This window comes from Micromonospora wenchangensis (genome assembly GCF_002210435.1).
GTDB classification, from domain to species: Bacteria; Actinomycetota; Actinomycetes; order Mycobacteriales; family Micromonosporaceae; genus Micromonospora; species Micromonospora wenchangensis.
Genome location: NZ_MZMV01000029.1, coordinates 1 through 86,643 on the forward strand (window position 1 = coordinate 1; position 86,643 = coordinate 86,643).

The window sequence follows — 86,643 nt, forward strand, 5'->3', positions numbered from 1 at the left end:
GTGCAACGCGTCACTGACCGGCGGTGGGGCGGCCGGGCCCGGCTGGCGCGGGGGGCGTTTGCGGGAGCGGGCGGGCAGCCCGGCCGGGGTCACCGCGCCCGACGGCGGGACGGCCCACGGAGCCGTCGACGACGTGGTCGTGCCGGCCGACGGGGTGGCCGGCGGCGCTGTGGCGGTGGCCGGTGGCAGGGCGGCCGGTGTCGCGGTGGCCGGTGTGGCGGTGGCCGGTGTCGCGGTGGCCGGTGGCACGGCGGCCGGGATCGGAGCCGCACCGGCCGGCGGCGCGGCGGAGGCGGGCGGGCCGGCGGCGAGGACCGGCTGGGCGCCGGACGGGCTCGGGTCACCGGGCACGACCAGCTCCGACGGGATCAGCACCACGGCGGTCGTGCCCCCGTAGGCGGACTCCTTGAGCTGCACCTTCACCCCGTGCCGCTCGGTCAGCCGGCTCACCACGTACAGGCCGAGGCGGGCGGCGTCGGCCAGGTTCAACTCGGAACGGTCGCCGATGCGGCGGTTCGCCGCGGCCAGTTCCTCCCCGGTCAGCCCCAGGCCACGGTCCTCGATCTCGATGGCGTACCCGGCGGTCACCAGTTGACCCCGCACCTCCACCGTGGTGTTCGGCGGCGAGAAGGACAGTCCGTTCTCGATCAGCTCGGCGAGCAGGTGGATCACGTCACCGACCGCCCGGCCGGCGAGCGCGACCGGCCCGAGCGGCAGCACGTCGACCCGGGTGTAGTCCTCGACCTCGGCGACCGCGCCGCGCACCACGTCCACCATGGGCACGTTGCGCCGCCAGGCCCGGCCCGGGGTGGCACCGGAGAGCACGATCAGGTTCTCCGCGTTGCGCCGCATCCGGGTCGCCAGGTGGTCCACCCGGAACAGGTCCTCCAGCTCCTCGGCGTCGTGTTCGCGCCGTTCCATCGCGTCGAGCAGGGTGAGCTGGCGGTGCACCAGCGCCTGGGTGCGCCTCGCCAGGCTGAGGAACACCCCCCGCACGTTGCGACGCAGCTCGGCCTGCTCCACCGCCGTGCGTACGGCGGTCTCCTGCACGGCGTTGAACGCCCGCCCGAGCTGGCCGATCTCGTCGTCGCCGAAGTCCAGGGGCGGGGCCTCGCGGGCCACGTCGACGTCCTCGCCCCGGCCGAGCCGGTCCACCACCCCGGGCAGCCGCTCGTGGGCCAGCCGCAGCGCGGCGTCCCGCAGCCGGGCCAACTGGCGGACCAGGTGCCGGGCGGTGCTGATCGACACCACGATGGAGGCGACGACGGCGATCAGGCCGAGGCCGGCGGCGAGCACCAGCCGGACGATGACGCCCACCGCGACCGGGGTGGCCCGGTCGATCAGCGCGTCGCCGATGGTCACCCCGAAGTCCACCTGGGCCTGCATCGCCGGCCCGACCGTCGACTGCCACTCCTCGGCCGTCAGCGGCAGGGTGGCCCCCGACCGGGACTGCTGGATCACCCGGTCCTCCAGCACCCGGAACCGGGCCACCGCGTCGGAGCCGGCGAGCTGGTCGTAGCGGACCCGGTCGGCCGGGGACAGCTCGGCAGCCGCCTCGGCGGTCTGATAGCGCTGGGCGCCGACCAGTTGGGCGAAGCGGGCGTACTCGTCGCCGGTCATCCGGCCCGCCGCGAGCACCCCGGTGATCAGGGCGTCCTGCTGGGACATCAGCTCGCGTACCTGGTAGAGGTCGACCAGGGTCTCGCTCTCGGCGGCGATGTGCGGGTCGTCGAGCTGGCCGAGCGAGCCGTACATCCGCAGCACCGCGGCGAGGATGGCGGTGTACGCGGCCGACGCCTCGGCCCGGTTCACCCCGGCCTCGCGCACCGACTCCCGGACGCCGGTGAGACCACTGAGCCCGGTCAGCACCTCGTCCACCCGGCGGCGGGTGTCCTCCCCGGTGGCCAGTTCGGCCTGCCAGCTGCCCACCGACGTGCCGAAGTCCTCCGACACCCGGTCGGTGCGCTGCCATTGCGCGGTCAACGCGTCGAGTTGCGGCTGGCCGCGTTCGCCCAGGTAGGCGTTGGCGAGCCGACGCTCGTCCTGCAGGGCGGTGAGCAGCGACTGGCCCGGGTCGGCCACCCGGCTGTTGAGCGTCTGGACGAACAGCAGGGTGAAGCCGTCGCGGACGGTCACCCAGGCCGCGAAGGACCAGAGCGCGACGAGCGAGGTGAGCAGGGCGACGATTTTGGTACGCAGACGCGTGCTGCCGGAACCCATCACACCGCCCCCGGGCCGGACCGTGGCCGCCGGACGCCCGACGCGTCACGACACACCTGAACCCGGCGCACGCTAGCAGTCGGCACCACCATCGCTCAAGCCATGCTGATCATGGAGGCGGGGCCGGTGCCGCAGGTCGGAGGCGATGGTGACCACCGTGGATGGTACCGGCCCGGCGGTGGCGACGGGCCGGCGGCGGGCCGGACGAGACCGTGGCCGGGACGACCGACCCCGATCGCGGGCGCGGCCGACCCCGCTGTGCCAGGCTCAGGGGCATGGACGACAAGAGCATCCTGCACCGGATCTCGGAACTGGTCGACGAGGAGCACCGGCTCCGGTCGGCGGCCCAGGCCCACGAATCCGGCACCGACGACGAGGCCAAGGAACAACTGCGCGCGCTGGAGGAGTCCCTGGACCAGTGTTGGGACCTGCTGCGCCGCCGCCGGGCGGCCCGGGAGGCGCACGGCGATCCGGAGGCACAGGGGGCCCGGCCGGTGTCGGAGGTCGAGCGTTACCTCCAGTGACGCCCCCGACGCCCCGGACGGCCGGCGGCCGTCCGGGGCGTCGTCGCGTCAGCGCACCCCCGCCTCCCGCAGCAGCAGCCCGGTGAGGGCGGCCGGGTCGGTGTCGGCGGCGGGCATCCCCCGGGCGGTGAACCAGGTGGCCACCACCCGCACGTCGCGGGCCAGGAACTCGGGCCCCTGCGGGTTGGCCACCACGTCGACCACCTGCGGCAGGTCGATCATGACGAGCCGCCCCGCGTGCACCAGCAGGTTGTACGGCGACAGGTCGCCGTGGGCGTAGCCGGCCCGGGCCAGCACCACCAGGGCGTCCACCAGTTGCTCCCAGAGGGAGCGCAGCTCCGCCGGGTCGGGGCGGACCTGGGCCAGCCGGGGCGCGGCGGTCCCTTCGTCGGGGTCGCCGACGAACTCCAGCATCAGCTCGGTGCCGAGCAGTTGCACCGGGTACGGCACGGCGATCCGCCCGGACTCCGCGCCGATCTCCCAGAGCCGGGACAGCGCGGCGAACTCGGCCGCCGCCCACTGGCCGGCGATCATCTGCCTGCCGAACGCCGTCCGGCCGGCCATCGCCCGGTTCTCCCGGGACCGGCGGACCCGGCGTCCCTCCAGGTAGCCGGCGTCGCGGTGGAAGAGCCGGTGCTGCGCGTCGCGGTACCGCTTGACCGCCAGCAGGCAGGACCGGTCGGTGTCGGGCACCGCCCGGCGGACGAGGTGGACGTCCGCCTCCTTGCCGGTCTTGAGCACGCCGAGATCGGTGTCCCGGGCGGCCAGCTCGGTGACCAGCCACCGCGGGTGCGGTTCGGGCCCGTGCACGGCCTGGTCCCAGGAGGACCAGTGGTCCTCCGGCTCGGGGTCGGGTTCGTCCTCGGGTGCGGTACGGGCCGGTTGCCGGCCGTACGTCAGGAAGGGTGTCTCGTCGTCGTCGAAGCGGCTCTTGCCGCGGCCACGGCGCTGCGGCGCCGGGAGGTCGTGTTCGCGCACGGTGCTGGTGATCCCTTGATCGAGGCTGATGGAGGCAGGTGGTACGACCCTGCGAAGACGGCCATGACCGACCCCCCTTCCTCGACCGGGCCCCGCCCGGCTGCGCGTGCGCGCCGGCCCATGCTGGCCGACACCCCGACCGGGGCACAACCGATTTACCCGCCGGCGAGCACCACCGAGACCGCCGCGATCAACGAGTCGACGGTACGGGTGGGGGCGAACCGGGTGTCGGTCCAGCTCCGGCCCCGGTGCAGCCAGACGCTGGGCAGGCCGACCGCGGCGGCCCCGCCGATGTCCGCCTCCGGGCTGTCCCCCACCACCCACGCGCCGCGTAGCGGCAGCCTGGCCCGCTGGGCGGCCAGCGCGAAGATCCGGGGATTAGGCTTGCTGACGCCGGCCTCCTCGGAGATCACCCAGTCGGCGACGTAGCGGTCCAGGCCGGTCTGCCGGATCTTGGCGTCCTCCAGCCGCACCGAGCCGTTGGTGACCACCACCGGCAGCCATCCGGCGTCGTCGGCGATCCGCAGCGCGCAGGCCACCAGCGGGTCGAGCCGGGTATAGCCGACCACCCCGTCGTGCAGCTCCTCGACCAGGTCGATGGAGGGGATGCGCAGCGCGTACCGGTCCCGGATGGCGTCGGCGATGTCCCACCTGTCGGTCAGGCCGTCGGCGTCGATGGACAGCAGCCAGTCGATGTCGGCGGCCGGCGCGCCGATCTCGGCCAGGAAACCCTCGGCCCAGGCGCGGAACGGCCCGGCCCGGTCGAGCAGGGTGTTGTCCAGGTCGAGCAGGAGCAACGGCACTGAGGCACCTTACGGGAGAGGGGACCGCCGCCGACAGGGTCGAACCACCCGTCGTCGACCGTCGGGCAGCCGGGGTCGGGCGGGGGCGGGACACGGGTGGGGGGAGGTGACCGGGGCTGTCGGCACCGGCCGATCCTAACCGGACGCGCGTCCGGCAGGCCGAGGCGACGGGCCAATAGCAAGCCGTACGTACGGTTTGCCTTGCGCAGGGTGACCTGCGACGATCAACCCGTGCCCAGAGTAAGTCAGGACCAGCTCGACGCGCGCCGCCAGGAGATCCTCGGCGCGGCCCGGGCCTGTTTCGCCAGGCACGGCTACGAGGGAGCCACCGTGCGCCGGCTGGAGGAGGCCACCGGGCTGTCCCGGGGCGCCATCTTCCACCACTTCCGCGACAAGGACTCGCTCTTCCTCGCCGTCGCCGAGGACGACGCCGCCGTGATGGTCTCCACGGTGGCCCGCAACGGCCTCGTCCAGGTGATGCGGGACCTGCTCGCCCGCGCGGTCTCCCCGGACACCACCGGCTGGCTGGGCAGCCAGCTGGAGGTGTCCCGCCGGCTGCGCACCGACCCGGCCTTCGCCCGCCGCTGGGCGCAACGCTCGGCGGCCATCGCCGAGGCGACCCGGGACCGGCTCGTCCGGCAACGCGAGGCCGGGGTGCTCCGCGAGGACATCGACATCGACGTGCTGGCCCAGTTCCTGGAGCTGGCGTACGACGGGCTGGTGCTGCACCTGGCGATGGGCCGGCCCGCCGGCGATCTCGGGCCGGTGCTGGACCTGGTCGAGGAGGCCGTCCGCCGCCGCTGACCCCGCCCGGGGCGGCAGCCGCGCCGGTCAGGTCTCGGCTCGGTAACTCGCCCACCGCCGCCGTGCCGGCGTGGCGGGGCTGCCCCACAATGGGGCCGCGATCCCCCTCGCGCGACAGGAGCAGCCCATGAACACCCTTGCCGCAGCAGGCGACACCTGGGGCATCCCCGGCCCGCTCTTCCTGAAGCTCTACCTCCTGGTGGCCGTCGTCGCCGTGGTGGGCGTGCTGGTGCACCGGCGGCGCACGGCCGCCGGTCCCGACGCGGTCGGCGCCGACCAGCTCGGCCCGCAGCAGGTCGCCTACCTCAACGGCGGCGACCAGCTCGCCGTCTGGGCGGCGCTGGGTGGGCTGCGCGGCGCCGGCGCGATCGACGTGCAACCGGACCGCCGGTTGATCGCCGTCGGGCCGACGCCCAGCGGGGTCACCCCGCTCGACCACGCGATCCGGCACGCCGCCCGCCAGCCGGTCGCCGCCCGCGAGCTGCGCCGCGACGCCGGGGTGGCCCGCGCCCTGGAGCAACTGCGGCAGGGGTTGGAGCAGCGCGGCCTGCTGATCGACGCCGACGGGGTACGGGCGCTGCGGCGCGGACGGAACCTGCTGCTGGTGCTGCTGGCCCTGGGCGTGGTGCGGCTGGTCTCCGGCCTGGTCAACGGCCGGCCGGTCGGCTGGCTGCTGCTCGCCCTGGCCGGCCTCGGGGTGGCGTTCGCCCTGGTGGCCCGTACGCCCCGACGGACCAGGACGGCGAACGTGATGATGCGTCGCCTGCGCAGCAGCAACCACCACCTCGCCCCCGACACCGCCCCCGCCTACGCGACCTACGGTCCGGCCGGCGCGGCGATGGGGGTGGCCCTGTTCGGCACCGTCTCCCTCTACGCCCTCGACCCCGGCTTCGCCGCGCAGGCGGAGATCCAGCGGCAGGCGTTGAACGCCAGCAGCGGCAGCGGCTACACCGGCTCCTCGGGTGTCACGTGCGGCGGCGGCACCTCGTCGGGCGACAGCGGCTCGTCGTGCGGTGGCGGCAGCTCCTGCGGCGGCGGCGGAGGATGCGGCGGCGGCGGGTGCGGCGGATGACCCGGCCGCAGGGGGTGGGCATCGGCTGGCGGCCGGAGATCGCCGGTTTCGTCGCCGAGCTGCCCGGCCTGCGCTTCGTCGAGGTGGTGGCGGAGTCACTCGCCCCCGACGGCCCCCTCCCACCGGGGCTTGCCGCGCTGCGGGAACGCGACGTCACCGTCGTACCGCACGGGGTGCGGCTCTCCCTCGGCGGCGCGGAGCCGGTCGACCCGGCCCGGGTGACGCACCTGGCCCGGGTCGCCGAACTGGTCGACGCGCCACTGGTCAGCGAGCACATCGCGTTCGTCCGGGCCGGCGGGCTGGAGGCCGGGCACCTGCTGCCGCTGCCCCGGACCCGGGAGGCGGTGGCTGCGGTGACCGCGAACGTGCGGCGGGCGCAGCAGGAGCTGCCGGTGCCGCTGGCGTTGGAACCGATCGCCGCGCTGTTCGACTGGCCCGACGACGAGCTGGACGAGGCGGACTTCCTCACCGAGATCCTCGACGCCACCGACACGGAGCTGCTGCTCGACGTGGCCAACGTCTACGCCAACGCCCGCAACCGGGGCCGGGACCCGCAGGCCCTGCTGGACCGGCTGCCGCTGGACCGGATCGCCTACGTGCACGTGGCCGGCGGGGCCGAACACGGCGGGCTCTACCACGACACGCACACCGATCCGGTGCCCACCGAGGTGCTGGAGCTGCTCGGCGCGCTCTGCGCCGGCCGCCGGCCGCCGCCCCTGCTGCTGGAACGCGACGGCCACTACCCGCCCGCCGACGTGCTGCGGGCCGAGCTGGACGCCCTCGCCACCGCCGCCGGCCACCCGGTCGTCACATGAGCACGAACCGTCCCGTCGGGCCGACCCCGCCACCCGGTGCCGCCGGACCGGTGGGGCTGGCCGCCCGCCAGGCCGCGCTGGTCGCCGCACTGGTCGCGGGGGCTCCGCTGCCGGCCGGCTTCGCCACCGACCGGGTCGACGCCGCCCGGCGGGCACTGCTGCGCAAACGGGCCGGGGAGGTCGCCCGCCACTGGCCGCTGCTCGCCGCCGGCCTCGGCGACGCCTGGCCGGCCACCTTCGCCGGCTGGGCGGCCGGCCGGCCCACCGCCGGATCGCTGCGCGACGGCTGGGACCTCGCCCGCGCGCTGCGCGACCGGGGCACCCTCCCCCAGCTCGGCGCGGAGGAGCTGGCCGCCCGCGAGGCCGCCCACCGCTACGACGGACGGAACCCGCCCCGCCGCCGCCGGTTGCCGGCCCTGGCCCGCAGCGGCGACGCCGTCGCCCTCCAGCTCGCCGGCCGGGTACGCCTGCTGCGTCCCACCCGCCGCTGACCGCCGGGCCGCCGCGCCGACCGCCGCCGGGTACGGCAGGATCGGTGGCATGGATCTCGGACTCACCGATCGGGTGTACGTGTTGACCGGCGCTTCCCGCGGGCTCGGCTTCGCGACCGCACGGTGCCTGGTCGCCGACGGGGCGCGGGTGGTCCTGTCGGCCCGGACGCCGGAGCGGGTCGCCGGGGCGGTCGAGCTGCTGGGTGGGCCCGAGCACGCCATCGGCCTCGTCGCCGACCTGGCCGACCCGAGCCTGCCCGAGCGGCTGGTCATCGCCGCCCGGGAACACTTCGGCCGGCTCGACGGGGCGCTCGTCTCGGTGGGTGGGCCGCCCGCCGGCACCGCCGCCCAGGTCAGCGACGCGCAGTGGCGGGAGTCCTTCGAGACGCTCTTCCTGGGCACCGTGCGGACGGCCCGGACGGTGGCCGCCGCGCTCACCGACGGCGGCGCGATCGGGCTGGTGCTGTCCACCTCGGCCCGGACCCCGATCACCGGCCTCGGCATCTCCAACGGGCTGCGGCCGGGCCTCGCCGGGGTGGCCAAGGACCTGGCCGACGAGCACGGCCCGCGCGGCGTCCGGGTGCTGGGCCTGCTGCCCGGACGCTTCCTGACCGACCGCAACCGGGAACTGCTCGGTGACGACGAGACGGCCCGCGCCGCCGCGGAGGCCGGCATCCCGCTGCGCCGCATCGGCAATCCGGCCGAGTTCGGGCGGGTCGCCGCGTTCCTGCTCTCCCCCGCCGCCGGCTACGTCACCGGGGTCAGTGTGCCGGTCGACGGCGGCGCGCTGCGCAGCCTGTGACCCCGCAGCGGGCGACGGGCCCCGCCGCCCCCGGACCGGTACGACGGCCGGACCGGGCGGAGCTGGCCGCGGCGGCGGACCGCACCATCCCCGACGTGATCGGCCCCGGGCTGACGGTGCTCTTCGTCGGGATCAACCCGGGTCTCTGGTCGGCGGCCACCGGATGGCACTTCGCCCGACCGGGCAACCGGTTCTGGCCGGCCCTGCACCGGGGTGGCTTCACCCCGCGTCAACTGCACCCGAGCGAGCAGTACACGCTGCCCGGGTACGGCCTGGGCATCACCAACATGGTGGCGCGGGCCAGCGCCCGGGCCGACGAGCTGACCCCGGCGGAGCTGGTGGCGGGCGCACGGACGCTGACCGGCAAGGTGACCCGGTACCGGCCGGCATGGGTGGCAGTGGTCGGGGTGACCGCGTACCGGATCGGGTTCGCCCGGCCCCGGGCCGGCTTCGGCCCGCAGCCGGAACCGCTGGCCGGCGCGCGGCTGTGGGTGCTGCCCAACCCGAGCGGCCTGAACGCCCACTTCACCCCGCAGACCCTCGGGGCCGCGTTCGGCGAGCTGCGCGCGGCGGTGACCGGCCACCCGCCGTCCCCCGTCGGCTGACCGCCACCGTGCCGGCCACGACCACCGTCCGGGCGTTCACGGTACGTCGCGTCGCGCGTTCACGATGTGTCGTGTAAATGCCGAAATTGAGGCAGGAAATTGCGAACGACGGATCGCATCCCCATTGACAGCTATTTATTTCGAGCGTGCTTTCGAGTTCACGGTGGTCTAACATTGGGTCCGCAATCGGCTACGCGCCGTTAACGCATTTCCCATCACGTCGGGAGCGCTTATGTCACAAGTCCGTTCTTCCCGCTTCGTCCGACTGCTGGCCGCGGGTGCCGCCGGGGCCGCCGCCGTGGCCGTGTTGCCCGCGGTCAGCGCCCAGGCGGGCACCTCATCGTTCACCGTCTCGGTCAAGGGTGGCTACAACAACACCCTGTCCCTCGGCACCGCCACCGGAACCGTCTCCGGGACGACGGGCAGCAACCAGGCGAGCTACTCGGTGACGCTGTGCGGACAGAGCACCTACCCGAGTGCCCAGGTGACCCTCAAGGGCGGCAGCGCCAGCGCTTACCACACCGTCTACTACCAGAACTGCGAGACCTTCACCGGCGACCTCGTCTCCAGCTATGGATTTACCAACATCGAGGTCACCGTGTCCGGTTCCACCTTCTACCCGGGCAACCAGTACACGACGTACACGAAGTCCCGCACGGTGTACTTCTGAGTCGCACCGCACCCTGTGGCGGAACAGGCACCGCATTGACGACCGCCGGCCCGGCCGGCCGATGAGTCGTGTTCCCGGTGCCCGGCGTGGGGATCGCCGTCGCAACGGAGACCAGGTCGGGGCCGCTCCCCCCTGACCTGGCCTCGTGTCGCCGTCGACCGCGCCGCCCGCCCCCGAACGGACCGGCCTCCGCACCGTCAGTTGGCCACTGCGGGGGGCCGCGCCTCCTGGGCGACGTAGGTGCCCATCGGCACGGTGGTGACGATCGGCTCCGACGGCTCGGCGGCATCCGGGTACGGGGTGGGCGAGTCGGCGACCGCGAACTGGGTGCGGTACAGCTCGGCGTAGAGGCCGCCCACCGCGACCAGCTCGTCGTGCCGACCCCGCTCGACGATCCGGCCGTCGTCGAGGACGAGGATCTGGTCGGCGTCGCGGACCGTGGAGAGCCGGTGCGCGATCACCAGCGCCGTCCGCCCGGTCAGCGCCACGGCCAGCGCCCGCTGCACCGCCGCCTCGCTCTCCGAGTCGAGGTGGGCGGTGGCCTCGTCGAGGATCACGATCGACGGGGCCTTGAGCAGCAGCCGGGCGATGGCGATGCGTTGCTTCTCCCCACCGGAGAAGCGGTAGCCGCGCTCCCCCACGGTCGTCTCCAACCCGTCGGGCAGGGCGCGTACCAGATCGGCCACCTGGGCACCGGCCAGCGCCGCCCAGATCTCGTCGTCGGTGGCGTCCGGCTTGGCGTACCGCAGGTTCTCGGCGATCGTCTCGTGGAACAGGTGGGAGTCCTGGGTGACCACGCCGATCTCGTCGCGCAGCGAGGCGAGGGTGGCGTCCCGCACGTCGACCCCGCCGACCCGCACCTCACCGTCGGTGACGTCGTAGATCCGGGAGATCAGCATGGACAGGGTCGACTTGCCGGCCCCGGACGGCCCCACCAGGGCCACCATCTGCCCCGGCTCGACCCGGAAGGACACCCCCTTGAGCACCGGCTCACCTGCCGTCCGGTCGAGGGTGGCGACCTCCTCCAGCGAGGCCAGCGAGACGTCGGCGGCGGCCGGGTAGCGGAACCGGACGTCGCGGAACTCGACCCGCCCGGCACCCCGGGGCACCGGCACCGCGTCGGGCTTCTCCTCGATGCCGGGGCGCAGGTCGAGCACCTCGAAGACCCGGTCGAACGAGACCAGCGCGCTCATCACGTCGACCCGGACGTTGGACAGCGCGGTCAGCGGCCCGTAGAGGCGGGTGAGCAGCAGGGCGAGCGTGACCACGGTGCCGGCGCTGACCGCACCGGTGACCGCCAACCAGCCGCCGAGCCCGTAGGTGAGCGCCTGGGCCAGCGAGGCGACCAGCAGCATCGCCACGAAGAACGTGCGTGAGTACATCGCCGACTGGATGCCGATGTCGCGGACCCGCTCGGCCCGCGCGGCGAACCGGCCGGCCTCCACGTCGGGCGAGCCGAACAGCTTGACCAGCAGCGCCCCGGCCACCCCGAACCGCTCGGTCATCGTGGCGTTCATCTTGGCGTCGAGGTTGTACGACTCCCGGGTGATCTCGGCCAGCCGTCGGCCCACCCGCCGGGCGGGGATCACGAAGATCGGCAGCAGGATCAGCGAGAGCGTGGTGATCTGCCAGGAGAGGGTGAACATCACCCCGGCGGTGAGCACCAACTGGATGACGTTGCTGACCACCCCGGACAGGGTGGAGGTGAACGCCCGCTGGGCGCCCATCACGTCGTTGTTGAGCCGGCTGACCAGGGCCCCGGTCTGGGTGCGGGTGAAGAACTGCAACGGCATCCGCTGCACGTGGTCGTAGACCCTGGTGCGCAGGTCCAGGATGATGCCCTCGCCGATGCGGGCCGAGTACCAGCGTTGGACCAGGGAGAAGACCGCGTCGGCGACGGCCAGACCGCCGATGACCAGGGCGAACCGTACGACCGTGGCACCGGCCTCCGGCCCGCCGCCGCTGATCGCGTTGATCACGTGGCCGGCGAGCACCGGGGTGGCCACGCCGATCACGGCGGCGATCACCACGGTCACCAGGAAGACGACGATGTCCCGCCGGTAGGGGTCGGCGAACGCCATGATCCGCTTGGCGGTGCCGCGCTTGAGCCGGTGGGTGGAGACCTCGTCACCGTGGCGGATCGACCGGAGCATGCTCCACCCGGCCATGTTGCCGCCCGTCATCGGGTTGGACATCGGTCACCTCCGTGTCGTGGCGGCACGCACCGTCGGGGTCGATTCTCCCGACGCCTACGACAACCTCGGCGGTAACCCGGCTCTTCCCGGGCAGTCCTTACTGATCGCCGGCCGGCTACTCGCCCCGGCCGGCCAGGTCACGTAGCCGGCGGGTCTGCGCCTCACGCTCGGCCCGCTGCTGCTCGGCGTGGGAGCGGCCGGCGGCACCGGCCAGCAGCGCCTTGATCTCCACCACCGCGTCCCGGTTGCCGGCGAGCAGGCCGGCGGTGAGGTCACCGACCGCCGCGTCCAGCTCGGCGTTCGGCACCACCAGGTTGGCCAGGCCGATCCGGTCGGCCTCGACGGCGTCCATCCGCCGGCCGGTGGCGCACAACTCCAGGGCGCGGGCGTAGCCGACCAGCTCGACCAGCCGCTTGGTGCCGGCCAGGTCGGGGACCAGACCGAGGGTGACCTCGGCCATCGACAGGGTGGCGTCCTCGGCGAGGACCCGCAGGTCGCAGGCGAGCGCGAGCTGGAAGCCCGCCCCGATGGCATGACCCTGCACGGCCGCCACCGAGATCACGTCGGGGCGGTGCAGCCAGGTGAAGCCCTGCTGGTAACCGGCGATCCGGTCGGCGCACTCCTGCTCGGGCAGGGTGGACAGCTCGGCGAAGGAACCCGGCCCCTGGGCACCGGCCACCGACAGGTCGAGGCCGGCGGAGAACGACCGCCCCTCGCCGCGCACCACCACGACGCGCACGTCGCCGGGCAGGTCCCGGGAGAAGTCGCTCATCGCGCGCCACATCGCCGGAGTCTGGGCGTTGAGCACGTCGGGCCGGCACAACGTGACCGTCGCGACCGGCCCGTCGCAGTGCAGTAGCACCCCGGTCGTCTCGGCGGTCACCGGACCGCCCGGGGCGTGCTGACGGACGACGCTGGTGGGCGGGTCACGCCTTCTTGCGACGCCGGGCGCCGCCGCGCTGTCGCAGCTGCACACCGGACTCGGTGAGCACGCGGTGGATGAACCCGTAGGATCGCCCGGTCGAGGCGGCGAGCGCGCGGATGCTCTCCCCGCCGGTGTACCGCTTTACCAGGTCCTTGGCGAGCGTCTGACGCTCGGCTCCGACGATCCGGCGACCCTTCTCAGTGCTGGTGGCTGTGCCAGTGGCTGCCATGCTGATTCCTCACGTCCCAGACTGTGCGGTTCGATACGGTCCCACCTATTAGACCGTCTCGAACGATCATGCGCCAGATATCAACTCTTCGCCAACCGACACGCTATGCAGTGTCGTCAACCCGATAGAGTGACCCTCCGCCCGGTCAGCGGCTGGTACCGCGCCGTGACGGTCCTGGTCGGCGGCCCGTAGCCTGCCGGTCGTGACCGACCTACTGGGTGACGCGAGTGGTGCGACGGCCGTCTTCGCCGCCACCAATCTCGACGACATCGTGGTGCTGACCGTACTCTTCGTGGCCGCCCGCAGCACGGGACGACCCCGCCCATGGCAGATTGTCGCCGGTCAATACCTGGGCATCGCCGCCCTCGTCACGGCCGCCCTGGTGGTCGCCGCCGGCCTGCTGGTGGTGCCCGACCCGTGGACCGGCCTGCTCGGGCTACTGCCGGTCGCACTCGGCGTGCGGGCGCTGCTGGCCCGCACCGACGACGACACCCCGCCGGCCGTGGTCGGCGGCCTGCTCGGGGTCGCCGGGGTGACGGTCGCCAACGGCGCCGACAACATCGCGGTCTACGTCCCGGTGTTCCGCTCCCTCGACCCGGCCACCGGCCTGGTCTACCTGCTGGTCTTCGCGCTCCTGGTCGCCGTCTGGTGCGGTGCCGCCGCGCTGCTCGGCGGGCACCCCCGGGTGGTCCGCCTGGTCGGCCGGGCCGGGCACTGGCTGGTCCCGGTCGTCTTCGTCGCCATCGGCCTGGTGATCCTGGTCGGCTCGGGCGTCCTCGGCCGGCTGGCCGACCTCGCCCGCTGACCCACCGGCCGGCCGTGGACCCTGGGCACCGGGCACGGGCCGCTGCCCGCCGGCCTGGCGACCGACCGACCACTGGCCGCCGGGCCGCAGGCCGCCGGGGCACGGACCGCCGGGCCCGCCGGTCGTCCCGGGCGGGGTCGGGGCCGGATCAGGCCAGTTCGACCAGTTCGAGGAGGTCGTCGCTCCAGGCGTCCTCGTCGCCGTCGGGGAGCAGGATCGCCCGGTCGGGCTTGAGCGCGAGCACCGCGCCCGGGTCGTGGGTGACCAGGACGATCGCGCCCGGGTAGCGGGCGATGGCGTCGAGCACCTGCTCCCGGCTGACCGGGTCGAGGTTGTTCGTCGGCTCGTCGAGCAGCAGCACGTTCGCGCCGGAGCAGACCAGGGTCGACAGGGCGAGCCGGGTCTTCTCGCCACCGGAGAGCACCCCGGCGGGCTTGTTCACGTCCTCGCCGGAGAACAGGAAGGCACCGAGGATCTTGCGGAGGTCGGTGTCGGACTGCTCGATCGCCGCCGCCCGCATGTTCTCCAGCACCGTGCGTTCCACGTCCAGCGTCTCGTGCTCCTGGGCGTAGTAGCCCAGCCGCAGGCCGTGCCCGGCGTGCACCTCGCCGGTGTCCGGCGGGAGCAGGCCGCCGAGCATCCGCAGCAGCGTGGTCTTGCCGGCGCCGTTGAGCCCGAGGATCGCCACCCGGGAGCCACGGTCCACCGCGACGTTCACGTCGGTGAAGATCTCCAGCGACCCGTACGACTTGGACAGGCCGGTCGCGGTCAGTGGGGTCTTGCCGCACGGCGCGGGGTTGGGGAACCGGACCTTCGCCACCTTGTCGGAGACCCGTACCTCCTCCAGGCCGGAGATCAGCTTCTCGGCCCGGCGGGCCATGTTCTGCGCGGCCACGGTCTTGGTGGCCTTGGCCCGCATCTTGTCGGCCTGCGCCATCAGTGCGCCGGCCTTCTTCTCGGCGTTGGCCCGCTCCCGGCGGCGACGACGCTCGTCGGTCTCCCGCGCCGCCAGGTACGCCTTCCAGCCCAGGTTGTAGACGTCGACCACGGAGCGGGTGGCGTCGAGGAACCAGACCTTGTTCACCACCGACTCCAGCAGCGAACCGTCGTGGGAGATCACGATCAGCCCGCCCTTGTGGTTGGCGAGGAAACTACGCAGCCAGGTGATCGAGTCGGCGTCGAGGTGGTTGGTGGGCTCGTCGAGCAGCAGGATGCCGCCGCCGTTCTCCCCCGCGTCGCGGAACAGGATGCGGGCCAGTTCGATGCGGCGACGCTGACCGCCGGAGAGGGTGCCGATGGTCTGGGCGAGCGCCCGGTCGGGCAGCCCCAGGTTCGCGCAGATCCGGGCGGCCTCGGCCTCGGCGGCGTACCCGCCCAGCGAGGCGAACTGGTCCTCCAGCGCGCCGTAGCGGCGGACCAGCTTGTCGTCGGCGCCGTCGGCGAGCTGCTGCTCGATCTCCGCCATCTGGGCCATCAGCACGTCCAGCCCCCGGGCGGAGAGCACCCGGTCCCGGCCGGTGACCTCCAGGTCGCCGGTACGCGGGTCCTGCGGCAGGTACCCGATGGCGCTGCGCCTGTCGATCTGCCCGGCGTACGGCTGCCCCTCGCCGGCCAGTACCTTGAGGGTCGTGGTCTTGCCGGCGCCGTTACGACCGACCAGCCCGATCCGGTCACCGGGCTGCACCCGCAGGGTGGTGTCGGACAGGAGGATCCGGGATCCGGCGCGCAGCTCCAGGCCGGTGACACTGATCATTTCCGGTACTCGCTCTCGGGGGTCTGGAAGGGCTGACTCAGGGCACGCGAAAGCGCCGGCGGGTCAGTGGTTCCCGTCGGCGCGGGGCGGTTCAGCCTTCGCAGCGCAGCACCCGACAAGTGTACCGGGCGGCCCGACGCACACCGCCCGGATTACCGTACAAGATCATCGGGTACCGAAAACGCCGTCCGGACCCGGTCCGGTACCGCAACCCTCAGACGTGACGAATCGGTGATCGGGGTCAACATGGAGCTGAACGAGAACGCGCGGATCGACACCGGCCAGGTGGACGACCGGCGGGGGTCCGGCGGGGGTGGCGGGGGCATCCCGATCCCGATCCCGGGCGGTGGCGGGCGCGGCGGCATCGTCGGGCTGATCATCGCCGTGCTGGTGGCCCTGGTGGGCGGCGGTTTCGGGCTCAACGCCATGACCGGCGGCGGGTCCGAGGCGGGCGACAACACCGCCCTGGAGCAGAAGTGCTCCGCCGACGACGCGCTCAAGCAACTGGACTGCCGCAACACCCTCTACGTCAACTCGATCCAGGCGTACTGGCGCACCGCCCTGCCCGAACGGTTCGGCCAGCAGTACCAGCCGTCCAAGACGGTCTTCTTCAGCCAGGGCGTCAGCACCGGCTGCGGCCAGGCCGACTCCGGCGTCGGGCCGTTCTACTGCCCCGCCGACGACCTGGTCTACATCGACCTGACCTTCTACCAGACCCTCGCCGACCAGCTCGGCGCCGAGGGTGAGTTCGCCCAGCCGTACGTGCTGGCCCACGAGTACGGCCACCACGTGCAGGATCTGCTCGGCACCGAGGCGCAGATGCGCCGCCAGCAGCAGCGGGACCCGGGCAGCGCCAACGCGCTCTCGGTCAAGCTGGAACTGCAGGCCGACTGCTACGCCGGCGCGTGGGCCAAGAACGCCACCGGCACCGCCGACGAGCAGGGCCAGAAGATCTTCAAGAGCATCACCGAGCAGGACATCGCGCAGGCGATCGACACCGCCGAGAAGATCGGCGACGACGCCATCTCCAAGCGGGCCAACCGCCCGGTCAACCCGGACGAGTTCACCCACGGCTCCTCCGAGCAGCGCAAGCAGTGGTTCACCAAGGGCTACACCACCGGCGACCCGAAGTCCTGCGACACCTTCGGCGGCAGCCTCTGACCGGTACCGGTCGGCAGGTCACGGCGGTCGGCGGGCGCACGCCCCCGGCCGCCGTCGTCGTTCCCGGGCGACACTCCGCTCGGGGCCGTCGTCGTTCCCGGCGGCACCGCCGTTCGGGGCCGTCGCCGTTGCGGCCCGGTGTCGTGCCGGCTGTGGTCGTCGTCCCGGCCGGTGGCGTCCCCAGCTGCGACCGTTGTACTGGCCGGGACCGTCCCCGGCGGCGGCCGTCGTGCCTGCGGTGTCCGGGGTGTGGGCCGGGGCCGGTGTCAGGCCGGGTCGCGGACCAGGACGTGCACCGCGCGGGCGGCGGCGATCGCGCCGACCAGCACCGCGTGCCGGGGCTCGGGCACGTCGAGCAGCCGTTCGGCCCGCAGCCCGGCGAGCGGGGCCAGCCGCCGGTCGGCCAGGACCGTGTCGACGGCCCGCCGGTCGCCGCCGCAGACCAGCGCCGCCAGCGTCGCCGATTCCGGCAGCAGCAGTCGTACGGCCAGTTCCGCCGCGTCGCCCAGGGCCGCCTTGGCCTGGTTGTCCCGCCGCCTGGCGAACCGCTGCTGGGACCAGCCCCCGGCGGCGGTACGGCCCTGCACGTACCGGGTGTCCACCTTGGAGACCAGCAGTTCGGTGCCGAGCGCCACCCCGACCGCCACCGCGCCCTTACGGGCGAGCAGCAGCCCGAGCCGGCGGGGCGCGACGGCGACCTCGACGAACCCCGGCACGTCGTCGACCGGCCGGGCCGCCGCCCCGGTGCCGCCACCCGGCGGGAGGTGCAGCTCCGCGGTCGCCCCGTCGGCGGCGGTGAGCAGCAGGCCGTACCCCTGCGGGGAGACGGCGGGTGGGCCGTGCCGGTCGGCGAACCCCTCCACCCAGCGGGCGACGCGGGTCGGATCGACCTCGATCCACCGGCCGCCACCGGCCGCGGGTCGGCTGCTCATCACCCGACCGTACGGCACGGCGGGCGGAGGCCCGGCGGACGGCCCACCGCACGACGGCCGGGCGGCGACCAGCCAGGTCGGGGACCGGGCAGCCGCCGGACGGACGCCACCGGGGCGGGCCGGCGGGGCGGGCCGGCGGGGACGACGCGGCCGACGTGGGGCCGCTCACCGCACGACCAGCATGGCGACGGCGAGGGCGGCGATGATCAGGCTGGACAGCAGGCCGGTCACCAGTCGACCACGCGGGCCGGCCAGTACCCGGCCGACCAGGGTGCCGCTCCCGGCGATGAGCATCTGCCAGCTCGCCGACGCGACGAAGGCCCCGAGGACGAACAGCGCGGCGGCGGCCGGGGCCGCCCGCGCCACGTCGGCCCGGCCCAGGACCAGCGCCGCGAAGTAGACCACCGTGGCGGGGTTGAGCAGGGTCAGGGCCAACACCCCGGCGAACGCGCGACCCGGCGTGTCCATCCCCCGACCCGGTTCCGACCCGCCCGGCCTCGGACGACCCGACTCCGATCTACCCGACCCCGGCCCGGGACCGCCCCGATCCGGCTGCCCGACCTCCGGGGCGCCCGACCCGGGCCCACCCGGCTCCGGGCGACCGGGCTCCAGCCCACCCGAGCCCGGACCACCCGAGCCCGGACCACCCGAGCCCGGACCGCCCGAGCCCGGCCCGTCCGACGGCGGGCAGGAGCGCCAGGTCCGCCAGCCGCCGTGGACGGCGAGCGCCAGCAACACCACCGCCGCCACCACCCGCAGCGGCCCGGCGACCGGGGCGACCACGGCGGCCACCGCCGCGCCGCCGAGCACCGCCACGGCGGCGTAGAGCCCGTCGGCGGTGGCGACGCCGAGCGCGGCGGCCGCGCCGACCCGCAACGAGGTGCGGGCGCTGAGCCCGAGGATGAGCACCGCGATCGCGCCGACCGGGACGGCGACCCCGTAGCCGGCCACCAGCCCGGCCAGGAAGGCGGCGGTCACGACGACCGGTGGCGGGCCGAGCCGCGCCCCGGACGGGCCTGCTGTCGGCGCGCGGTGGTGCTCGCGCGGACAGGGCCCTGCACCGGGTACGTCTCGATCACGGGGCCCATCATCGGGCGCGGGAGCGACGCCCCGCCACCGGATTGTCCGACGTCCACGGGAGTGATCGACTCAACGGGGGCGAACCAGCGGTATCGGCGAGCCCGGACACCCCTACATCGGCCCCGTTGAGTCGATCACCCCGCCCGGACCCGGGCCGGGCAGGGCCGGCGGGGCAGGGCGGGTGGACGACAGCGGGCGCGGCACCCGGTGGGGGTGCCGCGCCCGTGAGGTCGGACCGGAGGTCAGACGTTGAAGCCGAGGGAGCGGAGCTGGTCCCGCCCCTCGTCGGTGATCTTGTCCGGCCCCCACGGCGGCAGCCAGACCCAGTTGATCCGGATGTCGTCGACCAGTCCCCCGCCGGGGCCGGTGGTCAACGCCTGCCGGGCCTGGTCCTCGATCACGTCGGTGAGCGGGCAGGCCGCCGAGGTCAGCGTCATGTCCAGGGTGGCGACGTTCTGGTCGTCGACGTGCACGCCGTACACCAGGCCGAGGTCGACCACGTTGATGCCGAGTTCGGGGTCGACGACGTCCTTCATCGCCTCCTCGATGTCGGCGAGGGCCGCCCGGCCCCCGGTCGACGCGGCGGCCTCCGCCGGGCCGTCGGCGGCCGGGGACCCGGTGCCTCCCTCGGCGGCCGGGGTCGCGGCGGCGTCCGCCGGGCCGGCGGCACCGTTGGTGGCCGGCGGCGTCACCGCGTCGGTCGTCGTGCTGGCGTCGCCGGTCTCCGGCGTCGCCGCGGTAGCGGTGTTCTCGCTCATGCCTCCACCTCCGTCGGGCTCACGCCCACCCCCGCGCGTGCCGCGGCGTCCTTGAACGCCATCCACGGCAGCAGCGCGCACTTGACCCGGGCCGGGTAGCGGGCGACACCCGCGAACGCCACCCCGTCACCGAGTAGTTCCTCGTCCGGCGTGACCTGCCCACGGCCGGACATCAACGCCACGAACCCCGCGTGCACGGCGGCGATCTCCCCCGCGCACCGGCCGGAGAGCCGGTCGTACAGCACGCTCGCCGACGCCTGGCTGATCGAACAGCCGGCCCCGTCGTACGAGATGTCCACCACGATGTCGCCGACGGCGGCCACCCGTACGGTGACCTCGTCGCCGCAGGTCGGGTTGACGTGGTGCGCCTCGCCCACCTCGGCGTCGGGGCGGTCGGCGTCGCGCAGGCCACGCCCCTGCGGGCGCTTGTAGTGGTCCAGGATGATCTCCTGGTAGAGCTGGTCCAGCTGCATCAGTCGAAGATCCTCCGCACCTGTTCGAGACCGGCGACCAGGGCGTCGATCTCCTCCGTGGTGGTGTACAGGTAGAACGACGCCCGGGTCATCGCCGGCACCCCGAACCGGGTGCAGACCGGCTTGGCGCAGTGGTGGCCCACCCGCACCTGCACGCCGAGGGAGTCGAGGACCTGCCCGACGTCGTGCGGGTGCACGTCGCCGAGCGCGAACGAGATGGTGCCGCCCCGGCCCACCGGCACCGTCGGGCCGAAGATCCGCAGGCCCGGCACGGTCGCGAGCGCGTCCAGCGCGTACGCGGTCAGCTCCTTCTCGTGCCACTGGATCGCCCGCATCCCGACGCCGGTGAGGTAGTCGACCGCCGCGCCGAGCGCGACGGCCTCGGCGATCGGCGGGGTGCCCGCCTCGAACCGGGCCGGCGGCGCGGCGAACGTGGACCGGGCCATCGACACCGTCTCGATCATCGAGCCGCCACCCATCACCGGGGGCATCGCGGCGAGCAGCTCGCCCCGCCCCCACAGCACGCCGATGCCGGTCGGCCCGCACATCTTGTGCCCGGTGAACACGATGAAGTCGGCGTCCAGGTCGACCACGTCGATCGGCTGGTGCGGCACCGACTGCGAGCAGTCGAGCAGCAGCAGCGCGCCCACCTGGCGGACCCGCTCGGTGATCCGGGCGGTGGCGTTGACCGTGCCGAGGATGTTGGAGGTGTGCACCAGCGCGACGATCTTCGTCCGCTCGGTGACCAGGTCCGCCAGCCCCGACTCGTCCAGCCGGCCGGTGTCGGTGACCGGGAACCAGCGCAGCGTCGCGCCGGTCCGCTCGGCCAGCAACTGCCACGGGACGATGTTCGAGTGGTGCTCCATCTCGGAGATCACGATCTCGTCGCCGGGGCCGAGCCGGAACCGCTCGTCGGCGTCGGCGCGCAGCGAGGCGTTGGAGAAGGCGTACGCCACCACGTTGATCGCCTCGGTGGAGTTCTTGGTGAACACCACCTCGTCGACGCTCGGCGCGTTGACGAACGCGGCGATCTTCGCCCGCGCGCCCTCGTACGCCTCGGTCGCCTCGGTGCCCAGGGTGTGCACCGAGCGCGACACGTTGGCGTTGTGCATCGCGTAGTGCCCGGCGAGCACGTCGAGCACCTGCCGCGGCTTGTGCGAGGTGTTGGCGCTGTCGAGGTAGACCAGCCGGTGCCCGTTGACCTCCCGGTCGAGGATCGGGAAGTCGGCCCGCACCGCGGCCACGTCGAAGCGCGGCACGTCGTCGTACTGCGGCATCCCGTCCGGGATGGCGATGGTGGTCATCTCAGCGGTCCCCGTCCGTGTGTGTTCAGGCCCGCGCCGCGCCGGCTCCGGCGACGTACCGCTCGTAGCCCTCGTCCTCGAGCTTGTCGGCCAGCTCCGGGCCGCCCTGCTCGACGATCCGGCCGGCCACGAAGACGTGCACGAAGTCGGGCTTGATGTAGCGCAGGATGCGGGTGTAGTGGGTGATCAGCAGCAGGCCGGTGTCGCCGGTGTCCCGGACCCGGTTGACCCCCTCGCTGACCACCCGCAGCGCGTCCACGTCGAGCCCGGAGTCGGTCTCGTCGAGGATGGCGATCTTGGGCTTGAGCAGTTCGAGCTGCACGATCTCGTGCCGCTTCTTCTCACCACCGGAGAAGCCCTCGTTGACGTTGCGCTGGGCGAACGCCGGGTCCATCTGGAGCTTCTCCATCGCGCCGCGCAGCTCGCCACCCCAGGTGCGCAGCTTCGGGGCCGCGCCGTCGATGGCGGTCTTGGCGGTCCGCAGGAAGTTCGCCACCGAGACGCCGGGCACCTCGACCGGGTACTGCATGGCCAGGAAGAGGCCGGCGCGGGCCCGCTCGTCGACGGTCATCTCCAGCACGTCGACCCCGTCGAGGGTCACCGAACCGCCGGTGATCTCGTACTTGGGGTGGCCGGCGATCGAGTACGCCAGGGTCGACTTGCCGGAACCGTTCGGGCCCATGATCGCGTGGGTCTCCCCCGACCGCACGGTCAGGTCGACACCGGACAGGATCGGCTTGAGCTCACCCTCGGGCAGCTTGACCGACACCTTCAGGTCGCGGATCTCCAGGGTGCTCATTATCGGGTCACTCCATTGCTCGGCGTCGGGCGGCCGTCGGCGCCCACGGGAAGGTAGATGTCGCCGTCGCGGACCTCGACGGCGTAGACGGGAACGGGTTCGGTGGCGGGCAGCCCGCTGGGCTCACCCGTGCGCAGGTCGAACCGGGAACCGTGCAGCCAGCACTCCAGCGTGCAGCCCTCGACCTCACCCTCGGAGAGGGCCACCGAGGCGTGCGAGCACTCGTCGTGCACCGCGTAGAACCCGCCGTCGGTGCCGTGCACCACGGCGATCGGGAGGCCGTCCACGTCGGCGCTGATCACGGTGCCCTTCGGCACGTCCTCCGTCGCGCAGATCCGGATCATGTCAGGCTCCGGCCTTCGAGAGCCGGGCCTCGATCGCGTCCCCGAGCCGCTCGCGCAGCGACTCGACCGGGATCTTGTTGATCACCTCGGCGAAGAAGCCCCGGACCACCAGGCGACGCGCCTCGTCCGCCGGGATGCCCCGGGCCATCAGGTAGAACAGCTGCTCGTCGTCGAACCGGCCGGTCGCGCTGGCGTGACCGGCACCGGCGATCTCGCCGGTCTCGATCTCCAGATTGGGTACGGAGTCCGCCCGCGCGCCGTCGGAGAGCAGCAGGTTCCGGTTGATCTCGTACGTGTCGGTGCCGGTCGCCTCGGCCCGGATCAGCACGTCGCCCACCCAGACGGTGTGCGCCTCGTCGCCCTGCAACGCGCCCCGGTAGCCGACGTAGGAACGGCAGTCCGGCACGTTGTGGTCGACGAGCTGGCGGTGCTCCAGGTGCTGGCCGCCGTCGGCGAAGTAGACGCCGTACAGCTCGGCCTCGCCGCCCCGGCCGGTGTACTCGACAGTGGTGTACTGGCGGACCAGGTCACCGCCCAGGCTGACCTGGACGTGGGAGACCTTGGCGTCGCGCCCGAGGCGGACCTTCAGGTGCTGGGCCTGCACCGCGTCGGCGGCCCAGTCGGCGACCGTGACCAGGGTCAGCTTCGCCCCGTCGGCCACCGCCACCTCGACGTTGTCGGCCAGCGTCGCCGCACCGACGTGCTCCAGCACCAGCACCACCTCGGCGAACCGGCCCACGTCGACGAAGGTGTGCCCGAAGGCCAGCCCGGCGGCGTCGTCCCCGACCACCCGCAGGCTCACCGGCGCGTCGACCACGGCGTCGGCCGCGACCTCGACCAGCAGCGCCTCACCGGCGCCGCCGTAGGCCAGCGCGCTGATCCGGTCGACCGGGGTGAGCACGCTGCCCACCCGGGGGTCGTCCCGGCCGATCCGCCCGACGGTGACGCCGGCCGGCAGGTCGGCGTACTCGTGGCGGACCGTGCCGGTGGCGGCCTGCGCCCCGTCGGTCAGCCCGCGGAGCCGCTTGAGCGGGGTGAAGCGCCACTCCTCCTCCAGGCCGGTCAGGGCCGGGAAGTCGGCGACGTCGTACGAGCGGAGCGCCTGCGACTTGGTGCTGGGCGGCGCGGAAGCCTGGATAGTCATCTCTTCCTTGGTCTGTCTGTCCGGGACGACGGTGTCGTGGGGCGGCGGGACGGCGTCAGCCGACCGCGCCCTCCATCTGGAGTTCGATCAGGCGGTTGAGCTCCAGGGCGTACTCCATCGGGAGTTCCTTGGCGATCGGCTCGATGAAGCCGCGCACGATCATCGCCATCGCCTCGTCCTCGCTCAGCCCTCGGCTCATCAGGTAGAAGAGCTGGTCGTCGCTGATCTTGGAGACGGTCGCCTCGTGCCCCATCGACACGTCGTCCTCGCGGATGTCGACGTACGGGTAGGTGTCCGAGCGGGAGACGGTGTCGACCAGCAGCGCGTCGCACTTGACCGTGCTGCGGCTGTGGTGCGAGCCCTCCAGCACCTGCACCAGCCCCCGGTACGAGGTACGGCCGCCGCCCCGGGCGATCGACTTCGACACGATGGTGCTGCTGGTGTGCGGCGCGGCGTGCACCATCTTGGCCCCGGCGTCCTGGTGCTGGCCCTCACCGGCCATCGCCACCGAGAGCACCTCGCCCTTGGCGTGCTCGCCGGTCATGTAGACCGCCGGGTACTTCATGGTCACCTTGGAGCCGATGTTGCCGTCGACCCACTCCATGGTGGCGCCCTCGTGGCAGACGGCCCGCTTGGTGACCAGGTTGTAGACGTTGTTCGACCAGTTCTGGATGGTCGTGTAGCGGCAGCGCGCGTTCTTCTTGACGATGATCTCGACGACCGCGCTGTGCAGCGAGTCCGAGGAGTAGAGCGGCGCGGTGCAGCCCTCGACGTAGTGCACGTACGCGCCCTCGTCGACGATGATCAGCGTCCGCTCGAACTGGCCCATGTTCTCGGTGTTGATCCGGAAGTACGCCTGCAGCGGGATCTCCACGTGCACGCCCTTCGGCACGTAGATGAACGAGCCACCGGACCACACGGAGGTGTTCAGCGCGGCGAACTTGTTGTCGCCCACCGGGATCACCGTGCCGAAGTACTCCTTGAAGATGTCCTCGTGCTCCTTGAGGGCGGTGTCGGTGTCCAGGAAGACGACACCCTGCTCCTCCAGGTCCTCGCGGATCTTGTGGTAGACCACCTCGGACTCGTACTGGGCCGCGACCCCGGCGACCAGCCGCTGTTTCTCGGCCTCCGGGATGCCCAGCCGGTCGTAGGTGTTCTTGATGTCCTCCGGCAGGTCCTCCCAGCTGGTGGCCTGCTTCTCGGTGGAGCGCACGAAGTACTTGATGTTGTCGAAGTCGATCCCGGTGAGGTCGGCGCCCCAGGACGGCATCGGCTTGCGGCCGAACAGCCGCAGACCCTTGAGCCGCAGGTCGAGCATCCAGGCCGGCTCGTTCTTCTTCGCCGAGATGTCCCGCACCACCGCCTCGTTGAGACCGCGCTGGGCGGCCGCCCCGGCGACGTCGGGGTCGGCCCAGCCGTACTCGTAGCGACCGAGGGCGGCGAGCTGCTCTTCCTGGGTCAGGGGCTGGACGATCTGCTCGGTCATCTATCTGTCCTCACAGTGGTGACGGTGTTACCGGACTGGGCGCGCGGCTGGGTCGGGATGTGCGTGGTGCACACCCCGTCCCCGTGCGCGATGGTGGCCAGACGCTGCACGTGGGTGCCGACCAGACGGGAGATGACCGCCGTCTCGGCCTCGCACAGCTGGGGGAACTCGGCGGCCACGTGCGCCACCGGGCAGTGGTGCTGGCAGAGCTGCCCGCCCGAGGCGATCGTGGACGCGTTGGCAGCGTAGCCCTCGGCGGTGAGCGCACCGGCGAGTGCCTCGGACCGGGCCAGCGGATCGTCGCCGGCGTCCTCCATGGCGGCCCGGCAGCGGGCCTCCAGCGCGGCGACCTGGTCGGCGGCGAACGCCTCGACCGCGTCCGGGCCGCCGTTGCGGGCGATCCAGCGCAGCGCGGCGGTGGCCATGTTGTCGTAGTGGTGGGTGCCGCAGCGCCCCCGGGCCGCGTCGGTGAGCAGGAAGACCTTCGCCGGTCGGCCCCGCCCCCGGCTGCCCCGCACGGTCTGCTCCCGGGCGACCACGTCGCCGTCGGCGAGCATCGCGTCGAGGTGCCGGCGGATCGCGGCCGGGCTGAGACCGAGCGCCGAGCCGAGCTGGCCGGCGGTGGCCGCCCCCTGCTCCAGCAGGAGCCGGGTCACCCGGTCACGGGTGGACAGGTCGGCGGCGGCCGGCGTGGGGGCCGGCGCGCTGCGGTGCGGTGCGTCGGGCCCGCGCCGCACGGCACGACGGGACCGCGCGCCGACGCCGACGGCCGGGGCGGCCGCCGGCGGGTGCCCGGAGAGCGCCGCCGCGTTTTTCACAACGCCAACGTTACGTAATTCGCCGGGGGCCCGCAAACCCGACCCCGGTGATCCGGCCCACCGGGCCGGCGGAGTCACCCGATCGGGATCAACTACGGTGCGTAGGATTCGCTCCGTGAAGCGATCCGTCCGGTTCCCGGTCTCGACCACCCTGCTGCGCCGCCTCGCGTACGCCTCGATCGTCGCCAACGTGGCCATCGTGGTGACCGGCGGGGCCGTCCGGCTCACCGCGTCGGGGCTCGGCTGCCCGACCTGGCCCCGGTGCACCGACGCGTCGTACACCACCACCGCCGAGATGGGCGTGCACGGGGTGATCGAGTTCGGCAACCGGCTGCTCACCTTCGCCGTCGGGGCGATCGCGCTGGCCACCCTGCTGGCCGTGCTGGCCCACCGGCCCCGCCGCCCCGGGCTGACCGGGCTGGCCGTGGCGGTGTTCCTCGGCATCCCCGCGCAGGCCGTGATCGGCGGGATCACCGTGCTGACCAACCTCAACCCGTGGGTGGTCGGGCTGCACTTCCTCGCCTCGATGGCGGTCATCGCCGCCGCGTACGCCCTCTGGCGGCGGATCGTCGACCCGGACGGGCCGGCGGTGCCGGTGGTTCCCGGGCCGCTGCGTACCCTCGCCCGGCTCACCACCGTCGTCAGCGTCGCCGTGCTGGTGGTCGGGACCTGGGTGACCGGCAGCGGCCCGCACGCCGGCGACCACGGCGCCGCCCGCAACGGGCTGGACCCGCAGACGATCTCCCAGGTGCACGCCGACGGGGTGTTCCTGCTGATCGGCCTCTCCGTCGCGCTGGTCCTGGCGTTTCGGGCGGTCGGCGCGACCGGCCCGGCCCGCGCCGCGCTCGTGCTGGTGGCGGTGGAGCTGGGGCAGGGCCTGATCGGTTTCGTGCAGTACTTCACCCACCTGCCGGGCGTGCTGGTCGCCGCGCACATGCTCGGTTCCTGCCTGGTGCTGCTGGCCACCCTGGCGGTGCTCTGGTCGACCCGGCAGCGCCGGCCGGTCGCCGGCGACCCGGCGTCGCCGCCGGCCGAGCAGCGGGTGCCGGCCACCGTCTGAGCGTCACCGGGCCGACCGGGATCGGTCACGCACCGGCCCCCGGGGCGGCGCGACCGGCCGGGCGGGGCCCGGCCGGGTCAGCGGCGGGCGAGGTGGACCAGCACCGCGTCGGCGAGCCGCCCGGCGGCACCGTCGGCGTGGCCGAGGAACAGCGACGGCTCGGTCAGCTCCAGCTCGATCAGCACGGGTGCGCCGTCCGCGCCGGGGATCAGGTCCACCCGGGCGTAGAGCAGCCGCCCCGGGCCACCGGGGACCTCGGCCAGCACCCGCCCGGCGACGGCCAACTGCTCACCGGTGGGGGTGCGCGCGTCGATCCGCTCCGGCCGGTACAGCCCCTCGACGCCCAGGTCCGGGCCGTCGAGCATGGCGCCCTTGCGGATGGCGTGGCTGAACGTCAGGCCGTCCGGGCCGGCCACGAAGAGCAGGGCGGTCTCCCCGGCGGTGTCCACCGCGTCCAGGTACGGCTGGACCATCGCGGTCCGGCCGGCGGCAGTCAGCCGGCGTACGTGGGCCACGGCCAGGTCCCGGTGGGCCGGGTCGGCGGGGTCGTACCGGCCGGTGTCGAGGCTGCCGGCGCTGACCGTCGGTTTCACCACGTACCGGCCGGGGGTCGACGGCGGAGCCCAGTCGTCGCCCGGCGCGACCCAGGAGGTCGGCACGGTGGGCACCCCGGCGGCGGCGAGTTCGCCGAGGTAGCGCTTGTCGGTGTTCCACCGCACCACGTCGGCGGGGTTGACCAGGGTGGGCACCGTGCCGGCCCAGGCGACGAACTCGTCGCGGCGCGGGGCGTAGTCCCAGGGCGAGCGGAGCACCACCAGGTCGTAGCCGGCCCAGTCGACCCGGGGGTCGTCCCAGACGGCCGCCTCGACGGTGACGCCCCGGGCCGCCAGCGGGGCGAGCACGAGCCGGTCGTCGGGGTAGAGGTCGGCGAAACGCGAGCAGGTGACGAGAGCGACCCGGGGTTTCCCCCGGGTCGACTGGTGGTGGGTCGGGTGGTCGGTCAACGGGACATGGTGCGCCGGGCCATCGACCGCCACAGGTCGTTGCTCGGCCGCATCTGGTCCATCAGCTCACGCTCCCAGGCGTTCTCGACGGCGACTCCCGCCTGGGCGCACGCCTCCCGGGCGGTCACGGTGTCCTCGGCGAACTGGTCGCCCCACGCGCCGTCGGTGCCCACCAGGACGATCCGGGCACCACGCTTGCCGACGTACTCGATGACCGCCTTCGCGCCGCCGTGGGCGGCGGCGAAGGACCGGATGCCCGTGACCAGCCCGGTGGGGGCCGCTCCGGCGGTCTGCTCGGCCGTCAGCGTCGTATCGGAACCTTCTGCCATGACGCGAAGCCTAAGCAGACTTCCACCCCTACGCGCGAGAATCATGAACTATTTGTGATACCAATTACCCGAGGGTTTATCGGAAAGCGCGGGCGGATTGTCCGACCATGTCGGATAAGTGCGGGCATAACATCCCGGCGATATCGCCCCGATGTGTCCAGCTTGTGGCACCTCGCCGTGCCCGCAGAAAATCCCACCATCCGGGCAGGATTCCCGACCCGGTCCGGCGTGTCGGATCGTCCCCACAGCCCGCGACGCTCCCCCACGCGACGACCGCACCCGGCCGGGCGGACCACCCCGCCGGTCGACACGGCAGGCCGGGACGGGGCGCGGTTTCAGAGCAGGGCGTCGAGGGCCACCGCGACGAACACGATGGTCAGGTAGGTCGTCGACCAGTGGAACAGCCGCATCGGCTTGACCGGCTCGCCCCGGGTCACCCGCCGGCAGAGCCTGTGCGCCTCGACCAGGAAGACGGCGCCCACCACGGCGGTCGGCACCCCGTAGACCGCGCTCATGCCCAGCGGCCACAGCGCCAGCGAGGTCGCCACCGTCAGCCAGGCGAAGATCAGGATCTCGGCGTTGACCCGCCGGGGCGAGGCCACCACCGGCAACATCGGGATGCCGGCGCGGGCATAGTCGTCCTTGTATTTCATCGCCAGCGGGTAGAAGTGCGGCATCTGCCAGAAGAAGACCACCGCGAACAGCACCCAGGCCGCCGGGGCCAGCGACCCGGTCACCGCCGCCCAGCCGATCAGCACCGGTGCCGCCCCGCAGGCCCCGCCCCAGAAGGTGTTCGCCGTCGTGGTGCGCTTGAGCCAGAGCGTGTAGACCAGGTCGTAGTAGACGATCGCGGCCAGCGTCAGCGCGGTGGCCAGCAGGTTGGTGAACGTCGCCATCAGCGCGAGCGACACCGCCGCCAGCACCAGACCGAAGACCAGGGCGCTGCGGGGCGACACGGTGTGCGCCGGCAGCGGACGCCGCTTGGTGCGCCGCATCAACTGGTCGATGTCCCGGTCGATGTAGCAGTTGAGCACGCTCGCCGCGCCCGCGGCCAGGGATCCGCCGACCAGCACCACGGCCATCAGCCACAGCGACGGCAGGCCGCCCTCGGCGAGCATCATCGCCGGCACCGTGGTCACCAGCAGCAACTCCACGATGCGCGGCTTGGTGAGCGTCACGTACGCCGACACCACCGCCCGGACGTCCCGCCGACGGGCCGTCGGCCGCCCGCCCACCGTGCGCACCGGCGGCTGCCCGGCAGAGTTGCTGACGGGGCGCTCGGTGATCATGCTCACGGATTGCCACCTTCCGGCGTCGGCAGGGGAAGTCGGTTCGGCGGGACCCCGTCGGGGCCCACACACCGCACCACACACTACGCGTCGTCGTTTTCGCTGCCCGGGCGACCCGACAACGGTGCGGGCCGTCACACCTGACGGGTGACCGAACGATCCGGCCGGCCCGTACGTAACTGCCTGCTGAGATCCCCGGGCGGACGTTTAGACCCGCTCGATAGGGTCACCAGTGAGGGTTCCGCCCATCTGCCGAGGAGCACAACCATAGTGGCTGCCAACCGACCCGCACTCAACTGGACCGACCTCGACCGCCGGGCCGTCGACACCGTCCGCGTCCTGGCCATGGATGCCGTGGAGAAATCCGGCAACGGCCACCCCGGCACCGCGATGAGCCTCGCGCCCGCGGCGTACCTGCTGTTCAACCGGGTGATGCGGCACAATCCGGCCGACCCGAACTGGCCCGGCCGGGACCGGTTCGTCCTGTCCGCCGGGCACTCCAGCCTCACGCTCTACATCCAGCTCTTCCTCTCCGGCTACCCGCTGAGCCTGGACGACCTGAAGTCGCTGCGGCAGTGGGGCTCGCTCACCCCGGGCCACCCGGAGCACGGCCACACCCCCGGGGTCGAGACCACCACCGGCCCGCTCGGTCAGGGCCTGGGCAACGCGGTGGGCATGGCGATGGCGGCCCGCCGCGAGCGGGGCCTGTTCGACCCGGAGAGCGAGCCGGGGCAGTCGGTCTTCGACCACCAGATCTGGTGCATCGCCTCCGACGGCGACATCGAGGAGGGCATCAGCCACGAGGCGAGCGCCCTGGCCGGCCACCAGCAGCTGGGCAACCTCACGCTGATCTACGACGACAACGAGATCTCCATCGAGGACGACACCCGCATCGCCAAGAGCGAGGACGTGGCGGCCCGCTACGCGGCGTACGGCTGGCACGTGCAGACCGTCGACTGGCGGGCCGGCGACGCCGACCAGGGCGACTACCACGAGGACGTCGAGGCGCTCTACCAGGCGCTGCTGGCGGCGAAGGCCGAGACCGGCCGTCCCTCGTTCATCGCGCTGCGCACCATCATCGGCTGGCCCGCGCCCAACAAGAAGAACACCGGCAAGATCCACGGTTCGGCGCTCGGCGCCGACGAGGTGAAGGCCACCAAGGAGATCCTCGGCTTCGACCCGCAGCAGAGCTTCCAGGTCGACGAGGAGGTGCTCGCGCACGCCCGGGGGGTGCTGACCCGCGGCGGCGAGGACGAGCAGGCGTGGACCGGCGAGTTCGACGGCTGGGCGCAGGCCAACCCGGAGCGCAAGGCGCTCTACGACCGGCTCGCCGGCCGGGTGCTGCCGCAGGGCTGGACGGACGCGCTGCCGGTCTTCCCCGCCGACGCCAAGGGCGTGGCCACCCGGGCCGCCTCCGGCAAGGTGCTGGAGGCGCTCGCCCCGGTGCTGCCGGAGCTGTGGGGCGGCTCGGCCGACCTGGCCGAGAGCAACAACACCACCATGAAGGGCGAGCCGTCGTTCATCCCGGCCGCCCACGCCACCAAGGACTTCCCCGGCCACGAGTACGGCCGCACGCTGCACTTCGGCATCCGTGAGCACGCCATGGGCGCGATCCTCAACGGCATCGCCCTGCACGGCGGCACCCGCCCGTACGGCGGCACCTTCCTGGTGTTCAGCGACTACATGCGCCCCTCGGTGCGGCTCGCCGCCCTGATGAAGCTGCCGGTGACGTACGTCTGGACGCACGACTCGATCGGCCTCGGCGAGGACGGCCCGACCCACCAGCCGGTGGAGCACCTGACCGCGCTGCGCGCCATCCCCGGCCTGGACGTGGTCCGGCCCGCCGACGCCAACGAGACCGCCTGGGCGTGGCGGCAGGCGCTGGAGCACACCGACCGGCCGACCGCGCTGGCGCTGAGCCGGCAGCCGCTGCCCACCCTGGACCGGGAGACCTACGCGGGCGCGGAGGGCACCGCCAAGGGCGGCTACGTGCTGGCCGAGGCGTCGAACGGCAAGCCGCAGGTGATCATCGTGGGCACCGGTTCCGAGGTGCAGCTCTGCCTCACCGCCCGGGAGCGGCTGGAGGCCGACGGCACCCCCACCCGGGTCGTCTCGATGCCCTGCCAGGAGTGGTTCTACGAGCAGGACGAGGCGTACCGCGAGTCGGTGCTGCCGCGCGGGGTGCAGGCCCGGGTGAGCGTCGAGGCCGGGATCGGGATGTCCTGGCGGGGCATCGTCGGTGACCTGGGCGAGAGCGTCAGCCTGGAGCACTACGGGGCCAGCGCCCCGCACACCGTGCTGTTCGAGCAGTTCGGCTTCACCCCCGACCGGATCGTCGCCGCCGCGCACGCGGCGCTGACCCGGGTGGGCGACATCACCGGTTTCACGACCGGCAACTGAGGGGAGCGTGGACGACATGACGGACAGACTGGGTGACCTCACCGCCGCCGGAGTGGCGGTCTGGCTCGACGACCTTTCCCGGGTACGACTGAGCTCCGGCGGGCTGGACCGGCTCCGCCGCGAGCAGCACGTGGCCGGGGTGACCACCAACCCGACCATCTTCGCCAAGGCGCTCAGCGACGCCGACGAGTACAACTGGCAGCTCAAGGACCTCGCCACCCGGGGCATCGAGGTCGAAGAGGCCGTCCGGATGCTCACCACCTACGACGTGCGCTGGGCGTGCGACGTGATGCGCCCGTCGTACGACGGCAGCGCCGGTGTCGACGGCCGGGTCTCCATCGAGGTCGACCCCCGGGTCGCCCACGACACCGACAAGACGGTCGCCGAGGCCAAGGCGCTGTGGTGGCTGGTGGACCGGCCGAACCTGTTCATCAAGATCCCGGCGACCGAGGAGGGGCTGGCGGCGATCACCGCGACCCTGGCCGAGGGGATCAGCGTCAACGTGACCCTGATCTTCGGGCTGGACCGCTACTCGGCGGTGATGGAGGCGTTCCTCGCCGGCCTGGAGCAGGCGAAGGCCAACGGCCACGACCTGTCCACCATCGGCTCGGTGGCCTCGTTCTTCGTCTCCCGGGTCGACTCCGAGATCGACAAGAGGCTGGACAAGATCGGCTCCGCGGAGGCCAAGGCGCTGCGCGGCAAGGCCGCCGTGGCCAACGCCCAGCTCGCCTACGAGCGCTACACCGAGGTCTTCTCCTCCGACCGGTGGCAGGCCCTCGCCGACGCCGGCGCGCACCCGCAGCGCCCGCTGTGGGCGTCGACCTCGACCAAGAACCCGGACTACCGCGACGTGATCTACGTCGAGGAGCTGATCGCGCCGGGCACCGTCAACACGATGCCCGAGTCGGTCGTCACGGCGTACGCCGAGCACGGGGAGACCCGGGGCGACACCATCACCGGCGCGTACGACGCCGCCCGGCAGGTCTTCGCCGACCTGGCCGGCGTCGGCATCGACGTGGACGACGTGATCGCCACCCTGGAGCGGGAGGGCGTGGAGAAGTTCGAGGCGAGCTGGAGCGAGCTGCTCGACGGCGTCCGCAAGTCGCTGGCCGCCGCGGCACGGGGCACCGGCGCCCCGAACGAGGCCGCCAAGGGCAACGCCGAGGCGGCCCAGCGGGCCGGCGGGAACGCGTGACCAACGGCGTCGGACGCGTCGCGGGGCCGGTCCCCGCGACGCCCCACGCCGGCACCCCGACGGGGTGGCGATGTGAGTGACCTGTTGACCGGCCCGGCCGATGCCGCCGCCGGTCTCGCGGTGCACGGGGCGGACGCGGTCGCATCGACCGCGCCCGCCGCCGTACGGGCCGCCCCGCGTGCGCGGGGCGGCCCGGTGGCACCGGCCCGCCGACCCGGGCCGGTGCCACCGCCGTACCTGACCGACAGGCCGGCCGGGCCGGCCCGGCTGCTGGATGCGATCGGACGATGGCGGGCGTGACGATGGACGACATGGACCACACGGAGCGAGGAGGCGGCGTGAATCCGCTGCGCGACGCGCAGGACCGACGACTCCCCCGGATCCCGGAGCCGTGCGCCCTGGTGATCTTCGGGGTGACCGGTGACCTGGCGCGCAAGAAGCTGCTGCCGGCGGTTTACGACCTGGCCAACCGGGGCCTGCTGCCCCCCGGTTTCGTGGTGCTGGGCTTCGCCCGCCGCGACTGGGGCGACGGCGACTTCGAGGCGCTGGCCCACGAGTCGGCCAAGCAGCACGCCCGGACACCGTGGCGCGAGGAGGTGTGGGGCCGGCTGGCCGGCAACATCAAGTTCGTCGGTGGCTCGTTCGACGACGACGCCGCCTTCGACAGGCTCGCCGCGACACTCAACCAGCTGCGCGACAGCCACGGCATCCACGGCAACGCCGCGTTCTACTTCTCCATCCCCCCGACGGCCTTCCCGGTGGTGCTCAAGCAACTGGCCCGCACCGGGATGGCCGACAACGAGAAGTGCGGCGGCTGGCGGCGGGTGGTGGTGGAGAAGCCGTTCGGCAACGACCTGCCCTCGGCGAAGGAACTCAACGACCTGGTCGACGACGTGTTCACCAGGCAGGACGTCTTCCGGATCGACCACTACCTGGGTAAGGAGACGGTCCAGAACATCCTCGCCCTGCGGTTCGCCAACAACCTGTTCGAGCCGCTGTGGAACTCCAAGTACGTCGACTCGGTGCAGATCACCATGGCCGAGGACGTCGGCATCGGCACCCGGGCCGGCTTCTACGACTCGGTCGGCACCGCCCGCGACGTGCTCCAGAACCACCTGCTCCAGCTGCTCGCCCTGGTCGCCATGGAGGAGCCCACCAGCTTCGACGCCGACGAGATCCGGGCCGAGAAGCTGAAGGTGCTCAAGGCGATCACCCTGCCGAAGGACGTCGCCCGGGGCACCGTACGCGGCCAGTACCTGCCCGGCTGGGTGGGCGGCCAGCGGGCCGTCGGCTACCTCGACGAGGAGGGCGTCCCCGCCGACTCGAACACCGAGACGTACGTCGCCGTGGAGCTGGGCATCCAGAACCGGCGCTGGGCCGGGGTGCCGTTCTACATCCGGGCGGGCAAGCGGCTGCCCCGGCGGGTCACCGAGGTCGCCATCATGTTCAAGAAGGCGCCGCACCTGCCGTTCAACGCCGCCGACATGGAGTCCCTCGGCCCCAACCAGCTCGTCATCCGGGTGCAGCCGGACGAGGGCGTGGTGCTCAAGTTCGGCTCCAAGGTGCCGGGCACCACGATGGAGGTCCGCGACATCGCGATGGACTTCCAGTACGGCGAGGCGTTCACCGAGTCCAGCCCCGAGGCGTACGAGCGGCTGGTGCTGGACGTGCTGATCGGCGACCGGACGCTCTTCCCGGACGCCGCCGAGGTGGAGCAGAGCTGGGCGGTGGTGGACCCGCTGGAGCACGCCTGGGAGGGCACCAAGCCGGAGCCGTACCGGTCCGGCGAGTGGGGCCCCCGGGCCGCCGACGAGATGCTGGCCCGCGAGGGCCGCGCCTGGCGGCGGGCGTGAACGGGCAGGCAGGTAGCAGGCACAGCGGGCGGACCGGGAGGCACCAGTGATCGGGCTGTGGGACACCACCGGCAACGAGGTGGTCAAGGCGCTCGCCGCCGAGCGGCGCAGCGCGGGCGGGGTGGCCAGCGGGATGGCGCTCACCCTGATCGTCGTGGTCGACGAGAAGCGGGTCCGGGACGCGGAGGCGGCGGCCACCATCGCCGCCGCCGCGCACCCGTGCCGGCTGCTCGTCGTCGTCCGCGCCGACGTGGAGCGGGAACGCAACAGGTTGGACGCGGAGATCGTCGTCGGCGGCCGGCTGGGCCCGTGCGAGGCGGTGGTGACCCGGATGTACGGCCGGCTCGCCCTGCACGCCGAGTCGGTGGTGATGCCGCTGCTGGTGCCGGACGTGCCGGTGGTCACCTGGTGGCACGGCGAACCACCGGCGGAGATCGCCACCGACTTCCTCGGGGTGGTCGCCGACCGGCGGATCACCGACTGCGCGCAGGCCGTCGACCCGATCGAGGCGCTGCGGGAACGGGCCCGGGACTACGCCCCCGGCGACACCGACCTGGCGTGGACCCGGATCACCCCGTGGCGCACCCTGGTCGCCGGGGCGTTCGACACCACCGAGGCGCGGGTCACCGAGGCGACGGTGGTGGCCCCGCGGACCGACCCGACGGCGGCGCTGATGCGGGGTTGGCTGGCCGCCCGGCTCGGCATCGACCCGCAGTGGCAGCACACCGACGACCACCCCAGGATGCGTCAGGTGCAGCTGCGCTGCGAAAACGGCGACGAGCTGACGCTGACCCGGGACGACAGCCTGGCGACCTTCCGGCGTACCGGCCAGGACGACCGGGTGCTGCCGCTGGTGCGGCGGCCGCTCGGCGACGAGCTGGCCGAGGAACTGCGCCGGCTCGACACCGACCAGGTGTACGCCGAGGCGTTGGGCGCGGCGGCCGGCCTGTCCGGCCTGGAGCAGCGTCCGGCGCAGCGGGTGCACGTCTGGAAGGACCCGGCCACCGCGCGGCGGGCGGAGGCGGGCGTCAGCGCGCACACCGGCACCAGCACGGCATCCTGACCGTACGCCGGTGGGCGGTCCTGCGGGGCCGCCCACCGGCGTACGGTGCCCGCCCGCCCACGGCGGGCGACCCGGCACGACGAGATCCCCGGTGACACCGGCACCCGGCGGGCCGACCGGTTCCGCCCCGACGAGCAGGACCGCGTCGCGCGGTCAGGAAAGGCCAACATGAGTGAGGCGAGTGTCGCCGTGCACGCCGACGCCGACCTGCTGGCGCAGGCGGTGGCGGCCCGGCTGGTGGTGAAGCTGCTCGACGCGCAGGCGGAGCGGGGTGCGGCGTCGATCGTGCTGACCGGGGGACGGATCGCCGCGGCGGTCTACCGGGCGGTGGGCGCGCTGCCCGCCCACGACGCCGTCGACTGGTCCCGGGTGGACGTCTGGTGGGGCGACGAGCGGTTCCTGCCGGCGGGCGACCCGGAGCGCAACGAGACGCAGGCCCGCGCCGCGCTGCTGGACGCGATGCCGCTGGACCCGGCCCGGGTGCACCCGATGCCGGCCACCGACGGCCCGACCGGCGACGACCCGGAGGCCGGCGCCGCCGCGTACGCCGAGGAACTGGCCCGCGCGGCCCGGCCCGGCCACGCCGCGCTACCCCACTTCGACGTGCTGATGCTGGGCGTCGGTGAGGACGGGCACGTGGCGTCGGTCTTCCCCGAGCACCCGGTGCACCACGACACCCGGCCGGTCAGCGCGGTGCGGGGCAGCCCGAAGCCGCCGCCGGTGCGGACCACCCTCACCCTACCGGCGATCAACACCGCCGAGGAGGTCTGGCTGGTCGCCAGCGGGGCCGACAAGGCACGGGCGGTGGGGATGGCGCTGGCCGGGGCCGGCCCGAAGCAGCTCCCGGCGGCCGGGGTGCAGGGCGTCTCGCGCACCCTGTGGCTGCTCGACCGGGCGGCGGCGGCCGACGTGCCGGCCCGGCTGCGCAGCCTGCGCTGAGCACGGGCGGTCCCCCGCCGGTCGGCTCACGCCGCCGGGGCGGTCACTCCCGGCCGCGTCGGCGGCGCAGCGCGGCCAACGCCTCGGCCAGCAGCGCCTCCCCCTCCTCCGGGGTACGCCGTTCCTTCACGTACGCCAGGTGGGTCTTGTAGGGCTCGGGACGGGTACGTCCGGGCGGGTTCTGGGCGTCCTGACCGGCGGGCAGGCCGCAGCGCGGACAGTCCCAGACGGCCGGTTCCTCGGCGTCCAACGCCAACCGGATCTCGGTGACGTGGTCGTTGCGGCACCAGTAGGTGACCGCGCGGCGGGGGGCCGGCTCGTACCGTTCGGTGGGGCGTTCCGGCCCCGATCCGATCCGGGAACCGCGGATGACGTTGCCACTGGGCACACTCGCTCCTGTCGTCGGAGGGGACCACCGCCTGAGGCTGGCGGTGGACGACGTGGCGGAGAAAACAACTGCGCGCGGTCCGTGACGGACCGCGCGCAGATTGTACGACCTGATCGTGTCGCTCAGGACCCGCTGTTGAGCTGGAGCCGGAGCCAGAGGCCGAGCCCGACGATGCAGGCGAACCAGACGATGCTCACCAGGACGGTGTAGCGGTCCAGGTTCTTCTCGGCCACCGACGAGCCGGCCAGGCTGGAGCTGACCCCGCCGCCGAACATGCTCGACAGCCCGCCGCCCTTACCGCGGTGCAGCAGGATGAGCATGGTGAGCAGAACGCTCGTGATGACCAGCAACACGATCAACGTGTATGCGAACCAGATCGGCATGGCTGGGGTCAGTCCTCTCGTTACGATCCTCGCCCGGACAGATCGGGCACGGCGGCACCGACCGGTGGACGGGCGGAGTCAAGAATAGCGAGCGATCAGGCGACCGTGTGCTCCGGGAAGCGGCAGATCTTCGCGAACTCCTCGGCGTCGAGGCTGGCCCCGCCCACCAGCGCCCCGTCCACGTCCGGCTGGGACATGATCGATGCGACGTTGGACGACTTCACCGAGCCGCCGTAGAGGATCCGGACCTGGTCGGCGGTGCCCTGGTCGTAGGTCTCGACCAGCCGCTTGCGGACCTCCCCGCAGACCTCCTGGGCGTCCTCGGGGGTGGCCGTCTTGCCGGTGCCGATCGCCCAGACCGGCTCGTACGCGACCACGACCTTGGTGACCTGCTCGGCGGTGAGCCCCTTCAGGGCGCCGTCGAGCTGGTCGCAGCAGTGCGGGACGTGCCGCAGCTGCTCGCGGATCTCCAGGCCCTCACCGATGCAGAGGATCGGGGTGAGCCCGTTGGCCAGCGCCGCGGCCACCTTCGCGTTGACGATCGCGTCGTCCTCGTAGTGGTACTGCCGCCGCTCCGAGTGCCCGACCGCCACGTAGGTGCAGCCCAGCTTGGCCAGCATCGCCCCGGAGATGTCCCCGGTGTACGCGCCGGACTGGTACGGCGAGAGGTCCTGCCCGCCGTAGCCGATGAGCAGCTTGTCGCCGTCCACCGCGGTCTGCACGGTGCGCAGGTCGGTGAAGGGCGGCAGGACCACCGTCTCGACGGCGGTGAGCTGCTGCTCGGTGAGGCTCGCGGCCAGCTTCTGCACCAGCAGGTTGGCCTCGAGGTGGTTGAGGTTCATCTTCCAGTTGCCGGCCATCAGCGGCCGGCGGGTGACGCTCGCCATCAGTTCTCCAGGGCCGCGATGCCGGGGAGGGTCTTGCCCTCCAGGTACTCCAGGGAGGCGCCGCCACCGGTCGAGATGTGCCCGAACGACGACTCGTCCAACCCGAGGGCCCGCACCGCCGCAGCGGAGTCACCGCCACCGACCACGGTGAACGCGTCGGTCTTGGTGATCGCCTCGGCGACACCCCGGGTGCCGTTCGCGAAGGCCGGCATCTCGAACACGCCCATCGGGCCGTTCCAGAAGACCGTCTTCGCCTGGGACAGCGCGGCGGTGAAGCCGGCCACCGTCTCCGGGCCGATGTCCAGGCCGAGCCGGTGGCTGGGGATGCCGTCGGCGGGCACCGTGTCGTGCGCGGCGTCCGGGGCGAAGGCGTCGGCCGCCACCACGTCCACCGGGAGCAGGATCTTGCCCTCGGCGCGGGACAGGAGGTTGCCGCAGGTCTCGACCATCTCCTCCTCCAGCAGCGAGGTGCCCACCTCGTGGCCCTGGGCCTTGAGGAAGGTGAAGCACATCCCGCCGCCGATGAGCAGCCGGTCGACCTTCGGCAGCAGCGCCTCGATGACCGCCAGCTTGTCGGAGACCTTGGAACCGCCGAGCACCACCACGTACGGGCGCTCCGGCTCGCCGGTCAACCGGGACAGCACCTCCACCTCACGCAGCACCAGCCGGCCCGCCACGTGCGGCAGCCGGGCCGGTACGTCGTGGACACTGGCGTGCTTGCGGTGCACCGCGCCGAACGCGTCGTCCACGTACGCCTCGCCGAACGCGGCGAGCTGGTCGGCGAAGGCCCCCCGCTCGGTGTCGTCCTTGCTGGTCTCCCCCTTGTTGAAGCGGAGGTTCTCCAGCAGGGCCACCTGGCCGTCGGCCAGCGCGTCCACGGTGGCGCGGGCGGACTCGCCGACGGTGTCGGTGGCGAAGTGCACAGGCGCGTCGAGCAGCTCACCGAGCCGCCCGGCGACCGGGCGGAGGCTGTACTGCGGGTCCGGGGCACCCTTCGGGCGACCCAGGTGCGAGCAGACCACGACCTTCGCCCCGGCCTGCACGAGCGCGCCCAGGGTGGGCAGCACGGCCCGGATGCGGCCGTCGTCGGTGATCTCCCCGGTCTGTTTGTCGAGCGGGACGTTCAGGTCGGCGCGCACCAGCACGCGCCGACCCGACACCCCCTCGGCGAGCAGGTCGTCGAGGTTGCGGATGCTCGCACTCACAGCGAGGAACCCACCAGCTTGACCAGGTCGACGAGCCGGTTGGAGTAGCCCCACTCGTTGTCGTACCAGCCGACGACCTTGACCTGGTTGCCGATGACCTTGGTCAGCGGCGCGTCGAAGATGCACGACGCCGGGTCGGTGACGATGTCGGCGGAGACGATCGGGTCCTCGTTGTAGACCAGGATGCCCTTGAGCGGGCCGTCCGCGGCGGCCTTGATCGCGGCGTTGACCTCGTCCACGCTGGTCTCCCGGCCGACCTCGACGGTCAGGTCGGTGGCCGAGCCGGTCGGGATCGGCACCCGCAGCGCGTAACCGTCCAGCTTGCCCTTGAGCACCGGCAGCACCAGCCCGATCGCCTTGGCGGCGCCGGTCGAGGTGGGGACGATGTTCAGCGCGGCGGCACGGGCGCGACGCAGGTCCTTGTGCGGCGCGTCCTGGAGGTTCTGGTCCTGGGTGTACGCGTGGATCGTGGTCATCAGGCCCTTCTCGATGCCGAAGGTGTCCTGCAGGACCTTCGCCATCGGGGCCAGGCAGTTCGTGGTGCACGACGCGTTGGAGATGATGGTGTGCTTGGCCGGGTCGTACTGGTCGTGGTTCACGCCCATGACGACCGTGACGTCCTCGTTCTTCGCCGGGGCGGAGATGATGACCTTCTTGGCCCCACCGTCGATGTGCGCCTTGGCCTTGGTGCCGTCGGTGAAGAAGCCGGTGGACTCGATGACGACGTCCGCACCGGCGTCGCCCCACGCCAGCTTCGCCGGGTCCTTCTCGGCGAACGCCTTGATGGTCTTGCCACCGACGGTGATCTCGTCGGCGGTGGCCTTGACCTCGTGCGGCAGGCGACCGAGGATGCTGTCGTACTTGAGCAGGTGGGCGAGCGTCGCGTTGTCGGTCAGGTCGTTCACGGCGACGACCTCGATGTCGGCGCCGGACGCCAGCACGGCCCGGAAGAAGTTACGGCCGATGCGGCCGAAGCCGTTGATGCCAACCCGGATGGTCACAGGTCCCATCTCCTCGCGTTCTGGTCCGCCGACGTCAGAACCGGGCCGGCGGAGGTGTGTGCGCCGGCCGGTGAGCCGGCCGTTGACGATTCGTCTCGGCCACCCCGCCACGGTCTGGGAGGACCTGACCGCCCGAGGCGGCGTGCACGGCGAGGAGTGCCTGTGCCGGCCCCCTTGCCGTACCCATCGACCCTATCCGAGCGTGCCCCGCCGCGATGCGGCGGGTGGTGACCCCGTCGGGTCGACGGCACGGCACGCCCCACCCACCCGACCCGGGGCACGTCACGCCCGCCGGCCCGTGCCTCGCACGCGCCCGCGGGATGGCGGCCCACCGTCCTATCAGACCACGAGCATGTCCGGCGTGACTGCCGCTTCGGTATCCGGGATGCCCAGGTCACGGGCCCGTTTGTCGGCCAGCGCCAGCAGCCGGCGGATCCGCCCGGCGATCGCGTCCTTGGTCAACGGCGGGTCGGCCAGCGCGCCCAACTCCTCCAGCGACGCCTGCCGGTGCTCCAACCGGAGCTGACCGGCCGAGGTGAGGTGGTTCGGGGCGTCGTCGGCGAGGATCTCCAGCGCCCGGGTGACCCGGGCGGCGGCGGCCACCGCGGCCCGCGCCGAGCGGCGCAGGTTGGCGTCGTCGAAGTTCGCCAGCCGGTTGGCGGTGGCCCGCACCTCGCGGCGGACCCGACGCTCCTCCCAGGCCAGCACGCTGGAGTGGGCGCCGATCCGGGTGAGCAGCGCGGCGATCGCGTCACCGTCCTTGACCACCACCCGGTCCACCCCGCGCACCTCCCGGTTCTTGGCGGTGATGCCGATCCGGCGGGCCGCGCCGACCAGGGCCAACGCCGACTCCGGACCCGGGCAGGTGATCTCCAACGCACTGGAGCGGCCCGGCTCGGTCAGCGAGCCGTGCGCCATGAACGCGCCCCGCCAGGCCGACACCGCGCAGCAGACGTTCGCCGCCACCACGTGCGGCGGCAGCCCGCGTACCGGGCGGCCCCGGACGTCGAGCAGGCCGGTCTGCCGGGCCAGCGCCTCGCCGTCCTTGACCACCCGGACGATGAAGTGGCTGCCCTTGCGCAGCCCACCGGAGGCGAGCACGTGGATCTCGCTGGGATAGCCGTACACCTCGGCGATCTCCCGGCGCAGCCGACGGGCCACCGCCCCGGTGTCCAGCTCGGCCTCCACCACCACCCGACCGGAGACGATGTGCAGCCCACCGGCGAACCGCAGCAGCGCGGCCATCTCCGCCCGCCGGCAGCAGGGCTTGGGCACGTCGACCCGGCTCAGCTCGTCCTTGACCGCAGCCGTCATCGCCATTGTGCGCCCCCTCACGGACCGGTACCGGCGTGTCGCCGGTGATTACGTACGTGCTTAACGATCGGCGCCCAGGACAGGCACCAGTGCCGCAGCCAGGGCGGCCGGATCGTGACGGGGTGTGCCGTCGTCGACGGCGACCGGGGCGAGGACCAACCGGGCACCAAGCGATTCTGCCGCACGCCCGACCGGTTCGGGATCACCCACCGCCTTGGAGTCGGCCACCACGTAGTCCACGGTGAGCTGCGGAAGGTACCAGCGCAGGGCGGCCAGGTGGTCGGCCACCGAGAGCCCCAGGGTCTCCTGCTCGGCGGCCAGGTTGAGGGTGACCAGCCGCCGGGCCGGGCTGGTCACGATCGCCTCGGCCAGCCCCGGCACCAGCAGGTGCGGCAGGACGCTGGTGTACCAGCTCCCCGGCCCGAAGATCAACCAGTCCGCCCCGCCGACCGCGGCCACCGCCTCCGCGCAGGCCACCGGGGCGTCCGGGGTGATCCGCAGCGCCTCCACCGTGCCGGTGGTCACCGCCACGTGGCGCTGGCCGCGCACCGTGCGGACCTCGTCGGGGTGGGCCGGGTCGGTCCCGCGGACCCGGGCCTCGATGTCCACCGGCTGGGCGGACATCGGCAGCACCCGGCCGACCGCGCCGAGCATCGCCCCGGCGTGCGCGAGCGCGGCCACCGGGTCGCCGAGCTGCTCCATCAGGCCGCAGAGCACCAGGTTGCCCACCGCGTGACCGGCCAGCCCGTCGCGGGGGTCGCCGGCGAACCGGTGCTGGAACAGCCCGGCGCTGCGGCGGGTGGCCGGATGGTCCCCGGCCAGCGCCACCAGGGCCTGCCGCAGGTCACCCGGGGGCAGCCCGCCGCGCTCGGCACGCAGCCGGCCACTGGAGCCGCCGTCGTCGCCGACGGTGACCACGGCGGTGATGTCCAGTTCGAGTTCCCCGGCGCAGTGTCGCAGCGCCCGCAGCGAGGCGGACAGGCCGTGTCCCCCGCCGAAGGCGACCACCGACGTCGCCGTCATTCCCGCCCCAGGTCCCGGTGCTGCGCGTTGGCGGCCAGCCCCGACTGGCGCAGCCGCTCGGCCAACTCCTCGGCGATCGCCACGCTGCGGTGCTTGCCGCCGGTGCAGCCGACGGCGACGGTCAGGTACCGCTTGCCCTCCCGCTCGAACCCGGCGGTGGTGGCGTTGACCAGCTCGGCGTACGAGGCGACGAAGGCGTCCGCGCCCTCCTGGCCGAGCACGTACGCGCTGACCGCCGCCTCCCGCCCGGTGTGCTCCCGCAGCTCGGGCACCCAGTACGGATTCGGCAGGAACCGGGCGTCGAGCACGAAATCGGCGTCCGGCGGCAGGCCGTACTTGAAGCCGAAGGAGAGCACGGTGAGCCGCAGCCGACGGGCGTCCTCCCCGCCGAACAGCTCCTCGACCCGACGACGGAGCTGGTTGACGTTGAGGTGACTGGTGTCGATGATCACATCGGCCTGGTCCCGGGCCTCCTCCAGCAGCTCCCGCTCGACGGCGATCCCGTCGGCGAGTCGCCCCTCACCCTGCAACGGGTGCGAGCGGCGGACGCTCTCGAACCGCCGGATCAGCACCTCGTCGTCGGCGTCGACGAAGACCACCCGGGGCGAGAAGCCGCGCTCCTTGAGCTCCCGGATCGCCCCGGCCAGGTCGGTGGAGAAGGCCCGCGAGCGGACGTCCAGCACCATCGCGGTACGCCGGGCCGCCCCGCCGGCCTTCATCGCCAGCTCGGCCATGTCCAGCATCAGCGCCTGCGGCAGGTTGTCCACCACGTAGTAGCCGACGTTCTCCAGGGCGCGGGCGACGGTGCTGCGGCCACCTCCGGACAGGCCGGTGACGACCACCAGCGTGGTGTCCGACTCCGCCGTGCCGCCCTCGACGTACCCGCCGGTTGTCCGCGCCTCGACCATCCCACCGCTCCCGCTTCGTGGCGGCGGGCCCCCGGGGGCCCCGTACCGCACAGGGTCAGTCGACGACTCTATCCCGGCGGGCGGCGTCGATCCCGGCACGTCCGGCGGCGGGTTGCCCGGTGGGTCCGACCCGGCGTTCGACCAGCGTCCGGAGCACCACCTGCCGCACAGCGGTATGCCTGTGGGTCATATTCATGACCGACAGGCATACCGCCGAACGGCAGACGCGGGTCGCCGCCAGCGCGCCCCGGCGGGGGCGGCCCGGTCGCCTAGCTGCCGTCGTGGTCGGCGGTGGCGCGGGACGCGGAGTGGCCGGCCTGTGCCCGCAGCGCGCTCTCCCACCCCGGGTCCGTGGCCGCCCACTCGGCGACCAGCGCCGCCAGCCGGCGCGCGGGCAGAGCACGCGCGAGCACGGTCAGCTCCGCGACCCGGGGGTCGACCGCCGTATCCGACCGGGGGGTGGCCGTCGAGGACCACGCGAAGCCGTCGGCCAGGGCGGCGGCGGTGAGGGCCACGGCGTGCGCGCACAGGTCGGTGTCGGCGGCGCAGTCGCACTCGGCGGTGAAGCCGTCCGCCGTGACCCCCACCCAGACCTCGCACGGCGGTTGTCCCGCCTCGTGGATCACCCCGGTCACCCCGCCGCCGACCGGGTCGATCTCCGCCGGCTGGCCGGCGACCGTCAGTTCGTCCGCCGCTGCGCAGACGTCGGCCCCGGCCGCGTCCCGGAGCGCGTCGATGTCGATGCGTACCGCCATCGGGCCATCCAACCGCAGCGGATCGACGCCGGTGACGTCAGGGCGGCGTCCGGTGCCCTGCGGGGGAGGAACGGCGCGGGGGCGTCGTGAACCGCGGTGTCGGGGCGGGTCCGTAGACTCCCCGGATGGTCTCCCCCACCGAGCTGCGCGCCTCCGACGCCCTCGACGTGCTCCGCCGGGTCTTCGGCTACGACGCCTTCCGGGGCTTCCAGCAGGAGGTCATCGACCACGTGGTGGCCGGCGGGGACGCGCTGGTGCTGATGCCCACCGGTGGCGGCAAGTCGCTGTGCTACCAGGTCCCGGCGCTGGTCCGCGACGGCGTCGCGGTGGTCGTCTCCCCGCTGATCGCCCTCATGCAGGACCAGGTGGACGCGCTGACGGCGGTCGGCGTCCGCGCCGGTTTCCTCAACTCCACCCAGGACTACGCGGCCCGGCGCGCGGTCGAGCAGGCGTTCGTCGCCGGCGAGCTGGACCTGCTCTACCTCGCCCCGGAGGCGTTGGGCACCCGGGGCGTGCAGCAGCTGCTCGACCGGGGGCGGATCGGCCTGTTCGCCATCGACGAGGCGCACTGCGTGTCCCAGTGGGGGCACGACTTCCGCCCCGACTACCTGGCCCTGTCGATGCTGCACGAACGCTGGCCGGCGGTGCCCCGGATCGCGTTGACCGCGACCGCCACCAGCGCCACCCGGGCCGAGATCGCCACCCGGCTCCAGCTCACCGAGGCGAAGCACTTCGTGGCGAGCTTCGACCGGCCCAACATCCAGTACCGGATCGTGCCCAAGAAGGAGCCGCGCAAGCAGTTGCTGGCCCTGCTGCGCGACGAGCACCCGGGCGACGCCGGCATCGTCTACTGCCTGTCCCGGGCCTCGGTGGACAAGACCGCCGAGTTCCTGGTCGCCAACGGGATCGCCGCGCTGCCCTACCACGCCGGCCTGGACGCGGGCACCCGCGCCGCCAACCAGCAGCGGTTCCTGCGTGAGGACGGCCTGGTCATGGTCGCCACGATCGCCTTCGGGATGGGCATCGACAAGCCGGACGTCCGGTTCGTGGCCCACCTCGACCTGCCCAAGTCGGTGGAGGGCTACTACCAGGAGACCGGCCGGGCCGGCCGGGACGGGTTGCCGTCGACCGCCTGGCTCGCCTATGGCCTGCAGGACGTGGTGCAGCAACGCAAGATGATCGAGACGTCGGACGGCGACCTGGCCCACCGGCGTAACCTCGCCACTCACCTGGACGCGATGCTGGCGCTCTGCGAGACGGTCCGCTGCCGCCGGGTGCAGCTGCTCGAATACTTCGGCCAGTCCGGCACGGCCGACTGCGGCAACTGCGACACCTGCCTGACCCCGCCGGAGACCTGGGACGGCACGGTGGCCGCGCAGAAGCTGCTGTCCACCGTCTACCGGCTGGACCGGGAACGCAACCAGCGCTTCGGGGCCGGGCACTGCGTCGACATCCTGCTCGGCAAGCAGAACGACAAGATCAGCCAGTACGGCCACGACGCGCTGAGCACCTTCGGCATCGGCACCGAGCTGCGCGAGGCGGAGTGGCGCGGGGTGGTCCGGCAGTTGCTCGCCGAGGGGCTGCTGGCGGTCGAGGGTGACTACGGCACGCTGGCGCTCACCGAGGCCAGCGCGGAGGTGCTGGGTCGCCGCCGCACGGTGACCATGCGGCGGGAGCCGGAGAAGGTGGCCTCGACCCGGTCGGCGAAGCCACGCGGCGCGGCCACCGTGGTCGCCGAGTTGTCCCCGACGGCCGGTTCGCTGTTCGAGCGGCTGCGGGCCTGGCGGGCAGCCACCGCCAAGGAACAGGGCGTGCCCGCGTACGTGATCTTCCACGACGCGACGCTGCGGCAGATCGCCACCGACGCCCCCACCTCGCTGGCCGAGCTGTCGAGGATCAGCGGCGTCGGCGAGAACAAGCTGGCCAAGTACGGCGAGTCCATCCTCGCGGTCCTCGCCGACCAACCCTGACCGCCCCTCCGTGATCCACTCCCGTGGGCCGCTGTTGCGGTATCCCACCCGTCGGATACCGCAGCATCGCCCCCCATCCGACCCCTGACCAACCCGCTCGCGGCCCCACCGCCGTTGATCCACTCGACTGGGCCGATGTCGGACCATTCCCACCCCCGGATACCGCAACTTCGCCCCAGTCGAGTTGATCACGCCAAACTCAACGGGCCCGGTCAGGCGCTGCCGGACGGGGGCTGGGACCGAGACCGAGGGCCGGGACCAGGGCCCGACGGGGTCAGTCGGTCGGGGTGGGGGCGGCGTCGCCGTCGAGGGCGGCGAGGATCGCCTCGGCGGTGCGCCGACCCACCCCGGGCACCTCGACGATCTCCTCCACGGTGGCGGCGGAGAGCCGTTTGAGCGAACCGAAGTGCCGCAGCAGCGCCTTGCGGCGGACCTCGCCCAGCCCGGGGACGGTGTCCAGGGCCGATTCCGTCATCCGCTTCGAGCGCCGCTGCCGGTGGAAGGTGATGGCGAACCGGTGCGCCTCGTCCCGGACGCGTTGCAGCAGGTAGAGCCCCTCGGAGGTGCGCGGCAGGATGACCGGGTAGTCGTCGTCGGGGAGCCAGACCTCCTCCAGCCGCTTGGCCAGCCCGCACAGCGCCACGTCGTCGATGCCCAGCTCGGCCAGCGCCTGGGCCGCCGCCGCCACCTGCGGGGCGCCACCGTCGACGACCACGAGCTGCGGCGGGTAGGCGAACTTACGCGGCCGGCCGGTGTTCGGGTCGATGCCGGGGCGGTCGGGGTCGGACGCGGTCTCCTCGCCCAGCTCGCCGGTCTCGGCGCGGGCGTCGAGGTAGCGGGCGAAGCGGCGACGCAGCACCTCGGACATGGCCGACAGGTCGTCGGTGGCCCCCCGGACGATGAACCGGCGGTACTCGCTCTTGCGGGGCAGCCCGTCCTCGAAGACGACCATGCTGGCCACCACGTCGGTGCCCTGGATCTGGGAGACGTCGAAGCACTCGATGCGCAGCGGCGAGGTGCGCATGCCGAGCGCCTCGCTGATCTCGTCGAGCGCCTTGCCCCGGGTGGTCAGGTCGCCGGCCCGCTTGAGCTTGTGCCGGGCCAACGCGTCCTTCGCGTTGCGGCCGACCGTCTCCAGCAGGGTCTTCTTGTCGCCGCGCTGGGGCACCCGCAGCGACACCCGGCTGCCCCGGCGGGTGCTGAGCCAGTCGGCCAGCGCCTCGGCGTCGGCGGGCAGCTCGGGGACGAGCAGTTCCCGGGGGACGTCCGCCTCGCCCTGCTCGCCGCCGTAGACCTGGGTGCAGAAGTGGTGCACCAGGTCGCCGGTGGTCAACTCCTCGGTCTTCTCCACCACCCAGCCGCGCTGGCCGCGTACCCGGCCGTCGCGGACGTGGAAGACCTGCACGGCGGCTTCGAGGGGGTCGTCGGCGAAGGCGACCACGTCGGCGTCGGTGCCGTCGCCGAGCACCACTGTCTGCTTCTCCATGGCCCGGCGCAGGGCGGCCACGTCGTCGCGCAGCCGGGCCGCCCGCTCGAACTCCAACTGCTCGCTGGCCTCGGTCATCTCGCGTTCGAGCCGACGCACCATGGTGTCGGTGCGGCCGGCCATGAACTCGCAGAAGTTGTCGACGATCGCCCGGTGCGCCTCGGCGGAGACGGTGCCGACGCAGGGCGCGGAACACTTGCCGATGTAGCCGAGCAGGCAGGGGCGGCCGACCTGCCCGGCCCGCTTGAACACCCCGGCGGAGCAGGTGCGGGCGGGGAAGACCCGCAGCAGCAGGTCGAGCGTCTCGCGGATCGCCCAGGCGTGCGAGTACGGCCCGAAGTACCGCACGCCCTTACGCTTCGCGCCCCGCATGACCTGCAGCCGCGGGTATTCCTCGTCGAGGGTGACCGCCAGGTACGGGTACGACTTGTCGTCGCGGTACCTGACGTTGAACCGGGGGTCGTACTGCTTGATCCAGGTGTATTCGAGCTGGAGCGCCTCGACCTCGGTGCCGACGGTGACCCAGTCGACCGACTCGGCCGTGGTGACCATCTGGCGGGTGCGCTCGTGCAGCCCCCACGGGTCGGCGAAGTAGGAGTTGAGCCTGCTGCGCAGGCTCTTGGCCTTGCCGACGTAGATCACCCGGCCGGTGCCGTCGCGGAACCGGTAGACCCCTGGGGACTCGGGGATCGTGCCGGTCGCGGGGCGGTAGGTCGAGGGATCAGCCACGGCACCGAGACTATCCGTTGCCCCCGACACTCCAGATCACGCCGAGCTGGTCGACCTCGGTGCCGCTGCGGCCGAAGAATCCGGCCAGTCGACCGCCCTCGGGCGCGGTGAAGGTGACCGCCGCCGAGGTGGGCGTACCGGCGGTGAGGGTGCGGCCCTGGTCGGTGTCGAGCCGGGCCGAGAAGATCCGGGTCCGGCCGTCCTTCTGCCCCTGGGTGAGGGTGACCCGGGTGATCCGTTCGCCGGGGGCCAGGGTGAGGCCGGTCTCGGTCCCACCGGTGCCGCCGTGGCGCAGCTGGCCGCCGTCGGCGAGGTCGACGCCGACGGCGTCGAGCCGGGAGCCGCCGCGCAGGGTGACCCGGGTCACCGCCGGGCCGACCCGGTCGGCGTCGGTGAACGGCGTGCCGTGCGGGCCGCCCCAGGTGTCGCTGGCCCGCAGCGTCGGGTCGAGGGTCCAGTCGAACCAGGCGGCGTGCGGGTAGTGGTCGGACAGCGGCCCGCCGGTCGGGGTGAGGAACCGGGCGTGCTCGTTGTGGTAGCGGTTCAGGGCGAGCCGGACCAGCCGGTTGCCCCGGTAGAGGATCTTGTCGACCACCTCGCAGGAGTCGGTCACGTTCGCCTCGTCGCAGACCAGCGCCGGGTCACCGGCGGCCGGCGGCTGGCCGGCCCGTTCCTGCTGCACCCAGACGTCGGTGAGCCCGTTGGCCGCCACCAGGTCGCGGATGTTGTCGCCGGTACGGGTGTAGCGGACGTTCAGGTCACCCATCAGCACCACCGCGTTGCCGGCCGAGTTGGCGGCGACGTACGCGGAGAGCTGGTTGAGGTTGGACCGGCGGGCGGCCAGGTCGGCGTCGGTGGTGCCGGCGTTCGGGTGGGCGTTGTAGAAGTCGACGTAGACCCCCTCGGCGAGCCGGATGCGGCTGGCGGTGAAGCCCTTCGGGGTGAGGCAGTCGGTGCCGTTGCAGGAGTTCCACTTCACCCGGGCGAAGTCGCTGTACGGGTAGTTGGACAGCGTGTTGAGGCCGCTGCCGAACGGCACGCCCCCGCTGGTCGGCGTCCGGTACGGGTGCTGGTCGGTGGCGTACAGGTCGGCGTGGTAGTTGAAGTCCTCCTGGACGTGCACGATGTCGTACCCGCCGAGCCGTTCGCCGATCGGTCGGGTGTTCGTCGCCGGGTCGCCGCTGGAGATGATGTCGGGCAGGCCGGCGACGTTGTAGGTGAGCACGGAGAACGCCCCCGAGGTGGGGGCGACGGTGGTCCCGGCGGGGGCGGCCGAGGCGGCGGCCGAGGCGGGCGGGGTGAGCGCGACCGCGAGCAGCGTCGCGGACGCGAGCAGACGGACGACCTTCATCGAGCGGTCCAATCTGGAGCGGCGGGACCGGCGGGGGGACACCGGTCGATGGACGTCTTCCGATATCGACGAACGGAGATTACCATCCGGTAACCGAATGTTATTCACGTAAAGATCCCCATCCTCATCGGAGGATCGCCATGCCCCGTCCCCCCACCGTCCGCCGCCTGCTCGCCGGCCTGACCGCCGGCATCAGCGTCGCCGCCCTGCTCACCGCGACACCCGCCACACCCGCCGAGGCCGCCGCGCCGCGTGCCGCGTTCACCCCCGAGGACTACTGCCTCGGCGAGTGCGGCGACATCCTGCCGCCCGGCCAGAACGGCAACGCCACCCTCGTCGAGGTGCTGGCCAACCAGACCCTCGGCACCCTGCCCCGGCACTCCGCCGACCAGCTCGACCGGTACGCCGACCTGGTCTACGGCTACGCCGGGCTACGCGAGGAACAGATCGGCTCGTTCTTCAACGACGCCTCCTTCGGGGTGCCGCAGGGGCAGGTCGAACGCGACTACTCGCCCCGCTCCGACGTCCGCATCCTGCGGGACAAGGCCACCGGCGTCCCGCACGTCACCGGCACCACCCGGGGCGGCACCATGTACGGCGCGGGCTACGCCGGGGCCGAGGACCGGCTGTTCACCATGGACCTGCTGCGGCACGTCGGGCGGGGCACCCTCACCTCGTTCGCCGGGGGCGCACCCGGCAACCGGGCCCTGGAGCAGAGCGTCTGGCGCAACTCGCCGTACACCGAGGCGGACCTCCAGGCGCAGGTCGAGGCGCTGCGCACGAAGGGGCCGCGCGGCCAGCAGCTCTACGCCGACGTGCAGGAGTACATCGCCGGCATCAACGCCTACATCGGCGTCTGCATGGGTGCCCGCAACTGCCCCGGCGAGTACGTGCTCACCGGCCACCTGGACGCGGTCACCAACGCCGGCGGCCCGGAGCCGTTCCAGCTCACCGACCTGATCGCCATCGCCGGCGTGGTGGGCGGGCTGTTCGGCGGCGGGGGCGGCACCGAGATGCAGTCCGCGCTGGTCCGCATCGCCGCCCGCGCCAAGTACGGGGCCACCGAGGGCGACAAGGTGTGGACGGCGTTCCGCAACCAGAACGACCCGGAGACCGTGCTGACCCTGCACGACGGGCAGAGCTTCCCGTACGGCGACGCCTCCCCGGACGCGGCGAGCGTGGCGCTGCCCGACGCCGGCTCGGCCCGGGTCGAGCCGATCTTCACCGACCCGACCGGCTCCGCCGGCAGCACCGCCGCCCCGGCCCGGACCACCGGCAACAGCGCGTCCGGCGAGCTGGCCGCCGCACTGTCCGGGCTGACCATCAGCCCGGCGCACCGGGGCATGTCCAACGCGGCGGTGGTCTCGGCCGCGAACTCGGCCACCGGGCACCCGGTCGCGGTCTTCGGCCCGCAGACCGGCTACTTCTCCCCGCAACTGCTGATGATCCAGGAGTTGCAGGGCCCGGGGATCAGCGCCCGGGGCGCGGCGTTCGCCGGTCTCAACCTCTACGTGCTGCTCGGCCGGGGCCAGGACTACGCGTGGAGCGCCACCTCGTCGATCCACGACATCACCGACACCTACGCGGTGCCGCTGTGCACCACCGACGGCAGCGCCCCCACCCTCGCCGCCGACCACTACCTCTACCGGGGGCAGTGCGTGGCGATGGAGCAGCTCGCGCACGTCAACAAGTGGAGCCCGACCCTCGCCGACGGCACCGCCAAGGGGTCGTACAAGCTGGTGGCCTGGCGCACGAAGCTCGGCCTGGTCTCCTGGCGGGGGACGGTGGGCGGCAAACCGCACGCGTTCACCCAGCTGCGCTCCACCTACCGGCACGAGGCCGACTCCGCGATCGGCTTCCAGATGTTCAACGACCCGACCCAGATGGGCTCGGCGGACGCCTTCGTCGCCTCGGCCAACAACGTCGAGTACGCGTTCAACTGGTTCTACGTCAACTCCACCGAGTCGGCGTACTTCAACTCCGGGCTGAACCCGGTGCGGGCCGCCGGGTCCAACCCGAACCTGCCGATGAAGGCCGAGCCGGCCTACGAGTGGCAGGGCTTCGACCCGGCGACGAACACCGCAAGCTACGCCCCGCTGGCCGCCCACCCCCGCTCGGTCAACCAGGACTACTACGTCAGCTGGAACAACAAGCAGGCCAAGGACTTCGGCGGCGCGGACGGCAACTACAGCTTCGGCGCGGTGCACCGGGCCGACCTGCTGGACCGGCCGCTCAAGGCGGGCCTTCAGGCCGGCCGCAAGTTCGACCGGGGCTCGTTGACCGCGCTGGTGGAGCAGGCCGGCGTGACCGACCTGCGCGGGGCCGAGGTGCTCGACGAGCTGATCCGGGTGCTGGAGAGCCAGCCCGTCGCCGACGCCACGCTGGCCACCGAGATCAGCCGGCTCAAGGCGTGGCGGCAGGACGGCGCGCTGCGGGTGGAGACGGCTAAGGGGTCGAAGGTCTACCGGCACGCCGACGCGATCCGCACCTTCGACGCCTGGTGGCCGCTGCTGGTGCGGGGGATGTTCCGCGACCAGCTCGGCCCGGACCTCTACCAGTCGCTGATCAACGCGATCCAGATCAACGAGTCCCCGTCCGGGCACCAGCAGGGCGACGTGTCCAACCTGCCGACCTCGGCCAACGAGGCCCAGGCGCACAAGGGCTCGTCGTTCCAGTACGGCTGGTGGGGCTACGTCGACAAGGACCTGCGCGCGGTGCTCGGCGACCCGGTGCGCGGCGGGCTGGGCCGGGGCTACTGCGGCGCGGGGAACCTGGCCGGCTGCCGGCAGGTGCTGCTGGACACGTTGCGCACGGCGGCGGCCACCCCGGCGGCCCAGGTGTACCCCGGCGACGCGAGCTGCGCCGCCGGTGACCAGTGGTGCGCGGACGCGATCATCCAGTCGCCGCTGGGCGGGATCAAGCACGCCACCACCGCCTGGCAGAACCGGCCGACCTTCCAGCAGGTGGTGTCGTTCCCGGCCCGGCGGGGTGACGACCTGACGAACCTGGCCGCCGGCCGGACGGCGACCGCGTCGGGCAGCGAGCTGTTCTTCGGGCCGGGCAAGGCCGTCGACTCCGACCTGGGCACCCGCTGGGCGAGCAGTTGGGCCGACGACCAGTGGCTCAGCGTCGACCTCGGGTCGGCCCGCCAGGTGGGCCGGGTGACGCTGGCCTGGGAGTCGGCGTACGCCCGGTCGTACCGGATCGAGGTGTCGACCGACGGGTCGACGTGGCGGACGGTGTGGTCGACCACGGCCGGCGACGGCGGCACCGACGTGGCGGCCTTCCCCACCACGACCGCCCGGTACGTCCGGATGCACGGGGTGACCCGGGCCACCACGTACGGCTACTCGATCTGGGAGTTGGCGGTCTACCCGCAGTGAACCCGACCGGCCGGCCCGCAGGACGTCCTGCGGGCCGGCCGGTGCCGGTCAGGCCAGCGAGATCTGGTCGCCGTCGATCTTGAGTTCCTTGGCGGCGAGCGGCGTGGTCGCCGGCCCCTGCTTCACCGCGCCGTCGGTGATGGCGAACTTGCTGTTGTGGCAGGTGCAGTTGATCGTCCCGCCGTCGACGTTCGACACCGGGCAGCCCTGGTGGGTGCAGATCGGGTCGAACCCCTTGAACTGCCCCGCCGTCGGCTGGGTGATCACCACGCCCTGCGCGGCGTACACCTGGCCGCCGCCGACCGGGATGTCACCGGTCCTGGCGATCGCGGCGGGGCCGGACCCGCCGGTGGTCGCGGCCGGTCCGCCGGTGGCCGGGGTGGCCGGTTCGTCACCGGAGTCGTCGCCGCAGGCGGTCAGGAGGACCGCCGCCCCCACCGCGCCGGCCCCGGCCAGCAGGGCACGTCGGGTCTGCGTACCGGGCCCGGTCGGCACCTGGTCGTCTGTCATCTCCGGCCTTTCTCTCGACTGCTGCCGCCGGTCGTCGACCCGCGCGGCTCACTGGAGCACACGCACCACTGTGCCCGACGGTTCACCCCGGCCGCCCGGGAACACCCTGCGCAGCGGGCCGGGCCACCGGGTCAGCGGGCCCCGGCCGGCACCTTGCGGGTACGCGCCTTCGGCGTCGAGCCGTTGGCACGGGCCGCCCGGGTCACCGCCGCCTTCGCGCCCCGGGCCTGCCCGTCGAGCTTGAGCACCGAACGCAGGAACTGCCCGGTGTGGCTCTCGGCGACCTCGGCGACCTCTTCCGGGGTGCCGGTGGCGAGCACGGTGCCGCCCCGGTGACCGCCCTCGGGGCCCATGTCGATCAGCCAGTCGGCCGTCTTGATCACGTCGAGGTTGTGCTCGATCGTGATCACCGTGTTGCCCTTGTCGACCAGCCCCTCCAACACCATCAGCAGCTTGCGGATGTCCTCGAAGTGCAGGCCGGTGGTGGGCTCGTCGAGCACGTAGACGGTGCGACCGGTGGAGCGCTTCTGCAGCTCGGAGGCCAGCTTGACCCGCTGCGCCTCACCGCCGGACAGCGTCGGCGCGGGCTGGCCCAGCCGGACGTAGCCCAGGCCCACGTCGTTGAGCGTGCGCAGGTGCCGGTGGATGGCCGGGATGGCGGAGAAGAACTCGGCCGCCTCCTCGATCGGCATCTCCAGCACGTCGGAGACGGTCTTGCCCTTGTAGTGCACCTCCAGGGTCTCCCGGTTGTACCGGGCGCCCTTGCACACCTCGCACGGGACGTAGACGTCCGGCAGGAAGTTCATCTCGATCTTGATGGTGCCGTCGCCGGAACACGCCTCGCAGCGGCCGCCCTTGACGTTGAACGAGAACCGGCCCGGCCCGTACCCCCGGACCTTGGCCTCGGTGGTCTCGGCGAACAGCTTGCGGACGTGGTCCCAGACCCCGGTGTAGGTGGCCGGGTTGGAGCGCGGGGTACGGCCGATCGGCGACTGGTCGACGCCGACCACCTTGTCGACGTGCTCCAGCCCGGAGACCCGGGTGTGCCGGCCCGGCACCAGCCGCGCGCCGTTGATCTGGTTGGCCAGCACCGCGTACAGGATGTCGTTGACCAGCGTGGACTTGCCCGACCCGGAGACCCCGGTGACGGCGATGAGCTGACCCAGCGGGAACGGCACGGTGAGGTTGCGCAGGTTGTGCTCGCGCGCACCGTGCACCACCAGCTCCCGCCCCGGCGTCTGCGGCCGACGCTGCTGCGGCGTGGGGATCTCCCGCCGGCCCGACAGGTACGCCCCGGTCACCGACTCGGGATTGTCCAGCAGCGCCGGCACCGACCCGCTGTGCACGATCCGGCCGCCGTGCTCGCCCGCGCCGGGGCCGATGTCGACGATCCAGTCGGCGACCCGGATGGTGTCCTCGTCGTGCTCGACGACGATCAGCGTGTTACCCAGGCCGCGCAGCCGCAGCAGGGTCTCGATCAGCCGGTGGTTGTCCCGCTGGTGCAGGCCGATCGACGGCTCGTCGAGCACGTAGAGCACGCCGACCAGGCCGGAGCCGATCTGGGTGGCCAGCCGGATGCGCTGCGCCTCGCCACCGGACAGGGTGCCCGCCGGCCGGTCCAGGGAGAGGTAGTCCAGGCCGACGTCGAGCAGGAACCGCAGCCGGGCGTTGATCTCCTTGAGCACCCGCTCGGCGATCATCTTCTGCCGGTCGGTCAGCGCGATGCCGGCGAGCAGCTCGGCCGCCTCGCCCACCGACAGGTTGCACACCTCGGCGATGCTCTTGCCGGCGATGGTGACCGCCAGCACCTCGGGCTTGAGCCGGGTGCCGCCGCAGGCCGCGCAGGGCACGTCACGCATGTAGCCCTCGTACTTGTCACGCGACCAGTCGCTCTCGGTGTCGGTGTGCCGGCGCTCGATCCACTGCACCACACCCTCGAAGCCGGTGTAGTAGGAGCGCTCGCGGCCGTACTTGTTGCGGTAGCGCACGTGCACCTGGTCGTCGGAGCCGTGCAGGATGATCTTCTGGGCCCGCGCCGGCAACGCCCGCCACGGGGTGTCGACGTCGAAGTGCTGGCTCTCGCCCAGCGCCTCCAGCAGGCGCAGGAAGTATTCCAGGTTGTGCCCGGTGGCCCAGGGTTGCAGCGCCCCCTCGCGCAGGGTCCGCTCCGGGTCGGGGACGACCAGCTCCGGGTCGACCTCCTTCTTGGTGCCCAGGCCGGTGCACTCCGGGCAGGCCCCGTAGGGCGCGTTGAACGAGAACACCCGGGGTTCCAGGTCCTCGATCGCCAACGGGTGGTCGTTGGGGCAGGCCAGGTGCTCGGAGTAGCGGCGCTCCCGGGCCGGGTCGTTCTCGGGCAGGTCGACGAAGTCGAGCAGCACCAGGCCGTCGGAGAGGCCGAGCGCGGCCTCCACCGAGTCGGTCAGCCGCTGCTTGGCGCCCGGCTTGACGCTGAGCCTGTCGATCACCACCTCGATGGTGTGCTTCTCCTGCTTCTTGAGCTTCGGCGGCTCGGTCAGCGGGTGCACCACCCCGTCGACCCGGGCGCGGGCGTAGCCCTTGGCCTGGAGTTCGGCGAAGAGGTCGACGTACTCGCCCTTGCGGCCCCGGACCACCGGGGCGAGCACCATGAACCTGGTGCCCTCCGCCATCGCGAGGACCCGGTCGACGATCTGCTGCGGGCTCTGCCGGGAGATCCGCTCGCCGCAGACCGGGCAGTGCGGCTCACCGATGCGGGCGAACAGCAGCCGCAGGTAGTCGTAGACCTCGGTGATGGTGCCGACGGTGGACCGCGGGTTGCGCGAGGTGGACTTCTGGTCGATGGAGACGGCCGGGCTCAGGCCCTCGATGAAGTCGACGTCGGGCTTGTCCATCTGGCCGAGGAACTGCCGCGCGTACGACGACAGCGACTCGACGTAGCGGCGCTGCCCCTCGGCGAAGATGGTGTCGAAGGCCAGGCTCGACTTGCCGGAGCCGGAGAGCCCGGTGAAGACGATGAGGGCGTCCCGGGGCAGGTCGAGACTGACGTCACGCAGGTTGTGCTCGCGCGCGCCACGGATGATCAGACGGTCGGCCACGGTGCGGGTGCTCCCGGAAGAAGAATATGAGGCGGATCTGTCCGCTCCGAGTGTGATCTGAGCGGTTTTACGGGGCGCAGAAGGAACGCCTGCGCAACTCTAGCCCCGGGGTACGACAACTTCCCGCACGCCAACATTCCCCCAGCTCACACCGGTCGGCCGACCCGCCGTGCGCGCCCCGCTCCCGGTCCGGCCGGTCGCGCCGGCCGGACCGGGACGGTCAGAACCCGCCGGGCAGGGGCGGCGTCGCCGGCCGGGCCGGCCGCCGGCGACCACCCCGCCAGCCACCCCGCCGCTCGGCCGCCAGCCGACTCTGCCGGCGACCGCTCTCGTACGCCAGCTCCCGCTGGAGCCGACGCCAGCTCTCGAAGCGCCGGCCCGGCAGTTCCCCGGTCTCCACCGCCTCGCGCACCGCACACGCCGGCTCGGCGGTGTGCCCGCAGTCGGCGTACCGGCAACCGGTGGCCAGCTCGGCGATGTCGGTGAACGCCCGGTCCAGCCCGGTATGCCCGTCGAGCAGGCCCACCGCCCGGACCCCGGGGGTGTCCAGCACCGCACCGCCGCCGGGCACCGGGACCAGCGCCCGCCAGGTGGTGGTGTGCCGACCCTTGCCGTCGACCCGCCGGATCGCCTGGGTCGGCATGACCTCCGCCCCGACCAGCGCGTTGACCAGGCTCGACTTGCCCGCCCCGGACGGGCCGAGCAGGGCCAGCGTGCGCCCCGCCGCGACCAGCGGACGCAGCGGGGCCAGGCCGGTGCCCCGCTCGGCGCTGACCGGCAGCACCGGCACCCCGGGGGCGAGGGCGGCGAGCTGCCGGGCCACCGCCTGCGGGTCGGCGGCCAGGTCGGCCTTGGTGAGCACCACCAGCGGGGTGGCCCCGGACTCGTGGGCCAGGGCGAGCAGCCGTTCGATCCGGGCGGCGTCCGGCTCCGGGTGCACCGGCTCGATCACCGCAGCGGTGTCGAGGTTGGCGGCGAGCACCTGGCCGCTGGCGTCCTTGCCGGCGGTACGGCGGACCAGCGCGGTCCGCCGGGGCAGCACCGCGTCGACGGTCACCGGGCCGTCCGGCCAGCGGGCCAGCAGCACCCAGTCGCCGGCGCACGGCAGGGCGGTCAGGTCACGGGCGGCGGCGGCCAGCACCGCCGGGCCCAGGCTGGCCCGGACCGGTCCGTCCGCGCCGAGCACGGTGCACACGCCCCGGTCGACCCGGGCCACCCGGCCGGGCCGGCGGTCCGGACGCCGCCGCGCGTACGCCGCCCGTTCGGCGTCGAGGCCGAGGGCGGTCAGATCGATGCTCATGTCATCCTCACCGGGGTCGGAACTGGTCGTGGCGCGACACGCGTACTGCGACCGGCATGACCACCACCCCCGTCCGTCGTCCCGGTACCGTGTCAGGCCGACGGTAGGCCGCCGACCGACGCGCCGAAAGCGAATTCCCCGGCGGCGCAACGCTGTCCGGACCGTTAGGGTCGTGGCGTGACGACGGACCCACTGCTGTTGACCGGCGAGGTGGCCGATTCGGCCGCCCGCCTGCTGGACACCGCCGCCGGGCTGGACGCGGCGGCCGTCGCCGCCCCCAGCCTGCTGCCCGGCTGGACCCGGGGCCACGTGCTGACCCACCTGGCGCGCAACGCCGACGGGTTCGTCAACCTGCTCACCTCCGCCCGCACCGGCGAGGACATCCCGATGTACGAAAGCGCCGCCGCCCGTGACGCCGACATCGCCGCCGGTGCCGGCCGCCCGCCCGCCGAGCTGCTGGCCGACCTGCGCCACAGCACCGACCGGTTCACCGAGGCGCTGGCCGCGATGCCCACGTCGGCGTGGAGCGCCATCGTGCAGGCCCGACGCGGCCCGTGGCCGGTGGCCCTGGTGCTCTGGGCCCGGTGGCGCGAGCTGGAGGTACACCACGTCGACCTGGCCACCGGCTACCGGCCGGCGGACTGGCCGGCCGCGTTCGCCCCGCACCTGCTGCACGAGGTGGTCGGTGGGCTCGCCGAGCGGCCCGACGCGCCCGCGCTGGTGCTGCGGCCCACCGACGGCAACCGGCCGGAGCTGGTGCTGGGTGACGCGCAGGACGCCCCGCAGGTCACCGGCACCTCCGCCGCGCTGGCCGCCTGGTTGATCGGCCGCAGCAGCGGCGACGGGTTGACCGTCACCCCCGACGGTGCCCTGCCGACCCCACCGGAATGGATATAGACCGCACATGAGCTACACCGGAGACGTCACCCCCGGCGGCCCACCCGCCGTCCGGGAACTGGACCGGCTCACCGTCACCAAGGTGTCGGTCGGCCCGATGGACAACAACGCCTACCTGCTGCGCTGCCGCGACACCGGCGCGCAGGTGCTCGTCGACGCCGCGAACGAGGCACCCCGGCTGCTCGACCTGATCGGCGACGCCGGGCTGACCTCGGTGGTCACCACCCACCGGCACATGGACCACTGGGTCGCCCTGGAGGAGGTCGTGGCCACGACCGGGGCGTCCGCCCTGGTGCACGCCGACGACGCCGAGGGGCTGCCGATCGCGGCGCAGACCCTCACCGACGGCGACACCGTCGCGGTGGGCGACCAGACGCTGGAGGTGATCCACGTCAAGGGGCACACCCCGGGGTCGATCGCGCTGCTCTACCGCGACCCGGCCGGCACCCCGCACCTGTTCACCGGCGATTCGCTGTTCCCCGGTGGGGTGGGCAACACCGACCGGGACCCGGAGCGGTTCGGCCAGCTCATCGACGACGTCGAGCACAAGCTGTTCGACCGGCTGCCCGACGAGACCTGGTTCTACCCGGGGCACGGCGCGGACAGCACGCTCGGCGCGGAACGGGCGTCGCTGCCGCAGTGGCGGGCGCGCGGCTGGTGAGCAGGTGACGGGCCGGCGGTGACCGTCAGGCGTCGGTCAGCCGGGCTGACCGACGCCGGTCACCGCGCGCAGCCGACGCCGGGTGCCCAGCAGCACCAGGCCGGCCAGCAGCAGGCCCACGGCCATCGTGACCAGCAACGGGTTGCCGGGCAGCAGCCCGGCCAGGGCCCGCGACGCCGTGCCCAGGGCCAGGTAGAGGCCGGCCCACGCCGCCGCGCCGAACGCGGCGCAGACGACGAACCGGCGGTACGACATCCGCAGGCTCCCGGCCGCCAGCGGCAGCAGCGTGTTGAACACCGGCAGGAAGGGCGCGACGAGCACCATCCGCCCGCCGCCGGAGCGCAGCAGTTGCTCGGCGGCCGACCAGCGGCCCTCGCCGATCCAGTCGCCGACCCGGCTGTGCCGCAGCCGCTCGCCGAAGATCCGCCCGGCGAGGAAGCTCAGGGACCAGCCGGTGAGGCAGCCGGCGACCACGGCGACGACGGTGGCCACGCCGGCGACCGGCCGGCCCACCCCCACGGCCGCGAGGATCGCCACGTCGCCGGGGACGAGCACCCCGAGCAGGGGTACGGCGTCGGCGAGCATCACCAGCCCGAGCGCCGCCATCAACAGTGCGGTCGGCAGGTCTGCGAGCTGGGCCAGTTCGTCGGGCACGGGATGACGCTACGGCCAGCGGGCGTCCCGGCGCATCGGGTCGCGACCCTGATCACTCCCCGATTTTCCCTGCCGGCGTCCCGGGGGGCCGGTGCGACGGCGCGACGGGCGGGACGTGGGGCGTGCCGGCGGGGTGGTTCAGCGGGGGCGGAGCACCTGGACCCGGCGGACCGGGGAGTCGACGGAGGGTTCGGTGGTCGGCACCGGGTAGCTGGCCACCACCTCCAGCACGTCCGGCGGCAGGTGTCCCCGGTCCGGGTCGCCGACCAGCACCTGCGCCCCGCCGTCGGCGGCCCGCCGCAGGTACGGCAGCACCCGTACGGCGAGGTCGCGGTCGTAGAGGACGTCCCCGGCGAGCAGCAGGTCGGCCTGGGTGCCGTCGTCGTCGAGCAGGTCCTGGTGGCTGGCCTGCACGTAGACCCGGTTGGCCCGCGCGTTGACGGTGACCGCCGCCACCGCGTAGGGGTCGACGTCGTTGGCGACGACCTGGCTGGCACCGGCCAGGGCGGCGGCGATGGCGACGAGTCCGGAGCCGGCGGCCAGGTCGAGCACCCGCCGGCCGGCGGCCAGGTCGGGGTGGTCGAGCAGGTGGCGGGCGAGGGCCTGCCCGCCGGCCCAGGCCGACGCCCAGAACGGCGGGGGCAGGGTGTGCCCGGCGCTGGCCTCCATCCGGGCCCACCAGACGATCGCGTCCTCGGCGAGGTGCAGCCGCACCTCGGGCACGAAGGGGGTGGGTACCAGCCGCAGCCGGTCCAGCCCGCCGCCCGGCGCATCGATCTCGCGTTCCAGCTCGGTCAACGCGTCGACGGGCGGTCGGTTCACCGGTCGAGTGTGCCGCAGCGGGACTCCCGCCGGGGCGGCATTCCGGCGACCTGCGAGTTTCCGTCCGCATCCTGCGGCTTTTCAGCCGGCAAAAACCGCCTCGGCCGGCTACTGTCGGGGCAGTACAGGGCGATCATCCGCCGCAACGGCGGGGTCACCCGTTGTAAACAGGGAGAGATGCATGGCAACCGGCACGGTCAAGTGGTTCAACTCGGAAAAGGGCTTCGGCTTCATCGAGCAGGACGGCGGGGGCCCCGACGTCTTCGTTCACTACTCGGCGATCGCCACCAGCGGCTACCGGGAACTGCAGGAGGCCCAGAAGGTCGAGTTCGATGTGACCCAGGGGCAGAAGGGTCCGCAGGCGGAGAACGTCCGCCCGCTGTAAGTCTCCGTGCCGGTGGCGGCGGCCCGGGGCCGCCGCCACCGAGCGCTTCCGGTAGCCGTCGACTCCGCTGCCGGGTCCACTGACTCAAGCCCGGCCGGGTGTTTCCGGACCGGGCTACCTGCCGTTGACCGGCAGGCCGCCGTGCTGGGTGGGTGCCGGGGTCGCCGGTGGGTGCGCGTCCGCCCCGGTCAGCTCCGCTTGGCGTGGCGCAGGAACGCCCGCCAGGCGGCCGGCGCGAAGGTGAGCACCGGGCCCGAGGGGTCCTTGCTGTCGCGGACGCCGACGACGCCTGGCAGGTTGGCCGCCACCTCCACGCAGTCACCGGAGTTGCCGCTGCTGCGGGTGCTCTTGTGCCAGATCGCGCCGGTCAGGTCCATGAGTCTGCCGCCTCCGAGATCAGCTTGACGGTGGCCCCGTGGGACAGCGCCTCCGCGCGCACCGACTCCCAGCATCGCCGCAGCGATTGTACGTCCGCCGTCCGTTCGACGAGTGTTCCCTGTAGCTGGTTGTCGAGGTAGGCGACGTCGTCGCCCTCCGGCGGCGTGGCGATCACGAAGGCGCCGTTGAGCCCGGGGTAGGCGCCGGTGTCCCTCGGCACCAGGTGCAGGTGCACCCGCGGCCGGTCGCCGATCTCCCGCAGGTGCAGCAACTGTTCCCGCATCACCTTCGGCCCGCCGACCGGGCGTTCCAGCACGGAGTGGTCGAGCACCGCCACGAACAGCGGCGGGGACGCCCGGTGCAGGATCTCCTGCCGGGCCAGTCGCGCCGCGACCTGCTGCTCCATCTCGTCGCCGATGAGTTGGCTCGCCCCCTCGTGCAGCGCGCGGGCGTAGTCCTCGGTCTGGAACAGGCCGGGCACCACCAACGGCTGGAACGAGCACAGTGCGGTCGCCTGCTGCTCGATGGTGACCCACTCGCGGAACCAGGGCATCAGGCTCTCGCGCACCTGGGCGTCCCTGATCCGGGCCAACAGGCCGTCGCTTGCCAGCACGGTGTCGCAGCGCTCGGCGAACTCCCTACGCGGCGGCCGGCGGCACTGCTCGACGGCGGCGACCAGCGAGGCCGAGTAGTTGACCAGCTCGCCCAGCCCCTCCTGGGACAGCCCTGCCCGCGTCCGCAGCCGACGCAACTCCCCGGCGAACAGCTCCAGCATGGGCGCAGGCTCCATCTGCACAACTCCTGTACGTGAAGGACGACGGTGCTGCACGCCCGCCGAGGTGCAGCGCGAATGCCTTCCGACGGTAACGGCAGCCTCACCAGACTGTCACCTGTGGCGGACCTGCCCGACGCCGGAGGGGCTCGGGCCGGCTCCGCCGGGCCGCCCCCGCCCCCTGGGGGCGGCCCCTCCAGACCCGAGGAGGTAACCCGTGCCCGCCAGGACGCACCGCACCCGCCGGCCGACCGGGGGCCACCGGTGACCGGCGTGGACGACGACACCCCACGGCGTCGCGCGATCCCGATGACGGCCCGCCGGGTGGTCCCGCACGTCGCCATGCGTCCCCTCTGGCGCTGCCGCAACTGCGGCGCGGAGTGGCCCTGCCAGCCGGCCCGGCTGGGGCTGCTGGTCGAGTACCGGGACGACCGGACCGCCCTGCTCGTCTATCTCGCCGCCCTGATGACCGAGGCCGACCACCAGCTCGGCCAGCTCCACCCCGGGCGACGCCCGGAGCTGACCGACCGCTTCCTCACCTGGGCCAGGGCCCGGGGATGACCGACCCGGGCCAGGGCCCGGGGCTGACCGCCGGCAGCCGTGGGCACCCCTTCCGCAGGAGGCGGGGCGGAAGGGGTGCCCACGGGGTCCGGGTCAGGCCACCAGGCGCTTGGCCAACTCGTCGGCGACCTGCTTGGCGATGGTGGGTGGGATGGCGGCGGCGATCTTCTCCGGGGTGAGCCCGGCCAGGACCCCGGCGATGATCGCCTGCTCGTCGGTGAAGTCCTTGTTGGCCAGGGCGGTCAACGCGGTCTGCAACGAGGTCAGTTGCGCGCCGAGCGACTTCAGGGTCGGATGGGTGACGACGAAGTCGGGGTTGGTGTGGTCCTCCCCCATCGCCATCCGGGTGTAGATCTGACCCACCGGGTTGCGGCCGTCCAGGACGGTCAGGTTCTTGTGGACGGTCTCCAGCCAGGCGTGCTCTTCGGGTGTCATGTCGGTGTCCTCCAGTAGTCCGATGCCGGTCAGGTAGCGCCGGAACAGCGGGGTCTGGTCCCGTCCGGCCTTGGTCGAGTCGCGGAAGAAGCTGAAATGGGTGTGCCACAGGTGCGAGTCGTCGCCGGAGCTGCGCTTGCCCAGTCGGTCCCACCGCCTGACAACCTTGCCGTCGGGCGAATAGATGATCTCCCGCAGGTCGCGGCTGTCCGGCGTGTTCGCCCGGCACTGGGCGACGCACCAGGTGGAGAACGTCTGGAGATTGTGGGTGGCACCCCCGGAGCGGACGCTGAACGTGCCCACGTCCAGCCCGGAGGCGTAGAGGGTGAGGCCGCCTGAGTCCCGGGGCGACTCCACGACGGAGTAGTCGTTGGTGACCACCCGGTCGGAGCCACAGTGGTAGCCGCCCCGGTGGGCCGGATCACCGACGATCCCCACCGCGGCGGGATCGAGCCCCTTGATGGTGTCGAGCAGGAGCCGGCGGACCGCCAGCAGATTGGCCGGAGCCGTCGTCATGACGCCCCCTCTCCGCGGCCGGCCCAACGGGTGCCGGCTGCTTCGGCATCAGGCCAGGGTCGGGAACCGTCGTCACTCCACGTAGGTAACGTCTGCGGGGAGGACGGGGCCCGACCGCTGGTGCACGTCATCGAGCGTTGCGACAGACGATAGTCCCAACTGCCGGGAAACCCCAGATCAAAGGGGTTGTCTTCAGATAGGTAGAAGCTGGGAACCGGCTGGGACCACCGGCAGCACGAGCCGCGACGGATGCGATGGATCATGCAGGATCTGCCGGACCCCAGCGCGGAGCGTGATCGCCGCGCCGAGCGGCTCCCCGGTGCCGGGGTTGCGCGCGTAGCGGGGGTGGGCACCGCCGGACACCTGCACCCGCAGCCGGTGCCCGACCGCGAACCGGTGCGCCACCGGCCACAGCGGCACCGGCACCCGGGTCACCCCGTCCGGGTCGACCGGGAACCGGCCGGGGGCGACCCGGACCAGGCCGTCGCAGACGTTCCAGGACCGGCCGCGCCGGTCCACGTCGCACAACCGCACGAAGACGTCCAGGTACGACAGTTCGCTGCGGACGTGGATCTCGGCGTGCACCGGGCCGACCACCTCGACCGGCTCGGTCAGCACCGTGCCGGTGTAGACCAGCACGTCCGGCCGGGCCTCCACGGAACGGTTGTCGACCGGGCCGGCGCGCTGGGCCACCAGCAGCGGGCCGCCCAGCGACGGGGTGGGGTCGGCCGGGTCGTACCGGATGGTGTCCGGGGCCGACGCGGCCGGCGGCTGCGGGTCGAGCCGGCCCCCGGCGTGCAGGTGCCAGGGAATCGCGGTGGCCGGCGGCGGCCACTCGGGCAGGTCCCGCCAGCCACCGCCGTCCCCGCCGACGTGCACCCGCACCGGGGCGCGCGGCGACGGCGGCCGGCCGTGCAGGTGGGCGTCGAGCCAGCCCAACCCCTCCCGCAGCGCCTCGGCCAGCAGGCCGGGGCTGCCGTGCGTCCACGGGCCGACGGTGAGCCGGGTGGGCACGCCCGCCGCCCGCAGCGCGGCGTGGTCGGCGAGCTGGGCGGGAAGGAAGATGTCCTGCCAGCCGCTGACCATCGTCACCGGGGCGCGCACCTCGGCGATCCGCGCCCCGAAGACCCGGGTCCGCCAGTAGTCGGCGTCCGGGGTGTGGTGGCGCAGCCACTCCTGGAAGAACGGCACGGTCACCCCGGTCGCCACCCGGTCGGCCTCGGCCAGCGGCAGGTGGGCCAGGGCGGCGGCCAGCCGGGGCTGCCCGCGCTTGAGTTCCCACTGCCGGGCCAGCCACGGCACGGTCTGCGCCTGGAGCAGCTCGGCCCAGGTGAGCACCGTGTCCAGGGCGAAGGACTCCCCCGCGTACGTCGAGTCGCGGGTGGCCGAGGCGGTGACCACCGCGACCATCGCGGCCAGTTCCTCCCCCGCGTCGGCGGCCAGCGCCCACTGGACGAAACCCTGGTAGCTGGCCCCGAACATGCCGAACCGGCCGGTGTACCAGGGTTGCCGGCGCAGCCAGTCGACCGTGTCGAGGCCGTCGTCGCGCTCGTGCACCAGCGGGTCGAACAGCCCGTCGGAGCCGTCGGTGCCCCGGCAGGACTGGATCACCAGGTGGAAGCCGCGACCGGCGACGAGCCGGCCGAGCAGCCGCATCGGCCCGCCCCGCCCGTACGGCGTGCGGATCAGCACGGTCGGCGCGCCGGGCAGCCGGGGGGCGTAGTGGTCGGTGCGCAGCCGCGCCCCGTCGCGGGCCCGGACCACGATGCCCCGGGTGACGTCGACCCGGTGGGTGGCGGCGGCCGGCAGGCGCAGCACGGCGGCGGCGAGGCGGGCGAGCGACAGGTCCGGCACGGGCGCTCAGTCCGCCGGCCGGCGGGACGGCTCGGCGCGGGCGGCCCGCATCGCGTCGCGGTGCTCCCGCATCGAGGCGACCATGGTGGCCAGGAACCGGTGCACGACCGCCAACTCGTCGTCGGTGAACCGGGCCATCACCTCGTCGGTCCGCCGCCCCAGCGGGCCGAAGAAGCTCATCGCCAGGGCGGCCCCCTGGTCGGCGTAGTGCAGGAACACCTTGCGCCGGTCGGCGGTGTCGCGGTCGCGGCGGATGTGCCCGGCGCGTTCCAGCCGGTCGACCAGCGCGGTCACCGACCCGGAGGAGAGGTTGAGCTGCTCGCCGAGCCGGCCGGGGGTGATCGGGTCGCCGAGCAGTTCGGCGTCCATGACGGCGATCAGGGCGTGCAGGTCGGTCGGGTTGAGCCCGTGCAGGTTGGCGAACGCGTGCCCGATGTGCTGCGCGTCGACCGAGTACCGCCGCAGGTCGTTGGTGATGTCGGCCACCATCCGCCCGCGCGGGTCGTCCCGCCGCCGATACATCCCGTGCGTTGCCACGCCCGCCGTTGCCCCCTGTCGCTGCGTCCGGTTGCAGCATAGAACAACGGCCGATAATCTCGGCCATCAAGATACTCGAAGGACGGGCTATCTCGCCGTCCGCGTTCCCACCGACAGACCACGAGGGCCTCCGATGTCTCTGTTCACCCGCGTCGCCCGCAGCCGGCTCGCCGCCTGGCTCACCGTGGCCGCCGCGATCGTCGTCGGCGCGATCGTCTTCGGGCTCCCCAAGCCCGACAACCCCGCCCCCGTCTCGGCCACCGGCCTGTCCGTGCAGTGGCAGTCGACCCAGGTGGAACGCCTCCAGGACCAACTACCCGACAACGACGTCCAACCGGCGATCGTCGTGGTCAGCCGGGACGACGGCAGCCCGCTGACCGACACCGACCGGACCGCCGTCACCGACCGCGCAGGCGCGCTGGGCCGGCTCGCCGTCGGCGGCCAGGTCAGCCCGCCCCAGGTCTCCCCCGACGGCACCGTCGCGCTGCTCGCCGTCCCGCTGGACACCGCCGGCGGCCAGCAGGCCGTCGCCGACGAGGTGGCGAAGGTCCGCGACGCCCTCGGCGGCCTGCCCGACGGACTCACCGCCGCGGTCACCGGCGCACCCGCGTTCACCGCCGACCTGACCAAGGTCTTCGAGGGCGCCGACCTCACCCTGCTCGCCGTCACCGCCGGCGTGGTCGCCCTGCTGCTGCTGGTCACCTACCGCAGCCCGTTCCTGTGGATCGTGCCGCTGATCGTCGTCGCCGCCACCGAACAGCTCACCCTGCGGGCCGTCGACACCATCGTCCCCGCCGTCGGCATCAACCTCCAGGAAGGCGCGGTCACCGGCATCGCCAGCGTCCTGGTCTTCGGCGCCGCCACCGACTACGCCCTGCTGCTCATCGCCCGCTACCGGGAGGAACTGCGCCGCGACGAGGACCGGTTCGCCGCCATGCGCGCCGCCGTACGCCGGACCGCCGAACCCATCCTCGCCAGCGGCGGCACCGTCGTGCTCGGCGTACTCACCCTGCTGCTGTCCGAGCAGGAGACCAACCGGGCGCTCGCCGTGGCCTGCGCCACAGGCGTCGTGTTCGCCATGCTCTCCGCGCTGTTCGTGCTGCCCGCCGTGCTGGTCATCTTCGGCCGGGGACTGTTCTGGCCGTTCGTGCCCACCGTCGGCGGCCCGGCCCGGGAGGGCCGGCTGTGGGGCCGGCTCGGTGCCGCCGTGGTCCGCCGCCCGCTGCCGGTCGCCGTGCTGTCCACCCTGCTGCTCGCCGGCCTCGCCCTCGGCGGGCTCACCCTGCGCACCGGGCTGTCCGAGACCGAACAGTTCCGGGTCAAGCCCGAGGCGGTCGCCGGAGCCGAGACGCTGGCCCGCGCCTTCCCCGCCGGCACCACCCAGCCGGTGGCGGTGCTCACCAACCCGGCCGCCGCCGCCGAGGTCACCCGGACCGCCGCCGCCGTCCCCGGGGTCGCCTCCGCCCGACCCGGCGTGGCCGGCACCGCCGTCGCCCAGGTCGACGTGGTGCTCACCGACGAACCGGGCAGCCCCGGCTCCGACCGCGCCGTCGAGGCGCTGCGCGACGCGGTGGCCGCCGTGCCCGGCTCCGCGCCGCCGACCGTCGCGGGCACCGGACCGGCCGAGGGGGCCCTCGTCGGCGGCACCGTCGCGGCCACCTACGACTCCGACGAGGCCAACACCCGGGACCTGCGGCTGATCCTGCCGATCATCCTGGTGCTCGTCTTCGCCGTGCTGGTGCTGCTGCTGCGTGGCCTGCTCGCCCCGCTGCTGCTGGTGCTCACCGTGATCGCGTCCTTCTTCGCCAGCCTCGGCGCGGCATGGCTGCTCTTCGACCACGTGCTGGGCTTCCCCGCGCTCGACAGCGGGGTGCTCCTGCTGGCCTTCGTGTTCCTCGTCGCGCTCGGCGTGGACTACAACATCTTCCTGGTCACCCGGGCCCGCGAGGACGCCCGCCGGGCCGGCACCCGCGACGGCATGCTCTCCGCCCTGCGGGTCACCGGCGGGGTGATCACCAGCGCCGGCATCCTGCTCGCCGCGGTCTTCGCCGTCCTCGGCGTGCTGCCGCTGATCCTGCTCACCCAGATCGGCATCATCGTGTGCATCGGCGTGCTGCTCGACACGCTGCTGGTGCGCACCGTGCTGGTGCCGGCGCTGGCGTTCCTGCTCGGCGACCGGTTCTGGTGGCCCGGCCGGATCGACCGGGAGACCGACGACGCCGCCGAGGCGGCCACTCCCGCGCCGGCCGTCGCCGCCCGGGACTGACCCGCCCCTCCGACCCGGTCGGGGGTCCCCACCTGCACCAGTGGGGACCCCCGGCCGTCGGCGTACCCCGGTGGATGTGTCGCCCGTCACGGCCGCCCCGGTCACCGGGAGCAGTGCCCGGACGGGCCCGCACGGGCCCGCGTACGCTAGGAGACCGACCAGCAGGGTCGACTCCCCCGGCACCGACAGACCGAAGATCACTGCGGCCTCGTCCGCGGTGACCGTCGCGACGACCAGGTGCCCGGCCGGCCGGTGGGCCGGTCGGCCCGCCGGTGGACTCGGCAGACCCGCCGCTGGCACGGCCGGAACAGCAGTTCCGGCACAGATCCGGGCGGTGACGGGACGACCCCGACACCTGCCCCGGCAACCGCAGACAGGAGTATGGAGGGTATGCAGCTTCGCACCGACCTCCGCAATGTCGCCATCATCGCCCACGTAGACCACGGCAAGACGACCCTGGTCGACGCCATGTTGCGGCAGGCCGGCGCCTACGGGGCCCGTGGTGAGAACACCGAGCGCGTCATGGACTCGATGGATCTCGAACGGGAAAAGGGCATCACCATCCTGGCCAAGAACACCGGCGTGCGCTACCTCCCGGCCGACGGCTCCGACCCGGTCACCATCAACATCATCGACACCCCCGGCCACGCCGACTTCGGCGGCGAGGTCGAGCGGGGCCTGACCATGGTCGACGGGGTGGTGCTGCTGGTCGACGCCAGCGAGGGCCCGCTGCCGCAGACCCGGTTCGTGCTCCGCAAGGCGCTCAAGGCGCGGATGCCGATCATCCTGGTGATCAACAAGGTGGACCGGCCCGACGCCCGGATCAAGGAGGTCGTGGACGACACCTACGAACTCTTCCTCGACCTGGACGCCGACGAGGAGCAGATCGACTTCCCGATCGTCTACGCCTGCGCCCGCGACGGCATCGCCTCGCTGACCCAGCCCGCCGACGGCTCGGTGCCCGACGACAGCACCAGCCTGGAGCCGCTGTTCCGGACCCTGCTCGACACCATCCCGCCGCCCTCCTACGACGAGGGCGCCCCGCTCCAGGCGCACGTCACCAACCTGGACGCCTCGCCGTTCCTCGGCCGGCTGGCGCTGTGCCGGGTACGCCAGGGCACCATCGCCAAGGGCCAGACCGTGGCCTGGTGCCGCACCGACGGCAGCACCCAGCGGGTCCGCATCTCCGAGCTGCTGATGACCGAGGGGCTGGAGCGCAAGCCGGCCGACTCGGCCGGGCCGGGCGACATCATCGCCGTCGCCGGCATCCCCGAGATCATGATCGGGGAGACCCTGGCCGACGCCGAGAACCCGATCCCGCTGCCGCTGATCACCGTGGACGAGCCGGCCATCTCGATGACCATCGGCACCAACACCTCGCCGCTGGTCGGCCGGGTCAAGGGCGCCAAGGTCACCGCCCGGATGGTCAAGGACCGGCTCGACAAGGAGCTGATCGGCAACGTGTCGCTGCGGGTCCTGCCCACCGAGCGGCCGGACGCCTGGGAGGTGCAGGGCCGAGGCGAACTGGCCCTGGCCATCCTGGTCGAGCAGATGCGCCGCGAGTCCTACGAGCTGACCGTCGGCAAGCCGCAGGTGGTCACCAAGGAGATCGACGGCAAGACCTGCGAGCCCGTCGAGCGACTGACCATCGACGCCCCGGAGGAGTACCTGGGCGCGATCACCCAGCTCCTGGCCACCCGCAAGGGCCGGATGGAGCAGCTGGTCAACCACGGCACCGGCTGGATCCGGATGGAGTGGCTGGTGCCGGCGCGGGGCCTGATCGGCTTCCGCACCGAGTTCCTCACCGACACCCGGGGCACCGGCATCCTGCACCACGTCTTCGAGTCCTACGAGCCGTGGTTCGGTGAGCTGCGTACCCGCAACAACGGGTCGCTGGTGGCCGACCGCTCCGGCGTGGTCACCCCGTTCGCGATGATCAACCTCCAGGAGCGCGGCCAGCTCTTCGTCGAGCCCACCACCGAGGTGTACGAGGGCATGATCGTCGGGGAGAACTCCCGCTCCGACGACATGGACGTCAACATCACCAAGGAGAAGAAGCTCACCAACATGCGGGCCTCGACCTCCGACGAGACCGAGAAGCTGATCCCCCCGCGCAAGCTCTCCCTGGAGCAGGCGCTGGAGTTCTGCCGCGAGGACGAGTGCGTCGAGGTGACCCCGGTCGCCGTACGCATCCGCAAGGTGGTGCTGGACCAGACCCAGCGCGGCCGGATGGCCGCCCGCCGCAAGCACGCCGGCTGACCCACCCGCAGCCACACCCCGCCTCACCCGGAGCCCCGGTCCGCCTCACCCGGACCGGGGCTCCGCCCGTCCCCACCGTCGAGGCACCCCGCCCCGGGGGCCGCCGGCCCGCCCCGGCACCCGCCCCCCGAATGCCACCGGGCCACCCCGGCGCGCTCTGCGGCGGGAAGCCGCCGGGACCTCCCGGCAGGCCGGATTCGGCTAGCGTCACGGGCATGACCTGGGATGACCTCGACGCCCGGCTGGACCGGGTGCCCGGCACCGTCTCGGCGTACCTGGGCCGGCTCGACGCCCCACCCACCTGGACCCGCACCCCCGACGCCACCCACTACGCGGCCAGCACCATGAAGGTCGCGGTGCTGCTGGCCCTGCACCGGGCCGCCGGGGCCGGCACCCTCGACCCGGACACCCCGGTGCCGGTGGTCAACGACTTCACCTCGGCCCGGCCCGACGCGCCCCGGTTCACCTGCGCCCGGCCCTACGACAACGACGACGCGGTCTGGCAGCGCCTCGGCGGGCAGGCCACCCCACGCTGGCTGGCCGACCGGATGATCACCCGGTCCAGCAACCTCGCCACCAACCTGATCATCGAACTCCTCGGCCTGCCCGCCGTCGCCGAAGCCTGGCGGCTCGCCGGGGCCCGGCACAGCGTCACCGGCCGGGGCATCGAGGACGCCGCCGCCCGGGAGGCCGGCATCACCAACCTGGTCACCGCCGCCGACCTCGCCGCCCTGCTCGGCGGGCTGGCCCTCGGCGCGACCCGGCCCGGCCCGCTGGCCTCCCCGGCGGCCTGCACCGCCATGGTCGACGTGCTGCTCGACCAGCGCCACCGCGACGACCTCGCCGCCGGGCTGCCCGACGGCACCCGGATCGCCCACAAGAACGGCTGGGTACGCGGCGTACGGCACAGCGCCGGCGTGGTCCTGCCCGACGACGCCCCCGCCTACGTGATCGCCGTCTGCACCACCACCGACCCCGCCACCGCGCCCGACGACCCCGACGCCTGCCGGCTGCTGGCGGAGGTCTCGGCGACGGCCTGGGCCGCCCGGCACGACCTCACCGGCTGACCGGCACGGCGCTCAGTCCAGCAGATGAGTCCGCAGGGCGGCGCGGAGCTGCGGGGTCACCCCCAACCCGTCGGCCAGGTACGCGTCGAACGACCCGTGCCGACGGCGCACCTCGTCGAAGCCGGCGTCCAGGTACTCGGGGCGCACCTCCAGCACCGCCCGGACCGTCTCCGGGTCCAGCTCCGGCCGCCGCCGCAGCATCGCCGCCGACGCCTCCCCACGCAGCTCCACCGTCAACGCGTTGTGCCGCAGGTAGTCGGCCCGGACCGTCTCCTCGTCGACGCCCAGGGCGGTGAGCAGCACCACCGCCAGCCACCCGGTGCGGTCCTTGCCCGCCGAACAGTGGAACAGCAGCGGCAGGTTGACCGGATCGGCCGCCAGCCGCACCGCGCGGGCGAACCCCTCCCGGGCCACCGCACCGCTGACGAACCACCGGTACAGCTCCGCCATCGCCGCCGCCGCACCCCGCCGGGCCGCCTCGTCGTGGCCGGTGAGGTCGTGACCGAGCAGCACCGCCGACAGGTAGCCGAACCCGGGGTGCGCCGGGTCGAGCACCGGCAGCCGCACCAGGCTGGGGTCGCCGACCAGCCGGTTCGGCGGGGCGAGCGCCGTCTCGGTGTCGTCCCGCAGGTCCACCACGCAGGCCGGGGCGAGCCGACCCAGCACCGTCAGGTCGGCCTCGGTCAACCGACCCAGCGCCGGGGTACGGATCAGCCGGCCGGGGCGTACCCGCCGGCCGTCACGGGTGGGCAGTCCGCCCAGGTCACGGGCGTTCGGCGCACCCACCAGCGTCCAGCTTCCCACGGTCATCGGCGCGCTCCTTCGGTGACGACGTGCGTATAGGGTGCCGCACATGACGATCGCCGTGGTACGCACCCACCGGCTGTCCGCGCCGCTGCACACCCCGTTCGTCACCGCGCTGCGGCGTACCACCACGGTGGAGACCCTGGTGGTGGAGGTGACCGACGCCGACGGGCGGTCCGGCTACGGCGAGGCCCCGCAGGTGTGGCAGGTGACCGGGGCGTCGGTGGCCGGCGCGGAGTCCTGCGTCCGGGACGTGCTCGCCCCGGCGGTGGTCGGTCGGGACGCCGACGACGTGCTGGCCCGCTGCGCCGAGGTCGCGGCGGCGGTGGCCGGCAACGAGGCGGCCCGGGGCGCGCTGGACGTGGCGCTGCACGACCTGGCGGCACGGCGGCTCGGCGTACCCCTGGTGCGGTTGCTCGGTGGGACGGCGCTGCGGGTGCCGACGGACGTCACGCTGGCCGCCGGGGCCGGCGCGGACCTGGCGGTAGCCGCCCGGCAGCGGTGCGACGAGGGCTTCGACGTGCTGAAGCTGAAGGTCGGCACCGACCCGGCGGGCGACCTGGAACGGGTCCGCGCGGTCCGGGCGGCCGTCGGCCCGCAGGTGCGCCTGCGGTTGGACGCCAACCAGGGGTGGACGCCCCGGGAGGCGGTCCGGGTGATCCGGGGTGTCGAGGACGCCGGGCTCGACGTGGAGCTGGTCGAGCAGCCGGTGGCCCGGTGGGACCTGGACGGCATGGCCTGGGTCGCCGACCGGGTGGACGTGCCGATCCTCGCCGACGAGGCGGTGTTCGGGGTGCGGGACCTGGTCGCGGTGATCCGACGGCGGGCGGCCGACCTGGTCAACGTCAAGCTCGCCAAGTGCGGCGGCCTGCGCCCGGCGCGGACCCTGCTGGAGTTGGCCCGGGAACACGGCATGGGCACCCTGGTCGGGTCCATGATGGAGTCTCAGGTCGGGGTCGGCGCGGCGGCCAGCCTGGCCGCCGCCTACCGGACCAGCGCCGTGTCCGACCTGGACGCCGCCTGGTGGCTGGCCTGGTCACCGGTGCGCGGAGGGCTGCGTTACGAGGGTGCCACGGTGGTGCTGCCGGACGCGCCGGGGCTCGGCATCACCGCGGTGACCGAAACAAAGATTCAGCACCGAGGTTGATGATCGCAGATTTTCTTCCTATGGTCCGGGTGGGGGCACCGACACGTGAACCGGAGGTCGACGTGGAGTTGGAGCCGGGCCGGGAGGCCCTCGTCCGGGTGGCCGTCGCCACCCTCTGGACCGACCCCGGGGCGACCCGCCCGGTCGACCGGCCGGCCCTGGCCGTGCCCTCGGACACCGACGGCTGGATCACCGGGATGGACGCCAACCAGCGGGTCGGTGACTGTGTGCTCAGTCAACTGCTGCTCGGCGAACGGGTGCTGGTGACCGCGCTGCACCCCGACGGCTGGGCCCGGGTGGTCGCGGTGCAGCAGGCCGCACCCCGGCTCGATGCGCGCGGCTACCCCGGCTGGCTGCCCACCGCCCAGCTCACCCCGGCCACCCCCGACGGCGGCCCGGCCGACCCGCTCGTCGTCGACGCCGTCAGCACCGGCCTGCGGGTCGCCCCCGCCGGCCCGGTGGCCCTGGCCGGGGTCGTCCTCGGCACCCGGCTGCACCAGGCCGGCCCGGCCGTCGACGGGTGGCGGCCGGTCCGGGCACCCGGGCGGCCCGATCCGCTGTGGGTCGCCGAGACGGACGTCACCGACCTGCCGGCCACCCCGCCGACCGCCGACGACGTGCTCGCCGTCGCCACCCGGCTGCGCGACGTCGCGTACGTCTGGGGTGGGCTCTCCGGACACGGGATCGACTGTTCCGGCCTGGTCCACCTGGTGTGGCGACGGCTCGGCGTGACGCTGCCCCGCGACGCCGACGACCAGGCGGCGGCCACCACGCCCGTACCGGCCGGCGAGGAACGCCCCGGCGACCTGTACTTCTTCGCCCGACCCGGGCGGGACATCCACCACGTCGGCCTGGTGACCGCCGGCCGGGGGCCACGGATGCTGCACGCCTGCTACCGGCAGCGGCGGGTGCTCACCGAGCCGCTGCCACCGGACCGGGTCGCCACCCTGGTCGGCGTGCACCGGGTCTGACCGGGAAATGGGCGTCACCGCAGTGCGCGGTGACGCCCATCGGGGGCACTACGGTCAGCGGCGCGCCTCGACCAGCTCGCGCCGCCGGTCCCGGGACGACTTGACCAGGCTGGCCACCGTCGCCACGGCGAGACAGCCGATGATGACCGACAACGACAGCCAGATCGGGATGTGCGGGGCCCAGCCGATCGGCTCACCGTCGTTGAGGAACGGCAGGTTGTTGTCGGCCAGCGCCTCCAGCACCAGCTTGACGCCGATGAAGCCGAGCACCACCGCCAGGCCGTAGCTGAGGTAGACCAGCCGGTCAAGCAGCCCGCCGACCAGGAAGTAGAGCTGCCGCAGGCCCATCAGCGCGAAGACGTTCGCGGTGAAGACCAGGTACGGCTCCTTGGTGATCCCGAAGATCGCCGGGATCGAGTCCAGCGCGAAGATCAGGTCGGTGGTGCCGATCGCGATCATCACCACCAGCATCGGGGTGAACAGCCGCCTGCCGGCCTCGTGGGTGGTGAGCTTCGCGCCGTCGTAGTCCCGGGACAGCGGCAGCGCCTTGCGGCTCCACCGGATCAGGATGTTCTCCTTGAACTCGTCCTCCTCCGGCTCGCCCTGCCGGGCCAGGTTGACGGCCGTGTAGATCAGGAACGCGCCGAAGATGTAGAACACCCAGGAGAACTGGGAGATCAGCGCCGCGCCGGCGGCGATGAAACCACCCCGCATGACCAGGGCCAGCACGATGCCGATCAGCAGCACCTTCTGCTGGTACTTCCGGGGCACCCGGAACCGGGCCATGATGATCACGAAGACGAAGAGGTTGTCCACCGAGAGGCTGTACTCGGTGAGCCAGCCGGTGTAGAACTGGCCGGCCACGTCACCGCCGGCGGTGACCCACAGCCCCACCCCGAACAGCAACGCCAGGCCGACGTAGAAGCTGACCCAGAGGCTCGACTCGCGGACGCTGGGCTCGTGCGGCCGACGACCGATGATGAAGAGATCGGCGAGGAGCACCGCCGTCAGTGCGACGAGGGTTCCCGCCCACACCATTCCGGACACGTTCAATCCATTCCTCCGGCAGACACGCGGCGTCGGGCACACCGTACGCCGCGTGACGGCGAGGTGGGCGACGACGCACACACTGGTGACTGTCGGAGGTCTCTTCCGCCAGCGACCCGCGGGCGGGGCGCTGACCGGCGGAGCCGGGTCGAGCTGTCGGGGGACGCTCGACCGTGCTGACGACTCCGTCGCGGGGGAATACTCCCCTCCTCGGCCGCCATTGTTCACCATCGAGGGCTGCGGGCGCATCTCCTGCGGGGCGCATTGCCGGCAGCATCACGTTCCGACCTCCACCGACCTGGCCGTCCGCTTTCCTTCCGGTCACACCGGCTGGGCATCCTAGGAGGCTAGGTGTAGTGGTATACGCGCGGTTGATGATGTTCTGCGGTGATGGGGGAGGGAGTCGCCCCGGCGCGCCACGGGCGGGGCGCGGCGTGGCAGGCTGTCGGCATGGTGCTTGAGGTCGCGCTCATCGACGTACTGCCCGGACACGAGGACGATTTCGCCGCCGCCTACGCGCAGGCGCACGCCATCATCGTCGCCGCCGAGGGATGCCGCTCGGTCCGGATGACCCGGGGCATCGAGTCCCCCTCCCGGTTCGTGCTGCTGGTCGAGTGGGACTCGGTGCAGGCCCACGAGGACAACTTCCGGGCCACCGAGGCGTTCGGCAAGTGGCGGGCGCTGATCGGCCCGCACTTCGCCGGACCGCCCCGGGTCGAGCACTTCGTCGACGTACCGGCCTGAGCCGGGCCGGGACCCCGGTCCGGCCGGCGTCCCGGCAACTTTCCGAAAAAATTCACTCCGGTCGATCCGAAACTGTCGTACCCCTGGGTTACCGTGCGGCGCACGCGCGGCGACCGGTCCCGACACGTTCGGGGGTGCCGGGGCCGGTGGTCGCGCGGCGCACCGTCGTGGCCGCCGGCCGCCGGGCCGACCCCCGGTGACCGGCCGGCCCCGTCACCGGCCCGCGTGCGGGTTAATCCGTGGCGTCCGCAACGGAGGTCCGGTTGACTGCCCGGATGACCGCACGGGTGTTCCTGGTGACCGGGGTGAGCCGCCGGATCGGCATCGGCGCGGCGGTCGCCCGCACCCTCGCCGCCGACGGGCACCTGGTGCTGCTGACCGGGCTGCCCGGCTACGACGAGGCACAGCCCTACGGCGGCGACCCGCAGGGCGTACCGGCACTGCTGGCCGAGCTGGGCGGGGCCGCCGCCCACACCACCGCCGACCTGCTCGACCCGGCCGCCCCGGCCGCGCTGGTCGCCGAGGCGGTACGCCGGCACGGCCGGCTCGACGGTGTGGTGGCGACCCACGCCTACTCCACCCGCACCAGCCTGGGCGGGTTGGACGCCACCGAGATCGACAGGCACCTGCAGGTGAACGTCCGGGCCACCCTGCTCCTGGCCGACGCGTTCGCCACCGCCTTCACCGCCGGGTCGGGCGGCCGGTTGGTGCTCTTCTCCAGCGGCCAGCGCCTCGGCCCGATGCCCGACGAGTTGGCCTACGCGGCCAGCAAGGCCGGGGTGGAGAATCTCGCCGCGCAGCTCGCCCCACTGCTGATGCCCCGGGGGATCACCGTCAACTGCCTCAACCCCGGGCCGACCGACACCGGCTACGCCCCACCCGAGGCGCACGCCGCGGTGGCGGCACTCTTCCCGTCCGGCCGCTGGGGCACCCCGCAGGAGGCCGCCCGGCTGGTGCGTTTCCTCTGCTCACGGGAGGCGGACTGGATCACCGGCCAGGTCGTCGACTCCGAGGGTGGCTTCAACCGCTACCGGTGAGCCCGGACCAGCCGCCCGACCGGCGTCCTCCGGGGCGCAGGACGGCGTACCGGTGGCCTCCCGACCGTCCCACCCGGCCACGTCGCCCGCCGCCGGACCGGCCGGACCGGCGGCGAGGACGGCGACCCGGCGGCGCAGCAGCTCCACCGTCTCCGCCGCGCCGAGCGCGGCGGCGGACAGCCAGCCGGTCATCCGGTCGTAGCGCCCGACGTCGGCGTCGGAGGCCAGCCGCACGTCGGTGGTCAACGCCTCCAGCATCACGGTGCGCGGGTCGGCCGGGTCGGGGAACGAATAACACGAGAAGGCGGTCAACGGGTACGCCCCACCACGTGGGGCGGCCGTGCCCGGTACCACCCGGATCGTGACGTGCGGCAGCTCGGCCAGGGTCAGCAGGTGCTCCAACTGCTCGTGCCAGACGTCGGCGGGCAGGCCGGCGGGGTCGCAGACCCGCTCGTCGAGCAGGGCCGTGTAGTGCGGCGGGTCGGGGCGGCGCAGCAGCCCCTGCCGGGTGAGCCGGGCCCGCAGGTCCGCCTCGACGTCGACGTCCGGATGCAGCAGCCGGCCGGCCGTGATCCGCAGCCGGGCGTAGCCGGGCGCCTGGAGCAGGCCGGGCAGCACCGCCGGCTGGTACTCCACGATGCTCGCCGCCCCCGCCTCCAGCTCGGCGTAGGTGCGCTGCCGCTCGCTCATCTCGCCGAGCGCCTTCCACCAGCCGCGCCCGGTCGCCGCGTCACGGGCGATGACGATCAGCGCCTCACGCTGTGGCGACGGGACCTCGTAGATGTCGAGCAGGTCGAGCACGTCGGCCAGGTCGGGCCGGCTCTGCCCCAGCTCGATGCGGGACAGCTTGGAGGTGGAGGCCCAGCCCAGCCGGGCACAGACCTGTTCCAGGGTCAGCGCCTCCCGCCTGCGCAACTGGCGCAGCTCGGCGCCGAGCCTCGCGCGTCGAATGACAGGACTCGATGACAATGGCATCCCGGCCTCCCCACGAGGGAGGGTACGCAGGATCATCACCCAGGGCAACAGTTTGCTTGCACACCGCAACGCTTATCTGAGTCACCCTCGGAAGACGCCGCCGTCGGACGACCCCGAACGGCAGCCCCCCGTCTCCACGGCTGCCGTTCGGGGCACCCCCGGTCAGGGCCGGTAGGTGCCGAACGACCAGACGTTGCCGGCGAGGTCCCGGGCAGCGTAGTCCCGGGAACCGTAGTCGGTGTCGAACGGCTCCCGCACGATCTCCGCCCCGGCCGCCCGCGCGCGGTCGTGGTGGGCGTCCAGGTCGTCGACCGCCACGTAGACGGCGTAGTCGTCGTCGGCCGGCCGGTCCGGTCGCCCCCGGCCGGTGCCGAGCATGACGATGCCGTCGCCGAGCGCCAGTTCGGCGTGCGCCACCGTCTGGTCGGGGCCTTCGTGTACCGCGTGGACCCGGAACCCGAACGCGGTACAGAGCCAGTCGATCGCCGCCCGCGCGTCGGGATACCGGAAGCTCGGGTAGATGTTCGTCATGCGTCGAGTGTGCCGCCCGGTGCTCAGCCCGGATTGGACGAATGGGAACCCGGCCGACCCAGTGCCGCCGGGGTCGTCCCGGTGAACTCCCGGAACTCCCGGATCAGGTGCGACTGGTCGTAGTACCCCCAGCGCACCGCCAGCTCGGCCCAGCCGCCCGCCGGCCCCGTCCGGTCGTCCGCCGGCCCGGCGGGATCCGGCGGGACCGGGTCCGGCGGGACGGACACCGCGCCCTGCCGGCCCAGCGTCGCGGACGCCCGCTGGAAACGCAGCAGCCGGGCGGTCGTCTTCGGGCCCAGCCCCAGCTCCCGGCGGAACCGCGCGGCCAGGTGCCGACGGCTCCACCCCAGCTCACCGGCCAACGCGCCGATGCCGATCCGGCCGGCCGAGCCGGCGAGCCGGTCCCAGGCCCGGTCGAGGTGCGGATCGACCGGGTCGGCGTCCGCGAGCCGGGCGTCGAGCGCCGCGTCGAGCAGGGCGAACCGGTGGGGCCAGTCCGGTGCCCCGGCCAGCCGGGCACGCAGCCGGTCGAGCCACGGGTCGGGCAGCCCGTCGACCGCCACCGCCCGGTTGGCCAACTCCCCCAGCGGCACCCCGAGGACCCGGCGGGCCGCCAGCGGGGTGAGCATCAACTGCACCCCGGCACCGGCCCCGACCGTCGAGGTCGTGCAGTAGCCGTCGTACGGCCCGGCCACGAACGAGTCCACCCGGTACGCGCTGTGTGCCGCCGAGCGTGGGTTCAGCACGTCGAGCGGGGCACCCCAGCCGAGGACGAGGACCACGAACGCGCCGGCCGCCTCGTGCCTCACCAACGGCGGCGCGTCCCGCCCGGACGCCACGCCCACCAGAACGCCCTCCCGGTAGCCCACGTACCGGCCCACGACGGGACGCAGCCGTGTCGCCGGCACCCCGACACACACCTCGTCCAGCACCGGCCCGCCCGTCACTTCACCCCGGCGGCGTCCATCCCCCGCAACTCCTTCTTGAGGTCGGCGACCTCGTCACGGATCCGCGCGGCCAGCTCGAACTGCAACTCCCGGGCGGCGGCGAGCATCTGGTCGTTGAGCTCCTGGATGAGCTGTGCCAGGTCGGCGCGGGCCATCCCCTCCCGCGACGGCGCGCCGGCGGTGGCCCGACCTCGGCTGCGGGTCTCCTTGACCGGGGCCTTACCCCGGGACAGCTGCCGGGCGGCCCCGCCGACCCGGGCGCTCTCGGTGTCCTCCGCCTCCCGGTAGATGTCGTCGAGGATGTCGTGGATCTTCTTACGCAGCGGCTCGGGGCTGATCCCGTGCGCCTCGTTGTGCGCGATCTGCTTGGCCCGGCGGCGGTTGGTCTCGTCGATCGCCGACGCCATCGAGGGGGTGATCTTGTCGGCGTACATGTGGACCTGGCCCGAGACGTTACGGGCGGCCCGGCCGATGGTCTGGATCAGCGACCGGCCGCTGCGCAGGAAGCCCTCCTTGTCGGCGTCGAGGATCGCCACCAGGGAGACCTCGGGCAGGTCGAGACCCTCCCGCAGCAGGTTGATGCCGACCAGCACGTCGTAGTCGCCCTTGCGCAGCTCGCGCAGCAGCTCCACCCGGCGCAGGGTGTCGACCTCGGAGTGCAGGTAGCGCACCCGGATGCCGTTCTCCAGCAGGTAGTCGGACAGGTCCTCGGCCATCTTCTTGGTCAGCGTGGTGACCAGCACCCGCTCGTCGCGCTCGGTGCGCAGCTTGATCTCGTGCATCAGGTCGTCGATCTGCCCCTTGGTCGGTTTGATCACGACCTCCGGGTCGATCAGACCGGTGGGGCGGATGACCTGCTCGACGAACTCGCCCTGGGCCTGCTCCAGCTCCCACGGGCCGGGGGTGGCGGAGAGGAAGACCATCTGGCCGACCCGCTCCAGGAACTCGTCGAAGCGCAGCGGCCGGTTGTCGGCGGCGCTGGGCAGCCGGAACCCGTGGTCGATGAGCATCCGCTTGCGCGAGGCGTCGCCCTCGAACATGCCGCCGATCTGCGGGATGGTGACGTGCGACTCGTCGACCACGGTGAGGAAGTCGTCGGGGAAGTAGTCGAGCAGGCAGTGTGGCGGGCTGCCGGGCAGCCGGCCGTCGATGTGCATCGAGTAGTTCTCGATGCCGGAGCAGAAGCCGACCTGCCGCATCATCTCCAGGTCGTAGGTGGTGCGCATCCGCAGTCGCTGCGCCTCCAGCAGCTTGCCCTGCCGTTCCAGCTCGGCCAGCCGTTCCCCCAGCTCGGCCTCGATGTCCCGGGTGGCCCGCTCCATCCGCTGCGGGCCGGCCGCGTAGTGGGTGGCCGGGAAGATCAACAGATTGTCGACCTCCCTGACCACGTCACCCGTGAGCGGGTTGAGGTAGTAGAGCTTCTCCACCTCGTCACCGAACAGCTCGATCCGGACGGCCAGCTCCTCGTACGCCGGGATGATCTCCAGGGTGTCGCCCCGGACCCGGAACGTGCCCCGCTGGAAGGCCATGTCGTTGCGGGTGTACTGGATGTCGACCAGGCGGCGCAGCAACTGGTCGCGGTCGAGTTCCTGCCCGACGACGACCCGCACGGCCCGGTCGAGGTACTCCTCCGGGGTGCCCAGGCCGTAGATGGCCGAGACGGTCGCCACCACGATCGTGTCCCGCCGGGTGAGCAGCGACATGGTCGCCTTGTGCCGCAGCCGCTCGACCTCCTCGTTGATCGAGGAGTCCTTCTCGATGTAGGTGTCGGTCTGCGGAATGTACGCCTCGGGCTGGTAGTAGTCGTAGTAGGAGACGAAGTACTCGACCGAGTTGTGCGGGAGCAGTTCGCTGAACTCCTTGGCGAGCTGGGCGGCGAGGGTCTTGTTGGGGGCGAGCACCAGGGTCGGCCGTTGCAGCCGCTCGACCAGCCACGCCGTGGTGGCGCTCTTGCCGGTGCCGGTGGCGCCGAGCAGCACGGTGTTACGATCACCGCGCCGCACCCGGCGCTCAAGATCATCGATGGCGGCCGGCTGGTCGCCGGCCGGCTGGAACTCACTGACGACCTGGAAGCGACCGTCGAGCCGGGGAATGTCGAGCGCCATGGTCCCCACGGTACGCCGCGGGTCCGACACTTCCCCGCGATCGCCGGACAGCCCGGTGATCAGCTTCGATATTGCCATTGTGGCCCACATCGCAGCGGGCTAGCCTGGACACCGTAGGCCGCTCGCGGCGGCCGACCGCGGCGGTGGCCGGGCCCTCGACAGGCTCCCACCGCCCGGCACCTGGGGTCGCAGCACCCGGACATCACCGGCGTGCGCATCCCGCGTGGTCGCGCCCCTGGCGCAGACCGGCCGCCGCGAGCGCCCCTGCACGGGTCTCCCACCGCCGCCGGCACCCGAGGCCGCCCACCGGCACCCGAGGCCGCCCCCGCCCGCCCCGGCGGCGTCACTCCGCCCCGGCCGGCCCGTTCAACCACACGTGGACACCTCGCCCGACCAGCCACCACGCCCACCGGGAGCCGGTCCGGGCCGCCGCCGCTACGGCCGGCACCACCGCGACGCCGTGGAGGAGGACGCGCCGGGCCGGCGACGGATCACCCTGGTCGCCCTGGTCGTGGTCGCCGTCACCGCTGCCGCCGCCCTCGTGGCCGGCCTGCTCACCGGCGCATCCGCCCCGACCGCGACGACGCGGGCGCTCACCGACGACGAGGCCGAACGGCTCGCCGCCGTCCGGGTCGGCACCTACCGGGACGTCCGGGCCGGGGTACGGGTGGCCGTCGGCACCGGGGCCGGCCGCACCGACCTGGTCGGCTGGGTCGACTGGTCCCGCCCGCTGGCCTACCTCGACGTGGGCGGCCCGGGGGCCGGGCAGGACCGGGGCCTGGTGCAGGCCACCCCGTCGGCGGTGGTGCAACGCCCCAACCCCGCCGCGATCGTGAACCCGGCCCGGCCACCGCTGGTGCCGCCCGGTGACCGCTGGCGGCTGCGCAACCCGCCACCCGGGCGGGGGCTGGCCGGGGCGCTCACCGTGCTCTTCGCGCTCGCCGCCGACCGGGCGGCACCCGCCGCACCGCTACGTGCCGGTGGCGGCCGGTGGCTCGGCCGGGAGACCCTCGGCGGCGACCCCGTCGACGTCCTCCAGGCGGCGCTGTGGCCGGCCACCGCGCCCGGTGCCACTGCCACCGCGCTCGCCACCAACTCGTCCACCGCCACCGCGCCGGGTGGTCGTCCGGCCGCCGACGCCGACCCCCGCTGGTGGGTGGACCGCGACGCGCGGCTGCGCCGCTGGGCGGGACGGCTCGCCGACGGCACCCCGATGACGGTGGACCTGGACCGGGTCGACCGACCGACGCCCTGGCCCGTCGACGCGCTCGGTGGCCGACCCGGACTGCCCCGCGCCGCCACCGACGAGGAGACCGCCCGGCTGGGCCGGCTCGCCACCCGGCTGCGCGCCGGCACCGGGAGCGCGGCCGTCACCGTGACCGCACCCCTCGGCAGCGCCGCCAACCTGCGCGGCGGCGGCTGGCTGAGCTGGTCGGCCGGCGTCGCCTACCTGTCCGTCGCCGAACTGGACACCCTCGGCCGCCGGACGCTGCGGCGTCGGGACCGGGCCGGCTTCGCCCGGGCGGACGTACCGGTCGGACCGCACGCCGCGGCCGCCGGCCCGTCGGCGGCACCGCCGCCGCCGCTGCCGACCGGGGCGGGCTGGCGGCTCGCTGGCCAGCCGGTCGACGAGTTGGACGCGCTGGTCGACGCGGCGGTGCGGGCCGCCGGACCGACCCCGGACGCCACCACCACGGTCCACCTCCGCAGCGACCGACGGGCCGGTCGCCCGGTGGACGTGTTCGAGGTACGCCGCCAGGGCCAACGGCTGCGGTACTGGCTGGACCGTTCCGGCTTCCTGCACCGGTTGGAGCTGCGCACCACCGGCGGGCTGTGGGCGCAACTGGAGCTGACCCCCGGTCCCCTGCCGGCGGGGATCGTCCCCGCCCACCGGAAACCGCCCCCGCCCGCCCGGCCCCGTTGACCCGGCAGGACGGTCAGGGCCGCCAGCCGGTCTGCGCCGCCCAGTCCTGCGCCCGCAGGTACTCCTCGGCGAACCACGGGTCGTCGGCGGTGCCGGACCCCCCGCCGTCCGGCGCCGCCGCCGCCAGCTCCCGCTTCACCACCAGGTACGCCGCCCGGCGATCGGGGTCGGCACGCAGGTGGTCACGCATCAGCAGGGCGTGCCGCCAGCCGGCCGAGCCCGCCACCCGCAGGTGCACGGCGACCGGCCGGCCCGGGTCGGCGCTGCCGTGCAGCCGCTGCTCCCAGCCCTCGTCACCGCCCCCGCCCGGCCCGGCGTCGCGGCCCGCCCAGCGGGGGCGGTCCCCCCGCACGCCGGGCACCCTCGGGAAGCCGGCGTCGGCGAGCCGGCCCGCCAACGGACCGTCCGCCTCGGCCAACGACGACACGGTCACCTGCACGTCGATGACGTCCCGCCCGGCCAGCCCGGGGACGGCGGTCGAGCCGACATGGTCGATCCGCAGGTCGTCGGGGGCGAGCGCGTGCCGGATCCGGGCGGCGAGCCGGGCGTACTGCTGCGGCCAGGTCGGGTCCGGCTCGGTCGGCACCACCGGCCCCGGGGCCACCCGCTGTTCCCGCACGTTGCGCTCGTAGGGCACCAGGCGTGCCGACCAGAGAGCGTCCACAGCGGCGTGCAACTCGTCGAGGCCGCCGTCGTTGTCGAGCACCACGTCGGCCGCCGCGCGACGACGGGCGTCGTCGGCCTGCGCCGCGATCCGCCGCTCGGCCTCCGCACGGCTCATCCCCCGGGTCCGCATCAGCCGCTCCAGCCGGGTCGCCACGGCCGTCTGCACCACCACCACCAGGTGGTACGTCGGCGCGAGCCCCACCTCCACCAGCAGCGGTACGTCGTTGACCACCACCGCGTCGGCTGGGGCCGCGGCGAACAGCTCGGCGGACCGGGCACGTACCAGGGGGTGGGTGATCTCCTCCAGCCGGCGACGGGCGGTCGTGTCGGCGAAGACCAGCGCGCCCAGCGCCGCCCGGTCCAGTGCCCCGTCGGCGGTCAGCACCCGGTCGGAGAACGCGGCGACGATCGCGGCCAACCCCTCGGTGCCCGGCGCCACCACCTCGCGGGCGATCCGGTCGGCGTCGACGATCACCGCGCCCCGCTCGGCCAGCCGGGTCGCCACGGCGCTCTTGCCGGACCCGATGCCACCGGTCAACCCCACCCTCAGCACCGACCCAGTCAACCGGATCGCCCTCCCCCACACCACACCGCCCCACCCCACCGACTCGCCCCCCACCCACCCGCACCCGCACCGTCGCACCCGCGTCACCCCAGCCGCGTCGTCGCCGCGCAACGTCGCCGATACAGCGGCATCCGACGCCGGCAAGCCCGCAATGTCGGCGATGTAGCGGTATCCGCGCTGCGCGACAGCGCAATGTCGCCACACCTGAGTCGATCTCCGTCGCGAGGGCGGGCCGACCCGGACGGCAGCGACGACAGGGCAGGCCGGACGACCGGGCCGAGCCGAGCCGGACCGGGCCGAGCCGGGCCAAGCCGAGCCGGACCG

Annotated in this window: 78 protein-coding genes and 1 pseudogene; 31 read left to right on the forward strand and 48 right to left on the reverse strand. The window is 73.3% G+C overall.

Annotated elements, in window-relative coordinates:
- Positions 1 to 2,220, reverse strand: a 2,220-nt coding sequence (locus tag B5D80_RS17845) for a sensor histidine kinase (protein ID WP_144081699.1), incomplete at its 3' end; no start/stop codon positions are given.
- A gap of 275 nt (positions 2,221 to 2,495) precedes the next feature.
- Here B5D80_RS17845 and B5D80_RS17850 point away from each other — a divergent pair.
- Positions 2,496 to 2,744, forward strand: a complete 249-nt coding sequence (locus B5D80_RS17850; RefSeq protein WP_088645025.1) for a DUF2630 family protein — start codon at positions 2,496 to 2,498, stop codon at positions 2,742 to 2,744.
- Between the two features lie 48 nt (positions 2,745 to 2,792).
- Here the strand turns inward: B5D80_RS17850 and B5D80_RS17855 are convergent, their stop codons facing one another.
- Positions 2,793 to 3,722: a serine protein kinase RIO gene (locus B5D80_RS17855; protein WP_088645026.1), complete on the reverse strand. Its 930-nt coding sequence runs from the start codon at positions 3,720 to 3,722 to the stop codon at positions 2,793 to 2,795.
- Between the two features lie 155 nt (positions 3,723 to 3,877).
- Entirely contained in the window at positions 3,878 to 4,525 is a 648-nt protein-coding gene (locus B5D80_RS17860; RefSeq protein ID WP_088645027.1) for an HAD family hydrolase, read from the reverse strand.
- Between the two features lie 231 nt (positions 4,526 to 4,756).
- Between B5D80_RS17860 and B5D80_RS17865 the strand changes: the two genes are divergently transcribed.
- From B5D80_RS17865 to B5D80_RS17895, 7 genes are all read left to right on the forward strand, one after another.
- Positions 4,757 to 5,329, forward strand: coding sequence for a TetR/AcrR family transcriptional regulator (locus tag B5D80_RS17865; RefSeq protein ID WP_088645028.1), 573 nt, complete (start codon positions 4,757 to 4,759; stop codon positions 5,327 to 5,329).
- A gap of 127 nt (positions 5,330 to 5,456) precedes the next feature.
- Positions 5,457 to 6,401 (forward strand): TIGR04222 domain-containing membrane protein, encoded by a 945-nt coding sequence (locus B5D80_RS17870; protein ID WP_088645029.1) that lies wholly within the window; start codon positions 5,457 to 5,459, stop codon positions 6,399 to 6,401.
- Positions 6,398 to 7,216, forward strand: coding sequence for an MbnB/TglH/ChrH family RiPP precursor modification enzyme (locus B5D80_RS17875; RefSeq protein ID WP_088645086.1), 819 nt, complete (start codon positions 6,398 to 6,400; stop codon positions 7,214 to 7,216). Before B5D80_RS17870 ends, B5D80_RS17875 begins: the two co-directional genes overlap by 4 nt.
- Positions 7,213 to 7,707, forward strand: a complete 495-nt coding sequence (locus tag B5D80_RS17880) for an SCO6045 C-terminal-like domain-containing protein (protein ID WP_088645030.1) — start codon at positions 7,213 to 7,215, stop codon at positions 7,705 to 7,707. The genes B5D80_RS17875 and B5D80_RS17880 overlap by 4 nt, the downstream gene beginning before the upstream one ends.
- 49 nt (positions 7,708 to 7,756) lie before the next feature.
- Positions 7,757 to 8,509, forward strand: a complete 753-nt coding sequence (locus B5D80_RS17885) for an SDR family oxidoreductase (RefSeq protein ID WP_088645031.1) — start codon at positions 7,757 to 7,759, stop codon at positions 8,507 to 8,509.
- Positions 8,506 to 9,114 carry a G/U mismatch-specific DNA glycosylase gene (gene mug, locus B5D80_RS17890; RefSeq protein WP_088645032.1) on the forward strand — a complete coding sequence of 203 codons (609 nt, stop codon included), beginning with the start codon at positions 8,506 to 8,508 and terminating at the stop codon, positions 9,112 to 9,114. The genes B5D80_RS17885 and mug overlap by 4 nt, the downstream gene beginning before the upstream one ends.
- 232 nt (positions 9,115 to 9,346) lie before the next feature.
- Positions 9,347 to 9,784 carry a hypothetical protein gene (locus B5D80_RS17895; RefSeq protein WP_088645033.1) on the forward strand — a complete coding sequence of 146 codons (438 nt, stop codon included), beginning with the start codon at positions 9,347 to 9,349 and terminating at the stop codon, positions 9,782 to 9,784.
- 197 nt (positions 9,785 to 9,981) lie between these two features.
- Here B5D80_RS17895 and B5D80_RS17900 read toward each other — a convergent pair whose 3' ends face one another.
- From B5D80_RS17900 to B5D80_RS17910, 3 genes are all read right to left on the reverse strand, one after another.
- The gene (locus B5D80_RS17900) at positions 9,982 to 11,967 is read right to left on the reverse strand and encodes an ABC transporter ATP-binding protein (RefSeq protein WP_211291565.1); all 1,986 of its coding nucleotides are present in this window, start codon (positions 11,965 to 11,967) and stop codon (positions 9,982 to 9,984) included.
- 127 nt (positions 11,968 to 12,094) lie between these two features.
- Positions 12,095 to 12,862: an enoyl-CoA hydratase/isomerase family protein gene (locus B5D80_RS17905; RefSeq protein WP_088645035.1), complete on the reverse strand. Its 768-nt coding sequence runs from the start codon at positions 12,860 to 12,862 to the stop codon at positions 12,095 to 12,097.
- A 43-nt stretch (positions 12,863 to 12,905) separates the two neighbouring features.
- Positions 12,906 to 13,133 carry a helix-turn-helix domain-containing protein gene (locus B5D80_RS17910; protein ID WP_007072022.1) on the reverse strand — a complete coding sequence of 76 codons (228 nt, stop codon included), beginning with the start codon at positions 13,131 to 13,133 and terminating at the stop codon, positions 12,906 to 12,908.
- Between the two features lie 202 nt (positions 13,134 to 13,335).
- On the opposite strand from B5D80_RS17910, the gene B5D80_RS17915 reads away from it, so the two are divergent.
- The gene (locus tag B5D80_RS17915; protein ID WP_245854712.1) at positions 13,336 to 13,938 is read left to right on the forward strand and encodes a cadmium resistance transporter; all 603 of its coding nucleotides are present in this window, start codon (positions 13,336 to 13,338) and stop codon (positions 13,936 to 13,938) included.
- A gap of 148 nt (positions 13,939 to 14,086) precedes the next feature.
- On the opposite strand, the gene B5D80_RS17920 is transcribed toward B5D80_RS17915, so the two are convergent.
- The gene (locus B5D80_RS17920; RefSeq protein ID WP_088645037.1) at positions 14,087 to 15,691 is read right to left on the reverse strand and encodes an ABC-F family ATP-binding cassette domain-containing protein; all 1,605 of its coding nucleotides are present in this window, start codon (positions 15,689 to 15,691) and stop codon (positions 14,087 to 14,089) included.
- Between the two features lie 246 nt (positions 15,692 to 15,937).
- On the opposite strand from B5D80_RS17920, the gene ypfJ reads away from it, so the two are divergent.
- Positions 15,938 to 16,852: a KPN_02809 family neutral zinc metallopeptidase gene (ypfJ, locus tag B5D80_RS17925; protein WP_088645087.1), complete on the forward strand. Its 915-nt coding sequence runs from the start codon at positions 15,938 to 15,940 to the stop codon at positions 16,850 to 16,852.
- A 266-nt stretch (positions 16,853 to 17,118) separates the two neighbouring features.
- On the opposite strand, the gene B5D80_RS17930 is transcribed toward ypfJ, so the two are convergent.
- The 10 genes from B5D80_RS17930 to B5D80_RS17975 form a co-directional block, all read right to left on the reverse strand.
- Positions 17,119 to 17,784: an acVLRF1 family peptidyl-tRNA hydrolase gene (locus B5D80_RS17930; protein ID WP_088645088.1), complete on the reverse strand. Its 666-nt coding sequence runs from the start codon at positions 17,782 to 17,784 to the stop codon at positions 17,119 to 17,121.
- A 165-nt stretch (positions 17,785 to 17,949) separates the two neighbouring features.
- Entirely contained in the window at positions 17,950 to 18,762 is an 813-nt protein-coding gene (locus B5D80_RS17935) for a LysE family transporter (protein WP_088645038.1), read from the reverse strand.
- Positions 18,763 to 19,106: 344 nt separating this feature from the next.
- Positions 19,107 to 19,622 (reverse strand): metal-sulfur cluster assembly factor, encoded by a 516-nt coding sequence (locus B5D80_RS17940; protein ID WP_245854714.1) that lies wholly within the window; start codon positions 19,620 to 19,622, stop codon positions 19,107 to 19,109.
- Positions 19,619 to 20,095, reverse strand: a complete 477-nt coding sequence (gene sufU, locus B5D80_RS17945; protein ID WP_088645039.1) for a Fe-S cluster assembly sulfur transfer protein SufU — start codon at positions 20,093 to 20,095, stop codon at positions 19,619 to 19,621. The genes B5D80_RS17940 and sufU overlap by 4 nt, the downstream gene beginning before the upstream one ends.
- Positions 20,095 to 21,399, reverse strand: coding sequence for a cysteine desulfurase (locus tag B5D80_RS17950; protein ID WP_088645040.1), 1,305 nt, complete (start codon positions 21,397 to 21,399; stop codon positions 20,095 to 20,097). The genes sufU and B5D80_RS17950 overlap by 1 nt, the downstream gene beginning before the upstream one ends.
- A 25-nt stretch (positions 21,400 to 21,424) precedes the next feature.
- Positions 21,425 to 22,198, reverse strand: a complete 774-nt coding sequence (gene sufC, locus B5D80_RS17955; RefSeq protein WP_088645041.1) for a Fe-S cluster assembly ATPase SufC — start codon at positions 22,196 to 22,198, stop codon at positions 21,425 to 21,427.
- Complete coding sequence (locus tag B5D80_RS17960) at positions 22,198 to 22,542, reverse strand: non-heme iron oxygenase ferredoxin subunit (protein WP_088645042.1); 345 nt, start codon at positions 22,540 to 22,542, stop codon at positions 22,198 to 22,200. Before B5D80_RS17960 ends, sufC begins: the two co-directional genes overlap by 1 nt.
- A gap of 1 nt (position 22,543) precedes the next feature.
- A complete protein-coding gene (gene sufD / locus B5D80_RS17965; RefSeq protein ID WP_088645043.1) occupies positions 22,544 to 23,686 on the reverse strand; it encodes a Fe-S cluster assembly protein SufD in 1,143 nt (380 codons plus the stop codon).
- A 55-nt stretch (positions 23,687 to 23,741) separates the two neighbouring features.
- On the reverse strand, positions 23,742 to 25,172 hold the full coding sequence (gene sufB / locus B5D80_RS17970; protein ID WP_088645044.1) for a Fe-S cluster assembly protein SufB: 1,431 nt from the start codon (positions 25,170 to 25,172) through the stop codon (positions 23,742 to 23,744).
- Positions 25,169 to 25,909: a helix-turn-helix transcriptional regulator gene (locus B5D80_RS17975; protein ID WP_088645090.1), complete on the reverse strand. Its 741-nt coding sequence runs from the start codon at positions 25,907 to 25,909 to the stop codon at positions 25,169 to 25,171. Before B5D80_RS17975 ends, sufB begins: the two co-directional genes overlap by 4 nt.
- Before the next feature lie 178 nt (positions 25,910 to 26,087).
- Here B5D80_RS17975 and B5D80_RS17980 point away from each other — a divergent pair, with 178 nt between their 5' ends.
- Positions 26,088 to 27,050 (forward strand): COX15/CtaA family protein, encoded by a 963-nt coding sequence (locus tag B5D80_RS17980; RefSeq protein ID WP_211291562.1) that lies wholly within the window; start codon positions 26,088 to 26,090, stop codon positions 27,048 to 27,050.
- A gap of 77 nt (positions 27,051 to 27,127) precedes the next feature.
- Here the strand turns inward: B5D80_RS17980 and B5D80_RS17985 are convergent, their stop codons facing one another.
- The 3 genes from B5D80_RS17985 to B5D80_RS17995 all read right to left on the reverse strand — a co-directional run bounded on the left by B5D80_RS17985 (position 27,128) and on the right by B5D80_RS17995 (position 29,678).
- The gene (locus B5D80_RS17985) at positions 27,128 to 28,054 is read right to left on the reverse strand and encodes an ATP-grasp domain-containing protein (RefSeq protein WP_088645091.1); all 927 of its coding nucleotides are present in this window, start codon (positions 28,052 to 28,054) and stop codon (positions 27,128 to 27,130) included.
- On the reverse strand, positions 28,051 to 28,383 hold the full coding sequence (locus B5D80_RS17990) for a hypothetical protein (protein WP_088645046.1): 333 nt from the start codon (positions 28,381 to 28,383) through the stop codon (positions 28,051 to 28,053). Before B5D80_RS17990 ends, B5D80_RS17985 begins: the two co-directional genes overlap by 4 nt.
- 335 nt (positions 28,384 to 28,718) lie before the next feature.
- Complete coding sequence (locus tag B5D80_RS17995) at positions 28,719 to 29,678, reverse strand: heme o synthase (RefSeq protein ID WP_088645047.1); 960 nt, start codon at positions 29,676 to 29,678, stop codon at positions 28,719 to 28,721.
- A 264-nt stretch (positions 29,679 to 29,942) separates the two neighbouring features.
- Here B5D80_RS17995 and tkt point away from each other — a divergent pair, with 264 nt between their 5' ends.
- The 6 genes from tkt (at position 29,943) to pgl (ending at position 37,122) form a co-directional block, all read left to right on the forward strand.
- Entirely contained in the window at positions 29,943 to 32,072 is a 2,130-nt protein-coding gene (gene tkt, locus B5D80_RS18000) for a transketolase (protein ID WP_088645048.1), read from the forward strand.
- Positions 32,073 to 32,088: 16 nt separating this feature from the next.
- Positions 32,089 to 33,267 carry a transaldolase gene (gene tal, locus B5D80_RS18005; protein WP_088645092.1) on the forward strand — a complete coding sequence of 393 codons (1,179 nt, stop codon included), beginning with the start codon at positions 32,089 to 32,091 and terminating at the stop codon, positions 33,265 to 33,267.
- A gap of 72 nt (positions 33,268 to 33,339) precedes the next feature.
- The gene (locus tag B5D80_RS18010) at positions 33,340 to 33,567 is read left to right on the forward strand and encodes a hypothetical protein (protein WP_088645049.1); all 228 of its coding nucleotides are present in this window, start codon (positions 33,340 to 33,342) and stop codon (positions 33,565 to 33,567) included.
- A gap of 11 nt (positions 33,568 to 33,578) precedes the next feature.
- Complete coding sequence (gene zwf, locus B5D80_RS18015) at positions 33,579 to 35,120, forward strand: glucose-6-phosphate dehydrogenase (protein WP_088645093.1); 1,542 nt, start codon at positions 33,579 to 33,581, stop codon at positions 35,118 to 35,120.
- A 46-nt stretch (positions 35,121 to 35,166) separates the two neighbouring features.
- A complete protein-coding gene (locus B5D80_RS18020; protein WP_088645050.1) occupies positions 35,167 to 36,183 on the forward strand; it encodes a glucose-6-phosphate dehydrogenase assembly protein OpcA in 1,017 nt (338 codons plus the stop codon).
- A 168-nt stretch (positions 36,184 to 36,351) separates the two neighbouring features.
- Positions 36,352 to 37,122, forward strand: coding sequence for a 6-phosphogluconolactonase (gene pgl, locus B5D80_RS18025; protein ID WP_088645094.1), 771 nt, complete (start codon positions 36,352 to 36,354; stop codon positions 37,120 to 37,122).
- A 43-nt stretch (positions 37,123 to 37,165) separates the two neighbouring features.
- Here the strand turns inward: pgl and B5D80_RS18030 are convergent, their stop codons facing one another.
- The 9 genes from B5D80_RS18030 to B5D80_RS18070 all read right to left on the reverse strand — a co-directional run bounded on the left by B5D80_RS18030 (position 37,166) and on the right by B5D80_RS18070 (position 44,986).
- Positions 37,166 to 37,510: an RNA polymerase-binding protein RbpA gene (locus tag B5D80_RS18030; protein WP_088645051.1), complete on the reverse strand. Its 345-nt coding sequence runs from the start codon at positions 37,508 to 37,510 to the stop codon at positions 37,166 to 37,168.
- A gap of 122 nt (positions 37,511 to 37,632) precedes the next feature.
- On the reverse strand, positions 37,633 to 37,893 hold the full coding sequence (gene secG / locus B5D80_RS18035) for a preprotein translocase subunit SecG (protein ID WP_088645052.1): 261 nt from the start codon (positions 37,891 to 37,893) through the stop codon (positions 37,633 to 37,635).
- A gap of 95 nt (positions 37,894 to 37,988) precedes the next feature.
- Positions 37,989 to 38,780, reverse strand: a complete 792-nt coding sequence (tpiA, locus tag B5D80_RS18040) for a triose-phosphate isomerase (protein WP_088645053.1) — start codon at positions 38,778 to 38,780, stop codon at positions 37,989 to 37,991.
- A complete protein-coding gene (locus tag B5D80_RS18045; protein ID WP_211291563.1) occupies positions 38,780 to 39,985 on the reverse strand; it encodes a phosphoglycerate kinase in 1,206 nt (401 codons plus the stop codon). The genes tpiA and B5D80_RS18045 overlap by 1 nt, the downstream gene beginning before the upstream one ends.
- The gene (gene gap / locus B5D80_RS18050) at positions 39,982 to 40,986 is read right to left on the reverse strand and encodes a type I glyceraldehyde-3-phosphate dehydrogenase (protein WP_088645054.1); all 1,005 of its coding nucleotides are present in this window, start codon (positions 40,984 to 40,986) and stop codon (positions 39,982 to 39,984) included. The genes B5D80_RS18045 and gap overlap by 4 nt, the downstream gene beginning before the upstream one ends.
- Positions 40,987 to 41,325: 339 nt before the next feature.
- Complete coding sequence (gene whiA / locus B5D80_RS18055; RefSeq protein WP_067304387.1) at positions 41,326 to 42,306, reverse strand: DNA-binding protein WhiA; 981 nt, start codon at positions 42,304 to 42,306, stop codon at positions 41,326 to 41,328.
- A gap of 54 nt (positions 42,307 to 42,360) precedes the next feature.
- On the reverse strand, positions 42,361 to 43,323 hold the full coding sequence (locus B5D80_RS18060; RefSeq protein WP_088645055.1) for a gluconeogenesis factor YvcK family protein: 963 nt from the start codon (positions 43,321 to 43,323) through the stop codon (positions 42,361 to 42,363).
- A complete protein-coding gene (rapZ, locus tag B5D80_RS18065; protein ID WP_088645056.1) occupies positions 43,320 to 44,231 on the reverse strand; it encodes an RNase adapter RapZ in 912 nt (303 codons plus the stop codon). The genes B5D80_RS18060 and rapZ overlap by 4 nt, the downstream gene beginning before the upstream one ends.
- A 269-nt stretch (positions 44,232 to 44,500) precedes the next feature.
- On the reverse strand, positions 44,501 to 44,986 hold the full coding sequence (locus B5D80_RS18070) for a hypothetical protein (RefSeq protein WP_088645057.1): 486 nt from the start codon (positions 44,984 to 44,986) through the stop codon (positions 44,501 to 44,503).
- A 125-nt stretch (positions 44,987 to 45,111) separates the two neighbouring features.
- Between B5D80_RS18070 and recQ the strand changes: the two genes are divergently transcribed.
- Positions 45,112 to 46,956 (forward strand): DNA helicase RecQ, encoded by a 1,845-nt coding sequence (gene recQ / locus B5D80_RS18075; RefSeq protein WP_088645058.1) that lies wholly within the window; start codon positions 45,112 to 45,114, stop codon positions 46,954 to 46,956.
- Between the two features lie 274 nt (positions 46,957 to 47,230).
- Here the strand turns inward: recQ and uvrC are convergent, their stop codons facing one another.
- Both uvrC and B5D80_RS18085 read right to left on the reverse strand, forming a co-directional pair.
- The gene (gene uvrC / locus B5D80_RS18080; protein ID WP_088645059.1) at positions 47,231 to 49,171 is read right to left on the reverse strand and encodes an excinuclease ABC subunit UvrC; all 1,941 of its coding nucleotides are present in this window, start codon (positions 49,169 to 49,171) and stop codon (positions 47,231 to 47,233) included.
- Between the two features lie 10 nt (positions 49,172 to 49,181).
- Positions 49,182 to 50,522 carry a jacalin-like lectin gene (locus B5D80_RS18085; RefSeq protein WP_088645060.1) on the reverse strand — a complete coding sequence of 447 codons (1,341 nt, stop codon included), beginning with the start codon at positions 50,520 to 50,522 and terminating at the stop codon, positions 49,182 to 49,184.
- Positions 50,523 to 50,662: 140 nt separating this feature from the next.
- On the opposite strand from B5D80_RS18085, the gene B5D80_RS18090 reads away from it, so the two are divergent.
- Entirely contained in the window at positions 50,663 to 53,905 is a 3,243-nt protein-coding gene (locus tag B5D80_RS18090; protein WP_088645061.1) for a penicillin acylase family protein, read from the forward strand.
- Between the two features lie 48 nt (positions 53,906 to 53,953).
- On the opposite strand, the gene B5D80_RS18095 is transcribed toward B5D80_RS18090, so the two are convergent.
- The 3 genes from B5D80_RS18095 to rsgA all read right to left on the reverse strand — a co-directional run bounded on the left by B5D80_RS18095 (position 53,954) and on the right by rsgA (position 58,792).
- Positions 53,954 to 54,415: a Rieske (2Fe-2S) protein gene (locus B5D80_RS18095; RefSeq protein WP_088645062.1), complete on the reverse strand. Its 462-nt coding sequence runs from the start codon at positions 54,413 to 54,415 to the stop codon at positions 53,954 to 53,956.
- 131 nt (positions 54,416 to 54,546) lie between these two features.
- Positions 54,547 to 57,492 (reverse strand): excinuclease ABC subunit UvrA, encoded by a 2,946-nt coding sequence (uvrA, locus tag B5D80_RS18100; RefSeq protein WP_088645063.1) that lies wholly within the window; start codon positions 57,490 to 57,492, stop codon positions 54,547 to 54,549.
- 220 nt (positions 57,493 to 57,712) lie between these two features.
- Positions 57,713 to 58,792, reverse strand: a complete 1,080-nt coding sequence (gene rsgA / locus B5D80_RS18105; RefSeq protein ID WP_088645064.1) for a ribosome small subunit-dependent GTPase A — start codon at positions 58,790 to 58,792, stop codon at positions 57,713 to 57,715.
- Positions 58,793 to 58,969: 177 nt separating this feature from the next.
- On the opposite strand from rsgA, the gene B5D80_RS18110 reads away from it, so the two are divergent.
- Positions 58,970 to 59,689 carry a maleylpyruvate isomerase family mycothiol-dependent enzyme gene (locus tag B5D80_RS18110; protein ID WP_088645065.1) on the forward strand — a complete coding sequence of 240 codons (720 nt, stop codon included), beginning with the start codon at positions 58,970 to 58,972 and terminating at the stop codon, positions 59,687 to 59,689.
- A 7-nt stretch (positions 59,690 to 59,696) separates the two neighbouring features.
- Positions 59,697 to 60,350, forward strand: a complete 654-nt coding sequence (locus B5D80_RS18115) for an MBL fold metallo-hydrolase (RefSeq protein WP_088645066.1) — start codon at positions 59,697 to 59,699, stop codon at positions 60,348 to 60,350.
- Between the two features lie 36 nt (positions 60,351 to 60,386).
- On the opposite strand, the gene B5D80_RS18120 is transcribed toward B5D80_RS18115, so the two are convergent.
- Positions 60,387 to 61,004: a DedA family protein gene (locus tag B5D80_RS18120; RefSeq protein ID WP_088645067.1), complete on the reverse strand. Its 618-nt coding sequence runs from the start codon at positions 61,002 to 61,004 to the stop codon at positions 60,387 to 60,389.
- A gap of 138 nt (positions 61,005 to 61,142) precedes the next feature.
- Positions 61,143 to 61,826: a class I SAM-dependent methyltransferase gene (locus B5D80_RS18125; RefSeq protein WP_088645068.1), complete on the reverse strand. Its 684-nt coding sequence runs from the start codon at positions 61,824 to 61,826 to the stop codon at positions 61,143 to 61,145.
- Between the two features lie 181 nt (positions 61,827 to 62,007).
- On the opposite strand from B5D80_RS18125, the gene B5D80_RS18130 reads away from it, so the two are divergent.
- Positions 62,008 to 62,211, forward strand: a complete 204-nt coding sequence (locus tag B5D80_RS18130) for a cold-shock protein (RefSeq protein ID WP_067314937.1) — start codon at positions 62,008 to 62,010, stop codon at positions 62,209 to 62,211.
- A 188-nt stretch (positions 62,212 to 62,399) separates the two neighbouring features.
- Here the strand turns inward: B5D80_RS18130 and B5D80_RS18135 are convergent, their stop codons facing one another.
- Complete coding sequence (locus B5D80_RS18135) at positions 62,400 to 62,588, reverse strand: DUF397 domain-containing protein (RefSeq protein WP_088645069.1); 189 nt, start codon at positions 62,586 to 62,588, stop codon at positions 62,400 to 62,402.
- The gene (locus B5D80_RS18140; RefSeq protein ID WP_088645070.1) at positions 62,579 to 63,379 is read right to left on the reverse strand and encodes a helix-turn-helix domain-containing protein; all 801 of its coding nucleotides are present in this window, start codon (positions 63,377 to 63,379) and stop codon (positions 62,579 to 62,581) included. Before B5D80_RS18140 ends, B5D80_RS18135 begins: the two co-directional genes overlap by 10 nt.
- Before the next feature lie 246 nt (positions 63,380 to 63,625).
- On the opposite strand from B5D80_RS18140, the gene B5D80_RS18145 reads away from it, so the two are divergent.
- Positions 63,626 to 63,922 carry a flavin reductase gene (locus B5D80_RS18145; protein WP_245854716.1) on the forward strand — a complete coding sequence of 99 codons (297 nt, stop codon included), beginning with the start codon at positions 63,626 to 63,628 and terminating at the stop codon, positions 63,920 to 63,922.
- A 93-nt stretch (positions 63,923 to 64,015) separates the two neighbouring features.
- Here B5D80_RS18145 and B5D80_RS18150 read toward each other — a convergent pair whose 3' ends face one another.
- From B5D80_RS18150 to B5D80_RS18160, 3 genes are all read right to left on the reverse strand, one after another.
- On the reverse strand, positions 64,016 to 64,873 hold the full coding sequence (locus B5D80_RS18150; RefSeq protein ID WP_088645071.1) for a hypothetical protein: 858 nt from the start codon (positions 64,871 to 64,873) through the stop codon (positions 64,016 to 64,018).
- Positions 64,874 to 65,065: 192 nt separating this feature from the next.
- Complete coding sequence (locus B5D80_RS18155; protein ID WP_088645072.1) at positions 65,066 to 66,727, reverse strand: CocE/NonD family hydrolase; 1,662 nt, start codon at positions 66,725 to 66,727, stop codon at positions 65,066 to 65,068.
- 6 nt (positions 66,728 to 66,733) lie between these two features.
- Positions 66,734 to 67,249, reverse strand: a complete 516-nt coding sequence (locus B5D80_RS18160; protein WP_088645073.1) for a MarR family winged helix-turn-helix transcriptional regulator — start codon at positions 67,247 to 67,249, stop codon at positions 66,734 to 66,736.
- A gap of 148 nt (positions 67,250 to 67,397) precedes the next feature.
- Here B5D80_RS18160 and B5D80_RS18165 point away from each other — a divergent pair, with 148 nt between their 5' ends.
- From B5D80_RS18165 to B5D80_RS18175, 3 genes are all read left to right on the forward strand, one after another.
- A complete protein-coding gene (locus tag B5D80_RS18165; protein WP_088645074.1) occupies positions 67,398 to 69,530 on the forward strand; it encodes an MMPL family transporter in 2,133 nt (710 codons plus the stop codon).
- A gap of 390 nt (positions 69,531 to 69,920) precedes the next feature.
- Positions 69,921 to 71,789: a translational GTPase TypA gene (gene typA / locus B5D80_RS18170; RefSeq protein ID WP_088645075.1), complete on the forward strand. Its 1,869-nt coding sequence runs from the start codon at positions 69,921 to 69,923 to the stop codon at positions 71,787 to 71,789.
- A gap of 215 nt (positions 71,790 to 72,004) precedes the next feature.
- The gene (locus B5D80_RS18175) at positions 72,005 to 72,856 is read left to right on the forward strand and encodes a serine hydrolase (protein WP_088645076.1); all 852 of its coding nucleotides are present in this window, start codon (positions 72,005 to 72,007) and stop codon (positions 72,854 to 72,856) included.
- Between the two features lie 12 nt (positions 72,857 to 72,868).
- Here the strand turns inward: B5D80_RS18175 and B5D80_RS18180 are convergent, their stop codons facing one another.
- Positions 72,869 to 73,666 (reverse strand): tyrosine-protein phosphatase, encoded by a 798-nt coding sequence (locus B5D80_RS18180; RefSeq protein ID WP_088645077.1) that lies wholly within the window; start codon positions 73,664 to 73,666, stop codon positions 72,869 to 72,871.
- Positions 73,667 to 73,709: 43 nt separating this feature from the next.
- On the opposite strand from B5D80_RS18180, the gene B5D80_RS18185 reads away from it, so the two are divergent.
- Together B5D80_RS18185 and B5D80_RS18190 are read left to right on the forward strand one after the other, a co-directional pair.
- Entirely contained in the window at positions 73,710 to 74,807 is a 1,098-nt protein-coding gene (locus B5D80_RS18185) for a mandelate racemase/muconate lactonizing enzyme family protein (RefSeq protein WP_088645078.1), read from the forward strand.
- A gap of 20 nt (positions 74,808 to 74,827) precedes the next feature.
- The gene (locus tag B5D80_RS18190) at positions 74,828 to 75,778 is read left to right on the forward strand and encodes a C40 family peptidase (RefSeq protein ID WP_245854719.1); all 951 of its coding nucleotides are present in this window, start codon (positions 74,828 to 74,830) and stop codon (positions 75,776 to 75,778) included.
- Positions 75,779 to 75,832: 54 nt separating this feature from the next.
- Here the strand turns inward: B5D80_RS18190 and B5D80_RS18195 are convergent, their stop codons facing one another.
- Positions 75,833 to 76,831, reverse strand: a complete 999-nt coding sequence (locus B5D80_RS18195) for a TerC family protein (protein ID WP_088645079.1) — start codon at positions 76,829 to 76,831, stop codon at positions 75,833 to 75,835.
- A 444-nt stretch (positions 76,832 to 77,275) separates the two neighbouring features.
- Here B5D80_RS18195 and B5D80_RS18200 point away from each other — a divergent pair, with 444 nt between their 5' ends.
- Together B5D80_RS18200 and B5D80_RS18205 are read left to right on the forward strand one after the other, a co-directional pair.
- Positions 77,276 to 77,569 carry an antibiotic biosynthesis monooxygenase family protein gene (locus B5D80_RS18200; protein ID WP_088645080.1) on the forward strand — a complete coding sequence of 98 codons (294 nt, stop codon included), beginning with the start codon at positions 77,276 to 77,278 and terminating at the stop codon, positions 77,567 to 77,569.
- A gap of 275 nt (positions 77,570 to 77,844) precedes the next feature.
- Positions 77,845 to 78,606, forward strand: coding sequence for an SDR family oxidoreductase (locus B5D80_RS18205; protein WP_088645081.1), 762 nt, complete (start codon positions 77,845 to 77,847; stop codon positions 78,604 to 78,606).
- A 120-nt stretch (positions 78,607 to 78,726) separates the two neighbouring features.
- On the opposite strand, the pseudogene B5D80_RS18210 reads toward B5D80_RS18205, so the two are convergent.
- The 4 genes and pseudogenes from B5D80_RS18210 to uvrB all read right to left on the reverse strand — a co-directional run.
- Positions 78,727 to 79,581, reverse strand: a pseudogene (locus tag B5D80_RS18210) (helix-turn-helix domain-containing protein); the annotation flags it as partial.
- 162 nt (positions 79,582 to 79,743) lie between these two features.
- Entirely contained in the window at positions 79,744 to 80,112 is a 369-nt protein-coding gene (locus B5D80_RS18215; RefSeq protein ID WP_088645083.1) for a VOC family protein, read from the reverse strand.
- A gap of 23 nt (positions 80,113 to 80,135) precedes the next feature.
- Positions 80,136 to 81,020, reverse strand: a complete 885-nt coding sequence (locus tag B5D80_RS18220; RefSeq protein WP_245854721.1) for a helix-turn-helix domain-containing protein — start codon at positions 81,018 to 81,020, stop codon at positions 80,136 to 80,138.
- A gap of 35 nt (positions 81,021 to 81,055) precedes the next feature.
- Positions 81,056 to 83,164: an excinuclease ABC subunit UvrB gene (gene uvrB / locus B5D80_RS18225; protein WP_088645084.1), complete on the reverse strand. Its 2,109-nt coding sequence runs from the start codon at positions 83,162 to 83,164 to the stop codon at positions 81,056 to 81,058.
- Positions 83,165 to 83,624: 460 nt separating this feature from the next.
- On the opposite strand from uvrB, the gene B5D80_RS18230 reads away from it, so the two are divergent.
- Positions 83,625 to 85,088, forward strand: coding sequence for a hypothetical protein (locus B5D80_RS18230; protein ID WP_211291564.1), 1,464 nt, complete (start codon positions 83,625 to 83,627; stop codon positions 85,086 to 85,088).
- 13 nt (positions 85,089 to 85,101) lie between these two features.
- On the opposite strand, the gene coaE is transcribed toward B5D80_RS18230, so the two are convergent.
- The gene (gene coaE, locus B5D80_RS18235) at positions 85,102 to 86,307 is read right to left on the reverse strand and encodes a dephospho-CoA kinase (protein WP_088645085.1); all 1,206 of its coding nucleotides are present in this window, start codon (positions 86,305 to 86,307) and stop codon (positions 85,102 to 85,104) included.
- Positions 86,308 to 86,643 lie beyond the last annotated feature (336 nt).

Coding starts and splice junctions, on each gene's coding strand:
- B5D80_RS18150 (WP_088645071.1), bottom strand. CDS start 64,873: ATGACGACGGCTCCGGCCAATCTGCTGGCGGTCCGCCGGCTCCTGCTC.
- B5D80_RS18060 (WP_088645055.1), bottom strand. CDS start 43,323: ATGACGGCGACGTCGGTGGTCGCCTTCGGCGGGGGACACGGCCTGTCC.
- B5D80_RS18190 (WP_245854719.1), top strand. CDS start 74,828: ATGGTCCGGGTGGGGGCACCGACACGTGAACCGGAGGTCGACGTGGAG.
- B5D80_RS18095 (WP_088645062.1), bottom strand. CDS start 54,415: ATGACAGACGACCAGGTGCCGACCGGGCCCGGTACGCAGACCCGACGT.
- B5D80_RS17930 (WP_088645088.1), bottom strand. CDS start 17,784: ATGAGCAGCCGACCCGCGGCCGGTGGCGGCCGGTGGATCGAGGTCGAT.
- B5D80_RS17900 (WP_211291565.1), bottom strand. CDS start 11,967: ATGACGGGCGGCAACATGGCCGGGTGGAGCATGCTCCGGTCGATCCGC.
- secG (WP_088645052.1), bottom strand. CDS start 37,893: ATGCCGATCTGGTTCGCATACACGTTGATCGTGTTGCTGGTCATCACG.
- B5D80_RS18165 (WP_088645074.1), top strand. CDS start 67,398: ATGTCTCTGTTCACCCGCGTCGCCCGCAGCCGGCTCGCCGCCTGGCTC.
- B5D80_RS17910 (WP_007072022.1), bottom strand. CDS start 13,133: ATGGCAGCCACTGGCACAGCCACCAGCACTGAGAAGGGTCGCCGGATC.
- B5D80_RS17870 (WP_088645029.1), top strand. CDS start 5,457: ATGAACACCCTTGCCGCAGCAGGCGACACCTGGGGCATCCCCGGCCCG.
- B5D80_RS18215 (WP_088645083.1), bottom strand. CDS start 80,112: ATGACGAACATCTACCCGAGCTTCCGGTATCCCGACGCGCGGGCGGCG.
- sufB (WP_088645044.1), bottom strand. CDS start 25,172: ATGACCGAGCAGATCGTCCAGCCCCTGACCCAGGAAGAGCAGCTCGCC.
- B5D80_RS18090 (WP_088645061.1), top strand. CDS start 50,663: ATGCCCCGTCCCCCCACCGTCCGCCGCCTGCTCGCCGGCCTGACCGCC.
- B5D80_RS18130 (WP_067314937.1), top strand. CDS start 62,008: ATGGCAACCGGCACGGTCAAGTGGTTCAACTCGGAAAAGGGCTTCGGC.
- zwf (WP_088645093.1), top strand. CDS start 33,579: ATGGACCACACGGAGCGAGGAGGCGGCGTGAATCCGCTGCGCGACGCG.
- whiA (WP_067304387.1), bottom strand. CDS start 42,306: ATGGCGATGACGGCTGCGGTCAAGGACGAGCTGAGCCGGGTCGACGTG.
- B5D80_RS17920 (WP_088645037.1), bottom strand. CDS start 15,691: ATGATCAGTGTCACCGGCCTGGAGCTGCGCGCCGGATCCCGGATCCTC.
- B5D80_RS18175 (WP_088645076.1), top strand. CDS start 72,005: ATGACCTGGGATGACCTCGACGCCCGGCTGGACCGGGTGCCCGGCACC.
- B5D80_RS18205 (WP_088645081.1), top strand. CDS start 77,845: ATGACCGCACGGGTGTTCCTGGTGACCGGGGTGAGCCGCCGGATCGGC.
- typA (WP_088645075.1), top strand. CDS start 69,921: ATGCAGCTTCGCACCGACCTCCGCAATGTCGCCATCATCGCCCACGTA.
- B5D80_RS17960 (WP_088645042.1), bottom strand. CDS start 22,542: ATGATCCGGATCTGCGCGACGGAGGACGTGCCGAAGGGCACCGTGATC.
- B5D80_RS18200 (WP_088645080.1), top strand. CDS start 77,276: ATGGTGCTTGAGGTCGCGCTCATCGACGTACTGCCCGGACACGAGGAC.
- B5D80_RS17885 (WP_088645031.1), top strand. CDS start 7,757: ATGGATCTCGGACTCACCGATCGGGTGTACGTGTTGACCGGCGCTTCC.
- B5D80_RS18085 (WP_088645060.1), bottom strand. CDS start 50,522: ATGAAGGTCGTCCGTCTGCTCGCGTCCGCGACGCTGCTCGCGGTCGCG.
- sufU (WP_088645039.1), bottom strand. CDS start 20,095: ATGCAGCTGGACCAGCTCTACCAGGAGATCATCCTGGACCACTACAAG.
- B5D80_RS17880 (WP_088645030.1), top strand. CDS start 7,213: ATGAGCACGAACCGTCCCGTCGGGCCGACCCCGCCACCCGGTGCCGCC.
- rsgA (WP_088645064.1), bottom strand. CDS start 58,792: ATGAGCATCGATCTGACCGCCCTCGGCCTCGACGCCGAACGGGCGGCG.
- B5D80_RS18115 (WP_088645066.1), top strand. CDS start 59,697: ATGAGCTACACCGGAGACGTCACCCCCGGCGGCCCACCCGCCGTCCGG.
- B5D80_RS17990 (WP_088645046.1), bottom strand. CDS start 28,383: ATGGCAGAAGGTTCCGATACGACGCTGACGGCCGAGCAGACCGCCGGA.
- rapZ (WP_088645056.1), bottom strand. CDS start 44,231: ATGGTCGAGGCGCGGACAACCGGCGGGTACGTCGAGGGCGGCACGGCG.
- tal (WP_088645092.1), top strand. CDS start 32,089: ATGACGGACAGACTGGGTGACCTCACCGCCGCCGGAGTGGCGGTCTGG.
- B5D80_RS17850 (WP_088645025.1), top strand. CDS start 2,496: ATGGACGACAAGAGCATCCTGCACCGGATCTCGGAACTGGTCGACGAG.
- ypfJ (WP_088645087.1), top strand. CDS start 15,938: ATGGAGCTGAACGAGAACGCGCGGATCGACACCGGCCAGGTGGACGAC.
- B5D80_RS17950 (WP_088645040.1), bottom strand. CDS start 21,399: ATGACCACCATCGCCATCCCGGACGGGATGCCGCAGTACGACGACGTG.
- recQ (WP_088645058.1), top strand. CDS start 45,112: ATGGTCTCCCCCACCGAGCTGCGCGCCTCCGACGCCCTCGACGTGCTC.
- pgl (WP_088645094.1), top strand. CDS start 36,352: ATGAGTGAGGCGAGTGTCGCCGTGCACGCCGACGCCGACCTGCTGGCG.
- uvrB (WP_088645084.1), bottom strand. CDS start 83,164: ATGGCGCTCGACATTCCCCGGCTCGACGGTCGCTTCCAGGTCGTCAGT.
- B5D80_RS17895 (WP_088645033.1), top strand. CDS start 9,347: ATGTCACAAGTCCGTTCTTCCCGCTTCGTCCGACTGCTGGCCGCGGGT.
- sufC (WP_088645041.1), bottom strand. CDS start 22,198: ATGAGCACCCTGGAGATCCGCGACCTGAAGGTGTCGGTCAAGCTGCCC.
- B5D80_RS18185 (WP_088645078.1), top strand. CDS start 73,710: ATGACGATCGCCGTGGTACGCACCCACCGGCTGTCCGCGCCGCTGCAC.
- B5D80_RS18140 (WP_088645070.1), bottom strand. CDS start 63,379: ATGGAGCCTGCGCCCATGCTGGAGCTGTTCGCCGGGGAGTTGCGTCGG.
- B5D80_RS17940 (WP_245854714.1), bottom strand. CDS start 19,622: ATGAGCGAGAACACCGCTACCGCGGCGACGCCGGAGACCGGCGACGCC.
- B5D80_RS18180 (WP_088645077.1), bottom strand. CDS start 73,666: ATGACCGTGGGAAGCTGGACGCTGGTGGGTGCGCCGAACGCCCGTGAC.
- tpiA (WP_088645053.1), bottom strand. CDS start 38,780: ATGGCGAGCGTCACCCGCCGGCCGCTGATGGCCGGCAACTGGAAGATG.
- B5D80_RS18135 (WP_088645069.1), bottom strand. CDS start 62,588: ATGGACCTGACCGGCGCGATCTGGCACAAGAGCACCCGCAGCAGCGGC.
- sufD (WP_088645043.1), bottom strand. CDS start 23,686: ATGACTATCCAGGCTTCCGCGCCGCCCAGCACCAAGTCGCAGGCGCTC.
- B5D80_RS17875 (WP_088645086.1), top strand. CDS start 6,398: ATGACCCGGCCGCAGGGGGTGGGCATCGGCTGGCGGCCGGAGATCGCC.
- B5D80_RS18160 (WP_088645073.1), bottom strand. CDS start 67,249: ATGTATCGGCGGCGGGACGACCCGCGCGGGCGGATGGTGGCCGACATC.
- B5D80_RS18070 (WP_088645057.1), bottom strand. CDS start 44,986: ATGGCGGTACGCATCGACATCGACGCGCTCCGGGACGCGGCCGGGGCC.